This is a genomic window from Lacrimispora sp. 210928-DFI.3.58 (assembly GCF_020554865.1).
Classification (GTDB): domain Bacteria; phylum Bacillota; class Clostridia; order Lachnospirales; family Lachnospiraceae; genus Enterocloster.
Genome location: NZ_JAJCIC010000014.1, coordinates 1 through 105,463 on the forward strand (window position 1 = coordinate 1; position 105,463 = coordinate 105,463).

General features: G+C 50.1%; 100 protein-coding genes, 1 riboswitch and 1 other annotated feature. Of the genes, 21 read left to right on the forward strand and 79 right to left on the reverse strand.

Annotation, left to right across the window (positions count from 1 at the left end; all coding sequences use genetic code 11):
• Positions 1-386 precede the first annotated feature (386 nt).
• The 3 genes from LIZ87_RS10260 to rplJ all read right to left on the reverse strand — a co-directional run bounded on the left by LIZ87_RS10260 (position 387) and on the right by rplJ (position 2,973).
• On the reverse strand, positions 387-1,727 hold the full coding sequence (locus LIZ87_RS10260; RefSeq protein WP_178313120.1) for a tagaturonate reductase: 1,341 nt from the start codon (positions 1,725-1,727) through the stop codon (positions 387-389).
• A 289-nt stretch (positions 1,728-2,016) separates the two neighbouring features.
• Entirely contained in the window at positions 2,017-2,391 is a 375-nt protein-coding gene (rplL, locus tag LIZ87_RS10265; protein WP_178313119.1) for a 50S ribosomal protein L7/L12, read from the reverse strand.
• Between the two features lie 81 nt (positions 2,392-2,472).
• Positions 2,473-2,973, reverse strand: a complete 501-nt coding sequence (rplJ, locus tag LIZ87_RS10270; protein WP_178313118.1) for a 50S ribosomal protein L10 — start codon at positions 2,971-2,973, stop codon at positions 2,473-2,475.
• A gap of 89 nt (positions 2,974-3,062) precedes the next feature.
• Positions 3,063-3,223: a sequence feature (ribosomal protein L10 leader region), on the reverse strand.
• A gap of 233 nt (positions 3,224-3,456) precedes the next feature.
• Here rplJ and LIZ87_RS10275 point away from each other — a divergent pair.
• Positions 3,457-3,918: a hypothetical protein gene (locus LIZ87_RS10275; protein WP_178313117.1), complete on the forward strand. Its 462-nt coding sequence runs from the start codon at positions 3,457-3,459 to the stop codon at positions 3,916-3,918.
• 321 nt (positions 3,919-4,239) lie between these two features.
• On the opposite strand, the gene rplA is transcribed toward LIZ87_RS10275, so the two are convergent.
• The 9 genes from rplA to LIZ87_RS10320 form a co-directional block, all read right to left on the reverse strand.
• Entirely contained in the window at positions 4,240-4,935 is a 696-nt protein-coding gene (gene rplA / locus LIZ87_RS10280; RefSeq protein ID WP_178313116.1) for a 50S ribosomal protein L1, read from the reverse strand.
• A 114-nt stretch (positions 4,936-5,049) separates the two neighbouring features.
• Positions 5,050-5,475, reverse strand: a complete 426-nt coding sequence (gene rplK, locus LIZ87_RS10285) for a 50S ribosomal protein L11 (RefSeq protein ID WP_002566637.1) — start codon at positions 5,473-5,475, stop codon at positions 5,050-5,052.
• Between the two features lie 99 nt (positions 5,476-5,574).
• Complete coding sequence (gene nusG, locus LIZ87_RS10290) at positions 5,575-6,090, reverse strand: transcription termination/antitermination protein NusG (RefSeq protein WP_178313115.1); 516 nt, start codon at positions 6,088-6,090, stop codon at positions 5,575-5,577.
• Positions 6,091-6,111: 21 nt separating this feature from the next.
• Entirely contained in the window at positions 6,112-6,375 is a 264-nt protein-coding gene (gene secE, locus LIZ87_RS10295; RefSeq protein ID WP_227146807.1) for a preprotein translocase subunit SecE, read from the reverse strand.
• A gap of 26 nt (positions 6,376-6,401) precedes the next feature.
• Positions 6,402-6,551 (reverse strand): 50S ribosomal protein L33, encoded by a 150-nt coding sequence (rpmG, locus tag LIZ87_RS10300; protein ID WP_008726232.1) that lies wholly within the window; start codon positions 6,549-6,551, stop codon positions 6,402-6,404.
• A 207-nt stretch (positions 6,552-6,758) separates the two neighbouring features.
• Positions 6,759-7,481: a ComF family protein gene (locus LIZ87_RS10305; protein WP_227146810.1), complete on the reverse strand. Its 723-nt coding sequence runs from the start codon at positions 7,479-7,481 to the stop codon at positions 6,759-6,761.
• A 187-nt stretch (positions 7,482-7,668) separates the two neighbouring features.
• Positions 7,669-9,942, reverse strand: coding sequence for an SF1B family DNA helicase RecD2 (gene recD2, locus LIZ87_RS10310; protein WP_178313112.1), 2,274 nt, complete (start codon positions 9,940-9,942; stop codon positions 7,669-7,671).
• A gap of 159 nt (positions 9,943-10,101) precedes the next feature.
• Positions 10,102-11,148 carry a rod shape-determining protein gene (locus LIZ87_RS10315; protein WP_319638579.1) on the reverse strand — a complete coding sequence of 349 codons (1,047 nt, stop codon included), beginning with the start codon at positions 11,146-11,148 and terminating at the stop codon, positions 10,102-10,104.
• 436 nt (positions 11,149-11,584) lie between these two features.
• On the reverse strand, positions 11,585-11,983 hold the full coding sequence (locus LIZ87_RS10320; protein ID WP_178313111.1) for a PaaI family thioesterase: 399 nt from the start codon (positions 11,981-11,983) through the stop codon (positions 11,585-11,587).
• A 192-nt stretch (positions 11,984-12,175) separates the two neighbouring features.
• On the opposite strand from LIZ87_RS10320, the gene LIZ87_RS10325 reads away from it, so the two are divergent.
• The 6 genes from LIZ87_RS10325 to LIZ87_RS10350 all read left to right on the forward strand — a co-directional run bounded on the left by LIZ87_RS10325 (position 12,176) and on the right by LIZ87_RS10350 (position 19,682).
• The gene (locus tag LIZ87_RS10325) at positions 12,176-14,083 is read left to right on the forward strand and encodes an argininosuccinate lyase (protein WP_227146813.1); all 1,908 of its coding nucleotides are present in this window, start codon (positions 12,176-12,178) and stop codon (positions 14,081-14,083) included.
• 132 nt (positions 14,084-14,215) lie between these two features.
• On the forward strand, positions 14,216-15,409 hold the full coding sequence (locus LIZ87_RS10330) for a choline-binding protein (RefSeq protein ID WP_227146818.1): 1,194 nt from the start codon (positions 14,216-14,218) through the stop codon (positions 15,407-15,409).
• A 255-nt stretch (positions 15,410-15,664) separates the two neighbouring features.
• Entirely contained in the window at positions 15,665-16,531 is an 867-nt protein-coding gene (locus LIZ87_RS10335) for a tyrosine-type recombinase/integrase (protein WP_227146820.1), read from the forward strand.
• An 81-nt stretch (positions 16,532-16,612) separates the two neighbouring features.
• Positions 16,613-17,449, forward strand: a complete 837-nt coding sequence (locus LIZ87_RS10340) for a tyrosine-type recombinase/integrase (protein ID WP_227146822.1) — start codon at positions 16,613-16,615, stop codon at positions 17,447-17,449.
• Between the two features lie 11 nt (positions 17,450-17,460).
• Positions 17,461-18,369 (forward strand): tyrosine-type recombinase/integrase, encoded by a 909-nt coding sequence (locus LIZ87_RS10345; protein WP_330664584.1) that lies wholly within the window; start codon positions 17,461-17,463, stop codon positions 18,367-18,369.
• 65 nt (positions 18,370-18,434) lie between these two features.
• Complete coding sequence (locus LIZ87_RS10350; protein ID WP_227146824.1) at positions 18,435-19,682, forward strand: putative ABC transporter permease; 1,248 nt, start codon at positions 18,435-18,437, stop codon at positions 19,680-19,682.
• Positions 19,683-19,750: 68 nt separating this feature from the next.
• Here LIZ87_RS10350 and LIZ87_RS10355 read toward each other — a convergent pair whose 3' ends face one another.
• The 32 genes from LIZ87_RS10355 to LIZ87_RS10510 form a co-directional block, all read right to left on the reverse strand.
• Positions 19,751-22,804, reverse strand: coding sequence for an efflux RND transporter permease subunit (locus LIZ87_RS10355; protein WP_227146826.1), 3,054 nt, complete (start codon positions 22,802-22,804; stop codon positions 19,751-19,753).
• Entirely contained in the window at positions 22,797-23,954 is a 1,158-nt protein-coding gene (locus LIZ87_RS10360) for an efflux RND transporter periplasmic adaptor subunit (protein ID WP_227146828.1), read from the reverse strand. Before LIZ87_RS10360 ends, LIZ87_RS10355 begins: the two co-directional genes overlap by 8 nt.
• A 41-nt stretch (positions 23,955-23,995) precedes the next feature.
• Complete coding sequence (locus LIZ87_RS10365) at positions 23,996-24,622, reverse strand: TetR/AcrR family transcriptional regulator (protein WP_227146830.1); 627 nt, start codon at positions 24,620-24,622, stop codon at positions 23,996-23,998.
• Between the two features lie 361 nt (positions 24,623-24,983).
• Positions 24,984-25,343 (reverse strand): TetR/AcrR family transcriptional regulator, encoded by a 360-nt coding sequence (locus LIZ87_RS10370; RefSeq protein ID WP_178317143.1) that lies wholly within the window; start codon positions 25,341-25,343, stop codon positions 24,984-24,986.
• A gap of 100 nt (positions 25,344-25,443) precedes the next feature.
• A complete protein-coding gene (locus LIZ87_RS10375) occupies positions 25,444-27,180 on the reverse strand; it encodes a phospho-sugar mutase (protein WP_178317144.1) in 1,737 nt (578 codons plus the stop codon).
• 124 nt (positions 27,181-27,304) lie between these two features.
• Positions 27,305-28,336 carry a spore coat protein CotS gene (locus LIZ87_RS10380; protein WP_227146832.1) on the reverse strand — a complete coding sequence of 344 codons (1,032 nt, stop codon included), beginning with the start codon at positions 28,334-28,336 and terminating at the stop codon, positions 27,305-27,307.
• Positions 28,337-28,496: 160 nt separating this feature from the next.
• Positions 28,497-29,015, reverse strand: a complete 519-nt coding sequence (gene trmL, locus LIZ87_RS10385) for a tRNA (uridine(34)/cytosine(34)/5-carboxymethylaminomethyluridine(34)-2'-O)-methyltransferase TrmL (protein ID WP_227146834.1) — start codon at positions 29,013-29,015, stop codon at positions 28,497-28,499.
• Positions 29,016-29,021: 6 nt separating this feature from the next.
• Complete coding sequence (locus LIZ87_RS10390; protein ID WP_227146837.1) at positions 29,022-30,194, reverse strand: pyridoxal phosphate-dependent aminotransferase; 1,173 nt, start codon at positions 30,192-30,194, stop codon at positions 29,022-29,024.
• Complete coding sequence (locus LIZ87_RS10395; protein ID WP_178317378.1) at positions 30,191-30,673, reverse strand: Lrp/AsnC family transcriptional regulator; 483 nt, start codon at positions 30,671-30,673, stop codon at positions 30,191-30,193. Before LIZ87_RS10395 ends, LIZ87_RS10390 begins: the two co-directional genes overlap by 4 nt.
• A gap of 104 nt (positions 30,674-30,777) precedes the next feature.
• Complete coding sequence (locus LIZ87_RS10400; RefSeq protein WP_178317377.1) at positions 30,778-31,401, reverse strand: AIR synthase; 624 nt, start codon at positions 31,399-31,401, stop codon at positions 30,778-30,780.
• Positions 31,398-33,047, reverse strand: a complete 1,650-nt coding sequence (locus LIZ87_RS10405) for a VanW family protein (protein WP_227146840.1) — start codon at positions 33,045-33,047, stop codon at positions 31,398-31,400. Before LIZ87_RS10405 ends, LIZ87_RS10400 begins: the two co-directional genes overlap by 4 nt.
• 194 nt (positions 33,048-33,241) lie before the next feature.
• The gene (locus LIZ87_RS10410; RefSeq protein WP_178315749.1) at positions 33,242-33,973 is read right to left on the reverse strand and encodes a 3'-5' exonuclease; all 732 of its coding nucleotides are present in this window, start codon (positions 33,971-33,973) and stop codon (positions 33,242-33,244) included.
• Positions 33,970-34,647 (reverse strand): endonuclease III, encoded by a 678-nt coding sequence (gene nth, locus LIZ87_RS10415; protein ID WP_227146843.1) that lies wholly within the window; start codon positions 34,645-34,647, stop codon positions 33,970-33,972. Before nth ends, LIZ87_RS10410 begins: the two co-directional genes overlap by 4 nt.
• A gap of 17 nt (positions 34,648-34,664) precedes the next feature.
• On the reverse strand, positions 34,665-36,443 hold the full coding sequence (locus LIZ87_RS10420) for a B12-binding domain-containing radical SAM protein (RefSeq protein WP_227146846.1): 1,779 nt from the start codon (positions 36,441-36,443) through the stop codon (positions 34,665-34,667).
• Position 36,444: 1 nt separating this feature from the next.
• The gene (locus tag LIZ87_RS10425) at positions 36,445-36,939 is read right to left on the reverse strand and encodes a deoxycytidylate deaminase (RefSeq protein WP_178313299.1); all 495 of its coding nucleotides are present in this window, start codon (positions 36,937-36,939) and stop codon (positions 36,445-36,447) included.
• 108 nt (positions 36,940-37,047) lie between these two features.
• Positions 37,048-37,878 carry an ATP-dependent sacrificial sulfur transferase LarE gene (gene larE, locus LIZ87_RS10430; RefSeq protein ID WP_178313300.1) on the reverse strand — a complete coding sequence of 277 codons (831 nt, stop codon included), beginning with the start codon at positions 37,876-37,878 and terminating at the stop codon, positions 37,048-37,050.
• Between the two features lie 74 nt (positions 37,879-37,952).
• On the reverse strand, positions 37,953-39,380 hold the full coding sequence (gene larC, locus LIZ87_RS10435; protein WP_227146849.1) for a nickel pincer cofactor biosynthesis protein LarC: 1,428 nt from the start codon (positions 39,378-39,380) through the stop codon (positions 37,953-37,955).
• A complete protein-coding gene (gene larB / locus LIZ87_RS10440) occupies positions 39,380-40,126 on the reverse strand; it encodes a nickel pincer cofactor biosynthesis protein LarB (RefSeq protein ID WP_178316680.1) in 747 nt (248 codons plus the stop codon). Before larB ends, larC begins: the two co-directional genes overlap by 1 nt.
• 8 nt (positions 40,127-40,134) lie before the next feature.
• On the reverse strand, positions 40,135-41,253 hold the full coding sequence (locus LIZ87_RS10445; protein WP_227146851.1) for a Gfo/Idh/MocA family protein: 1,119 nt from the start codon (positions 41,251-41,253) through the stop codon (positions 40,135-40,137).
• Between the two features lie 124 nt (positions 41,254-41,377).
• Complete coding sequence (rpsR, locus tag LIZ87_RS10450; RefSeq protein WP_002568382.1) at positions 41,378-41,647, reverse strand: 30S ribosomal protein S18; 270 nt, start codon at positions 41,645-41,647, stop codon at positions 41,378-41,380.
• A 38-nt stretch (positions 41,648-41,685) separates the two neighbouring features.
• A complete protein-coding gene (locus LIZ87_RS10455; protein ID WP_178315869.1) occupies positions 41,686-42,153 on the reverse strand; it encodes a single-stranded DNA-binding protein in 468 nt (155 codons plus the stop codon).
• A 47-nt stretch (positions 42,154-42,200) separates the two neighbouring features.
• Positions 42,201-42,488 (reverse strand): 30S ribosomal protein S6, encoded by a 288-nt coding sequence (rpsF, locus tag LIZ87_RS10460; RefSeq protein WP_178315870.1) that lies wholly within the window; start codon positions 42,486-42,488, stop codon positions 42,201-42,203.
• A gap of 120 nt (positions 42,489-42,608) precedes the next feature.
• Complete coding sequence (locus LIZ87_RS10465; protein ID WP_178315871.1) at positions 42,609-42,800, reverse strand: DUF951 domain-containing protein; 192 nt, start codon at positions 42,798-42,800, stop codon at positions 42,609-42,611.
• Positions 42,801-42,816: 16 nt separating this feature from the next.
• Positions 42,817-43,809, reverse strand: a complete 993-nt coding sequence (gene mgrA, locus LIZ87_RS10470) for an L-glyceraldehyde 3-phosphate reductase (protein WP_227146853.1) — start codon at positions 43,807-43,809, stop codon at positions 42,817-42,819.
• 41 nt (positions 43,810-43,850) lie between these two features.
• Entirely contained in the window at positions 43,851-44,579 is a 729-nt protein-coding gene (locus LIZ87_RS10475) for an NAD-dependent protein deacylase (protein WP_178315873.1), read from the reverse strand.
• A gap of 22 nt (positions 44,580-44,601) precedes the next feature.
• Complete coding sequence (locus tag LIZ87_RS10480; RefSeq protein ID WP_178315874.1) at positions 44,602-45,729, reverse strand: GNAT family N-acetyltransferase; 1,128 nt, start codon at positions 45,727-45,729, stop codon at positions 44,602-44,604.
• Complete coding sequence (locus LIZ87_RS10485) at positions 45,726-46,637, reverse strand: DUF2156 domain-containing protein (RefSeq protein WP_178315875.1); 912 nt, start codon at positions 46,635-46,637, stop codon at positions 45,726-45,728. Before LIZ87_RS10485 ends, LIZ87_RS10480 begins: the two co-directional genes overlap by 4 nt.
• Positions 46,638-46,954: 317 nt before the next feature.
• A complete protein-coding gene (locus LIZ87_RS10490) occupies positions 46,955-48,562 on the reverse strand; it encodes a DUF3794 and LysM peptidoglycan-binding domain-containing protein (protein WP_227146855.1) in 1,608 nt (535 codons plus the stop codon).
• A gap of 72 nt (positions 48,563-48,634) precedes the next feature.
• Positions 48,635-49,510, reverse strand: coding sequence for a tRNA 2-thiocytidine biosynthesis TtcA family protein (locus LIZ87_RS10495; RefSeq protein ID WP_227146858.1), 876 nt, complete (start codon positions 49,508-49,510; stop codon positions 48,635-48,637).
• Positions 49,511-49,588: 78 nt separating this feature from the next.
• Positions 49,589-50,251: a serine O-acetyltransferase gene (gene cysE, locus LIZ87_RS10500; RefSeq protein WP_178315625.1), complete on the reverse strand. Its 663-nt coding sequence runs from the start codon at positions 50,249-50,251 to the stop codon at positions 49,589-49,591.
• A 121-nt stretch (positions 50,252-50,372) separates the two neighbouring features.
• The gene (locus LIZ87_RS10505) at positions 50,373-50,807 is read right to left on the reverse strand and encodes a protease complex subunit PrcB family protein (protein WP_178315627.1); all 435 of its coding nucleotides are present in this window, start codon (positions 50,805-50,807) and stop codon (positions 50,373-50,375) included.
• A gap of 171 nt (positions 50,808-50,978) precedes the next feature.
• Complete coding sequence (locus LIZ87_RS10510; protein WP_178315629.1) at positions 50,979-52,004, reverse strand: branched-chain amino acid aminotransferase; 1,026 nt, start codon at positions 52,002-52,004, stop codon at positions 50,979-50,981.
• 473 nt (positions 52,005-52,477) lie between these two features.
• Between LIZ87_RS10510 and LIZ87_RS10515 the strand changes: the two genes are divergently transcribed.
• The gene (locus LIZ87_RS10515; RefSeq protein WP_227146860.1) at positions 52,478-53,062 is read left to right on the forward strand and encodes a TetR/AcrR family transcriptional regulator; all 585 of its coding nucleotides are present in this window, start codon (positions 52,478-52,480) and stop codon (positions 53,060-53,062) included.
• A gap of 241 nt (positions 53,063-53,303) precedes the next feature.
• The gene (locus LIZ87_RS10520) at positions 53,304-54,839 is read left to right on the forward strand and encodes a sodium/proline symporter (protein ID WP_227146863.1); all 1,536 of its coding nucleotides are present in this window, start codon (positions 53,304-53,306) and stop codon (positions 54,837-54,839) included.
• 122 nt (positions 54,840-54,961) lie between these two features.
• Here LIZ87_RS10520 and spoIIID read toward each other — a convergent pair whose 3' ends face one another.
• The 15 genes from spoIIID to LIZ87_RS10595 form a co-directional block, all read right to left on the reverse strand.
• The gene (spoIIID, locus tag LIZ87_RS10525; RefSeq protein ID WP_227146866.1) at positions 54,962-55,243 is read right to left on the reverse strand and encodes a sporulation transcriptional regulator SpoIIID; all 282 of its coding nucleotides are present in this window, start codon (positions 55,241-55,243) and stop codon (positions 54,962-54,964) included.
• A 76-nt stretch (positions 55,244-55,319) separates the two neighbouring features.
• The gene (locus LIZ87_RS10530) at positions 55,320-56,591 is read right to left on the reverse strand and encodes a sensor histidine kinase (protein WP_227146869.1); all 1,272 of its coding nucleotides are present in this window, start codon (positions 56,589-56,591) and stop codon (positions 55,320-55,322) included.
• A complete protein-coding gene (locus LIZ87_RS10535) occupies positions 56,578-57,270 on the reverse strand; it encodes a response regulator transcription factor (protein WP_227146872.1) in 693 nt (230 codons plus the stop codon). Before LIZ87_RS10535 ends, LIZ87_RS10530 begins: the two co-directional genes overlap by 14 nt.
• 47 nt (positions 57,271-57,317) lie before the next feature.
• Complete coding sequence (locus LIZ87_RS10540; protein WP_227146874.1) at positions 57,318-58,337, reverse strand: ABC transporter permease subunit; 1,020 nt, start codon at positions 58,335-58,337, stop codon at positions 57,318-57,320.
• Positions 58,285-59,283, reverse strand: coding sequence for an ABC transporter ATP-binding protein (locus tag LIZ87_RS10545; protein ID WP_227146875.1), 999 nt, complete (start codon positions 59,281-59,283; stop codon positions 58,285-58,287). Before LIZ87_RS10545 ends, LIZ87_RS10540 begins: the two co-directional genes overlap by 53 nt.
• A gap of 4 nt (positions 59,284-59,287) precedes the next feature.
• Positions 59,288-60,484: a COG1470 family protein gene (locus LIZ87_RS10550; RefSeq protein WP_178317440.1), complete on the reverse strand. Its 1,197-nt coding sequence runs from the start codon at positions 60,482-60,484 to the stop codon at positions 59,288-59,290.
• A 120-nt stretch (positions 60,485-60,604) separates the two neighbouring features.
• The gene (locus LIZ87_RS10555) at positions 60,605-61,609 is read right to left on the reverse strand and encodes a TRAP transporter substrate-binding protein (RefSeq protein WP_227146877.1); all 1,005 of its coding nucleotides are present in this window, start codon (positions 61,607-61,609) and stop codon (positions 60,605-60,607) included.
• Positions 61,610-61,708: 99 nt separating this feature from the next.
• Positions 61,709-63,115, reverse strand: a complete 1,407-nt coding sequence (locus LIZ87_RS10560) for a deoxyguanosinetriphosphate triphosphohydrolase (protein ID WP_178317442.1) — start codon at positions 63,113-63,115, stop codon at positions 61,709-61,711.
• Between the two features lie 170 nt (positions 63,116-63,285).
• Positions 63,286-63,915, reverse strand: coding sequence for an ECF transporter S component (locus tag LIZ87_RS10565; RefSeq protein WP_178317443.1), 630 nt, complete (start codon positions 63,913-63,915; stop codon positions 63,286-63,288).
• 202 nt (positions 63,916-64,117) lie between these two features.
• Positions 64,118-64,236: riboswitch (FMN riboswitch) on the reverse strand.
• A gap of 162 nt (positions 64,237-64,398) precedes the next feature.
• Complete coding sequence (locus LIZ87_RS10570) at positions 64,399-65,169, reverse strand: arginase family protein (protein WP_178317449.1); 771 nt, start codon at positions 65,167-65,169, stop codon at positions 64,399-64,401.
• A gap of 32 nt (positions 65,170-65,201) precedes the next feature.
• Positions 65,202-65,900 (reverse strand): SanA/YdcF family protein, encoded by a 699-nt coding sequence (locus LIZ87_RS10575; RefSeq protein WP_178317450.1) that lies wholly within the window; start codon positions 65,898-65,900, stop codon positions 65,202-65,204.
• 161 nt (positions 65,901-66,061) lie between these two features.
• Entirely contained in the window at positions 66,062-66,430 is a 369-nt protein-coding gene (locus tag LIZ87_RS10580) for a RidA family protein (protein ID WP_227146881.1), read from the reverse strand.
• Positions 66,431-66,527: 97 nt separating this feature from the next.
• Positions 66,528-67,808 carry a CCA tRNA nucleotidyltransferase gene (locus LIZ87_RS10585; protein ID WP_227146883.1) on the reverse strand — a complete coding sequence of 427 codons (1,281 nt, stop codon included), beginning with the start codon at positions 67,806-67,808 and terminating at the stop codon, positions 66,528-66,530.
• Between the two features lie 69 nt (positions 67,809-67,877).
• Positions 67,878-69,317 carry a proline--tRNA ligase gene (proS, locus tag LIZ87_RS10590; RefSeq protein ID WP_227146885.1) on the reverse strand — a complete coding sequence of 480 codons (1,440 nt, stop codon included), beginning with the start codon at positions 69,315-69,317 and terminating at the stop codon, positions 67,878-67,880.
• A gap of 534 nt (positions 69,318-69,851) precedes the next feature.
• Entirely contained in the window at positions 69,852-70,988 is a 1,137-nt protein-coding gene (locus LIZ87_RS10595) for an AI-2E family transporter (RefSeq protein ID WP_178317447.1), read from the reverse strand.
• Between the two features lie 117 nt (positions 70,989-71,105).
• Between LIZ87_RS10595 and LIZ87_RS10600 the strand changes: the two genes are divergently transcribed.
• The 7 genes from LIZ87_RS10600 (at position 71,106) to LIZ87_RS10630 (ending at position 78,555) form a co-directional block, all read left to right on the forward strand.
• Complete coding sequence (locus tag LIZ87_RS10600; protein ID WP_178317448.1) at positions 71,106-72,782, forward strand: hypothetical protein; 1,677 nt, start codon at positions 71,106-71,108, stop codon at positions 72,780-72,782.
• 82 nt (positions 72,783-72,864) lie between these two features.
• Positions 72,865-73,620, forward strand: a complete 756-nt coding sequence (locus LIZ87_RS10605) for a hypothetical protein (RefSeq protein WP_227146888.1) — start codon at positions 72,865-72,867, stop codon at positions 73,618-73,620.
• A 29-nt stretch (positions 73,621-73,649) separates the two neighbouring features.
• Positions 73,650-74,282, forward strand: a complete 633-nt coding sequence (locus LIZ87_RS10610; protein WP_178316523.1) for a hypothetical protein — start codon at positions 73,650-73,652, stop codon at positions 74,280-74,282.
• A gap of 222 nt (positions 74,283-74,504) precedes the next feature.
• Positions 74,505-75,779, forward strand: a complete 1,275-nt coding sequence (locus LIZ87_RS10615; RefSeq protein WP_227146891.1) for an ABC transporter substrate-binding protein — start codon at positions 74,505-74,507, stop codon at positions 75,777-75,779.
• Positions 75,780-75,829: 50 nt separating this feature from the next.
• Entirely contained in the window at positions 75,830-76,945 is a 1,116-nt protein-coding gene (locus LIZ87_RS10620; RefSeq protein WP_227146893.1) for a FecCD family ABC transporter permease, read from the forward strand.
• Positions 76,942-77,700, forward strand: a complete 759-nt coding sequence (locus LIZ87_RS10625; RefSeq protein WP_178316526.1) for an ABC transporter ATP-binding protein — start codon at positions 76,942-76,944, stop codon at positions 77,698-77,700. Before LIZ87_RS10620 ends, LIZ87_RS10625 begins: the two co-directional genes overlap by 4 nt.
• A 108-nt stretch (positions 77,701-77,808) precedes the next feature.
• On the forward strand, positions 77,809-78,555 hold the full coding sequence (locus LIZ87_RS10630) for a class I SAM-dependent methyltransferase (RefSeq protein ID WP_227146896.1): 747 nt from the start codon (positions 77,809-77,811) through the stop codon (positions 78,553-78,555).
• 191 nt (positions 78,556-78,746) lie between these two features.
• Here the strand turns inward: LIZ87_RS10630 and LIZ87_RS10635 are convergent, their stop codons facing one another.
• From LIZ87_RS10635 to LIZ87_RS10670, 8 genes are all read right to left on the reverse strand, one after another.
• Positions 78,747-79,355, reverse strand: coding sequence for a cytidylate kinase-like family protein (locus LIZ87_RS10635; protein ID WP_178316528.1), 609 nt, complete (start codon positions 79,353-79,355; stop codon positions 78,747-78,749).
• A 113-nt stretch (positions 79,356-79,468) separates the two neighbouring features.
• A complete protein-coding gene (locus tag LIZ87_RS10640; protein WP_178316529.1) occupies positions 79,469-82,072 on the reverse strand; it encodes a cation-translocating P-type ATPase in 2,604 nt (867 codons plus the stop codon).
• Positions 82,073-82,696: 624 nt separating this feature from the next.
• Entirely contained in the window at positions 82,697-84,115 is a 1,419-nt protein-coding gene (locus LIZ87_RS10645; RefSeq protein WP_178316530.1) for an ABC transporter substrate-binding protein, read from the reverse strand.
• A gap of 92 nt (positions 84,116-84,207) precedes the next feature.
• Positions 84,208-85,038, reverse strand: a complete 831-nt coding sequence (locus LIZ87_RS10650; RefSeq protein WP_178316531.1) for a carbohydrate ABC transporter permease — start codon at positions 85,036-85,038, stop codon at positions 84,208-84,210.
• Between the two features lie 3 nt (positions 85,039-85,041).
• On the reverse strand, positions 85,042-85,926 hold the full coding sequence (locus LIZ87_RS10655; RefSeq protein ID WP_178316532.1) for a carbohydrate ABC transporter permease: 885 nt from the start codon (positions 85,924-85,926) through the stop codon (positions 85,042-85,044).
• Positions 85,927-85,945: 19 nt separating this feature from the next.
• Positions 85,946-86,956, reverse strand: coding sequence for a Gfo/Idh/MocA family protein (locus LIZ87_RS10660; protein ID WP_178316533.1), 1,011 nt, complete (start codon positions 86,954-86,956; stop codon positions 85,946-85,948).
• 31 nt (positions 86,957-86,987) lie between these two features.
• The gene (locus LIZ87_RS10665) at positions 86,988-87,809 is read right to left on the reverse strand and encodes a sugar phosphate isomerase/epimerase family protein (protein WP_178316534.1); all 822 of its coding nucleotides are present in this window, start codon (positions 87,807-87,809) and stop codon (positions 86,988-86,990) included.
• A gap of 14 nt (positions 87,810-87,823) precedes the next feature.
• Positions 87,824-89,032 (reverse strand): ROK family transcriptional regulator, encoded by a 1,209-nt coding sequence (locus tag LIZ87_RS10670; RefSeq protein ID WP_178316535.1) that lies wholly within the window; start codon positions 89,030-89,032, stop codon positions 87,824-87,826.
• 175 nt (positions 89,033-89,207) lie between these two features.
• Here LIZ87_RS10670 and LIZ87_RS10675 point away from each other — a divergent pair, with 175 nt between their 5' ends.
• A complete protein-coding gene (locus tag LIZ87_RS10675) occupies positions 89,208-90,761 on the forward strand; it encodes an ABC-F family ATP-binding cassette domain-containing protein (RefSeq protein WP_227146899.1) in 1,554 nt (517 codons plus the stop codon).
• Positions 90,762-90,782: 21 nt separating this feature from the next.
• On the opposite strand, the gene LIZ87_RS10680 is transcribed toward LIZ87_RS10675, so the two are convergent.
• From LIZ87_RS10680 to LIZ87_RS10695, 4 genes are all read right to left on the reverse strand, one after another.
• Positions 90,783-91,634, reverse strand: coding sequence for an RluA family pseudouridine synthase (locus LIZ87_RS10680; RefSeq protein WP_178316536.1), 852 nt, complete (start codon positions 91,632-91,634; stop codon positions 90,783-90,785).
• 5 nt (positions 91,635-91,639) lie between these two features.
• Complete coding sequence (locus tag LIZ87_RS10685) at positions 91,640-91,789, reverse strand: hypothetical protein (RefSeq protein ID WP_227146900.1); 150 nt, start codon at positions 91,787-91,789, stop codon at positions 91,640-91,642.
• On the reverse strand, positions 91,770-92,030 hold the full coding sequence (locus tag LIZ87_RS10690) for a hypothetical protein (RefSeq protein ID WP_227146904.1): 261 nt from the start codon (positions 92,028-92,030) through the stop codon (positions 91,770-91,772). The genes LIZ87_RS10685 and LIZ87_RS10690 overlap by 20 nt, the downstream gene beginning before the upstream one ends.
• Positions 92,031-92,110: 80 nt before the next feature.
• On the reverse strand, positions 92,111-92,311 hold the full coding sequence (locus LIZ87_RS10695; protein ID WP_227146907.1) for a hypothetical protein: 201 nt from the start codon (positions 92,309-92,311) through the stop codon (positions 92,111-92,113).
• Between the two features lie 25 nt (positions 92,312-92,336).
• Here LIZ87_RS10695 and trhA point away from each other — a divergent pair, with 25 nt between their 5' ends.
• Positions 92,337-93,005, forward strand: a complete 669-nt coding sequence (gene trhA, locus LIZ87_RS10700; RefSeq protein WP_178316538.1) for a PAQR family membrane homeostasis protein TrhA — start codon at positions 92,337-92,339, stop codon at positions 93,003-93,005.
• 28 nt (positions 93,006-93,033) lie between these two features.
• On the opposite strand, the gene LIZ87_RS10705 is transcribed toward trhA, so the two are convergent.
• The 8 genes from LIZ87_RS10705 to LIZ87_RS10740 all read right to left on the reverse strand — a co-directional run bounded on the left by LIZ87_RS10705 (position 93,034) and on the right by LIZ87_RS10740 (position 101,751).
• Positions 93,034-93,315 (reverse strand): GIY-YIG nuclease family protein, encoded by a 282-nt coding sequence (locus LIZ87_RS10705; protein WP_178316539.1) that lies wholly within the window; start codon positions 93,313-93,315, stop codon positions 93,034-93,036.
• A 225-nt stretch (positions 93,316-93,540) separates the two neighbouring features.
• Positions 93,541-94,419, reverse strand: a complete 879-nt coding sequence (locus LIZ87_RS10710) for a TPM domain-containing protein (RefSeq protein WP_227146911.1) — start codon at positions 94,417-94,419, stop codon at positions 93,541-93,543.
• 11 nt (positions 94,420-94,430) lie between these two features.
• A complete protein-coding gene (locus tag LIZ87_RS10715) occupies positions 94,431-95,501 on the reverse strand; it encodes a YgzB family protein (RefSeq protein WP_227146914.1) in 1,071 nt (356 codons plus the stop codon).
• Positions 95,502-95,504: 3 nt separating this feature from the next.
• Positions 95,505-96,419 carry an ABC transporter permease gene (locus LIZ87_RS10720; protein WP_178316981.1) on the reverse strand — a complete coding sequence of 305 codons (915 nt, stop codon included), beginning with the start codon at positions 96,417-96,419 and terminating at the stop codon, positions 95,505-95,507.
• Positions 96,397-97,359 carry an ABC transporter ATP-binding protein gene (locus LIZ87_RS10725; RefSeq protein WP_178316985.1) on the reverse strand — a complete coding sequence of 321 codons (963 nt, stop codon included), beginning with the start codon at positions 97,357-97,359 and terminating at the stop codon, positions 96,397-96,399. Before LIZ87_RS10725 ends, LIZ87_RS10720 begins: the two co-directional genes overlap by 23 nt.
• Positions 97,359-99,878: a hypothetical protein gene (locus LIZ87_RS10730; RefSeq protein WP_227146919.1), complete on the reverse strand. Its 2,520-nt coding sequence runs from the start codon at positions 99,876-99,878 to the stop codon at positions 97,359-97,361. The genes LIZ87_RS10725 and LIZ87_RS10730 overlap by 1 nt, the downstream gene beginning before the upstream one ends.
• Positions 99,879-99,920: 42 nt before the next feature.
• Entirely contained in the window at positions 99,921-101,057 is a 1,137-nt protein-coding gene (locus LIZ87_RS10735) for a sensor histidine kinase (RefSeq protein ID WP_178316983.1), read from the reverse strand.
• Positions 101,047-101,751 (reverse strand): response regulator transcription factor, encoded by a 705-nt coding sequence (locus tag LIZ87_RS10740; protein WP_178316984.1) that lies wholly within the window; start codon positions 101,749-101,751, stop codon positions 101,047-101,049. Before LIZ87_RS10740 ends, LIZ87_RS10735 begins: the two co-directional genes overlap by 11 nt.
• A 269-nt stretch (positions 101,752-102,020) precedes the next feature.
• Between LIZ87_RS10740 and LIZ87_RS10745 the strand changes: the two genes are divergently transcribed.
• Genes LIZ87_RS10745 through LIZ87_RS10755 form a run of 3 tightly spaced genes read left to right on the forward strand, consistent with a single transcriptional unit; the run spans position 102,021 to position 105,392 of the window.
• Positions 102,021-102,851 carry an MBL fold metallo-hydrolase gene (locus tag LIZ87_RS10745; protein WP_227146922.1) on the forward strand — a complete coding sequence of 277 codons (831 nt, stop codon included), beginning with the start codon at positions 102,021-102,023 and terminating at the stop codon, positions 102,849-102,851.
• A gap of 26 nt (positions 102,852-102,877) precedes the next feature.
• Positions 102,878-104,026: a CdaR family transcriptional regulator gene (locus LIZ87_RS10750; protein WP_178313560.1), complete on the forward strand. Its 1,149-nt coding sequence runs from the start codon at positions 102,878-102,880 to the stop codon at positions 104,024-104,026.
• 25 nt (positions 104,027-104,051) lie between these two features.
• A complete protein-coding gene (locus LIZ87_RS10755; RefSeq protein WP_178313558.1) occupies positions 104,052-105,392 on the forward strand; it encodes a GntP family permease in 1,341 nt (446 codons plus the stop codon).
• Positions 105,393-105,463 lie beyond the last annotated feature (71 nt).

The window sequence follows — 105,463 nt, forward strand, 5'->3', positions numbered from 1 at the left end:
TTTGAAATCCTAATTGCATTACGAGATGATTATACTTCCGATAAGGAAAATTATCAATAGTTTTTTTGCATTTTTTGCAAATTCTTCTAAATTCGCCATCTTTCGGCATTTCCCTGTGGAAGTAGAACCAACTCCATCACACGCATTTAGTATAATATAGATTCTTAAGAAATACCATAAACTTTACCTGTGCATTTTCTTACGGAATTATTACGAGAAACATAGTTTTTGCGAAAATTGTATTTATTTTTGTACATTTCATGAAATAGATGGGGTGTTCTTCTTGTCTAAGATATAGAAGGGGACGCTCCCCAGCAGCCAAACTGCCGGACAGCGTCCCCTTCTACATATTATATATACTCAATTTCCCCTGTGTAAGCCCAATATTATTTTGCTAATACAGCATCATACGCCTCTGCCATGCCCTTTTCCTGGATCAGATCATAGTATTCCTGTACCATCGGGATCATCTCGGTGAGGTCGGCATGCCAGTAGTCCTCGCGCTTCATGATATCCTCTACGGAGGCGGTCTTCATGAACTGCATGATCTCTTCGCCGTCGTTTGCCTTGTCCGTGCGGTAGAAGGAGATCAGGGCTGCCATGGAGAAGGTCAGGGCTGATGGATAATTGCCGAATTTCTCCTTATACTCCAGAATGGTGGGAAGCACACGTACCTGGAACTTGCTTACGGAGTTTAAGGCAATGCTTAACAGCTGGTGCTTGATGAATGGATTGGAGAAACGCTCCAGTACGGCTGCGCCGAACTTACGGTTGTCTTCGGTGTCGCCGATGGTTGGGATGATCTCCTCAAAAATGCATTTCTTAAGGAAGGAGGATACTTTCTCGTCCTTTAAGCACTCGCCGACCGTTGTAAGGCCGTACAGATATGCACCCAGTACCATAGAGGTGTGGCCGCCGTTTAAGATACGGACCTTTCTCTTCTTATATGGATGTACGTCATCTGTCCATACAATGTTGTAGCCAGCCTTCTGGAATGGGAGCTCGTCCTCATGATGGCCGCCGATCACCCACAGATGGAAGATCTCCGCGGTATCAATGAGCTTATCCTCATAGCCGATCTGCTTTGTCAGCTCCTCCACCTCGTCTCTCGGATAACCTGTTACGATACGGTCTACCAGAGTGCTGCAGAAGTCATTTTCTGTCTCGATCCAGTTCTTGAAGCCATCCTCCAGCTCCCAGAGATCTGCGTACTGAAGAACGCATTTCTTTAAGTTGTCGCCGTTGTCGTCAATCAGTTCGCAGGGAAGAAGGATAAGGCCCTTTAAGCCTGCTTTGTATCTCTTGTATAAGAACTGGCAGAGCTTTGCAGGATATGCTTTCGGAGGCATGTCGGTGAGCTTTTCTGTGCCGATGTACTCAATGCCTGCTTCGGTGGTATTGGAAACCAGGACCCTTAAGTCCGGACTCTCGGCCAACGCAATGTACTCATCATACTGAGTGTATGGGTTCAGTGCTCTGGAAATGGATGTTACGTGGGTATGCTCGTTTACTATCTGGCCATTGTCAATGCCTCTTAAGAACAGGTTGTACTCGCAGTTCTGGTTTGCCAGCATCTGGCACATACCTTTTTCGATGGGCTGTACCACTACGATCTTTCCATCGTATAAGCCCTTCTCACGAAGCTTGTGGAAAAAGTAATCTACGAATCCACGCAAAAACCCGCCTTCGCCAAACTGGATGACTGTTTCTTTTACATTGCTGCTCATGTTTTGCTACCTCCATAAGATAAATAGTTGTTGAGTTTTGTAAGTGCTTACATTTTTTGATATAAGCATCTTTTCTCTTTATTTCTGAACTTACTATACAACATTATTGAGAATTATGCAAGGGTTTTTAAAGAAAAATTGTAAGCGTTTACATTTTATAATAAATAAAAATGCTGTAAGAATAGCAGCAGCAGAAATTCGGACATATTCAAAAGCAGCAGAAATACAAAAAGGCGCTGTCTCCAGCCTTACAGCCGTTAAACAGCACCCTTTCATGAACAAAACAGAATTACTTCAGAGTAACCTTAGCACCCTCAGCCTCTAACTTGGTCTTCAGCTCCTCAGCCTCTTCCTTGGATACGCCCTGCTTTAATGCCTTTGGAGCGCTGTCAACAAGGTCCTTGGCTTCCTTTAAGCCTAAGCCGGTAGCTTCGCGGACAACCTTGATAACCTTAACCTTGTTAGGACCAACCTCGGTCAGCTCTACGTCGAACTCGGTCTTCTCTTCCTCAGCTGCTGCGCCAGCGCCTGCTGCTGCAACTACCACGCCAGCTGCTGCAGATACGCCAAACTCTTCCTCACATGCTTTTACTAACTCATTCAGCTCTAATACGGATAATTCCTTGATAGCTTCGATAAACTCAGCGGTTGTTAACTTTGCCATTTTATGTTCCTCCTATTTCATATTTGATATTCAGTGTTTTATTATTCCGAAGCGAAAACGCTCTTAAGACTGCAAAAAGGATTATGCCTCTGCAGCTCCGCCATTCTTCTCTGCAATCTGATTGAGAACGCGGGCCAGATTGGTGATCGGAGACTGGATGCTTCCCAGCAGCTTTCCAAGAAGTACCTCTCTGGATGGGATGGTTGCAATAACCTGGGTTCCTGCCTGATCGTAGTATGTTCCTTCCACTACGGATGCCTTCAGTTCCAGCTGCGGAGCTGTCTTAGCGAACTCTGCCAGGACTCTTGCAGGGGCTGTAGCGTCATCTTTGGAAACAGCTAAGGCAGTCGGGCCTTCCAGCTGTGGATCCAGTGCTGCGAAGTCTGTGCCTTCTGCTGCGCGCTTGATCAGGGTATTCTTGTATACCTTGTAAGACACACCAGCTTCCCTTAACTTCTTACGCAGCTGAGTATCCTGCTCTACAGTCAGACCACGGTAGTCTACAATAACTGCACCGGCAGCGCCGTCAAGCATTGCCTTGATTTCGTCTACGATCGGCTGCTTTAATTCAACTTTTGCCATGAATGGTTTACCTCCTTCTATTATTCTGCATTGAAAACCGTCATAGCATGGGAACGACTCATGAAAAGAATCCTGCTCCGCAGGAGTCTCCTATGATAGAAAAAACCTCTCTGCGCAAAGACAGGGAGGTCAGCAAAATCTCATGAAACAGACATCTTAACGATGTCAGAGTTTTGTATGTTCCTCGGCAGGCGTTTTATTACTTACACTTTTCAGTACCTGCTGTCTCAGGGCATTCAATACTTTGGTACTATATCATATACAAGCAGTGATGTCAAGTACTGTTTTCTATTTTTCACAGTTTGCACACGTTATCTGTGGATTTCTTCCAATAAACACAAAAAAAAGGAACATTTTTTCGTCTATAAATTCATTTCTAGTGTTGACAGATTTTGTAAGGCATGTTACTATATGCTTAAGTTTTATTTAAGTTTTTTTAAAGATTACATTTACTACAAACTTTAACAAAGGAGAGTATGAATTATGAAAAAGAATTTCAAGGCTTTCGTAACAATGGCAACTGCCGCTGCATTAGTTGTTGCTTCTGCATTCACCAGCTTTGCCCGCGAGGGTTGGGTTGATGTAAAGTCCCGCTGGTATTACTACGATGAGGCAGGCAACCCCGTAACCAGTCAGTGGGTTGAATATAACGGCGATTTATACTGGGTAAATGAGATCGGCGAGATGGCTGTTCAGTCTTGGGTAAAATACAATGACAGCTGGTACTGGGTAAATGCACAGGGCGCTATGGTTACCAACAGCTGGATCCCGATCGTTAATGAGTGGTATTACGTTGGCGAGGACGGCAAGATGCTGGCTAATACCTGGTTTGAATATAATAAGCAGAAGTATTATCTCACCGAAGATGGCTCTGCAGCAAGGGGAGTGGTGGAAATCGATGGCAATCTTCACTACTTTGACAGAACCAACGGTAATCTGCTGTAATTTCTTTTGATTGGTATCTATCCGGGAGTCTGTCATGTGCAGACTCCCGTTTTTTGTTCCACAGGAACTTTCGTCTCCCCCGGAACAAAACGCTCCGCAGGATGCGCACTTTGCGCTTAGGAAATTGGCTGCCTTTGCGGCTTTGCTCCGGCGCGGGTGCGTGTCAGGACACACATTTTGATTACAAAGTTTCCAGTAAAATGCGCCAGTAGTGCATTTTATCGGATTTTTATTACACAAAAAGAAAACGCCCCAGCCTCTCATCCTCTCAAGAAAGGATGGGAAGGTCAGGGCGCTTTTTTCTATATTGTGGGCAATCGATTAGCCGATCAGCTTAGCTACATTCAGCTTAACGCCAGGGCCCATAGTAGAGGTAATTGCTACGCTCTTTAAGTATGCGCCTTTTACTGTGCTTGGCTTAGCCTTCAGGATTGCGTCCATAAGCGTCTGGAAGTTGTCCGCTAACTGCTCCTCTGTGAAAGAAGCCTTTCCTACTGGCACGTGGATAATGTTTGTCTTGTCAAGTCTGTACTCAATCTTACCAGCTTTGATATCGTTGATCGCTTTGGTTACGTCCATGGTAACGGTGCCGGCCTTCGGGTTTGGCATTAAGCCCTTGGGACCCAGTACACGGCCAAGACGTCCAACAACGCCCATCATGTCGGGAGTAGCTACAACTACATCAAAATCCAGCCAGCCGTCGTTCTGGATCCTTGGGATCAGTTCCTCAGCTCCTACGTAATCAGCACCTGCTGCCAGAGCCTCGTCAGCCTTTGGTCCCTTTGCAAATACTAAAATACGTACAACCTTACCTGTTCCGTGAGGAAGCACAACAGCTCCACGGATCTGCTGGTCAGCGTGACGTCCGTCACAGCCTGTCCTGATGTGAAGTTCTACAGTCTCATCAAACTTTGCAGATGCATTCTTTTTTACTAATGCGATAGCGTCTGCTACGTCGTAAAGTGCAGTACGGTCTACATTTTTCATAGCCTCTGCATATCTTTTTCCTGATTTCATTGAATTAACCTCCTAGTGGTATTGACGGGGGAATCTCCCTCCCACGTTCCTATAAACGGGTAAATGCTTGCTCCATCTGCTGTCCCTGCTCATAAGACAGCAAAAGCTCTCAAATTATTCCTCAATGGTAACGCCCATGCTTCTTGCAGTACCGGCAACCATGCTCATAGCAGCCTCTAAGCTGGCAGCATTTAAGTCTGGCATCTTTGTCTCTGCGATCTTCTGCAGGTCAGCCTTCTTAAGAACTGCAACCTTCGTCTTGTTTGGAACGCCGGATCCGCTCTTAATGTTGCAGGCCTTCTTGATCAGAACGGCTGCCGGCGGAGTCTTTGTGATGAAGCTGAAGCTTCTGTCCGCATATACGGTAATGACAACAGGAATGATCATGTCACCCTGATCTGCTGTTCTAGCGTTGAACTCCTTGGTAAACTGTACGATATTTACACCGTGCTGACCAAGAGCTGGTCCTACTGGCGGTGCTGGTGTTGCCTTGCCAGCCGGAATCTGTAATTTGATATATCCTGTTACTTTCTTTGCCATCTTAGGCACCTCCTAAAATTATGTGGTATTGTCGGGAATGTCCCTCCCACCAGCTTCTGCCCTGCAAAAGCTGATTCCTTACGTTGCAAATGGATCTGCTTACATCTTCTTGACTTCGGCAAATCCCAGTTCAACCGGGGTTTCACGGCCGAACATTTCTACATTGATTGTGATGGTCTTCTTACTGTCATTGATCGCTTTGATCGCTCCGACAGTATCCTTCCATGCACCGGAGATAACAACTACCATATCTCCCAATTCAAAATCGACTAAGAGATCTTCCTTCACGAAGCCGAGACCTGCCATCTCTTCTTCTGTCAGAGGAACCGGTTTGGAGCCCGGACCCACAAAGCCCGTGACACCGCGGGTATTGCGCACCACATACCATGTGTCATCATTCATGACCATGTTGATGAGCACGTAGCCCGGAAACATCTTCTTATCTGCTTTTTTCTCCACGCCGTTCTTCAACTCCACTACCGGGAGCATCGGCACGGATACTTCTAAGATCTGATCCTGAAGATTTCTGTTCTCGATTGTCTTCTCAATGTCGACCTTGACTTTGTTCTCGTAACCTGAATAGGTATGGACTACATACCAATGTGCTTCTGACATACAATCACCCTCGCCCTTGAATTAAAGAATAAAACCTAACACATACTTCATAACCAGATCCAACACAGCGATCAATGCACCAATGAAAATGGACATAGACACAACTGCAACTGTCTGCTTGGCTACTGTTTCCTTGTCAGCAAAGACGATCTTCTTGTATTCTTTTTTCAGGCCGTTAAAAAAGCTGGGCCTTTTTTCCTTCTTCTTAGCCGTCTTTTTTTCTGCCTTGTCAGCCTTGGCCGCTTTTTCTGTGGTTTCTACAGTCTTGACTGTATTTTCTTCCATAACTTCACGTCCTTTACTGAACAGGATTACTTTGTTTCCTTATGCATGGTATGTCTCTTGCAGAATCTGCAGTACTTTTTGGTTTCCATACGGTCAGGATGAGTCTTCTTGTCCTTCGTCATGTTGTAATTGCGTTGCTTGCATTCTGTGCATGCCAGTGTAATCTTTGTGCGCACGACTTCCACCTCCACTTAAATTATCGTAGTTCACATTTTGCTTTTTGGTCTTAATTTTGAGCATAAAAAAAAGACCTATCTTCCATTCGCCCATACATGATATCATAGAAAAAGGCTATCGTCAAGGGATTTTTGGGAAATACTGCGTATCTGTCCTATGAAAAATTTCCGAATAAATTTTCAGGCCGAAGCGGAGCGCGGAGGAGATCATCCCCCCGCCCCTATAAATATAGTAAGAACACAAATATATTCAGCCCCTGCTCTCTTTAAAACACGGGCGCAGGCCTCGGCGGTGGAGCCGGTGGTGTAGATGTCGTCTATGAGGAGGATGGATCTGATCCGGGGAGGAAGAGGGGAGGCGACGAAGGCCTGTTCCAGATTACGAAGGCGTTCCGACGGGCCAAGGTTCTTTTGAGGAGCTGTTTTCTTCACGCGGCGCAGAATGCTTGTGTTTATGGGAATGTTCAGTTTCAGAGACAGGCGGCGGGCAAGCTCCTCTGCCTGATTGAAGCCTCTTGTTTTCAGACGGGTAGGATGGACAGGAACCGGGATCAGAATGTCAGGTGCAAGCCGGAGAATGCGAGGGCCCAGCTTGCGGTAAATGGCCTCGGAATAGAAGTCAAGATATTCCCGCTTATTGTTGTACTTGATCTGGGCCATGGAATGGCTGGCAATGTCATTGTAGTTTATCAGGGACATGCCGCAGTCAAAGGTCCGTTTATGCTTTGTGCAGTCAAAGCAGTATTCGATGTCCCTGCTGATGACCTCCTTGCCGCAGCGCTTGCAGGTCGGGCCGTGGATCCAGGATAATTTTCCCATACAATCCGGACAGATGAGAGAGCCGCGGGGAATGACGATGTCTTTGCATACCGGGCAGCGGCGGGGAAAGAGCAGGGATATGACTGATTCTAAACAGTTTGTTTTGTACATGATAAAGCTCCTTTGTTGCTCTGTGCTGTTTTTAACTGGATGAAAAAGAGTCGGATGACGCATTGTCGAATGCAGGGCGTATACATGGCGCTTAAGAAGGAATGCAGCGATGATAGCTCATACAGGACGTGGCATGGGCTTTGACTTTGGGAAGGGAATTTAGATGAGAGAATTGCCCGGCCTGTTCTCAGACCGGGTCAGAAAGTGCGTAGATCTCTTCGATACGGTTTTTTAAGCCGGAGTAGCGTTTCTGCTCCAGGCAGTTTGCTGCCATTGCGCGAAAAGCCTCCGGAAGGCCTACAAGGCAGACGCAGGAGCGGGCACGGGTGACAGCTGTGTAGATCAGGTTCCTTGTCATGAGCATGCGGGGGCCGTTGTACATGGGGATAATGACTGCAGGATATTCGCTCCCCTGGGATTTGTGGATGGTGATGGCGTAGGCCAGCTCCAGCTCCTCCAGCTGCTTGAAGGTGTATTCGATCATTTTCCCTTCGTCAAATTCCACGGTCAGAAGCTCCGCATACTCGTTGATCTCCCGGATGATACCCATATCTCCGTTGAAGATGCCGCTTCCCTTGTCTGTGGGAATGCCGTATTTGTTGCGGACCTCCCATTCCATCTGGTAATTGTTCTTGACCTGCATTACCTTATCGCCGACACGGTAGGTGATGCCGCCGGCCTCCTTTTCCTTCTTGGATTTGTCCGGCGGGTTTAGGTACTGCTGTAAGATCTGATTCAGGCGCTCCACTCCCAGAGCGCCCTTGCGCATGGGTGTCATTACCTGGATCTCTCCCTGGGAGGCGTGGACGTAGCCCGGAAGCTTTTGCTGGATCAGGGTAATGGCGGCGCTTATGACCGCGTCCGGCGTATCACGGCGGATGAAGAGGAAGTCCTTGCTGCGCTTTGCCAGGTCTACCGGCTCTCCCTCATTGATCTTATGGGCGTTCACTATGATATCACTCTGGGCTGCCTGACGGAAAATGCGGGTAAGCTTGACAACATTGAAGCAGCCGGAGGCTATGATATCCCGGAGCACATTGCCGGGGCCTACGCTGGGCAGCTGGTCCACATCGCCTACCAGGATCAGACGGGTGCCTACATTTACAGCGCGCAGAAGGGAATGCATAAGGCTGATATCGACCATGGACATTTCATCAATGATAATGACATCGGCATCCAGGGGATTTTCTTCGTTTCTGTCAAAATGCATGCCTGAGCTGCCGGGAGCCCCAGGCTGTCCGGGGACGTCTCCCAGGCCGGAGGGCACAAGCTCCAGCATGCGGTGGATAGTCCTGGCCTCGTATCCTGTGGCCTCTGTCATGCGCTTTGCTGCGCGGCCTGTGGGAGCTGCCAGGAGTATCTCCATTCCCTCCATCTCAAAGTAATGGATAATGGCGTTTATCGTTGTTGTCTTTCCGGTGCCGGGGCCGCCTGTGATCACCAGAAGTCCGCTGCTTGCAGCCTCGCATACGGCCTGCTCCTGAAGGGTGTCAAGCCGGATATCCTCCTGCTTCTGGATCTTAAGGAGATTGGCCCTGATCTCTGTTTCCGGGATATCGCCGCGGATATTTAAGTCGTGGAGCATCCGGGCGGTGTTCAGCTCCAGATAATAGTAGTGGGAGGAGAATACCAGGGGATCAGAAGGGCAGGCCGCTGCGGCCTTCACCACGATCCTCCTCTCGATCTGCATATCCATCAGATGCTTTTCCATGGCCGATGGCTCTACCTTTAAAAGCTCTGAAGCCTGGCCGAACAGCTCGCTCTTCGGCAGGTATGTATGGCCGTTTGCGGATGCCTGGAGAAGGGTGTAGAGGATACCTGCCTTGATGCGGTAGTCGGAGTCTGTGAAAATGCCCACCCGCTCTGCGATCTCGTCTGCCATCTTGAAGCCAACGCCTGGTATATCATCGGCCAGACGGTAGGGATTCTCCCGGATAATGCCGTAGAGGCGAGGCCCGTATTCCTGGTAGATCTTAGCAGCCAGATTCATGGAAATGCCGTAATTCTGCAGGAACATCATAGCCTGGCGCATATCCTTTTTTTCTTCAAACTGCTCTGCGATCGCCATGGCCATTTTTTCACTGATGCCCTTAACCTCGGACAGGCGCTCCGGCTCCTCCTCCATCACGCGGAGCGTGTCTGCCTTAAAATGGCGCACGATCCGCGCAGCCAGGGCAGCCCCAATGCCCTTGATGGCACCGGAACCCAGATAACGCTCTACGGACAGCTCATCCTGAGGCAGCTTCATGTCATAATGCTCGATCTGAAGCTGTTCTCCATATACAGGATGCTCCGTCATATGACCGCTGGCCTCGATCATGTCCCCCTCTGCCACATAGGCCAGATTGCCGACCATGATGACCTCTTCCCCGTCGCTCTGGTCGGTCACGCTTAAGACTGTGTAGCCATTGTCCTCATTGCGGTATTTGATTTTTTCGATGAATCCTGTGATAGTTGCCATATATTGATATCTCCGTATGTGTTCTTTCCGGCAAAAGAAGGACTGAGGCCAGCCTTTGCATCGCGGAGTCTTACGCAGAGCTTCCCGTGATATGAAACAGGGTGCTGCAAAAGTAAGCCGCCCCTGCGGGCAGGCTGCATTTTGCAGCACCCCTTGATCTTAATAGTCTTCTCTTGTGCTGTTTACGCCCATGGAGGCTTCCAAGGCCATGGTCATGCCGTGGGCAAACTCGATGAATTTGCCGGTGCCGATGGCTACAGCTGTCAGCGGATCCTCCGCTATCATGGTGGTAATGCCTGTCTTCTCCTCGATCAGGGCATCAAGGCCGCTTAGAAGGGAGCCGCCGCCCGTCATAACAATGCCCCTGTCAAAAATATCTGCTGCAAGCTCCGGCGGAGTGCGCTCCAGTACATTGTGTACAGCATCCACGATCTGAAGTGCAGGCTCTCTTAAGGCCTCCAGGGTCTCATCAGATGTAACCACAATGGTCTTCGGAAGGCCTGTTACCAGGTTACGGCCTCTCACCTCCATGGTGAGGACCTCCGGCCTGCGGTAAGCTGCGCCGATGTTGATCTTGATCTCCTCAGCCGTTCTCTCACCGATCAGCAGGTTGTGCTTCTTCCTCATATAGCGGACAAGGGCCTCATCAAAGTCATCTCCTGCGATCTTGATGGAGGTACTGACAACAGGGCCGCCTAAAGAAATGACAGCGATATCTGCTGTACCGCCTCCGATGTCAACGATCATGTTGCCGCAGGCCTTGCCGATGTCAATGCCTGCGCCGATGGCAGCGGCAACAGGCTCCTCGATGATCGCCACCTCGCGGGCTCCTGCCTGGTAGGTAGCATCCTCCACTGCCTTTTTCTCCACCTCTGTTGCGCCGCTGGGGATACATACGCTGATCCTGGGCTTGCGGAGAGTCTTCTTGCCTACTGCTTTATTGATAAAGTATTTTAACATTTTCTCGGTAATGGTATAGTCAGAGATCACGCCCTGACGGAGAGGACGGACGGCTACGATATTGCCGGGGGTTCGTCCGATCATAAGGCGCGCTTCCTCGCCAATTGCCATGATCTTGTTGGTATCACGGTCGATCGCTACTACGGATGGCTCTTTTAATACAACACCCTTGCCCTTGATATATACAAGGATGCTGGCGGTTCCTAAGTCGATTCCAATATCATTGGACATCATTGAAAAAAACATACAGATAGTTCCTCCTAGAATTGTGAGCACAGCGCCCCATTCCCATACAGGGCCCCTGCCAACAGTACAAAATATTGCGGAAAACTGTCATGAACAGTAATCGGATATTGCATTGCTTCTATTATAAACAATATTGCAAAGTTTTCAAAGGGTTTTTTTCTTTTTTATATTCTTTATGGTTTTTTCATGATGCGGACATATTTTGGTCACAATTTTTGCTTATGATAATAGCAAGTTCATCGAGAGATGGACGAGGCCTTTGTTTCAAGTGATTACTTGAAATCACAAAGCTTTTTCATACTCATACCGGACGGAGTGATCCGTCCGGCCCCCCTATAAAAGGTTTCTGCTCCGCATGGCGGGGCAGTTTTTTTGTACCATGGGAAACTCCCGGAACCTCCGATAGAGCAAAAATGCTGCTCAGATCTCAGGCCTCCTATAGTTCTCTCAGTATGTACATCGTAAATGTTCCTGAAGCAATGAGAGCATCGTCCTCATTCATGATCTTCACATCCACTACCAATGTGGTCTTTCCACAGTGGATGGTATCCGCCCTCGTGTAAAGAGTTCCGCTGTGCACCCCTTTGATAAAGTGAATATCGCCGTTCAGGGTGACGCTGACTTTGCTCTCCGATGCGCTGACAACTCCTGCTGCCGTATCACAGAGGGTAAACAGAAAACCTCCGTGAACATTTCCCAGCGCATTGTGCATTGTTTCCATAATGTCTATGGCAATAACCGCATGGCCTTTTGACATTTCTTCCAGTCTTGCATGCTCCAGGCCTGACAGGGGTTGCAGGAGGGAATACGCTGCTTTTGTTATTTTCTCATCCATCTATTTTCATCCTCTTTCTTTGTATTGCTTTCTGATGATACCAGGGTCAAAAGATTGCAACATCTACTGACTCATTATAGTCCAATCTTCCCAAACCGTCTATACTTTTCCTTATCGGAAGTATAATCATCTCGTAATGCAATTAGGATTTCAAAAAGTATTTCAAAAAACAAAAAGGAGAGTGCATTCATTATGAGAAAGCAGACAAAATTAGTTGCTGTATTATCAACAGCAGCACTGCTCGCTATCGGTGCATCCATGACCTCCTTCGCAGCTACAGGTTGGGCTGAGGAAGACGGAACATGGGTTTACTACAACCGTGACGGCGAGAGAGCAACTGATTCCTGGAAGAAATCCGGAAATAACTGGTATTATCTTGACAGCGACGGCGAGATGGCTATCGATCAGCTGATTGAGGACGGCGATAACTACTACTACGTTGACATCAACGGTGTGATGGCTTCCAATCAGTGGGTAGCTATCGAGAATGAGGATGCTGGCGAGGATGACGAGCCGGATCATTACTGGTACTACTTCCAGGCTAATGGTAAGGCTCTCACTAATGGTGATAATGACAAGGTTTCCTTAAAGACTATCAACGGTAAGAAGTACGCATTCGATGACGAGGGCAAGATGCTGTTCGGCTGGGTAGAAGAGGATAACGCAGAACGTGTCGATGATTCTGACGGCGAGGGCTTTAAGGATGGTATGTATTACTTTGGTGATTCCGATGACGGCGCTATGACCACTGGCTGGATTTTACTGGATATCACCTATGATGAAGCAACAGATGATGATTATAAGTATACTGCCGCTGCTTTCAATGACGATGAGGATCAGAGCCGTTGGTTCTATTTTAAGTCCAATGGTAAGAAGATCTATGCTGAGGACGGCGATAGGACAAAGGATAAGACCATCAATGGCAAGAAGTATGCATTTGACCAGTACGGCGCAATGGTAGCAGAGTGGTCCTTAGACGAGGATGACTTAAAGAAAGAGGCTGGCTACGCAGCTGGTGTTAATGCTACCGGATCCACAGCAATGGCTGTAGCAACCAGAAGTGGTTATTCTGATGCACGTGTTGACGAAAATGGCAGTGTCAGCATTGAAGGCGTTCTCAAGGGCAGCGGTGCAGATGCCAAATATTCCCAGGCATGGAAATACTTCAACAGCGTTGAGGATGGTTCCCGCATAAGCAAGGGATGGTTCAAGGTAGTTTCTGCTGAATATCTGAATGAAGACAAATATAATGATGATGAGGATGCTTGGTACTATGCAGACGGCAGCGGTAATCTGTATGCCTGTGAATTCAAGACAGTCAAAGGAAAGAAGTATGCATTCAGAAATGATGGACGTATGGTAAATGGCCTGAAGTTTATCTATGAAGAGGATGGCCGTGATAACCTGATCGTCAAGGCTGATGATGATGATTACTATCCATTTGATAATGAGGATGATTTCCTTGATCATGCTGTTGAGTACTATGAGCCAAATGGCTATAAGTGCTACTACTTCGGCGGCAGCGATGATGGCGCTATGAGAACAGGCAAGACCGCTCTTACCTTTGACGGCGAGAATACAAACTTCTACTTTGAGAAGTCCGGCGGCAATAAGGGCGCTGGTGTTACAGGCGAAAAGGATGACAAGATGTACCAGTCCGGTATGCTTCTGAAGGCTGATTCTGATGACAAATACATTGTTGTTCAGAAGGTTGAAATCAAGGCAGAAGAAGTAGATGGCAATGGTAATGTTACCCAGAAGGCAGAATATGCTTACAAGAAACTGGATGATGCAAAAGAATTCATCGAAGCAGCTGGATTGACCGATGCAATTGGCTCCAAAACAGGAAGCCAGGATGTATCAGTCGGTCATGTAACAAAGGATGCTGAGGACCTGAGTGAAGCTTATACCTGGGCAGCTCTTGCCGATACTGCTACTGATGCTGAGAAGGCAGCAAGAAAAGAACTGCGTGAAAGCTTTATCCTTGTAAATACTTCTGGTAAGGTTATTGATACCAAGAGCAAGAACAAAGATGGCAATGATTACTACTATGTAGTATCCAAGGGCGGCGTCATTGAAGGCGTTTATGTTGAGGACTAATTGATATCGATCAATTCCAAACATATCTAGACTAATTTAAGGGGGAAGCGTTGTGACTGATTGAAGTTCAGTTAGTTACAGCGCTTCCCTTTTACAATCTTTTATAATTTATGAAACAGGAGGTATTTTACCTTGAGAAAAAAAGCACTTACAATTATGGGACTGGTTATCGCTATCTCTTTTGGAAGCGTCTCCTCTGCATGGGCAGCAGAGACCATCACCATGGAAAATTGCGGAGCCTATCTCTTTGAGTGGCGTCCTGTTGACTGCGGAAACGGGCGGGCTTTTGCTATTCTGGTAGGCGGCGATACCATTCAGGAAAGTGATGTGATATTAAACCGCGGATATGATTATGCCTACACATTTAATTCCCTTGCCTACGGGAGGCCTTGGGGGAAAGTTCCAGATTTGGTAAATATTGATGGCATTTGGGGGATTCCTGAATATGAAGCCCTTCTTCCGGAAGGCACACAATCCTATACCCGTATTGTCTTATATACCAACAACAAGAATCTGGATACAAAGGAGCGCTATGTAGATGTTGTCCATCTTCCTTCCGGAACGAATACAGCTAATTTACCTGATGAAGTCAGAAAATATTTAATTAATGTCGATGGCTCCGATGCTGGGGCTTATGATGGTACAATTACTTCTGGCTGGTGGCAGGATAATGATATAAAAAAATACCGTGGGACCGATGGAAACTTTGTTACCAATAGTTGGATCCGCGTGGATGATAAGACCTATTATCTTGATGAAAACGGCGTGATGCTGAAAGATACTATCACACCGGACGGAATCTATGTAAATTCAAATGGTGAAAAAACCAGTTACCTTCCTGGTTGGACAGAGGTCGAGGGACAAAAACGGTATATACAGAAGAATGGTTATTATGCTGCCAATGGTTGGATAACAGATACCGATGGTTCCAGTTACTATTTTGATTTGGCCTGCAATCTTCTGACAGACACGATTACACCGGATGGCTATTATGTAGATGCCAACGGTGTATGGGATGGCAATCCCTCTACTATCACTACAGATCTGGTAAGTTTAGGCCCCGGTGGTTTAGCGGAGCCGGAAGCAGTAGCCTACTGGGAGGAAATAGATGGCTCCTGGAAATATAAGGAGGCCGATGGCAGCTATGCAGCAAACACCTGGCGGCAGGGCGCGGATGGAAGCTGGTATTATCTTGGCGAAAATGGAGTTATGCTCACAAGTCAGACAACTCCTGATGGCTACTATGTAGATGAAAACGGCGTTTGGAATGATGGAGCTGCGGAGAACGCTGAAAATACGGATATTTCCCCAGAAGCAGAAAGCTAAATATATCAAGCAGTAAGTGGTATACGGATACCAACCATTTTCCCTTTCCTATACCACTTATTTTTCTGTCCATGAAGTGACATTTTATCGTTTTTTGTCTATTTTAGATATACAGCCTTCCTGCTTCTGTCACTTTTGTATAATAATTTATAAAAATTTTATACATTTTGTACAGTTTATCTGCGACTGTACATTTATTTTACATAAAATTCGCGTTAATATATTCGATAAAACAATGAAAGGAATATACCTGCCATGGAACCTGATAAACCACTCTCCTCTCCCGCCTCCCAACCAGCCGGGGATTCCCTGAATAAATGTCTTGCATTTTTTCAGAAATACCTGATCGACAACAATATGTCTCCCCACACGATCACGGCTTATGTCTACAGCATAAAGCATTTTTATACACGGTATCAGGAGCTGACGCCGGATACGATCAGCCTGTATAAGGTCTATCTCATGGATCATTACCAGCCTCAGACAGTAAACATGCGCATCCGGGCCCTGAACTCTTTTATGAAGTTCCAGGGGATCAAAGACTATAAGGTCCATGCCCTGCGGCTGCAGCAGAAGAATTTCCTGGACCATGTGATCAGCCAGGCAGATTATGAGTATTTGAAGCGCAGGCTTTGGGAGGATGGGCAGTATACGTTCTACTTTATCATACGGCTGATCACGGCTACGGGAGTGCGCGTCAGCGAGCTTGTGGAATTTCAGGTGGAGGACGCCCAAAAGGGATTTAAGGATATTTATTCAAAGGGCAATAAAATGCGCCGGGTCTACATCCCCACCTCTCTGCAGAGAGATATCCTGGCATGGCTGGCCTCTGAGGCCAGAAGCTGCGTTCCTCTTTTCTTAAGCCATCTGGGACGGGCCATGTCCATCTCCGGCATCCGGGCCCAGCTTAAGACCTTTGCCCTGCGCTACCAGCTGGATCCTCAAGTCGTCTATCCCCACTCCTTCCGCCACCGGTTTGCGAAAAACTTTATTGAACACGGCGGCGATATCGCCTTTCTCTCAAGCCTTCTGGGACATGACAGCATCGAGACCACCCGGATCTACCTGCGCAGGACCAGCACGGAGCAAGCAGGCATTATTAATAGAGTCGTGGACTGGTAGCTCCCCTCCCTCTTACATTTTCCGAAGAGATCTCTTACCATATCTATTATTGGAAAATGTACATATAAGGAGGTTTTACTAATGACAGCAGTATCAAAGCTACCATCCAACCATACTCTGGAACAGTTCCAGAAATATCTCACCGCCAGGAATATGTCCGACAATACGATTTATGTGTACCGCTATGCAGTATCCCAATTTTACCACCTTTACCCCCAGCTGACCTCCCGGAATCTGCAGCTTTATAAGGTCTATCTGTTGGAGCATTACAGGCCTCAGACAGTAAATCTGCGTATACGGGCATTAAATTGTTTTATGGAATACCGAAAATCCGCGATCACTCCCGTCCCAATGATAAAGATCCAGCAGAAAATGTATTTGGATAAGATCATCAGCCAGGCAGATTATGAATATTTAAAGATCCGTCTGGCGAAAAATGAAGAATATACCTATTATTTTATTGTACGGCTGATCGCTGCCACGGGAGTCCGCGTGAGCGAACTGCTTACCTTTCAGGTGGAAGATATCTTAAAGGGATACAAGGACATTTACTCAAAGGGAAATAAAATGCGGCGCATCTTTGTCCCCTCCTGCCTGAGGTCGGAGCTGCTTGCATGGCTGGATTCCCTCTGCCGCAGAAGGGGGCCTCTTTTTCTGAACCGTTTTGGTTCCCCGCTCTCCCCTGCCGGTATACGCGCCCAGATGAAGGCTTTTGCCCTTCAGTATCATATGGACCCGGACGTCATGTATCCTCACTCCTTCCGCCATCGGTTTGCAAAAAATTTTATTGAGAAATGCGGGGATATCGCACTGCTGTCCAATCTGCTTGGACACGAGAGCATCGAAACCACCCGGATCTACCTGCGCCGGACCAGCACGGAGCAGTCGCGTATTGTCAATAAGGTGGTTGACTGGTGAAAGGAGAAGATATGGATAACAGAAAAAATGACGTTCCGGCAGAATGTATGAATAGGAAGCCCGATACACAGGAAAAACTAGAATGGTTCGGAGAATTTCTCCGGCAAAAGGGGGCTTCCGGCAATACCATAGGCTCCTATCTGACCTCTGTGAGGCTGTATCACAGCATGTACGAAAGCCTGACGCCAGAAAACCTGCAGGCTTATAAGAAATGGCTTCTGGAGCATTATAAGCCGTCCACGGTCAATGCAAGGATCTACGGCATCAACCAATACACGGCTGCCCTGTGCACTGTGGATACGCATCTTGCAGCGGTTCTGATGCCGGAAGGCACGGCTCCCTACAGGCTTCCCTCTGTCAAGCAGCAGCAAAAACCGTTTCTGGATAATGTAATATCCAAACGTGACTATGAGCGTTTGAAGCGATGTCTGAAAAAGGATAATAACCAATTCTGGTATTTTGTGGTGCGTTATCTGGGGGCTACGGGGGCACGGGTCAGTGAACTGATACAGATAAAGGCAGAACACATCAAGATCGGATACATGGATCTTTACTCAAAGGGCGGGAAGGTACGGCGCATCTATTTTCCGGAAAAGCTCTGTGAGGAAACGCTCCTGTGGCTTGAGGAGCGCGAAGTCTCTACCGGTTTTATCTTCACAAACCATCATGGTAAACAGATCACTCCCCGCGGGATCAGCAGCCAGCTGAAGGTATTTGCAAAGAAATACCGGATCGCGCCGGAAACCGTATACCCCCACTCCTTCCGCCACCGGTTTGCAAAGAATTTTCTGGCGAAGTTTAACGATATCTCCCTTCTGGCTGATCTCATGGGCCATGAGAGCATTGAGACCACCAGGGTCTATCTTACGCGCTCTTCTGCAGAGCAGAGGGAGCTGATCGACAAAATCGTTACCTGGTAGATTGCTTTTTTCCGAAAGAACAGATATGATAGTGATGTGATCGAATGCTTAAAGGATGAATGCTTATGTATGAATATGTCTGGTATCAATGGTTCCTTTTTTTCTATGTATACTGCTTCTTTGGGTGGATCTTTGAGTCCACCTATGTCTCTGTGAAGGAACGCCATTTTGTCAACCGCGGCTTTCTGCGCCTTCCCATGCTGCCTCTCTACGGAACCGGCGCTGTGATGATGCTGTGGGTGTCCCTGCCTGTAAAGGACAGCCTTCCTATGGTATATCTGTCCGGCGTTGTAGCTGCCACCATACTGGAGTATGTCACCGGCTGGGGGATGGAAAAGCTTTTTAAGATGAAATACTGGGACTACAGCAATCAGCGTTTCAATTTAAACGGATATATCTGCCTTTCTTCCTCCGTCGCCTGGGGCTTTTTGACCATCTTCCTCACAGAGGTGATACACAGGCCCATTGAACGGTATGTGCTGGGACTTCCAGTGGGTGTCAGCCTTGTGTGCGTGTCTGTGATCTCCGTGCTCTTTGTCATCGACACAGCTGAATCTGTGAAGGCTGCCCTGGATCTTGCAAAGGTTCTGGATGCCATGACAGCAATGCGGGCAGAACTGGATGATATCCAGGTACAGATGGCGCTCTTAAAAGCAGATACCCGCCAGAGAGTGGAAGAGGCTAAGGAGGTGTCCGCTTTGAAGCTGGAGCTTGCCAAGGCGGAAGCGGCTGCAAGGACGGCTGCCATAAAGCAGGAAACCGCCGCAAAAGCGGCTGCCATGAAGCAGGAGACTGCTGAGAAAGCTGCCCTTCTTTGCGTTGAGGCCGCTGAACGAATGGAAAGCCTCACAGACAGCGCTGCAGGCCGGATGAGCCGTCTCGCAAACAGCACTGCAGATCGGATGAACAGCCTTGCCGACAGCACTGCAGAACGCATAAGCAGCCTGGCTGACAGCACTGCCGGACGTGTAGGCACCCTTGTGGAGCACACGGCGGACAAGGTGACAAAGACAGCAGGACGGCTCTCCGAGCTCACAGAGGACGCAGCGGCAAAGGTAAGCAGCGCTCTCAAGTACACCGCATCTTCTTCTGATTCCCATGAGGGAAAAGAATCCTTCTCCCATATCCGCCGCGAAAGGCTTGCCGCCCTGTCCCAGCGTCTGGATGAGATGAAGGAAAAACAGCACAGCCTGTCCGCACACATAGGTTTTTATCACCGAAGCCTGCTGAAAGGCAATCCTTCCGCCTCCTGTCCAAGGTTTGCAGAGGCCCTAAAGGAACTTCGGGAAATCATCGCAGATACAAAACATTAGAAGCTTAGAAAAGCCTGGATCGCAAAGGATCCAGGCTTTCTCATCATCCTCTATCCGACTTTTCCATATCAGTCATATACCGGCTCTCCTTCGCCGCCAATGGCTCTCCGGCCCATTTTATAGACAATCCTGTAGAAGGTAGGCAGCAGCAGAAGAGTCAATGCTGTGGAGGCGATCAGACCGCCGATATTTACAAGGGCAAGGCCCTGCATCATGGCTCCGGCCTTTCCGAAGGCAAGGGCATTGGGGACCATGGAAATGATGGTGGTCAGTGTGGTCATGAACATGGGGCGCATGCGGATAGCTCCTGCTTCCACCAATGCCTTTTCCAGAGGATCTCCTGCTCCCAGCATCTGGTTTACCGTATCCACGTAAAGGATACCATTATTTACAACGGTTCCTGCCAGCATCAGAAAGCCCAGCATAGAAACCATACTGATTGGACAGCCGCCAAGGAACAGGAGTCCGAAGGAACCGATCAGACTGAAGGGCATGGTAGTCATAACCATAAGGGAGTATTTCGGTGACTCAAACTGAATAGCCATGACAATGAATACCAGGAAAATACCTGTTCCCAGCGCACCGCCTAAGGCTGTTAATTCCTCTCTCATTATCTCATCCAGGGAGTTTTCCGCCGGCTCCACGCCAGCCGGGAGCTTCCAGTTATTTACAAATTCCTTGACGTCCTTCTCTGCTGTCTTTTTGTAGCCTGCCTGGGGCTCCATGGTGATCGCAACCTGGTACTGCTTATTCTTACGCTCGATCTGCTGAGGACTGTCTTTGTAATAGATATCTGCCAGATCCTCCAGAGGAAGCTGCGTGCCTGTGGCTGTGGTGATCATCATTCCCTGAAGGGCATCAATGGAATCATACCGGTCCGGAGCAAATTCTACTTTTACATCCACGTCCTCGCCGCTCACACGGATGGTGGAGGCCGTCACACCGCTTAGGTTGGAATAAATCACAGAACCAATGGAGGCCGGGGTAAGGCCCTCTGCCTGAGCCTTTACAGGATCAATATTCACCTTCACAACAGGGGCTGCATTCTCCACGGACGTGTGGACCTGCATAATATCGTCTCTCTGGCGCAGCTCCTCTGCAAGTTCCTCTGCCGCTTCCTTCAGTACGTCATAGTCAATGCTCTGAAGATCGATCTCGATCTCATCCCCATCGGACACGGCTGAGGAGGAGGTTGTGCTTCCCTGCTTCATTGTGATCGAAACATCCCTATAATTCTCTGTCTCATATCTCCACGCTTCGATCTTATCATCGGTAGAGCCCTTATATTCATCCTTTAAATAGGCGCTCAAGGTAACATCGCTTCCACCCGAAATACTCAAACCGCTGGCTCCATAGGTGAGCAGATAGTGATCCACATCCTCATCTGACATCACAAGCTCCTCCAGCCCTGCCACAGTCTCATTGATCGCATCAATTGACAGTCCCGGCTTTGTCTTGATCGTCATATCAACGATTCCCTCGTCCACAGACGTTATCAGATCCACTCCCAGCCTGGATGCCATAACAATGGACACTGCGAGAAGGGCAATGCTGGCTGTCAATACCAGCCTTGTCTTCGGTATCACGGACGGCATATTCGTCCTGTACCAGGATTGCAGGGACTTAATAAACCTGTTTGCCGGAGCGCTGTCATTTTCCCGGGGATGCCACTGCAGGTAACACAGGGGGACAATGGATACTGCAGAAAACAGGGAGGCTATCATACAGAATACAATGGTATATCCCAGCTGTGTAAACAGCTGTCCTGACATACCGCTCAGCATTGCAAGAGGCAGGAATACAACACAGGTGGTAACTGTACCGCCAGTGATAGAACCAATCATGGTGCGGCTACCTTCAATGGCAGCATGATAAAAATCCAGCTTTTCCTTTGCCCTGAAGCAGCCGTCCAGAACATTGATGGAGTTATCTACCATCATACCAACGCCCAGAACCAGAGAGGTCAGTGAAACCACATTCATGGAAAAGCCCATGCAGCTCATACATATGAGCGCCAGCACCACAGATACTGGAATGGATGTTCCCACGATAATAGACGCTCTGACATCCCCGTAGAACAGCCACAGGATGATCATGGAAAGGATGATCGCCATGACCATGGTCTGGCACACATTTGTGATGGATTCCACGATCATGTCGCTGGAATCATTTACAACGGTTATGTCAAGACCAGGCATCTTCTGCTTCAGGACCTCGATTTCCTTCATGACCTGTTTTGACACATCAATGGCTGTAGCGCTCTGCTGTTTTTTTATTCCCAGGGATATGATATCTTTCCCGTTATAGCGTCCAATGGAATCCGCATCCTCCAGGGCATCGTATACATTAGCAATGTCTGACAGATGGATGGTATCTCCGTTTGCCAGGGGGATTGCCACGGATTTCAGGCTTTCCGTGCTTTCATAATCATTTCCCACACTGACATCCAGATCCTGCCTTCCTACGCTGATATCGCCTGCAGGGATCGTAAAATCAGCCGCCCCTACGATCTGGGCCACGGCGCTGAGATTTAAATGATACTGCTCCAGCTTTTCCGGGATCAGCTCTATCCTTGTATAGGCTTCCTGTCCTCCGGCAATGGAGACCTCACCCACGGAACTGAGCTTTTCAAATTCCGGGACGACCTTATCATTCACATAGGTATAGAGATTTCCATCCACACTGCCGCCCACTGCAAGGGTAACAACAGCCCGGGCATTCATATCCAGCTCCATAATGGTGGGCTCTTCTATGTCATCGGGCAGTTCTGACCGTATGCCGTCAATGGCCTTCTTCAGGTCAATGTAGGCTGTATCCATGTTGGTGCCGTAATCGTACTGTACCAGGACAACAGCAACATTTTCCTGGGAAAAGGACTGCACCGTGTCTACGCTGTCCAGAGAGGATATGGCATCCTCCTGCTTCTGGGTGATCAGGTCATTGACATCCTCCGGGCTGGCTCCCGCATAGACAGTACCGATCACCAGCATAGGAAGTTCCATCTCAGGCGTCAGCTCCAGCTTTGTCCCCAACAAGGATTGGATTCCAAAATAAGCAATGGTGATCAGGCAGAGCACCACCGTAACAGGTCTTCTTACCGCAAACTTTGTAATATTAACCATCGATCTTCACCTGCCCGTCATGTACACCATTGTTGTCAGATGCATCTGCCTGGGAACTGCTCTCCCGGGCACTGTCTTCCGGTGCTGCCTCCTCGTTGACGCTTTCCTCCGTCAGCACCTCCACTCCGTCCTGAAGCTCATTGCTCCAGCTGGTGATCACTGCACTGTTCTCTGTAAGCCCGGCTGTTACTTCCATTATACGGGCATCATAAATACCGGACTCGATCTCTGTCTTTTTTGCAATGCCGTCCTCATAGCAGAATACAAAGGGAACGCCTCCGTCATAGCTGACAGCATCCACCGGGATGGTCATTACATTCTCTGCCCGGTTCATGACAACTGTCAGCTTTACACGAGTACCTGTGGTAAGGCCCTTTGACTCCGGTATCGCAGCCTTCACATCATAGAGGCCGGAAGCGCTGTTGACCATGGTTCCGATCTCCATTACCTTTGCCTCATATGATGTTCCATTTTTTTCTATCTCTATCGTATCTCCTGCAGAAAGATTGGAGAGGATCTTTTCAGTAATCCCAAATTTTACCTGCAGGCCTTCGCCGCCGGAGATCGCGCAGATCACCGTATTCGTGCCGACGTGGTCATGGGGCTCCACTGTCCTGGATTCCACGATCCCACTGATAGGAGCGGTCACCGTGGTATGCTCCACCTGGAGGTCATACTGGTTTTTTGCAGTATCATAGGCGATCCTGGCATTCTCGTGTCCATTTTCAGCCTGCTCCATATCCTGCTGGGATACATACCCGCCGGCGTAAAGCGCCCTGGTCCTGGTCAGGCTGTTCTCTGCGTTGCGCAGGGATACGGCTGCAGCATCCATCTGCAGCTTCAGGGCAGTGAGGGCATCGGTATCGATCCTGCAGAGTGCCTGGCCTGCCTCCACCATATCTCCTGCCTGGAAATAGACCTCCAGCACCTCTCCTCCCATTTTAGGCTGAACAGCTGCGCTGGATCTGGCCTCTATGACACCTGTCAGATCCGTATAGAGGATAATATCCCCCTTTCCGGGTTTTTCCACTGATACTGTTGGCCGCGTTTCATACTCTGCCGTATCGCCTCCGCACCCAAAAAGGCCATAAAAAATTCCGGCTGCAGCAATTACTGCTGCTCCGCCCAGAATCAATGCTTTCTTCTTCATGGTATTTGTTCCTTCCTGATTAAAATATTCTTTAAAATGATCTATGCTGTTTTTCTCTGGAGGGCCTTCTCCACGATCTGCAGCTGGGATTCCATGGTCTCTTTGAGTCTGCCAATATCAGAATATCCCAGAGCATACATCATAAATGTCTTAAACATGATATCTGTACCCAGCCCCACGGCATATGCAAACTGGCTCTCGTCCAACTCCGGATAGCGGCATGCATCCCGTTCTGAAAAACATGTAAGTACAAACTGGCGGGCCTTCCCTGAGTTGTAAAACTCCTGTCTCACTGAAAGTGCCAGATCCCTGCACTCGCTCTCCAGCACGATCTTCCTGCACATATCTATGTAAGACTCCAGTCTTCCATTCCTTTCCATCTGTACCATACTCCGGATAGCTGCCTGGTAATAATTCCCCTGCTCTGCCTTCAGGCATTTCAGAAAATCTTCCCGTTTTTCCGCTCCCAGCTCCTGCAGCACATAGCAGAACAAATCTTTCTTATCATTAAAATAAAGATAAAAGCTGGCTCTGGAAATACTGGCTTCCTTAATAAATCGGCTGATACGCATAGAAGAATAGGACCCCTTTGAAAATTCCTTACAAGCTGCCTCCAGGATCCTCCTGCGTTTCTCCGGATTTAAATTCACCATTCTCTTTGACCACATATGTATACCCTTTTTGTCCTATCAGGGATATGACACCTCCTTCTTTTTGTTGGAACTATAATATAATACATTTTTCCAAACTGCCACCGTCAAAATCCGGAAAATGGGTACACAAAAAGCCGAAAGTGTGAAATAATTACACACTCTCGGCCTTTTTGTATACCTCTTTATATTTTTTTAATTATTCTGTGGGAAGAAATGTCATCTGTCCCGTTCCCAGCCGGTAAATAACATCCACCAGCCGGTTGATCTCCTCCTCGGTTTGCGTTTTCCCATCCAGAGAAAGTCCCAGGATCGCATATGTAAATGTACGGGCGGCTATATCGAACTCTGCCTTTGGACGGTCACAGCACCATCCCTTTTATTCCAAAAGGTTTACCAGATAGCCATGGAGCTTTGCAAACAGCCTCTCTGTGAAAGGCAGGAACTGCCCTGACTCCATGAGCAGCTTCGCAGGCTCCTTATGTTCTTCCATGAACAGGAAGAATTTCTTGATATCCTCCTTCATGTCACCAGAATCAAGAGAGGAAAAAAACGCCTCCAGAGACCTCGTAGACATCACATCCACCAGATCATAGATATTGTCAAAATGATAGTAAAATGTCTTCCGTGAAATGCCGCATCTCTCTACGATATCGGCCACCGTGATCTTGAAATTTTTCCTTTCCTCCACCAGTTCCTGATAAGCCCGGATGATGATTCCCTTTGTATCTACCGGCATGTATACTCTCCTTTTTATTCTGCATATGCACCAGATGTAGGGAGGGCTGTGCAGCCGCCAGGCCGCACAGCCCTCCTATATGTCACATAACTGTCTTTCCTTACAGCATTGCATCAACCATAGCCTGTACAGCTTCGCCCAGTGCAGCTGCCTTTGCCTCTGCATCCTCCAGGGAAGTACCCTTGATCCCATAGTAGAACTTGATCTTAGGTTCTGTGCCGGAAGGTCTTACGCAGATCCATGCTCCGTCTGTCATGTCATAGTAGAGAACGTTGGAAGCCGGAAGTCCTGTTGGCTTCACCTCTCCTGTCTCCATGTCCTTGATGGTATCTAACTTGTAGTCTCTTGCAGATACCACCTTGTAGCCGCCGACCTCTGCCGGAGTGTTGCCCCGCAGTGTCTCCATGATGGACTGGATCTTTGCCAAGCCCTCAATTCCGGATAAACCGATGGACTTCACCGCATCCTTGTAGTAGCCGTACTTTTCGTACATTGCTACCATTGCATCCCACAGAGTCATATTCTTCTGCTTGTAGTAAGCTGCTGCCTCACACAGGGCTGCTGTAGCGGAGATCGCATCCTTATCACGGGCATAGGTGCCGATCAGGCAGCCGTAGCTCTCCTCCATACCAAAGAGGTAGGTGCCCTTTCCTGTCTTCTCATTCTTGAGGATCTGCTGTCCGATCCACTTAAAGCCGGTGAGAACCTCGATCAGCTCTGCATTGTAGGCCTTTGCCACTGCATCGATCAGGTTGGTGGAAACGATGGATTTCACAACCTGTCCATCTGCCGGGATCTTGCCTGCTGCCTGCTTCTGGCTCAGCACGTACTCGCACAGAAGGGAGCCGGACATGTTGCCTGTCAGCGGGATATAGTCTCCTGACTTTGTATCCTTTACATAAACGCCTAAGCGGTCTGCATCCGGGTCAGTTGCCAGCACCAGGTCTGCATCCTTCTCCTTTGCCAGCTTAAGGCCTAAGGCAAATGCCTCTGCTGCCTCAGGGTTCGGATAGCTTACGGTCGGGAAGTTGCCGTCAGGCAGCTCCTGCTCCGGTACTACGTATACATGCGTGAAGCCCAGCTCCTTCATCACTCTTCTGGCCGGGATATTGCCTGTGCCGTGAAGAGGTGTATAGATAATGGTGATCTGATCCTGCATCTCGTCAATGGCCTTCTGGTTCACTACCTGGGCTTTTACCTGTGCAATGTACTTGTCATCGATCTCCTTGCCGATCACCTGATACTTGCCTGCTGCAAGGGCAGATGCCTCGTCTGTGGTCTTAACAGTGGAAAGATCCTCGATTGCCAGAACTTCCTCTGTTACGCCCTTGTCATGAGGAGGTGTGAACTGTGCGCCGTCCTCCCAATATACCTTGTAGCCGTTGTACTCAGGCGGGTTATGGCTGGCTGTGATATTGATGCCTGCAACGCAGCCCAGCTCCCGGACTGCAAAGGACAGCTCAGGTGTCGGACGCAGGGACTCAAACTTGTAGGCCTTGATGCCGTTGGCTGCCAGTGTCATAGCTGCTTCCATGGCAAACTCAGGAGACATGTGACGGGAATCGTAAGCAATGGCTACGCCCTTATCTGCTGCGCCCTGCTTGATGATATAGTTTGCAAGGCCCTGAGTAGCGCGCCTTACCACGTAGATGTTCATGCGGTTGATACCTGCTCCGATGATGCCGCGAAGACCTGCGGTTCCAAACTCCAGGTCCATATAGAAACGCTCTTTGATCTCATTCTCATTTCCCTCAATGGCGCGCAGCTCCGCTTTTGTCTCCTCGTCAAAATAAGGATTTGATAACCATTCCTGGTATATCTTCATGTAATCTTTCATGATCGTACTCCCTCCTGATATGTTTTGCCATGCATTGTTTCCATGCATTTTCTGGTAATAATTATACTATATTGCGTTAAAAAAAGGAAGTACGAGAGCGATTGTTTTTCTGAAATACAGCCCCCTATATGCTCATTTCCAGGCGCCGCAGGAACAAGCGGCGGGATGCCTCCTGGAGCTCTAAGCTTTTTAGCTTGTCAATGTTCCTGCCGGGTATCCATGCCTTGTTTGCATTGTAATAAAAATTCAGCTGCTTCCAATACTTTTCCGGATACAGAAAGAGATAATAAAGGCAGCGTTTTTCTTCCCGGTCAATGGGAAGGACGCGTTCATAGGACTCCAGCATGGAAAGGCCCAGATCTGCGTTCCAGCCATGTTTTTCCATGACCTTGCGCATAAAGCGGTAGAGGTCGGATACCTGAATGCCCAGATGCATCCTGTTGTACTCTATGATGGCGGTGTAATGACCGCCCATCAGCACGTGATGCTGGTCCAGATCGCCATGGCAGAGGTGGAGGGGGGTGCCCGGAACTCTTAATTCGGCAGCCTCTAAATTTCTGACTTCCCCCTCATCCCCCTGCTCCCACAGGCCTGCCATACCCTTTGCCGCCTCTCTGGCCTGCTGGTAGAACATACTGTAGTTTCCGATCACGCACAGCTCAAATTCCGACTTTCTGCGCTTTTCCCGGATGTAGTTCCTGGCACGCTGCATTTCCCTGTTGTGGCGCTCCATTTCATCCTTCAGCGGCGGCTCGCAGACAGAGCCCATGCTCCACTCCTCCTTAAAGGGGATCTCCCTTAACTGGCGGTGGAGCATGGCAAGGCGCGCTAAGGCCTGGCGGATCTCGAACCCGTCCTTCAGATTGCATTCCCTGTCTGAATACCATTCTTTTAATATGTAACAGCTGCCATCCCCTGTAACTGTGAGGATGGCATCCTCCCTGTTCCTGATATACCTGTCCGCTCTCAGGCTTGTGCGCAGATCAAGCTGGCCCAATACCTCATCTTCAAACTCCAGACGCTTCACCGTGCCCCTGTATTCCTTTAACAGGCTTACGCCCCTGTCTGTCTCACAGATCCAGGAGCCGCGGCCCTTCCGCACGGATATGACTTCCATATCATACTGTTCTAAGGCTTCCACGTACTTCTCGTTCATCTTCAAACCCTCCACACTCTAATCCCTTCTTCTCGTTCAGTCGAAACGGGAAGCTGCCGTTTCAGCTATTTCTAGGGTATGTGGCAGGCTTATGGTTTATGACAACATGCCGCAAAAAACCGCCTCTTCCCTATTGCGGAAAAGGCGGTCCTGCCTGGCGTTATTGATCGCTATTTTCTTCCTTCCAATGCAGCCGGTGGAGCTGCCCGTTTAAAGCCAGCCGTTCAAAGCCGTTCTGCCGTAATGCCTCATAGAGGACTATGGCTGCGGAGTTTGACAGGTTAAGAGAGCGGATATCGCCCCACATCGGGATGCGGACGCAGCGGTCCTCATTTTCCACCAGTATCTCTTCCGGGATACCGGCGCTCTCCTTGCCGAACATCAGATAGCAGCCGGGCTCATAAGACACATCGGAATAAACCTTGTGGGCTTTTGTAGTGGCAAAGTACATTTTCCCAAGAGCATCAGGATTTTTCTCCAGGAAATCCTGGTAATCGCTGTATACGAAGACCTCCAGCTTATCCCAGTAGTCCAGTCCGGCACGCTTTAATGCCTTTTCATTGATCTGAAAGCCCAAAGGCTCTATGAGATGGAGCCTTGTGCCCGTTGCCACACAGGTGCGGCCGATATTGCCTGTATTGGCGGGGATCTCAGGCTCCAGAAGTACAATATTCATCATGGGAGATCACGCCTTTCCTTCCAGCGTTTTGATAAAGTGGTCAATGCGGCCCAGAGCCTCCTTCAGGTTCTTTAAGGAATAGGCATAAGAAATGCGGACAAAGCCCTCTCCGCAGTCTCCAAAGGCGGTACCGGGAACCACTGCCACCTTTTCCTTCTTTAACAGCTCTGTGGCAAATTCCTCTGAGGTCATGCCAAAGCGCTTGATATTCGGGAAGGTATAGAATGCGCCCTGGGGTTCAAAGCATTCCAGGCCCATTTCCTGAAAGGCGTTCATCAGGAAGCGGCGGCGCTGGTTGTAGGCCTCGCGCATCATGGCAACATCTCCGTCTCCGTTCTTCATAGCGGAGACAGCGGCATACTGGCTGGTGGTCGGAGCGCACATGATGGCATACTGATGTATTTTCAGCATCTGTTCCAGGATCAGTGCCGGGGCTGCTGCATAGCCCAGACGCCAGCCTGTCATGGCATAGGACTTTGAAAAGCCGTTGATCAGGACAGTCCTGTCTTTCATGCCCGGGAAGGCAGCGATCGTAGCATGGCGGTGCTGTGTGTAGGTCAGCTCAGAATAGATTTCATCAGATAATACGAAAATGTCCTTCTCAATGACAATGCGGGCGATCTCCTCCAGCTCGTGGCGCTCCATTACAGCGCCCGTGGGGTTATTGGGGAAGGGAAGCACCAGGATCTTTGTCTTGTCCGTGATCTTCTCCAAAAGCTTCTCTGGCGTCAGCTTGAATTTGTCCTTCTCCTCCAGCTCGATGATCACCGGAACACCGTCTGCCAGGGTGACACAGGGCATGTAGGAAACGTAGCTGGGCTGGGGAATGAGCACCTCATCGCCCGGATTGATCATGGCGCGCAGGGCAATGTCAATGGCCTCACTGCCTCCTACTGTTACGATGATCTCTCTGTCCGGATCATATGTCACATCGCAGCGGCGTTTTAAATATTCGCATATCTCAGCCTTTAAAGGCTTCAAGCCTGCGTTGGAGGTATAAAAGGTGCGTCCCTTTTCCAGGGAGTAGATGCCCTCCTCCCTGATATGCCAGGGCGTATCAAAGTCAGGCTCGCCTACGCCCAGGGAGATGGCATCCTTCATCTCATTTACAATGTCAAAGAATTTACGGATCCCTGAGGGGGGGATATTTACTATTTTATCTGATAAGGGGTTTCTCATGGGGTAATCAGCATCCTTTCATCTGTTATGGGTTCACTAATGACCGTACCGTGGTCTTTGTACTTCTTAAGCACAAAATGGGTCGCTGTGCTCAAGACAGATTCCATTGGAGCCAGCTTGTCGGAAACAAACTGAGCTACCTGGCGCATGGTCTTTCCTTCGATAAACACGGTAAAATCGTAGGCGCCGCTCATGAGGTAGACAGCCTCAACCTCACTGTACTGGTAGATGCGCTCTGCGATCTTATCAAAGCCCATTCCTCTCTGCGGAGTCACCTTTACCTCGATCAGGGCTACCACTTTTTCGTCGCTGGTATTGTCCCAGTTGATCAGGGTATGATATCCGCAGATAATGTGCTCCTCTTCCATCTTCGCGATCTCGTTGGCCACCGCCACCTCGCTCTCACCTAAAAGTACCGCCAGATCCTTAATATCAATTCTGCTGTTTTTCTCGATTACCGCCAGTATCTTCTCTCTCATAATTCGCTTCTCCTTCCTATTTTGCGATCCCATGGATCGTATATGCGTTTTTGTGCTTCCGCATGCCGCGCCCTCCCGGCAGACAGGGTGCGGCATGTGGAAGCTCAAGATATGCTTTCTATTGTGGGTATGGGAATCAGCAGCTTTCTGATCTCATCCGGCTGCGGCCTCTCCAAATACCCGGCTGTCTCCTCGCCATGGCGGATCTGACGGGCGATCCCCTTTGTGACGCAGCCGATCACGGCCGCCGGGATCCCCTCCGCCAGGAGTGCCCTCACAAGCTGTCCGCCCCTGTCCGCTGCAAGCAATATGCAGTTTCCGCTAAAGAGACGGTAGGGGTTCAGCTCATACCGCTCACAAACCTCCACTGTGATCTGCCGTATGGGCATAAGGCGCAGATCCACGTCAATTCCTATGTTATAAATTCCTGACAAATTCCAAAGGGCAGCCAAAACGCCGCCCTCTCCTACATACTCATAAGCTGTAACAGGACAATCCTTATCCTGCTGCCTCGCTTTAAGCCACTGCGCTACACAATATGGCTCTTTTTCATCAAGGCATCGCAGAAAGGAAGGGGCAAACCATGTCTCCAGGTCCTCCCTCTTCCTCTGTCCTATCTCTAATGTACCGTGATAACCGACAAAGCCCGCCATCACCAGGTCCTGTCCCGGTTTCATAAAGCCGTCCCGCTTTTCAAAGCCTCCCGGTCCCTGTCCTGCCGTCCTCATTCCGCGACCTCCAGGGTAGTGGGAGCTGCATCGAAAGAACCGCCTGCAGGTACTTCCGGGGGCTGCTCTGCCGCTTCTGTCTGAGCGGGGGCAGGCGCTTCGGCTGCCTCAGCCGGGGCTGCTTCCTGTCCGGCCGGGCTGTTCTGGGCTCCGCCTGCTTCCGGCTGAGCTGCATTATCCTGGGCACTATCTGCTGCAGGAGCCGGCGCTGCCACTGCTCCCGGGCCTCCTGCCGGGCCTTCTATCGGCTGTTGAACCTCTGTAGGCACCTCTGCCGCCGTTTGCTCTTCAGGCGGAACAACCGCCGGGAGGGCCGGGCCTACGCGGTAAATGGCTTTTGATGCATTGTAGGTATCCTGGTTCAGAATGGTGCGCTCCTGCTCTACTCCATCCACAGTGACCACCTTCCAGAGCCTGGAGCGGAGGCCTGTGTGGGAGGACTGTACCTTTACCTGGGCTCCCGGAGCCAGGGTATTGTCCACGATGAGCTGCGGCTCGCCTGGGCTTGTACTTCCCAGGGTCTCGGATATATACTCCACCTTGCGGTTCTCCGGCCTGGTTTCCCTGCCATAGATGGTAAAGGTGAGCTTGCGTCCTTCTGTATAGCCTTCTACATAAATAGGAGTTCCATAATTATTTTTAATTTTAATGTCCTTGTAAGTACCGGCAATGGCCGCGTCTCTGGAGGGCTTTACGTAGGTAACGATCATAGAATGGTTCTGGCGCTGGGCGATCTCTACCTCCGCTTCCAGAGCTGCATTATATAATGTAGTGGCGATCTGGCACACGCCTCCGCCAATACTGTCAACTACCTGCCCGTTTTCATAGGCTGCCGCTGTCTTGTAGCCGTTCGCTGTGGTAAAGGGCTGCAGGCACTCATAGCCTGAAAGCACCTCCCCCGGCATAAGCACATGACCGTTGATCTTTGCCGCGCCCACTGTCAGATTGGTGGAACGTGCCGCGCCGCTGCTGCTGAAATCCGTGGTAAAGGTTCCCAGCACATCCTGTATGGTCTCCAGATCCTCTGTGGTGACTGCCGGCTGCTTTTCTTCCACTGCCGCCTCAATGTGCACCGGCTTCTCTAAGCCCTGAGCCAGAGCCTCATTTAACGCCGCCTCTGTGGCATCGATATCCACTACCTTTCCTGTCACAGACTCCGTGATGACAAAGGCGCCATTTTCCCTGGTAATGGAGGCATCCTTTGGCTCCGCGGTGATACCCTCGCACTGGGCATCCACGAACGCCTTCACCTTGCCGGAATCCACCTTGGCATCCAATGGAAGCTCTACGGGGCTGTCCGCAAGCTGCTTTTTTACCATGTACTGTCTGATCAGGCTTCCGCCCGTATATTCCTCTGCCGCCTGAGCTACCGCATCGGGATTGGCCCAATGAAATCCCAGCTTCTCCGCTGTGGTCTCTACATCCTCTTCACCTACAGACAAGGTGATCTTCTGGCCCGCCAGTCCGTCTATATACTGCTGCACCGCTTCAGCCGCTTCTTCTGCTGTCATGCCCGCCAGACTCTGGTTCCCCGCGCTGACGCCCTCCGGAAATACAGGCGCCGCTCCGGCAGTCAGCGGAAACGCCCACAGCATCCCCGCCGCAAGGGCCGCCGCCAATCCGGCATTCCACATTTTCATTTTCATAAGCTCTCCTCTTTTAACTGCTTCCAAAAATCCGCCTTAATACATGAGTGCGCTCAAGGCCATTGGCACGATCATAGCCAATACTAAAATAACAACGATCACTGTTGAAATGATCTTCTTCACTTTGGGATCTCTCATATTGAACATGTTTCATTCACCTCTTTATAGTAATAATATCGCCTGGAATTTCTTCTTTAGTCTTTGACTGTTCTTCTGCCCTGGAGTCTTCCATGCTGCGAAATAATATGGTCGATCATCCTGGAGGCCTCACTTCGGCTCAGGGCATCTATCTGCACAGTTATGTTTATTCTATGACATTTTACTAAATCCTGCAAGTATTCTTTTTGTCTTTTTGTGGCTGGCTGCTCTCTCTTTGCCTTGTAGATCAAAGCTTTTGGACAAAACAGCTCCGGGCGTTGTTCTCCGTGGCGTTTTCGTATCTCCTGGTACAGCAGATGGGCGGATTCTGCATCGGCCTCTGCCCTGTGGGCCCCGGACTGGGGAATGCTGTAATATGCGCAGGCGCTTCCCAGATTCCGCTTTGTATCACCTTCCATAAATGTGCGGCAGAGTGTCAGGGTATCAATGCCCTCCTTTTCAAACTCCAGGCGGCTGTTCACCGCAGCCCGCTTTAAAAAGCTGTAGTCAAATATGATATGGTGGCCCAGAAGGGGCAGTTCTCCGCAGAAGGAGATCACCCTCTCTATCACAGTCTCAATGGGAGGCGCATCCTTTAACATCTCATCTGTGATCCCTGTAAGCTCCGTGATGCGCTCCTCCAGCTGTTTTCCCGGATTTACAAAGGTGACGAGCCTTTCTGTTATCACTCCGTCCTCCACCTTCAGGGCGGCGATCTCCGTTATCTTCTCCAGCTTTGGCTCCAGCCCTGTGGTCTCAAGATCCAGGGCAATATAGGAATTTGTCATGATCTTCTCTTTTCTTTCTGTATTTTGCTGCGTTCAAAATCCGGGCATTCCTTTTTCAGGAAGCATTCCTCACATTTGGGATTTCTCGCAGTACAAATCGTGCGGCCCAGAGTAATGATGTGGATGTTCCAGAGGATCCAGTGGTCCTTCGGAAGCACCTTCATCAGATCGTATTCGATCTTCTCCGGCTCCTCTTCCTTTGTCAGACCCAGCTTTCTTGAAATGCGCTTTACATGGGTGTCCACCACAATGCTGGGCTCATGGTATATATTGCCCCGGATGACATTGGCTGTCTTCCTGCCAACGCCCGCTAAGGAGGTCAGCTCCTCCAGGGTGCGGGGCAGCACGCCGTCAAGCTCCTCCACCAGGCGCTTGCAGCAGGCAATGATATTCTTTGCCTTTGAGTGGTAAAAACCGATGGAGTGGATATCCTTTTCCAGCTCTCCCAGGTCCGCCTCTGCAAAGGCAGTGAGGGTGGGATATTTTTTGAACAGCTCCTCTGTCACAATATTGACTCTGGCATCTGTGCACTGGGCACTTAAGATCACAGCGATCAAAAGCTGCCACGGGGTCTCGTAATTTAAATAGCAGCGGTAATCCGTCCCATACTGCTCATCCAGCAGCTGCAGGATGCGGGCAGCACGGGCGGCAGCGGCTTTTTTTGTCTCTGGCATAAATGTAACTTCCTCTCTCAATGGATCGAACTGATCGTCATATCAGAACCGGAGGCTGGCTGTAATTCATACATAATGGCGTTGTTTGTGAGGGGATCACGCTTTTTGTAATCAAACAGCAGCATTTTCCCGTTCCCCATGACTTCTATGTGGGCCATCTTGCTCATCTGTCTGGCATCATAGCCTGTATACTCTGTCAGGTAATGGGGCGCGGCATATTCCTGTTCAAAAAATACTCTTATCCTGTCCTTGTACTCCGACTGGTCCCTTGCAAAGGAAGGGCGCTTTTTGATATTTTCCCGGAGATACAGGTCGGTCATCATGGTGTCGCGCAGGATTTCCAATCGTTCGGGCGATACGGTTTCTTCCAGCATCCGGAATAATATCTCGTATCTGGCAAGGCGGCTGTGGCTGACCTCCTGCAGGCCATGGGCCTGATAGTAGCGGGATATATGGAAAAACATCTGATATGGCGTGTCAAACAGGTCCTCCATATAGGCAATGGTTGTAGTGAACTGGCGGCTGTTGTAGTAGACCTCCACCATTTCCTCTATTCCCTTGAGCTCCAGTATATCATCGTAGGAAAGCCAGCGGGTGGACAGCACCTCGTAGGGCGGTGCAGAACTGTAGCATATGCGATGGCTGGCAGCTGTCTCCCCCATGTAGGAGCCCTTTAGGACCTTTAAAAATCCCAGCTGCAGCTGCTCCGGCTCCATGGAATACACCTGGTTGAAGGAACGGCGGAAGCTTGCCAGATCCTCGTATGGAAGGCCTGCGATCAGGTCAAGATGCTGGTGAATATTCCGTCCCCTGTTGATACTGGATGTAATGCGCCTGATCTCCCCAATGTCCGTCTTCCTCCGGATCGCTTCCAGTGTCCTTTGGTTGGTGGACTGTACGCCGATCTCCAGCTGTATGAGCCCTGGGCGCATGGCTGACAGCAAGGCCAGCTCCTCCTCATCCAGCAGGTCTGCCGCGATCTCGAAGTGGAAATTTGTGATGCCGTTGTCATGTTCCAGAATATACTGCCAGACTGCCATGGCATGGCTTTTTTTGCAGTTAAAGGTCCTGTCCACAAATTTCACCTGGGGAACATGGGCCTTCAGGAAAAATGACAGCTCCTCTTTTACCAGCTCCGGGCTGCGAAAGCGCACGCGCTTGTCAATGGAGGACAGGCAATAGCTGCAGGAAAATGGACATCCGCGGCTGCTCTCATAGTAGATGATACGGTGTTCCAGCTCCTTCATATCCATGGCGGCATAGGGGAAGGGGATCTCATCCAGGTCAATAAGCTGGCAGCTGCCCGTATCCTCTATGGCTTCATCCGAGGTGCGCCAGAGGAGGCCTGGGACCCCGGAAAGAGGTTTCCCCTTCATTTTGGCACAGAGCAGCTGGGCAAAAACAGACTCTCCCTCGCCTTTCATGATCCCCTCTGCCTCAGGATAGTCTTTTAGCACCTGCTCTCCGTCATAAGATACCTCCGGACCGCCCAGCCATATCTGTACATTGGGAAGTACCTTTTTGATATCGGGAAGAAGGGCCTTTATGCAGCTGATATTCCAGATATAACAGGAAAACCCGATAAAATCGGGCTTTCTTTTGTAGATATCCTGTAAAATTGTCTCTGTTTGATGGTTGATCGTATATTCGGCAAGGTCGATCGAAATTGGGCTGGGACCGGAGGCCCGTCCTCCCTCTTGAATGCCCAGAGCCTTCCTGGCATAGGCCTTCAGGCTGTAGATCCCCAGATTGGAGTGGATATACTTTGCATTGACTGCCGCTAAAAGTACCTTCATTTTATACCTCTACCTCTATCTTGCGGCCCGTGGGCTGATATTGGTAATAGCGGACTCCGGCTGCGTTCAGCATCCGCTTGGAAGCCCTGACGGACGGTGTATCTGCGTATTTATCCACCCGGTATACGATCGTCCTGATACCGGCCTGGATGATCGCCTTTGCACATTCATTGCACGGAAACAGGGTCACATAGAGCTTGCTTCCTTCCAGGCTGCCGCCTCTGTAGTTTAAGATGGCGTTCAGCTCGCTGTGGGTGGAGTAAAAGTATTTGGCATTGTAGGGATCGTCCTCCTGATGCTCCTTTCCCCACGGAAATTCATCGTCAGAGCAGCCCTTGGGAAAACCATTGTAGCCCATGGACAAAATCTTGTTGTCCTCACTTACAATACAGGCTCCCACCTGGGTGCTGGGATCCTTTGAACGCTTTCCCGCCAGGATCGCCACCCCCATAAAATATTCATCCCATGTTATATAGTCGGAACGCTTTTCCGTCATATCTCTTCTCCCTCCATTGTGCGCTGCCATCTTTCTTTTCCCCGGTTTTGTTCTTTGGACGTCTGGGTTTTATTTTAGCATAGGAGGATGGGAAAGTAAATATGTTTGCTATTCCAAGCCAATATCCATGCTCCCGGAGCGGAAGCCCTCCAGATCCAGTGTGATGTAGGTAAAGCCCAGGGCTTTCATAGCAGCTGTGATCTCGCCGGAGCGGGACAGGAACAGGGAAAAGAGCTCTTTGTCTACCTCGATCCTGGCTATGGTGCCGTGCAGGCGCAGGCGGACATTTGCCCGGGTGCCTGCAAGGCTTCTCAGATAGGCTTCCCCCTCCTCCATGCGCTTTAACAGCTCATAGTCGATGGGCGTGTTGTAGGGCAGTCTGGTGGCCATGCAGGGGGTGGAAGGCCTGGAGGCAGCGGAAATCCCATAGGAGGCAGCAATGGCCTTTACCTCCTCCTTTGTTATGTGAAGGAGGGCCAGAGGACTTATGATCCCCAGCTCCCTTAAGGCCTGTATCCCAGGTCTGTAAACATGGAGGTCATCCTCGTTGGTTCCGTCCATGACGCAGAAGACGCCCTGGGATGCCGCGAATCCCTTCAGGGTTTCAAACAAATGCTTTTTGCAGAGGTAACAGCGGTTGACGGGATTTTGGCGGATCGCCTCCTGCTCCAGCTCGTCGATGTCTATGATCTTATGGATCCCTCCCAGCTCCCCTGCCACCTTTTTTGCATTTTCCAGGTCACAGGCAGGGTGGAGGCGGGTGTTGAAGGTGACTGCGTATACGTTCTTTCCTGTCTTGGCAGCAGCCTCCGCGGCTGTCTTAAGCAAAAGGCTGCTGTCCACTCCGCCGGAAAACGCCAGGCAGAGGTCCTGCTCCATATATGTCTCCATCAGGTGTCTGAGGGCTGCTTTTTTCTGTTCTGTTGCTGATCGGTTCATGGTTTTCCTGCTTTCTGCGACGGACTTATCGTGATGGTTTGTAACTGTTCAGTACCTTCACAGTTACGACGGTTTTACAAGTTCTGCGCTTTGGCTGCCGCCTCTACCACTGCATGGTAGACAGTGCCGAAATCAGCCTGGCCTCCCTGTTCGCGGCAGATATTCCGGATACTTTCATATTCAGGGTAGCAGAATGTACGGCCGCCCCGGCTGCATACCTTTACTTCGGCCGGGCCATAGGGTGTGTCTACTGTTATTTTGCGGCGCTCTAAGACAGTGCGCTCTGCCGGGAAACGGCGTATACCGATGGTCGTCGTGTTGGAAAATATGATATCCTCCAGCTGTTCCCTGAGCTCTTCCCGGCAGAGTACGGAGAGCATATATGCGGGACGGTTCTTCTTCATGTAAATGGGAGTATGCCACACATCGCTGGCTCCGGCCTCTAAAAGAAGCTCCATTACCAGACCCAGCATTTCTCCGCTGCCGTCGTCAATGTTAGTCTCCAGGATCGTCATCCGCTCTGACGGACAGCCCGCAGCCGGATCCTCCTTTTTCGCTGTCTGTGTATTGGCCGGAGCGGAAGCTTCCTGCCCGGACTCCGGCTGGATCAGCATAGCCCGCAGGATGTTTGCCTGTTTAAATTCTTTGTTTCCGGCTCCGATCCCAATCTTTAGGATGCGGTAGGAATCAGGAAGTGTCTCTCCTGTGCGGACAGCTGCTGCGATCGCTGCCCCTGTGGGCGTTACCATCTCTCCGTCATTGTCTGTAAGGCGCATCTTCAGACCGTAAGCCGCCGCAATGTTCGATGTGGCCGGTACGGGGACGGGCAGTGTTCCGTGCTGGCATTTTACATATCCTCTGCCCTCTGCCAGAGGCGATACGATCACCTCCTCGATCCCCAGATTGTCCAGACATACTGCCACGCTCACAATATCCACAATGGAATCAATGGCCCCTACCTCGTGGAAATGTACCTGTTCAATGGGAAGGCCATGGGCCTTTGACTCTGCTTCCGCCACGATCTCAAAAATCTTACGCGCAGTCGCCTTCACCCGCTCCCCGGCATCCAGACGGCCGATGATCTGGTAGATGTCGTATAGGTTGCGGTGGGTGTGGGGATGGGCATGATCGTGGCTATGGCCGTGATCGTGGTTATGATCGTGATCGTGGCCGTGCTCATGATCGTGATCGTGACCGTGCTCATGATCGTGACCGTGCTCATGATCGTGACCGTGTTCATGATCGTGGCCGTGCTCATGATCGTGACCGTGTTCATGATCGTGGCCGTGCTCATGCCCATCCTCCTCCAGATGCACATCAAAATCATATGCACTGATCCCGCATTTATCTTTTCTTCCAAAATGCAGATGATACCCATCTACACCCAGACTTTCCAGTGCGTGCTCCAGCACGGCCCTGTCGGCCCCAAGATCAAGCAATGCTCCTACTGTCATATCTCCGCTGATCCCGGAGCTGCATTCTAAATATAACATTTTTCCCATCATTTGTTCACCGCCATTCGATTTATCTGTGTCGCTATATAGCCTGCGCCGTAGCCATTGTCGATATTCACCACGGAGATCCCGTTGGCGCAGGAGTTTATCATAGTGAGAAGGGCTGACAGCCCGTGGAAGCTGGCTCCGTATCCCACGGATGTGGGGACTGCGATCACCGGGCAGTCCGCCAAGCCGGCGATCACGGTTCCCAGGGCTCCCTCCATTCCGGCCACTGCGATAATGCAGTTTGCCTTACGCAGCCTGTCCCTCTGGCTCAAAAGCCTGTGTATCCCCGCTACGCCCACATCATAGATGCGCTCCACCTTTGTGCCAAAATATTCTGCGGTCTGGGCCGCCTCCTCCGCCACAGGGATATCCGCTGTGCCGCCTGTACATACGGCAACACAGCCCTTTCTCTCCTTTCCCTCCGGCTCTGCCTTTACGATCCTGGAAATCGGATCATATACGGCACAAGGCACAGCAGTGCGGATCAGCTCATACTGCTCCACAGAGGCACGTGTCCCCAGCACCTCGCCGTCCCGCTCATAAAACTTTAAAAAGATCTCCTTCAGATAAGCATCCGGCTTTCCCTGGCAGAACACCGTCTCTCCAAAGCCGGAACGCAGCTTCCGGTGATGATCCAATTTTGCATATCCCAGATCCTCATAGGGCAGATCCTTCAGAAGCCGTTCTGCCTCCTCTACTGTCAGCTGTCCTTCTTTTACCTGGGAAAGCAGCTTTCCTACATCCATTTTAAGCCTCACTTTCCATCTGTCTTTCTCTTTTCTTCCAGCAGCCGGGCATACAACCCATCATCAATCGGGAAATCCACCCGCTTGTCCAGCCATGAGGACAGATAGGCTCCATTTGTCATGGCAATAGCCCTTAAGCCGTCCTCCCCTGCTGCCATGAGAGGCGTTCCCTTCCGCAGATGATCGGAAAAATTTTTGAATACCATCTGATATCCCGTGGCTTCTTCCTTCTCCACACTGATCTCCCGCTGCCGGTGTTCCAGTTTTCCATAAATTTCCTGGTTTACCCTGGCAAATTCCTGGATATCCATCACATTTTCATCCAGAATAAGGCGGCTGGTATCCTCGATACATAAGCGCCCTTTTGTCCCCCAGATCTCCAGACGGTTTACCCCCGGATTCTCCCCACTGGCGCTTATAAAGGTTCCATGAAGGCCGTTTTTATGATAAAACTGGATATCGGCGCCATCATCCACCTGAAAATCATTGTATTTCCCATAATCCAGCACTGCAAGTACACTGTCGGGCATTCCCAAAAGCCACTGCCAGATATCCAGGTAATGCTGGCTCTGGTTGATCAGCAGGCCGCCGCACTCCCCTTTCCATGTACTCCTCCAGGGCGCAGAATGGTGATAAGCCGGCGTTCTGTACCAGGTATTGCATATCCACAAGGCCCTATGGAGCGTCCCAAGACAGCCGGCATCCAGCATTTCCTTTGCCTTTTGGAATACCGGATTCATCCTGACATTGAATATCATGCCATAGCTGACTCCGGCCTTCTCTGTCTCCTCCAAAAGCTCCTTTACCTCTTTTGTGGAAATACCCGCAGGCTTATCGGAAAGGATATGCTTTCCCGCCCTTGCTGCCGCCTTTCCGATCTCCACATGGCTGGTGTGGGGAGTCACGATCACAACTGCATCGAACTCATTCCCATGGGCCATGGTATCCTCCACATCCCTATAGACAGAGACTTCCGGATATTTCTCTCTCAGCTCGGCCTGCCCCGCCTGATTGCGGCAGCACACGCCTGCCAGGGACATTCCCTCGATCTCCCTGTCATACAGCATCTTCACATACTTGCTGCCCATCCCGCCATAGCCGATGACAGCAGCTCTTACCTGCTCCATACCATTATCCTCCTGTTAAAAATACCCCATGTTCTTCATTATACAGGAAATCTATTTGAAAGGAAATACTAAAAGTCCCAGAACCTAATGTTCCGGGACTTTCTTACATGATCTTATGCAATTATTAATCGCAAGTATAGGGCATCAGAGCGATGTGACGTGCACGCTTGATCGCTACTGTTAAAGCTCTCTGGTGCTTTGCGCAGTTGCCGGTGATACGGCGGGGAAGGATCTTTCCTCTCTCGGATACGTATCTCTTTAACTTGTTTACGTCCTTGTAATCGATCGTGCCGTTCTTATCGCCACAGAATACGCAAACTTTTTTTCTTCTGCGCATTCCGCCTGGTCTTCTCATCTTAGCGCCGTCTGGTCTATCTGTTTTATTAAATGCCATTGGTGTTGTCCTCCTTATATTATTCACCGCGAAACATCCTAGTTGAACGGAAGGCCCTCGTCCTCTACGCCGTCCGGGATGTTCATAAACCCATCACCAATCGCACTGGCAGGAGCCGGTCTCTGTGCAGGAGCGGATGGCTGTCCATAGCCGCTCATGTCAGAAGCCTGACCCTTACTGTCTGCGAATTCCTGGTCATCAAGGATGACCTCGGTGGTGTATACTCTCTGACCGTCTTTGTTCACATAGCTTCCTGTCTGGAGCCTGCCGGAAACAAGCACACGCATGCCCTGGCGGAAATACCTCTCTGCGAACTCGCCTGCACGGTCAAATGCCACGCAGTTGATAAAATCTGCTGTCTGCTGCTGGTCTCCTCCGTCCTGGTTCCTGCGGCCTCTCCTGTCCACTGCAAGGGTATATCTTGCAATTGCCATGGAACGCTCGCCCTGTGAATATCTTACTTCCGGATCTCTTGTCAATCTTCCCATCAGGATAACTCTGTTCATACGGTCACACTTCCTTTTCTCATCCCTTTATAAGGGAGCGGGTATTCTTATGCCTCTGCCTTTACGCATAAGTATCTGATCACTGGTTCCATAATACGAACGTGAGCCTCTACTTCGTTAGGGCATACAGAATCGCCATCGAACTGGATGAAGTAATAGTAAGCTTCATGCATCTTCTGGATCTCATATGCAAGTCTCTTCTTACCCCACTCATCTACGTTGGTTACGGTGCCACCGAAACGGGTAATATAGCCTTTTACCTTCTCGATTGCTGCTGCACGCTCTTCGTCTTCAAGCTTCACATTCAGAACAACGGTTAACTCATACTTGTTCATCTTGCTTTACCTCCTTGTGGTCTCTGGCCCCTGCTTTCAGTTTCAGGAGCAAGGATATAATATGTCACAGAAAGTTATTTTAACAAATCTTCGCGGTAAATGCAAGCATTTTTTCGGTTTTTATGCTTTTTTTGTCAGGCCTCTGGTGTTCTTCTCCACCAGCCTGCGGGCTACCATGACCTGGTGGCCGCAGCCCATGCATTTCAGCCTGAAATCAGCCCCTACCCGGAGGATCTCCCACTCGCTGCTGCCGCATGGGTGGGGCTTTTTCAGCTTTACCACATCGCCTATCTCATAATTCAGCTTTTCCATTTTTTTAAGTCCACCATTATCCCTTTAAAATCCTGTCAATGCTCTGAAGCTCCTCCTGCGTAAAATCCAGATGTTTCAGAGCTGTCACGTTGTCCTCCAGCTGTGCCGGGCTGCTGGCTCCTATGAGGACGCTTGTGACCTCAGGCCGCCTGAGCACCCAGGCAAGCGCCATCTGAGCCAGGGACTGCCCTCTCTCCTGAGCCAGCTGGTTCAATGCTCTCACCTTTGTCATATTCTCCTCTGACAGGTAGCGGCTTCCCACTGTTGTGCCTTCCCTGGAGGCCCTGGAGCCCTCCGGTATGCCCTCCAAATATCTTCCTGTCAGCGCTCCTTGGGCCAAGGGGCTGTAACAGATGCAGCCCACGCCCTCCCGGTCTAAGAGCTCTAACAGGCCGTCCTCTACCCAGCGCTCAAACATATTGTAGCGGGGCTGGTGGAGAAGACAGGGGGTTTTGTTTGCCTTCAGGATAGCGATGGCCTTCCCCGCCTCCTCTGCCTGGTAGTTGGATATGCCTACATAGAGCGCCTTTCCCTGACGTACAATATCGGACAGTGCTCCCATGGTCTCCTCTAAAGGAGTCTCAGGATCAGGACGGTGATGATAGAATACGTCCACGCAATCCAGGCCCATTCTCTTTAGGCTGGAATCCAGGCTGGCCATGAGATATTTTCTGGAACCCCAGTTTCCGTAGGGGCCTGGCCAGAAATCAAAGCCTGCCTTTGTGGAGATAAACAGCTCATCCCTGTATTTTCCCAGATCAGAGGCCAGGATGGCGCCAAAATTCTCCTCCGCCTTACCTCTGGCAGGGGCGCCGTAATTATTGGCAAGGTCAAAATGAGTGATGCCCATATCAAATGCCTTAAACAGAATGGCCTTCTGCTCCTCTAAGGTCTTTTCCAGGCCAAAGTTCTGCCACAATCCCAGAGAAACTCTGGGAAGCATGATCCCGCTCCTCCCGCTCCTCTTATACTCCATTGTATCATAACGGTTTTCCGCCGCCTCGTACATGTTATACACCTCTCTCTTTTCTGTCTGTCCCGGCGCGCTCTCTATACCACCCCAGTCACGGCGCCCAACACCTCTCCGATGCTGTCGCTTATCACCAGATCCGCCTGGGAATCCCTGGAGGTTGCCGCCTTGTTGATGAGCACCAGCTTATTCCCCCTGTAATAGTCGATCAAGCCGGCTGCCGGGTACACCACAAGGGAGGTTCCCCCAATGATCAGCATATCCGCCTTGCTGATATAATCCACGGACTTTTCCAAAGTCCTGGTGTCCAGCCCTTCTTCATATAATACCACATCCGGCTTGATGACCCCGCCGCAGCTGCAGCGGGGAACGCCGTCACTCTTTACAATGTAATCCAGATCATAAAATTCTCCGCATCTGGTACAGTAATTCCTATGTACAGAGCCGTGAAGCTCCAGCACCTCCCTGCTTCCGGCCATCTGGTGGAGGCCATCGATATTCTGGGTGATGACTGCCTTAAGCTTTCCCTCCGCCTCCAGCTTTGCCAACGCCTTGTGAGCGGCATTGGGCTTTGCTCCCGTAAACAGCATGCGGTCTTTGTAGAAGCGGTAAAATTCTTCCGGCCTGCGCATATAGAAGCTGTGGCTGATGATCGTCTCAGGGGGATAGTCATACTGCTGGCTGTACAGCCCGTCCACACTGCGGAAATCCGGAATGCCGCTTTCCGTGGACACGCCTGCCCCTCCGAAAAATACAATGTTGCCGCTCTCCCCGATCCATTCCTTCAGCTGCTGCCATTTTTCTTTCATTCTTTTACCGCTCCTTTCTGCTCTATACTACTTCGTCTAAAAATACACCTTTCAGCGTCTCTATATAACCGCACCAGAAGGGAGGCTTCTCTCCCAGAACAGTCTCCAGCTCTCTGTAACCAAACAGCCAGGAGGTCAGCTGCTCTACTGTGGCCGACAGGACCTCGGTGGAGACAAGAAGTTCCTGGCCAGCCGTTCTGACAGCAGGCCTTGCTTCCCGGCCAGCTGTTTCCTGAACCGGGATATGTTTCCCTGCCCGGCTTAAACTGCTCCCATCCTTTTCCAGCCTCCACAGCCACAGTCCCTCGTTTTCAGGGATCAGGCTGTCCTTTATCTGTATCATAACCTCCATGGCCCCGCAGGGACAGTCTTCATTTACACAGATAGGCTGTACCATGGAAGCAATGTCAGTGATCCTTGCCATGATCGCCGGACGGCTGGAGGGTCCGGAAGCTGCAGGGAGGGCCCAGTTGTCCTCCCTGCAGTAGAGAAATCTCTGCTCCCGCTTTTCCATCCCCCATTCTGCCCTGAGGGCCATCAGGCCGCCATTTTCATCAAACCAGCCGGATACCTGGCCATTCTCGCTGTCAAGCTCCGCCTGAAGCATTTCCATATAGCTTTTGTCACGCAGGGCATATACCTGAAAACGCGCCTTAAGCCAGTCATTCATCCAGGATGCCAGCATTTCAGGAGCCTCCTCAAGGCCCAAACGGCGCTCCTCATATACTCTTAAGGCCTTCCTGTCTGCCTGCCAGAGGGGCTGGTCAAAGATATATTCAAAGCCAAAGGGTCTGTAAATGTCAGGGGACGCAGGCATCAGGTAGCAGAAGGGCTGGCCTGCGCTGTTCATATCCCGCATCATGCGCAGCAGAACATCACGCATATGGCCCTGGTGGCGGCTGTCTGCCGCGGTGGCAACCCCTACAATATAGGAAAGCTGCCACCGGAAGCCTTTCACCTTTATGTTGTAGGGATTTAAATGGGCCATGGTGAGGATACGCCCCTGGCAATCCTCCTTTACCAGTACCCGGCTGCCCGGAAGCTTCTTATTAAAATAGTAGTCCCGAAACTGGCTGGAATCCTCAGGAAAGGCTTCCTGCCACAGGGGTATGCATGCACTGTACTCCTTCTTTTCCAGATAGCGTATCATCGTTTCCTCACCATATATTTCCTTGCAAAACCAATGGGGTTGTAGCTCATTTTGGCCTTTCTTAGGCCTTCCATGCCCACATCATCCTCACGGTTTATCAGGACTGCATCCGGGAATTCATTTACCAGGAACTGCTGGTTGATAAACTGGTATAAGCCCTTGATCTCCGGGTTGGCCTTTTCAATGTGGATAACCGCCATATTTTCCAGTTCATTCAAGCTTCCGATGGTAAAGGCCTCCAGCTGCCCGTCCACATAGACTCCTGCCATGCGCGCATTCAGCACAGGACAGTTCTTGAGGATCTCATGGATCCCCATGACCTCCTCATCCAGAGAAACCTCCATCGCCTCCGCTTCCACCTTCTGCTGCCTCCAGCGCTCCATAAACTGCCAAACCTCGCCGCGGTTATAGCAATAGAGGCGGCGGTACTCGTAGCGGCCTTCGTACTCCCTCAGAAAGGCATTTAAATGGTTTTTCTTTTTATGGAGCTTCTTTCCTGCCAGGGTGCGCATAGCATTCCCATCATAGAGATAGTCCTTCAGATCTACCTGCTCCACCACCTCAAAGACGGCCGGGTCCAAATCCAGATACTGCACTGCCTCCTCGTCTGCCAGAGAGATATAAAAGGGCTTATGGAGCTCCTGTTCAAAGTATTCCACCAGCTGGTTGAAGAAATATGGCAGGTCCTCCTCCTTGCACATGGGCATGGCAGTGGAGGTTTGTCCATCCTTTTCCATCAGCCATAGCGCTGCCCTGTTTTCGCTGACTGCACATTTTACATGGTAGTAATCCTTCCATAAAAAGCAATCCAGGAACACACTGTCGCAGGCCTTGTTGGGCCTGAGATTGTAAAAAGGACTGAGCCGTTCCATGTCTTCAGCCGTTACCGGCTTAAAATCTAAATCCATTGTATCTTTTACCTCGTTTCCTCATAATGGTTTCTGTGAAAGTCCCGCAGACGAATAGGCGGCATGTATTCAAGGATGCCCCCTGCGCCCGTCAGATTTTCATGGTGCAACAGCATGTCCGCCAGCCGGGCGCATACAGGTTTCTGTCACGGTTTCCTTAATAGTATAGCACAAACTTTATTACATAACACTCTTTTCTCGAAAAAAAATCTCGAAAAAATCCGGGCGGCGCAGCTGTTTTTTCTGACGTCCCCGGATATGTATGCTCTGTTTGTAACTGTCCTGTATCTCCTCAGTTACCTCTGTTTTTGCGTTCCCTAGCTTGCAGCCACCTCTTTTACCAGCAAAAGCCTCTGGCCCGGCTTCACCTGGTCGTCCGCCAGCTCATTGGTGGAAATGATGTTGCCCACTGTGGTGTGGAATTTTTTTGCAATGCTCCACAGGCTGTCTCCCGGCTGGACGATATAGCCCACAATCCCAGGCAGCTCTTCCAGCTTCTGAAGATCGGCAGGCTTCATGAGGGCCCCTGTGATGACCGGCTCCGACACAGGCTGGAGCACCAGGAAATCCAGAGCGATCACCGCCTTGATCTCCACCATGCCGCCGCCCATCATCACTGCATTCAGCTGCTCCAGGCCTGCATCCAGCTGGTAAACGCTGTTTTCACTGATCCCTCTGGCCTCTGCACTGCAGTGGAAGGGGATCTGCACCGAGGAGGACTGCACAGGAGAGGCATCATCGCTGGTGAGGTACAGGAGAGTGACCTCCAGAACACCGTCGATCTGAAGGCTGTCTTCTGTTGCCTCCACTTCATCCAGCTTGATGGCTCCCTCATTGTGGCAGATCTGCAGGATGCGCTCTCCCTGAGGCAGGGAAAATTTCTCTGTCACCTTCGATTTGCACACATTTCTGGTAAGTATCTGGTCAAAGGCAGCATCCGCTCTGTCCAGCTCGATCTCCCTGCTGTTGGAATACATATCACTTAAAAGCTCGATCTCCTGCTCCTCATACAGCTTGATATCCAGCTCCAGCACAGCCTCCGCATCCAGCTCACGCATCTCCCCGTCATAATCCGGCTTTGCCTCTATATCCTTGTGGGCCAGCCGCACTGTCACCATAGGGATCAGCTCCTCCCGGACTCCGCTCATTTCCAGCTCTCCGGAAAAGGGCAGCGTTTCCTCCAGCCACTGGACAGGCATATTTTCGTCCTCTGCGCTGTAGATCACAAACACAGAGAGCTCCCCGTCCAGACGCAGGCGGCCGTCTAAAGGCTTTACAGAGATATCCCGAAGCTTCATCTCCCGCCACAGCAGCTGACCAATATTCGGCTTTCCTCCGGTGAGGCTCAACTCTTCCTTTAGCCTGTAGGTATCCTTCCGGCGGAGGGCAATGGCAGCCGCATTGACCTTCCGTTTCAGCGTTTCTATCTCCACCGGACCGGAAGATGAGCCATCACCGGAGATCCCCGCAGCCCTTCCGGACTGTTCCATGTCCACCTCCACAGCAGCCTCCACATCCCGCAGTGTCTCTACGCGCACCTGGAGGGTGATGATTGCCTGGACTCCCAGCTTTCTGGAATTGATCATAGAGGTGTTCAGATCCTCCAGCATCCAGTTAAGGCCCACATAATCCTTTTCCTCCAGGGATGGGACATTGATGGTCTCCTCAAAGGGAATGCTTCCTCCCAGGGTCTGGAGCCCTCCCCGGTCCCTGCGGTAGAGCACCTGAAATTCCAGCTTTCCTTTTACTGTTACCTTATCCCCCTGGTTCTTCACTGTCTCGATCTGGACATCTCCCGTATCCAGCATCACCTGCTCCATGTCGTCTAAGGTATCCGGCACAATAAAATCATCATCCAGAGTGATCTGGGTGGTCACGTTTCCCTTCCATTGGTTCATATGTATCTGCTTCTTTATTAGCTCCATAAAAACACCTGCCATCCCTCATAGTCTTTTTAGAAAATCTATGCAGGAGGCAGGCTGTTTATGCAGGGCTGTTTACCCTTCTTTCTCATAATCGTCCATGAAATGATGGCGCACCCCATGACGCACAAAGCCCAGGCAGGCATCCAGGTTGATGTTTTCCACGCTCTTCATGATATTGGCGTCAATAAAGGGGTTGTTCTTTCGCAGGCTGCGTATGAGCTCCTTCATCTCCTGGCGTTTGGATGTGTGGACAATATCCCCGGAAGCGCCCTCTAAGCCTGCTGCCGCAAGCTCTCTGGCTGTCTGCTCCGTAAAGCGGCAGGCACACTGGAGAAAATGGAGGTTATTATACTTCTTCCAGGCCAGTATGTCCTCCTCCTTCACAAAATACAGAGGGCGTATCAGCTCCATGCCCTCGAAATTAGTGCTGTGGAGCTTCGGCATCATGGTGTTGATCTGGCCTCCGTAGAGAATGCCCATAAGGATGGTCTCGATCACATCGTCAAAATGATGGCCCAGGGCGATCTTATTGCAGCCAAGCTCCCTTGCATGGGAATAGAGGTAGCCCCTGCGCATGCGGGCGCAGAGATAGCAGGGGGACTGGTTCACATCTACTACAATATCAAAAATATCCGAGTCAAAGATGCGGACAGGTATGTTCATCAGAGCGGCATTTTCCTCGATCAGGCGCCTGTTTTCTGGATGATAGCCCGGATCCATCACAAGAAACTCCAGCTCAAAATCCGTATTGCTCTGGCGTTTCAGCTGTTCAAGACATTTTGCCAACAGCATGGAATCCTTGCCGCCGGAAATGCATACTGCCACCTTGTCCCCGTCCTCTATCATGCGGTATTCCTGGAGTCCCCTTACAAAGGGGCGCCAGATGGATTTGCGGAAGTTTTTTATAATGCTGCGCTCTATATTGATGTGGGGTGCTTCCTGTTTCATATTCTTTCGTCTCCCTGCTTTCGTTGTACTGCGTGAAGGCCGGAAGCCTGACGGCTCCGGCCCATTGTTTTCTGAAGATTATTTTTGCTCTGCTGCATTACCTGCCTGCTTTTTCAAAGCTTCCTGCAATGCCGCTATCTCCTGTTCCATCTGCTCTATCCGCTTTTTCATCTCCCCATACTCCTCCAGAGTCATGGTCTCCCGCTCCTTTGGCAGGGAAATGCCGTCCTTTTTAATGGGGCGGGCCGGAATGCCTACGGCAGTCACATTATCCTCTAACGGCTTTAGCAGAACCGCATTGGCGGCAATGGAGCAGTTGTCTCCTACCTCGAAGGCGCCTAGTATCTTTGCTCCTGCTCCCACCATCACATTATTTCCCAGGGTAGGATGGCGCTTGCCCTTTTTTGTTCCAACGCCTCCTAAGGTTACCCCCTGGTAAATGGTGCAGTTGTCCCCCACCACCGCGGTCTCGCCGATCACCACGCCGCTTCCATGGTCAATAAGGATGCCATGGCCCAGCTGTGCTCCGGGATGGATCTCGATCAGGGTGAAGAACCTGGCGATCTGAGAGATCAGCCTTGCGATAAAAAACATTTTGTGGCAGTAAAACCAGTGGGCAAACCGATGCCATATGAGAGCGTGGACTCCCTGGTACAGAAGGAGCACCTCCAGAGCATTGCGGGCAGCCGGGTCACGCTCCTGGACCGCTTTTACATCCAGCCATATATCCTTGAATATCATTGTTCACTCCAGCCTTTCTTAAATCTGACGTATAGTATAACATATGATATTCTAATTAAAAAGGATTTTTTACTGCCTGAGCTTTTGCATGCTGTGCCGCGGCTGCCGGGAGCTTAAGTTTTTACTGGAATACCACGGGCTGCTCCAGATACTCTGTCCTGATCACGATATAGGGAAATGACTGCTCATTTCCGGGATTTTCTCCCTTCTGGGGCCCTTTGAGCTCCGTATTGATGACAATGGAATTGTCTGTGAGATACAGTTCGTTCACGCTGATGCTGTATCCGCCTGTAGGCTGCACACCATATCCCACTGCAATGTACAGGTTCTTGTCATCGCTGTAGGTAAGCTTGAAGGGCTGGGACTGTTTTTCCGATATAAGCTTTTTAAGCTCCTCCGGCACATCCATCTCTCCTGCCACGGAAAACTCCAGATCCCGGACTTTTTCCTGGCTGTCTCCCGCGGCCTTGCAGCCTGTGAGGAGGCACAGGGCCATGATGCCTATGTACAATGCCAGAAGACGCAGCAGAGCCCTCCCGCCTTTCTGTTTTCTCATGTAATCCTGTCTTTCCCTCGGCAAATATAAAACCTCCCGGAATATACGATATGGTTACTATCAGTATATTCCGGGAGGTCACGATTATGACATTTCCTGATGTTTACTATGAAAGTCCGGGCGCTTGCAGGTTTACTATGAAAACTTTGCCTCTGCAAGACACATGCAGGTTTACATGATCTTCCTGATCCAGCCCTCCGGAGCCTCAACAGTACCCATCTGAATGCCGGTCAAGGTATCATAGAGCTTCTTTGTAACAGGTCCCATCTCATCCATGCCGCTTGGGAAGCAGATCTCCTCGCCATGGTTCACTATCTTGCCTACAGGCGAGATCACGGCTGCTGTGCCGCACAGGCCGCACTCTGCGAAATCCTTCAGCTCTTCCAGCTTTACAGGCCTCTGGGTTACCTTTAAGCCCAGATAATGCTCTGCCACATATACCAGGGAACGTCTTGTGATGGAGGGCAGAATGGAATCAGACTTTGGTGTCACGACCTCGCCGTCCTTTGTCACGAACAGGAAGTTGGCTCCGCCTGTCTCCTCTACATAGGTCCTGGTAGCAGGATCTAAGAACATATTCTCATCATAGCCTGCTGCATGGGCTGTCACATTTGCATGAAGGCTCATAGCGTAGTTTAAGCCTGCCTTTACATGGCCTGTGCCATGAGGAGCCGCCCTGTCAAAGTCACTGACACATAAAGTAAGAGGCTTAGCACCGCCCTTAAAGTAGGGGCCTACCGGAGTACCGAACAGCCTGAACTGGTATTCCTGGGAAGGCTTTACACCGATCACAGGGCCGGAAGCAAACATATAAGGCCTTAAGTACAAGGTAGCGCCGCTGCCAAAGGGAGGTACCCAGGCCGCATTGGCCTTTACCACCTCATCTACTGCCTCTAAGAACCTCTCCTTCGGGAAGGGAGGCATCTCCAGTCTCTTCGCAGAATCGATCATGCGCTCTGCATTTAAGTCAGGACGGAAGGTGACAATGCTGCCATCCTCTGTGGTGTAGGCCTTTAAGCCCTCAAAGATCTCCTGGCAGTACTGCAAAATTCCTGCACATTCATTGATCACCACATTCGCATCAGCAGTCATCCTGCCCTCGCCCCAGGCGCCGTCTTTATAATCAGCAACATAACGCATGTCCGTTGTCATGTAGGAAAAACCAATATTTCCCCAATCTAAATTCTTCTTTTCCATAACGTATCCTCCATTCATCTTAGAATAAAAGTATTTGAGAATCATTATAATCTCATTATTTCCTAAAATCAATGAAAACCTTTGAAATATAATATGCCATTCGTGCATATCAACCATAACCGGTTTCCGCATTTTGCACCGCGGCTGCCGGGAGGACGGCTGGAAGCTCCGGGTTTCGGACATAAGAAGCACTAAAGACACCTGCTTTTTTCTAAAAGCCAGAGCCACATCAAAGCAACTCGCTGCGCTCAAACAAGCATTGCTGCGGCTCTGAACGAAAAAATCAGCTGCCTAAGTGCTTCTAAATGTCCTGCAAAGTCGCTCCAGCCGTCCTCCCGGCAGCCGCAGTGCAAAATGCGGAAACTCAAGCTCCTCCTTCGTTGCAAACACACGAAAATTATGTTAGGTTATATAATAGGAAACAGGCAGGGTGTGAATGTATCAGTACCCCAGGGCCTAAGGAGGATTTCATAATGGCAAAGAAAAACGCACGGAACACAAGAGGAAGGATCGTAAATGCTGCCTGGAAGCTGTTCTATGAGCAGGGGTATGAGGATACCACGGTGGAGGAAATCATTGACCTGTCACAGACTTCCAAAGGCTCCTTCTACCACTATTTTGACGGCAAGGATGCTCTTCTCAGTACCTTAAGCAGCCTTTTTGATGAAAAATATGAGGAGCTTACAGAGCTTCTTCCCCCGGAAATGTCTGCCATGGAGCAGCTCCTGTTTTTAAACCGGGAGCTCTTTGGCATGATCGAAAACAGCATTTCCATCGACCTCCTTGCAAGGCTTTTATCCACCCAGCTGGTAACGAACGGCAACAAGCATCTGCTGGACCACAACCGCATCTACTATAAGCTCTTGAGGAAGATCATTGCCAGAGGACAAGCCGAGGGGCAGCTGAATGCCAATTTCAGCGTCAGTGAGATGGTGAAGCTCTATGCACTGGAGGAACGGGCTCTTCTATATGACTGGTGCCTGTGCGGCGGGGAATATTCCTTAAAGCAGTACAGTGCTGCGGTAATGCCGGGGATGCTCAGCAGCTTCCTTCCCTGATCTCAGGAAGCCCTATGCAGCATTTTCTCCGGTTTTTTCCAAAATATTTTCTACTCATTTCTTTTGAATGTTTTTTGTATTATCTTTATTCGATTTTTCGTATAGTTATTTTTCTATATTTTATCATAGTTTTTTCTATATTTTTAATTTTCGTCTAGTATTTAGTCTGTACTTCGTTCTGTATTGTGTTCTACCTTTTCATCGTGCTATAATGTTCCCATTATTTTTCAGGAGGGACATTATGAGTACAGGACAAACAGGGATCCTGATCGCCATCGCCTTATATCTGGCAGCAATGGTCTATGTGGGATTCTATTTCAGCAAAAAAGGAAGCGGCGATACCGCTGATGATTTCTATCTGGGAGGACGTAAGCTGGGGCCTCTGGTGACGGCCATGAGCGCAGAGGCCTCTGACATGAGCAGCTGGCTCCTCATGGGACTGCCGGGCGTTGCCTATCTGACTGGTATTGCAGACGCAGGCTGGACAGCCATCGGACTTGCTGTTGGTACCTATTTAAACTGGCTGATCGTTGCAAAGCGCCTGCGCAGGTATTCCATTGCATGCAATGCAATCACCATACCGGACTTTTTTTCCAGGCGCTACAGGGACCAGAAGAATGTTCTTATGTGTATTGCAGCAATCGTTATTTTGATCTTCTTCATTCCCTACACCGCATCGGGATTCAAGGCAGTTGGCACTCTGTTTTCCAGCCTTTTTGGTGTGGACTACCACGCTGCCATGATCGGAGGAGCAGCCGTTATCATCGGCTACACTGTTATGGGCGGCTTTATGGCAGTGTCCACAACAGACCTGATCCAGAGCATTGTTATGAGCATTGCCTTGGTTATTATCGTATTTTTCGGTATCCATGTGGCAGGGGGATGGAATGCAGTGGCTGAGAATGCACGCTCCCTGGAGGGGTATCTCTCCATGATCCGCCTTCACAATATGGCAGACAACACTTCCTCCCCCTACGGCTTTATCACGATCCTTTCCACGCTGGCATGGGGACTGGGCTATTTTGGCATGCCTCACATTCTTCTCCGTTTTATGGCCATCCATGATGAGAATAAGCTGACCCTTTCAAGGCGTATTGCCTCTATCTGGGTGGTGATCTCCATGTTTGTGGCGATCCTGATCGGCATCATCGGCTACGGAGCTTCTGTGGCAGGAAGCATTCCTTTATTTGCATCCAGCTCTGAATCTGAGACAGTCATCATCAGCCTGGCGGGACTTTTAGGGAGCAACGGCTTTTTCCTGGCCCTGATCGCAGGCGTTGTCCTGGCAGGTATCCTGGCATGTACCATGTCCACTGCGGATTCCCAGCTGCTCACAGCAGCCTCCGGCGTTTCCCAGAACCTGCTCCAGGACTTTCTGAAGATCAAAATGGATGCAAAGGCCTCCATGATGGCAGCCCGTTTGACAGTTATCTGTATTTCCCTGGTATCCATTATCCTGGCATGGAATCCTGACAGCTCCGTATTTACCATCGTTTCCTTTGCCTGGGCAGGTTTCGGTGCATCCTTCGGCCCCGTAGTCCTCTTCGCCCTGTTCTGGAAGCGCAGCAACCTCCAGGGTGCCCTGGCAGGCATGGTCTCCGGAGGCATCATGGTATTCCTGTGGAAGTACGGCGTGCGTCCTCTGGGCGGCCTGTGGAACATCTACGAGCTTCTCCCTGCCTTCATCGTGGCTTGCGTGGCGATCGTGGCAGTCTCTCTGGCAACGGCTCCGCCTTCCAAGGAGATCTGTGATGAATTTGATTCTATTGGGAAATAAATAGCAGAAGGAAAACCGCCTGGGTTTCTGCGGCAAGCAGAGCCAGGCGGTTTTCTTTTTACGAAGTATCCAGTAAAACGCGCCAGTGACGCGTTTTATCAGCTTGCGTTGGTTGGATACGTTCACGGCTCTTCTGCATCCTTACTGCATATCTGAAGCCTGTGCTGATACTTCTCCCTGGTAGCCAGGCCGCCGCGGATATGACGCTCCGATTTATTCACATCCAGGACGATCCGGGCTTTGGATGCAAGGGAAGGGTTGATGTGTTCTAGACGGTCGGTTACATCTTTATGTACCGTCGATTTACTAATCCCAAATCTCTTCGCTGTCTGCCTCACCGTCGCATTGTGGTCTATGATGTAATTGGCAATGGCTACGGCCCGTTCTTCGATATACTCCTTCATGGGTTTCCCCCTGAAAATCTTTTTTACAAGATATGCCTGAAGAAAAGATTATATACGGAAGATTTTCCTTTGAAGGTTAATTTTTATGGATTGAAAGAGGTGTCGTTTTCTTCCTGCAAGGACCGCTTCTCTCCTGTCTCAACTTCAAATAAAAGCAGTTCCTCCCCTCCTCGCAGACAACTCCCATGTCTCCCTTGTGGTTCTCTGCGATCTCCTTTGCGATCGCCAGGCCCAGGCCGTAGCCCTCTTCGCTGCTGTGGGAGGCTTCTCCCCGGTAGAATCTCTGGAAGATGGCCTTTCTCTGCTCTTTGGGGATCACATTTCCCTCGCTCTTTACCCACAGGCACAGCTTCCTCCTGCCCCAGGGCTCCAGGCGTATTTCTGTCCGGCCTCCCTCTTTGGAATATTTCACTGCGTTGTCTAGCAGGATCTGGATCACCTGCTTTAGCTGGGCCGGATTTCCTTTTACCCACACCGGATCGCCGGTCTCATAGGCAATGGTCTTTCCCATCTGGTAAAATACAGGCTCAAAGGTCAAAAGCTCCTCCAGCAGCAGATCGCTGAGATCAATGCGTTCCCAGTCCTTCCGGCCTTTTTTCATCAAGTCGCTTCTTGCAAGCAGAAGCAGGCTTTCCACCAGGCGGCGCATCTGGATGCATTCCTGGTCTACATTGTCAAGCCACTTATCCACATCCTCCGCCATGCCCTCACACCGTTCCTTTAGAAGCTCTGCATTGGCTGTGATGACTGTGAGGGGAGTCTTTAGCTCGTGTGAGGCATCTGCCACAAACTGCTTCTGACGGCGCACGGATTCCTCCACAGGGCGGACTGCCCACCGGGCGAAAAAGTAGGACAGCACCAGAAATCCCAGCCAGATCAGGCAGCAGGCAAGCCCGCCGTGTAACAGCACTTCATCCATCATAGACTCCTCGTAGGAGGTGTCTGCAAATGCGATCAGATCTCCTGCAGAACCGCTTACACGCAGGTACCGGAGGCTGTAGTCCTCCAGATTGCCCGTTTCCTGGCCTCCATCCATCCCCAAAAATACCACGCTTTCCAAAAACTCCTGGTCCGGAAAGGAGTGGTAAGCCCCGTCCTGCAGCACAATGACTCCATCCGGCTGCACCAGCACGGAAAAATGCGGGACACGCGTCTGCTCCGGATCCTGCCATTGCCGGCCATGTAGGTCCTGATATTCCACTGCCTGGGACAGTACGGCGTTGATCTCCTGCCGTCCCCGCTTTTTAACCAGCAGAGCCGCACAGCAGAAGGTAACTCCGATCACGGCTGTCACGATCAGCATGTTGTAGAACATAAATTTCCATCTCAGCCTGTCAATTTCCTTCACCCTGCACCTCCTTTTCACAAAGACGGTATCCCAGATTACGTATCGTCACGATCACTGCATGGACCTTTAAAAACAGCAATTTTTTTCTCAAAAAGGAAATGTAGATCTCCACATTGTTTTCCACGGCGTCCGAATCATTTCCCCATACCTTCAGCAGAAGCGTTTCCTTTGAGATCACCTGATCCCGGTTTGTCATGAGGATCCGCATGATGTCGTATTCCTTCCGGCCCAGCTGTATGGAGCGCTCCGATCCTGACAATGTATAATTTCCCTGATCCAGAGATAAATCGCCAAAAGTCAGGCAGTCGAAAAGAAGCTCTCCCCGGCGCCTGACAATGGTCTTCATCACAGCTAACAGCTCCTTTTTATCAAAGGGCTTTGTCAGATAATAGTCTGCGCCGCTTTCCAGCCCGCGCACCTTATCCTCCACCTCACTTCTGGCCGTCAGCATGAGGACAGGAACCTTACACCCCTGCTCTCTGGCCTCCTTTAACAATGTGATGCCGTCCTTTCCCGGCAGCATCACATCTAAGATCACCGCATCATAGGCCTGCTCCAGAATCTGGTAGCTGCCCGTGATCCCGTCCGTACAGATATCAGAATCATACCATATCTGTTTCAAAATATCCTGGACAGACTGGGCAAGCCTTACATTGTCCTCAATGATCAGCACTCTCATCTCTTATACCTCTTACCTTAAGTTTCGGCATTTTATTCCAGCTCTCCTTATCTGCTTCTGATCTCCTTGCGCATAAATGAGATATAGGAAATTGCAAAGACCACAGCAGTCAATGCCAGCAGGCCTGTCAGATGGGGCCATACCAGAAGCAGGCTCTGTCCCATTGAAAGATATCCGGTGATGGCGCCGGACAGCTGCTGGGGCAGTATCACGTTGGTGGTGCGCACGCTGGGATTCATAATGGTGCTCACTGCCTCGCTGTACAGATAGTAGGGAGACAGCCGGTTTAAATCTGCCTGGCATTCATAATAATCCATCACTGCAGACACGGTGTACATCTTGTCTGCCGGATACAGGATACCTGTCAGAATGCTGACCACCAGGCTCATAAATAATGCAAAGAATATCCAAAGGGCGATCCCCAGCATAGCCGATGTGGCGGCATGGCGGCACAGGACGGAGAACAGGATGGACAGCGCCAGCCAGAAGCAGATATAGACCGCAGTAAAAAACAGAAATACCGCGATCCTTCCCAGCTCCTCTCCCACCGGCGGAATGCCGATGGCCAGAAGCCCGATCGCCCCTGTCAGGATCCCCATGGAGAACACCATGAGAAAGATCATGGTAGCGCCTGCCAGGAACTTTCCGTTGATCACCGAATCACGGTAAACGGGCTGGGATACCAGGCGGTTTAACGTTCCCTCCGACCGCTCGCTGTTGATGGCATCAAACCCCAAAGCCAGACCTACAAAGGGCCCCAGAAGGGCGATGAAGGAGGTGAAGGACGGAATGGAGCCGCTGTTTAAGGTAAACAGCTTAAGGAACATAAAGCTGGAGTCCGATGTCCCGGTCCCGGCATCGGCCAAGCCTGAAACAGCGCCGTAAATGCTGGCAAAGCTGGTAAGCAGCACCAGTCCCAGAACGATGAGAAAACGCCTGCTGTGGATATTGTCCGCCATCTCCTTCTGATAGATCGCAGAGAGGCCGCTTCCTCTGACGGTTTTTCCTCCGGTCCTACTGCCGGTTTCTGAATGCTGTGAACCGTCTCTGTTTTTCCTGATCATCATTTTCATTTTCCACCCCTGCCTTTTCAAAATATCGTCTGTAAATCTCGTCCAAATCGTTTCCCCTCTGGCGCAGATGAGTCAGAGTGTATCCGGCATCCAGCGATCTTCTCAGCAGCTCTCTCTTTATGTCGGAACGGGCACGGACCACATAGATCTCGCCCTCCCGCTCCACCTCATCTACATTTCCCAGATCCTTTAAAAGCTCCGGGAACCCATTGTCGTCCGGAAGGGCAGCAGTTTCAAAGGCATAATGGCCCTCCTGACGCATCTCGGCGGCCAGCTCCTCTATCCGCCCGCAGGCGATCAGCTGTCCCTCCACAAAGAGGCCTACCCTGTCGCATATCTGCTGTATCTGGTACAGCTGGTGGGAGGAGATCAGGATCGTTCTGCCATCCTCCTCTGCCAGCCGGCGGATCAGCTGCATCAGCTGGTGCATTCCCTCCGGGTCGATCCCCAGCGTGGGTTCATCCATGATGACTACCTTTGGATCCTTCATCAGCACATCTGCGATCCCCAGCCTCTGCCTCATGCCCCTGGAATAGGTTCCTGCCTTCTGGTCTGCCGCATAGGTCATGCCTACCTTTTCCAGCAGGCTTTCTGCGCGCTCCTCGATCACGCTCTCTGAAAGCCCGTTTAAGCGCCCCGTATACCGCAGATTCTCTTTTCCCGTCATGTCGGAATAAAAGCCTACATTATCCGGAAGATATCCCACGATCCGCTTTACCTCTATGGGCTCTCTGGTGCAGTCCCTGCCATCGATCCAGGCCTTTCCGGAGGTTGGCTCCGTAAGTCCCAAAAGCATCAGCGTTGTAGTAGTCTTGCCGGCTCCATTGGGTCCCAGAAGGCCAAATATCTCGCCCTTATGTATTTCCAGGTTCAGCTTGGATACCGCTGCCTTTTCTCCATAGCATTTTGTCAGCTCTTCTGTACGGATGATGTTTTCCATAGGACTACCGCCTTCCGTATTTCTTAAACACATAGCCTAAACCGCCTCCCACGCAGAGGATCAGAGCCACTGCCACAACGCCCCACACTGTCCTGGTCTTTACAGAAACGCGGAAATCCGCGCTGCCGGAGGTCTCCTTGCTGCTTACACTGAAGGAAGTCACATAATCTCCTGTAATGGCATCGGAGCTGGGCTTTACATGGGCGATGACCTCTGTGGTGCTTCCTGCCGGAAGGGAGGAGATCATATTTTCCTCCAGATCATAGGTAACCGTCCAGCCGGAGGGAGCTGTGGAATTTAAGGAAATATTTTCCAGATCCACATTTCCTGTGTTGGCAACCTGCAGGGTCACATCGGAGGCCTGGTTGGCATAGGCGTCAAAGCTCAAGCGCCCGTCCGGAGTGCTTAAGGTGATCCCATAGGTCCCGGTAACGGTAACGGTCAGCTCCATATTCAGCGTTTCCTCGGCGGACACAGCGCTGCAGGAAATCTTGTACTCTCCTGCCTCCACATTTTCCGGAGGATTAACCGCAACTGTGATGCCCTGGCTGGCACCGGACTCTACATCAATCGCTGCCACCTTTGTGCTGTCACCCGATGGAGTAAAACTTACGGTCCATCCTGCCGGGGCATTGGAGGACAGACTGTAGGACTGGGGCTTTAAGCCATTGTTGATCAGTGTTGTGCTGAAGCTGAAATTTGTTCCTGCTGCTCCCTCCTGCTGTGGATACTCTGAGGTAAAGCTGCCCTTTCCTGCATTCTGCTCATTTACCTGGAAACGAATGTCCAGGCTGTCTGTCAAACCATTTTCCGCTGCCGCCTGAAGGCCTACTGTATAACTTCCCTCCTTAAGCTCATCGGGAACGGTCAAATGGAGCGTCAGGCTTGCCCCCTCTTCTCCCGGCTTTACATATACCTGGTTGACCTCATAGCTGCCGCCCTGGAGGTAGCCCTCCCAGCCCTCAGGCATAGCGGTTATGCTCACATTGGTGTTCATGCCGCTGCCGCTTTTATTTTCCAGCTCTATGGGGATGCTTAAGCTGTCCCCCGGTTTTACGGATACGCCTGGATACTGTGTATTCATCTCCAGTCCGCCCTCTGCATAGGCCGGATGGGCCCACACAGCCAGAAAGGCCATGGCAGCCAGGCTCACTGCAGCCAGCCACACCATAGCCTTATGAAAATAATGTGTTTGTCTCATGATATCCTCCTCTTGCAGTATCACTGTAACTGCTGTCATCTTTTGAGGCTATCATAAACAGCAAACCTTTAGTCAAGCTTTAATCTTTTTGAAAGAAGTGTGAAACTTTCCATTCACAGCTCATTTCCCGGCTGCCACGATCCTGTCGATCAGATCAATGTACTTGCCATCCTGGTAGGAATACCATATCTGTTCGCAGGCTGTACGGAATTCCTCTATTTCCTCCCGTGTCAGCTCAGTTATCACTACATTTTTCTTCTTTAGCTCCTTTTTTGCATTCTCCTCTGCCTCGTCCCACAGCTTTCTCTGGTATTCGCTGGATTCCAGGGCAGTCTGATCTATGACCGCAAGATCCTCTTCGCTGATGTTTTTCCGGCTCTCCTCGCTCATGACAAGGATATCCGCAGACCTGGTGTGGTTGTCCTCTGCAAAATAAGGCGCCACCTCATAGAAGGACTGGGACAGGTAGTTGACAATGGAGTTCTCTGCCCCCTCTGCCTCCTTTGTCTGAAGGACCCTGTATACATTAGAATAATCCGAGATCACAGGCTTTGCTCCGAGGGCCTTTACCATGGAAGTCATAAGCTCTGACTGCTGTACACGGATCATCATTCCCTTCAGATCCTTTGGCGAGTGGATCTCGCCCTTTGAATTGTAGAAGCAGCGTGTACCGCCATCATAGTAGGCAAGGCCGTACATTCCCTGCTCCTTCATCTGGCTGCTGCGCAGCAGGCTCTGGCCCACCGTTCCATTATGCACCTTCCAGAAATGCTCTCCGCTGTCATAAATATAGGGCATTGCCAACACATTGAAATCCTCCACAAAATAACCCATGGAGGCCAGATCTGCCTTAACAATATCTGTCCCGCCGTACTGAAGCTGTTCCAGGCTTGACAAGCCGTCCCCCAGAGCAGAATCATTAAATATCTCAACTGTCACCCTGCCATCCGTCCGCTTTTCCACCTCCCGGCCGAACCACTCTACTGCCTGGGTAGTGGCGCTGTCATCAGGCAGATTATTTGCCAGCTTTAATACAACCGAAGGCTCTGCCTCCATTTTTCTGCCTCCGCAGCCTGTAAGCGCTGCCGCCAGTACGGCTGCTGCAAATAATACTGTCTTCTTCACAGCTTTCTCCTCTTTCACTGCTGTTTTGCTGTATGTTAGTATAGCACTTTCTCCCTTTCTCCACCACCACATTCTGAACGTTTCCCGGCAGCGGTCCCATCACATGATGCCATTGAGTTCCTGGTACAGATCCTTTGCGTAGCTGTCCGTCATGCCGCAGATATAGTCTGTCACAAGAAGAAGCCGCAGATACAGGCGTTCCTCTTCGCTCTTTCCCTGGGAGCAGAGAGAATAGATCTTTTTGTAATTATCAGAGATCAATGACACCAGCTTTTTCTGTACCTGGGTCATGGAAAGCTCTGTGTCATAGGGGATCACCGCATCCACAAAGCGGTCTAAAAGGAAGTCAAAAATGGTTTGGGCTGCGATCTCCAGCTTCAGGATGGGAGTTGTCTGGAAGGCATAGCGGCAGGCAATATCTCCCAGGGCTTCCATGAGAAGCTCCACCTCCGTACCTGCAAACAGGTCCTTTCCGTAGGAGCCCTCCATGACCGCTCTGTAATTGCGCTCAAAGCATTCTGTCACTCCTCCGATCATCTGTCCCTGGGCGCTGATGATCCAGTTCTGCACCGCATATTGATCAGGCTGGCTGTAGCCGCGGTCCAACGCCTTGTTGTACTTGTCCTTCAGCCATGATACGATCTGCTTATACCGCTCTCCCTGCCGGCCGGGCTCATACCCCTTAAGCTCAGCGAAAAGGCGGTCATAGGAAATGCAGCCCTTCTTTACCGCGTCCTCAATATCCGCCGTCTTGTAGGCAATATCGTCTGCTGCCTCCAGAAGGAAGGCCAGTGGATGGCGCCTCCCCTTTGTCCCTGTGGAAGCCTGAATGTCATGGAAATTCTCCCTGTCAGCATAGAAATACCCCATTTTCTTTGTGCGGATATCCCCGCTTTTCTTGTCGATCTCCAGGGAGGACACCGGATATTTTATGATGGTTCCCAAAAGGGCCTTTGTCAGGTTCATGCCGTGCTCGTCCACCAGAAAATGGAGCCTTGTCACCACACGGAAAGCCTGGGTATTGCCCTCAAAATGGTAAAAATCCTGGAGCATTTGAGGGCCTAGAAGCTCTGCCAGAGGCTTTTCCCTGTAGCGTAAGAGCTTTAGATTCTTCTTGAACCAGTCCTGGATCGCTGTCTCCCCGAAATGCCCGAAGGGCGGATTCCCTATGTCATGTATCAGGCCTGCGCACTGAAGGATATCGCAGACAGCACCCTTGTATTCCGGCAAAAAGGCTGGATCTTCTATCCGTTTTACAATGCATTCTGATATGTTCTGTCCCAAAGATTTGGCCAGAGAGGACACCTCCAGAGAGTGGGTGAGCCTGGTGCGGATGAAATCGCTTTTATCTAAGGGAAAGACCTGGGTCTTGTCCTGAAGGCGGCGAAAGGAGGCACTTCCGATAATACGGTGATAGTCCTTCTCAAATTCTGTCCTCATATCCGTGGATGACTGTTTTTTAAAGCTGCGTATCCTGTCTTCACACAGCAGCGTGCTCCATTCCATCTGTTGCCCTCCTCGTATTTTTATTATCTATAATAGTACCATTAATGTCAATAATCCGCCAGTGCTATAGGATCTGTCCCATAAAAAAGAAGGCCCTGCACCAAATCCATGCATATAGGCCTTCCTGCGGTTTCCTGCTGACTTATTTTCTGCTTTTGTCTTATTTTGCTTTAGGCTCTCGCCTGCCTCTTGCTGCCTGCTGTTCCAATGCTGTGGATCATGACGCTGATCCTCTTATATACCAGGGCTGTAATGACAGACACCACGATCCCCTTAATGATATTGAAGGGGCCTACACAGATAACTGCAAATGTCCACACATTGCTGACAGCCGGATTGATGGCTGCGCCGATGGAGATGATCGTGTCAAGAGGCATGAAATTGGAATAGAAGGGGATCATCACCAGTGCATTTCCCACAATACCAACAGCGGACATAATGATGGTCCCTGCTGCCATAGCGAGCATGGCTCCGTTCTTTGTCTTGTGGATGCGGTAAATGATGCCTGCGGGAACTACCATGGAACAGGCAAATACAAAGTTGGCGAACTCTCCCACAAAGCCGGTGCTGGTGGGTTTTAAGAGAAGCTTGATGAGGATCTTCACTACCTCCATGATGACTCCGGCCACCGGGCCTAGGGCAAAGGTTCCCACCAGGACCGGCACCTCGCTGATGTCAAGGCCATAGAAGCTGGGAGCGATAAAGGGAAGGGGCACCTCAAACAGCATGAGCACTGCTGCCAAAGCACCAAACATTCCCATAAGGACCACATTTTTCGTAGTAAGTAATCTGTCGTTCATTTTTTCCTCCTGATAATTGTTTTTAAGTTCATCATTCAGAGGAATCATGTGGGCGGCGGCAATGCCGGGAGCAGTGTGTGCATCCCTGCGGAGCATTTTTATTTCATAGGGAACGAAGTTTCCTGTGAAATAAAAAACCCCGGATATCAAATATATCCGGGGCCAACGTCCTAATATCTGCCAGTCATCTCTTCCTGCCACACAATTTCTTCTCTCATCCAGACTATACTGTCGGTTCCGGAATCACACCGGATCAGCCGCCTTACGCGGTTCGCGGACTCTACCGCCGGTGGGGAATCACACCCCGCCCCGAAGAACTTATTATTAATTTATAGTCATTATAACCCTTTATAACCCTATTTTCAAGTACATTTTCAGGATATCTTGCACAATGTTTTTGTGCGTTTTTACGTATCACTATATATCGCTTCATGTTCCTACGCCATTTCAGTGTACGTCTTCAAACTATTCTGCGGCACAGATTTATAGAACTTCTTTCCCCACACAGCACAGCAGAAGATTGGTTCTGTCATTGATGCATGCGTCATCGGCCCGCTCTCCTGCCTCCCCTCCCTCCGGGTTTTCTCCGCACACATCCATGCCTATGATCCTGCGGCATAAATGGGCAGCGCGGATCCCATCCAGGACTGTCTCAAGGGATGTCTCCCCCTGATCCCAGTTCGTCCTGGCGTCTTTCTCTCCCAGCACATCCTTATCCACAGAGATATACAATGGATGCCGGGGGGACTGTGTATTCCGGTCATCCTTTTTGCCGAAAAGCCTTTCCCAGATGCCTCGATCCTCCATGTCCCTGCTGCTGATCCAGACAAGCCTGCCTCCGTAAGGCCTTAAGCCCTCTGTGCTCTCCTCCACAGCCTTTATGGGCGGTCCGGCGAGGTAAACGCGGTTCAGATAAGGATTTGTATCCAATGCGGCTTTGATCCACCCGCCACAGGATAAAATATCCCCAAACATAGGCTGCTGCATGTCCGTGTGATGATCAAAGACAAGGAGGTCAAAGGGCTCCTCTATCTGCTCCAGCCACAGCTTGCTCACATAATGGTAGTTACCGGAATCCAGGAAGTGGACACCTCCCGGCCCCAGGCCCTCTATCCGCCTTTTCAGCTCCTCCTTGGCCAGCTCGTCGCAATAGCAGTTGGTTCCCTGAATGCCGCTTACGTCCAGCCACACAGTCTCAAAGCCCTCTGCTTCCTTATAAAAGGTCTGGGCAGCATATACATGGCTGAAATCCATGACTACCAGACGGTTATTGTCCACCTTTCTGCTCACTTTCCTTCCTCCTGCTCCTTATCATTTGTCACATTCCCATTCCCGTTCACAGGGATCGCTTCTCCCAAATAGGTGGGCTTTGGCTTTACCACGGTATAAATAAGGTCCTTTGGCCTTGCTAAGAGCTCCCGCACATCCCGCAGAAGCTGGCCGCCGTAGGATCTGGGATCGGAGGCAACGCCGTAAGCCTCCATTCCCATGGAACGGGCTACAAACAGTGCGCGGTACATGTGGTAATTCTGGGTGACGATCACAATTTTCTTTACCTGGAAAATGTCTCTGGCACGGTACATGCTCTCATAGGTGGAAAAACCGGCGTGATCCATGAAAATATTCTCGGAAGGGATCCCTGCTTCCACCGCATACTGCTTCATGAGATTTACCTCATCGTAATCCTTCCGGCCGTGGTCCCCGCTCATGAGCAGGCGGTCGCTGGCACCTCCCTTGTAAAGACCTATGCCCTCCTCCAGGCGGTCCTTCAGCATCCCGGAGGGAGAACCGTCCTGACGCACGCCGCAGCCTAAGACCATGATGCAGTCTACATTTTCAAGCTCCACGGCCTCCCTGGGGCTTATGATCCTGTCCTTTACCTTCCATATAATATAGCCATTTACTGCCAAAAGGACAGCACAGGCTGATACACCAGCGACCAGCAGATATGTTACTGCTTTTTTTGCAGCTCTCCTCCATTTCATCATGTCATGCCTCCTTACCTGTACCTTTTCCCGGCCTGTCCATTCCTTCCGAAGGGTTTTTTATTCCATAGGAGGCTCCGGAGGAGTTTCCTATGAAAAAAGAAAAGCCGCAATCCTCTTGTGATCACAAGGCTTGCGGCTTTTGGCATTTACAGCTTACATTACTTTACAGCGATTGCTTCGATCTCGCACAGCACGCCCTTTGGAAGGGTCTTTACTGCTACGCAGCTTCTTGCTGGCTTTGATGTAAAATACTTTTCATATACTTCGTTGAATGCAGCAAAATCACCCATATCTGCCAGGAAGCAGGTGGTCTTAAATACCTTGTCAAAGCCGCTGCCTGCTGCTTCCAGGATCGCGCCTACGTTCTTGCAGCTCTGCTCTGCCTGTGCAGCAATCCCCTCGCCAACAGTACCGTCAGCAGGATTTACCGGGATCTGCCCGGATGTGTAAACGATGCCGTTTACCTCAAAGCCCTGGGAATATGGTCCGATTGCGCCCGGCGCCTTTTCTGTGTTGATTACATTCATGATAACTCCTCCTTTTGTCCGGGGAAAACCATGTACTTTATGTATTCCCCATATTGTTATATTTCATTCTTCGCAATGGTTGCGAACCCCATCGCCATTATAACGGATTCTCTTCCATGTTGCAATGGGTTTCAGGATAAATATGCGAAAGCAGATACTCCTTCCTGTTTTTCTCCGGCTCCTCCAGTACCAGTTCAAGAAGCCCCGCCAGGATGGCGCCCACTTCCTTTCCCGGCTTTACTCCTGCCTCCATCACATCACGTCCGGTCACTGCCAGGGTTTTTAGGCTGATGCAGTCGCCATTTTGGAGGATCTCCTCCTTAAAGGCAGCCATCGCCTCCAACGCCTCCAGGGGCTCCGGACAGTCTCCCGGCAAAAGGCTCACTCCCTTTGCAGCTGCCCTGGCAAGGCACAGCTTTACTGTCAACAGGTCATCAAACAGCTCCGGCCCCATGATGCTCATGGCCCGGCGGATGGCTGTTTTGACATCCGGCGTCTCCTTTTTCATTTCCGCCACCGGTCTGTTTAACCACTCCACAAGAGTCCTTGTCTTATAAATGGTATCATTATCAAGCTTTAAATCTCTCAGGATACGCACCGCAGCCTCTTGTCCGGAGGTTCTTAAAAATGCCGCCCAGCGCAGATGCTTTTTTGCCGGGACTGATACAGGAACAGCTGGTGGGACTACCTGATGAAAGGCTGCTGACACATAGGGGCTGATCCCGGTCTCATAAACCAGCTTTATCTGCTCCGGATGGCCGCTTAACAGCAGCTTTGTCAGCTCTGTCTGGATCCGTTCCTTGCTCACATGGACCATATTGGGGGCAATGGTCCGGATAGCCTCATATGTCTTTTCTTCAATAGCAAAACCCAGCTGGGCGGAAAAACGGATGGCCCTAAGGATCCTTAAGGCGTCCTCCGTAAAACGGTCCATGGGATCGCCCACGCAGCGGATCATTCCTTTTCGGAGGTCCTCTGTCCCGCCAAAGGCATCCACAAAACCGGTCCGGCTGTTATAGGCCATAGCATTGATGGTAAAATCACGGCGTTTTAAGTCCTCTAAGAGGCTGGGCGTGAAGGATACGCTGTTTGGGTGGCGTCCATCGGAGTATTCTCCATCAATACGGTAGGTCGTCACCTCATAGCCCTCTTTTCCCATCATCACCGTCACCGTGCCGTGCTGGATGCCTGTATCCACTGTTCTGCCAAATACCGCCTTCACCTGCCGGGGTAAAGCGCTGGTAGTAATGTCCCAGTCCTCCGGCTGCCTGTGAAGGAGCATATCACGGACACAGCCGCCTACAACGTAGGCCTCGTATCCCTGTTCATTTAATTTTCTGATGATTTCCTCTGCAGGTGCGGGGATCCGTATTTCCATTCTGTGTCCACCTTATTCTTTCTATGTCATATCCGCTCTTATTCTGCTTTGTCTGTCCGTTCAGCACCCTTAATATGCTCTTCCCCAATAAACCATCTTTTTCGCCGGCTTGCCGCAGCATACGCAGGTGTCAGACAGTGCTTCCTGATCAAATGGCATGCATCTGGAGGTAGCTCCTGTCACCTCTTTGATCTTATCCTCACACTCCTCACAGCCGCACCACATGGCCTTTACAAAGCCTGGCTTTGTATTGATGGTGTCCACAAAGGAATCCCAGTCTGTGGCAGCGTAGGTGTGGGCATCCCTGTGAGTCCTTGCCTTTATGAGCATATCCTTCTGAATGGTATCAAGAAGCTCTGATGTCTTCTTCTCCAGCTCATCTAAGGACACAACGATCTTCTCGTGGTTGTCACGGCGCACAAGGACAGCCTGGTTCTTCTCCATATCCTTTGGTCCGATCTCCACGCGCAGCGGGATACCGCGCATCTCGCAGTCAGCAAACTTCCAGCCTGGGCTCTTGTCTGTGTCGTCCACTTTTACAGAGAAGCCGGATTTTACCAGGCGGTCCCTTAACTCAAATGCTTTGTCTAAAACGCCTTCCTTCTTCTGCTGGATGGGAACCACCATGATCTGTACAGGCGCGATCCTGGGCGGCAGCACCAGACCGTTGTCATCGCCGTGAACCATGATTAGTGCCCCGATCATACGGGTCGTCATGCCCCAGGAGGTCTGATGTACGTACTTCAGTGTGTTGTCCTTGTCCGTAAACTGGATATCAAATGCCTTTGCAAAGCCATCCCCAAAGTTGTGGCTGGTTCCTGACTGCAGGGCCTTTCCGTCGTGCATCAGGGATTCGATGGTGTAGGTTGCCTCAGCTCCGGCAAATTTCTCCTTGTCTGTCTTCTGTCCGCGCACAACCGGGATTGCCAGGACCTCCTCGCAGAAATCAGCGTATACATTCAGCATCTGGATGGTACGTGCCTCTGCCTCCTCGGCAGTCGCATGGGCCGTATGGCCCTCCTGCCATAAGAATTCCCTGGAGCGCAGGAAGGGGCGTGTGGTCTTCTCCCAGCGCACAACGGAGCACCACTGGTTATATACTCTTGGAAGATCCCTGTAGGACTGGATATCCTTTGCATAGAAATCGCAGAATAAGGTCTCGGAGGTGGGCCTTACGCACATGCGCTCCTGAAGGGGCTCTAAGCCTCCATGTGTCACCCAGGCAACCTCCGGAGCAAAGCCCTCCACATGATCCTTTTCCTTCTCTAAGAGGCTCTCCGGGATAAAGATAGGCATGTATACATTCTGTACCCCCGTCTCCTTAAATCTTCTGTCCAGCTCCTTCTGGATGTTCTCCCAGATCGCGTAGCCTGCCGGCTTGATCACCATACAGCCCTTTACGCTGGCATAATCGCAGAGCTCTGCCTTCTTTACCACATCCGTATACCACTGGGCAAAATCTACGTCCATGGATGTGATGGCTTCTACCATTTTCTTATTGTCTGCCATGATTCATTCTCCTTTTCCATTCATTGTAAAATCAGAAAAGCCATCCGATCCCATGCATGATAGCTCTACATGGGACCGAATGGCTCGGCGGTACCACCCAAATTAGCCGGCAGAAGCATTCTCCTCCCGCGGCTCACTCTTCATCCGTTAACGCCGGACATACGCTGCATTCATCATGCAGAGCTCCAGGGCCGGTTGGGCATACGCTTTCCGCAAGGAACTTCCACCAGTGTTCCTCTCTCTGGTCCGGGCCTTATGCTTACTATTCCCCTTCATCGCTGTGTGTCGTCTATCATGGAACGGATAGATTCTTTTCGTAAATCTGATTTTACGCCAGAATGCTTTATTTGTCAATGGAGACCGTTGAGTTTCCGCAATTTGCGCTCCGGGTGCCGGGAGGGAGGCCGAAGCGACTTTGCAGGACATTAGAAGCACTTAGTCCGCTGTTTTTTCCGTTCAGAGAGGCATCAATGATTGTTTGAGCGCAGCGAGTTGCGCCCGTGCCTCTCTGGCTTTTAGGAAAAATCAGGGGGCTTAGTGCTTCTTAGGTCCGAAACCGGAGCATCGGCCTCCCTCCCGGCACCCGGAGCGCAAATTGCGGAAACTCAAGGTTCCAGCCCACATTTCTGTCAGATCCTCAATGAGGAGCAGTCCTAATGGCCCCAGGATAAAGCCCAGAAACCCAAATAATTCCAGCCCCACATACACGGCTGCCAGGGTTTCCAGAGGAGAAAGCCCTACCTGACTGCCCATCAGCCTGGCCTCCAGTATCTGGCGCACAAAGTAGCAGACCAGGTAGAGTCCTAAGAGGATAAGGGCCTGTCTCCACTCATGGCTCACGATCTCTATCACAGCCCAGGGAATGAGCACAGTTCCCGTGCCAAAAATAGGAAGGGCATCCAGAATACCGATACCGATCCCAGCCATGAGATAATAAGGATTTTTTATGAGGAGCATTCCGGCAATGCACAGGGCTGTAGTAATGCACAGGATAATGCCCTGGCTCCTGAACCAGGCCTTTCCTGTCTGCACCAGCCGGTTTCCGATCAGGTTAAATTCCCGGCGGAACATGGACTGATCCCGGCGGTCCCGCAGTTCCTCCATTTCCTGAAGGCTTAAGACCGCAGCCAGGAAGGACACCAGCCCCACCAGGGCGGCTTTTGCCAGAAAATGCAGGGCTGTCATGGAATTTTCCATAAGAAAAGGCATGGCGGCGGATCTTCCCATATCCGTAAGGTCGGCCAGCATTTCTCCTGCCAGGCGGCACAGGGAATCCTGACGCAGTCCGAAGGCCTCCTCCATTAAACGGCAGTTTCCGGTAAGCCAGCAGTCAAAAGCCTCCAGCCAGCGGGGAAGCTGCAGCATGAGCATTTTCCCCTCCTCGCACAGCTTTAAGACCAAATGGTAGCAAAGCCCTCCCAGAAGGGCAAGTACAAGAAGCAATTCCACTCCTCCCACCACTCCCACAGGCACATGACGGCGCCTACCCCGGAGCGTTACCCGAAGACGATAGGAGAAAAAACGGGCAGAGGGCCGCAGAAGAAGAGCAAACACATAACCCGCCAAAAAAGGAGCCACGAGAGGAAGCAGGTATCTGAACCCTGCATACACCGCTCCCGTGGTTCCTATTATGATAAAAAGTTTCTTCAGTTTTTTTCCCGGCTTTTCCATGGACTCACCTGTTTTTTGATTCGTACTTCCTTTGTACCCTCTTATTATAAACGGACTCAAGAAAAATATACCGGGCGTTGGCGGATGGGGAAATATTCCTGGTCTGGACAGAAGACAGTGAAAGTAGCAGCAAAAATGTCATTTATAGAACTGGTTTCTGAACCATTATCCTGGTACAATAAATATAATACGCTACTAATGAATTCCTTTCCGAGAGAGGGTAATATGCAGTTTAAGCAGTCCTTAGAAAAAAAGTGGTATTCCTGTGAAAATTATTTTGATATGGCAGCCCTTTGCTATGATCTTATCGTATCTTATATTGGGGATATGCCGGAAGCGGTATTCATTTCTCAATATATGGATATAGGGAAAACTTCAGAAACGTCAAATCCCAATTTAAAGGGACTTTTGAAATTAGAAAATGATGTAAAAACAATTCTTTATGAGGAGCCATTTCCTCCTACTCAGGCAGACAGCATTTGGAATCTCATAAACCATTTTGCAGATAAGGCACTTCCTTTTGGGGATGACAAAACAAATCAAGCAGCCGTGTTTATGTCAATATTAATGGGGATAGACTTATATATAGAATTTCTATTTGAAATGAAATTCCAATTTTCATCAAACGGTCCTCTGAATCATACAGATAGGGCTGGATCATTGGTATATTTAAAAAACAAGCATTCTCTATTAGATACCATAAAAACAACGTACAGCTTCCGCTCAAGCGTTAGCAGCGGAGGAATCAGGGATGCGCTTTCTACGCTTCTGCTCATGAAAAAAGCTGATTTTTTTCCAACATGTAATTATCCCAAGATAAAACCATTTTCTATTCATGAAGGCAGGACGAAGATACGCACGCAATTAATAGAAGATAAAATTCTCAAAATTGCCATCATTCCGAATCAGAAACCAAACTCATTTGAATTCGATGAAGATAGTACTCCCGGCAGTACATTTCGCGTAAAATATACAAACGACCAGAAAACAAGCATTGAAAAACATTGTAAATGGATAGAAACTGCAATTCGACATGGTGCTAATATCATAATACTTCCTGAATTTTTTACCAGTCAGGAAATTTTAGAGGGAATAAAGCTATGGTTTAAAGAAAAGCGTCCAGAGGTATGGATGCAAGAGTCATCACTCATTGCAGTATTTACCGGAACAACCTGGCATGAATCTGATAACAACATCATGCATTTATTAGATGAGCAGGGGAATGAATTGGGAACTTATTACAAATATTCACCATTTACCCAATTACCTCCAAATACCGAAGATTCTAACACATATAAAATGTGTGAGCGTTTGACAACGCCTGGAAAGGAAAGTTTATTATTGGATATTGAATTCGTAGGCCGGGCTCTTCCCTCCATATGCAGAGATGTGATTGACGGAAACTTTACAGAATATCTGGTAAAAAGCTTTGAACCATTCCTTCTGCTCACTTCCGCTTATAGTGCATCCGTCCAGTCTTTTAACCGGCACTACAAAAGTTATGCTTCACACTATTATGTTACCTCTGTCCTCTGCAATGCATGTGCAGCTGTAAAGGGAAGCCAGCTGAGTTTATGTACGGTCCCAATGATGCAGGCAACTGAAATGACCGGGTATACAAAGCCCATTGAGAAATGCCGCAGAAAGGATACTGAATGCCTGGACTCCTGCATAATTTTATTAGAATTGGATTATTCAGGGCATTCTGAAAGAAAAATAGGAAAGTCCCCTCATATCTCCTACCATAGATGCAGAAACCATGTTATTTCAGTTGCGAAGAAATCTAAGAAATGATATAATAAAGTCCTAAATTGAGCAAAAGTTGAATTAAAAATGAACTATTATTGAGATATATTTCAGCAAAGGAGGTGTTGTTATGGCAGACAATAAGTTTACAAAATTATGTAAGTATTTTTGTCAGCTTATTGAAAAAAAAGAGCCTGTATCTGAAGAGATGGTTTCCAGCTATATCTTTGAATTATCCAAAACAGCAAAAGATGGCACCAGAAAACAAGATTTTTCCTATTATGAATTAATTGACCGCTGCAAAAGATATAAAATCTATGATATGGATGAGAGCGAATATTTTGCCTATATGGTAGGGAATGTCCTGGGAAGCTCTGAATTATATAAGCAAATTTGTATGGAATCAGATTTACAGGCCTATGAAGAAAAGGTATTATCGCCAAATTCCATGCAATTTAAGACTTTAAAAATCATCTCTGAATCACCTGGGATTTCCCGCAAAGAGTTATTGGAAAAGCTGCCCGGCGAGAGAACCTCTTCTGCTGTTTCACATCTTACCGGCATATTAAAAGACGAGAAGTATATTACGTACCAAAAAGTTGGACAGGAGAAACGTTTTTTTGCTACACCCAGAGGTGATGAATATGTCAGGACCATTCAAGAAAATACTGTTCTGAAAGCCGGGGAAGAGCAGTCTGCAACAGCCGAACCAAATTTAAAAAATGATATTGAAATAACAAAAAGACGTCAAGCCAACGTATATATTGTTCCGGAAAATAATAACAGCTATCAAATATCGCCATATTATGATCAACCGGATAACCATTCCAAATTAGCATTCAACAGGGAACGCTCGGAAAACCTAGCATATGTGAGAAACTTTTAAACCATAATTATAGGCTCGTGAGGAAAAAAATGGATCTACAACAAATAATAGAAGCAGCAGAAAAACAAGCAAATGGCAATGTGGTTGATTACTTAGTAACCATTTATTGGGGGTTAAGAAAAGAAAAAGAAAAGGAAGTACTTCTCTTCCAGGAATTTGTCAGTCAACACCACCGCAGATTCATCAATAATAAAGATTCGGAATCCTTAATCTTAAAGGATTGGAATCTGGGACAGCTATTTCCAAAATATGAAACCTTGACAGATGGATTTATTGATTATCTTGTATCAGAAAATCTGCCCATTGATGAGTTTTACGCGCGTCTTTGGGAATTTATACATAATAAAGAGATATTTCATGATGAGCTGGCCTCAATAACGGGCTTTTTGATGATAGCCAAGCATACTCTGCTACCCTATTACTATCTGCCTGCCGGGCTTCAAATGAGCAATGATGAATATCGGGAATATATTAAAAATCTGGAACCACAAATCGAAAAAATACATTTTATAGTTAAACGGACCTACTCACAAAAAACAGAAAAGGCCTCAGCTTTTTTGTCTGTTTTAGAGGAGGTAAATGATAAAAAGGAAAGGGCTGTATTATTATCGCGTCTGCTTGACTTAATTATAGAACAAAGATTGCCGGAACAGAATGAATAGTTGACACCTATTTTCATTTATGGTACTATTTAGCCATACATGCCGCAGGAAGCGGTATTATGCCCAGAAGGTGCATTTCTCCAGCTGTTTTTGCAACCGGCAATGTAGCCGGATTTCACAATACTGTAAACAACATTAACCACGAAGGTAATATCTCATCCCAGAAGGAGAGATTTTATTCTTGTGGTTTTTTGTTTGCAAAATCTTAGGAGGAATTATGATATGAAGAACTATTTCAAACCAATTACCGGCCTTCTTCTGGCAGGGCTTATGGCATTTTCTGTAACTGCATGTGCGCCGTCTTCCGGCAAAGGCTCTTCTGCAGCTGCTTCCAGTAAAGATTCTCCGGCAACAGACCCTTCCGGTGAGCGCTCTGCTGTGGATGCCGCCCCGGAGCCTGCCTCTCAGGCAGAACCCGATGCCGAAGGCTTCCCCTACACCTTTACGGACATTGCCGGCAGGGAGATCACTATTGACACAAAGCCAGAGACCTTTATTGTAGGAAATTATATTTTGAATTTCATGCTCATAGGAGGCAGTGAGAGCCTTGAAAGGGTGATCGGCATGCCTTTGGACGGCTGGAAGGAGACACGGATGGGGGAATACACCGCTATGACCTCCTCCTTCCCTGAGATCCTGGATAAGACCAGCATCGGCGGATACCATGATGATGTACTGGACTCTGAACTGATCCTGACAAAAAAGCCGGATGTCCTTCTCATCAACCTTTCCCAGTATTCAGAAAATGAAACCTCCATCCCCGTATTTGAGAAAGCCGGTATCCATGTGGTCGTACTGGACTACCATAAGCTGAAGCTGGAAAACCATGTAAAGAGCACGGAGATCCTTGGGCGGCTTCTGGGCCGGGAGGAGACGGCTGAGGAAATGATAAAGGACTATACCTCTGCCATCAATCTGGTGCAGGAACGCATCTTAAGCAGCGAAAAAGAGCCCAGAAAGGTATACATGGAGCTGGGCAACAATGGCATTGGAGAATACGGCAACAGCTATACCGGCTGCCTCTGGGGTTCCATCATTGACGCTGCAGGGGGCATCAACATTGCAGATGAGGTCCTTGATCCCAGCGAGGGCTATGGCCCTCTGGACCGCGAGTTCGTCCTGGCACAGAATCCGGACATCATAATTATCGGTGGTTCTATCTGGACAGGAGGAAACAGCGGCAATGACCAAATGCGCATGGGGCTTACCGTAAAAAAGGATATGGCTCTTGAGCGCCTCTCCGGCTTTACCGGCCGGGAGGGCTGGAAAAACCTGACGGCGATCCAGAACGGAGAGGTCTACGGTGTAGACCATGGCAGCCTGCGGTTTATGGGAGATTATGTGTATACAGAAGCCATTGCCAAAATGATCTATCCTGACTTATTTGAGGATATTGATCCCCAGGCCGAAATGGAACACTTCTATGAAAAATATCTCCCGGAAATGGACCATACCGGAACATACTATATCAAGTGGCAGGGCAATAAAGCACAGTAGCCTGATACCAGCGTCTTGTCCCCCTCATATTCGGCACGGTCTGACAAAACATGAACGAGACAAAACACTGGCTGCTCCTAGGCCTTCGGACTTATATGCACTGTACAAAAAGGAACTACTACCATATGCATGACAATCTTCCAGCTTCTATCTACAAACATATAAACAGGCGGCGTGTGCTCGTACTGGCAGTCTCCCTTGGGGCGGCTGCCATCGCCTGTCTCATTGATCTCTGCGTAGGCTCCTCCGGCATGGATCTTCCTACGATCGTGGCCACATTGGCCGCAGGCCCCGGCGGTGACACGGTAAACACACTCATCATCTGGTCCATACGGCTTCCCATGACTCTCACCTGCGTATTTGTAGGGGCCTCCCTGGCTCTGGCAGGGCTCCAGGTACAGACCATTACCAACAATCCCCTTGCCAGCCCTTACACCCTGGGAATATCCGCTGGAGCCAGCTTCGGGGCCGCTATTTCCATCACTTTAGGCTTTACCATTGCCGGGTTTCAGTGGGTGGGCACGGCCTCCCTGGCTTTTCTCTTTGCCCTGGGTGTCTCTGCTGCCATTTTCTTTTTGGGGAAGGCAAAGGGATTAAACACCAATACCCTCATACTCACAGGCATTATCATGAATTTCTTTTTCACTGCCCTGCAGCAGTACCTCCAGTACAGTGCCTCTGCTGAGATCGCACAGATCATATCCAACTGGTCCTTTGGCAATCTTTCCCGCTCCTCCTGGGCCAGCGTGTGGGTCAGCGCTGCAATACTGGCAGGTGCATTTTTCCTGATCTTCCGGCTCAGCTGGAAGCTCACTGCTCTGACTGCCGGGGAGGAGAGGGCAAAAAGCTTAGGGATCCATGTGGAGGGCCTGCGGATCACGGTCTTTCTACTCTGCGCCCTGCTGATCGCCGGAGCCGTGGGCTTTATCGGAACAGTGGCCTTTGTGGGCCTTGTGGCTCCCCACTGTGCCCGCCTCCTGGTAGGTGAGGACCAGCGGTTCCTGACACCTGTCACCACCATATTGGGCAGCCTGATCATGCTGGTTGCCTCCACAGCTGCAAAGCTGCTCTCACAGGGATCCATGCTTCCGGTGGGCATCATTACCTCCATTGTGGGCGTTCCGTTCCTGTTTATACTGCTCATGAGGGAGGGAAAAGGAAGATGATCCATCTGGATATTCAGGATATGACGGTTTCCTTTGGCAGCAAAACGGTCATCGACCACATATCTGCCGGATTTGGTGGCGGGGAAATGACAGCTGTCATAGGAAGAAACGGGGCCGGAAAGACCACTCTCATCAAGGCCGTGGCCGGGCTGGCAAAGCATTCCGGCGCAGTCTGCCTCTCCGGGGACGGAAACATGCCCTTATCAAGGGAGGAGATCGCCTATGTGCCCCAGCTGGGAGACTTAAGCACAAAGCTGACTGTCTTTGAAATGGTGCTCCTGGGCCTTGTGAACAACTTAAAATGGCATGTGACAAAGGAACAGCTGATGCTGGTAAATGATACCCTGACAGCGCTGAATCTCTCCGATATCAGCAAGCAGCCCTTCAACACCTTAAGCGGCGGCCAGAAGCAGCTGGTATCCATGGCCCAGTCTATGATCTCAAAGCCTAAGGTCCTTCTTCTGGATGAGCCTACCAGCGCCCTTGACCTGCGCCATCAGCTCATTGTCATGAACATGGCCAGGCAGTACACCCGCGATACGGGGGCTGTCACCATTTTTGTTGTCCATGACCTGATGCTGGCTTCCCGGTATGGAGACAGGCTCCTTCTGCTCCACGAGGGAAGGGTAAAGGCCTTTGATCGTCCGGAACAGGTCCTGACACCGGAGCTTCTTACCAAGGTATACGGGGTGGAGATCAGCGTAGAACGGACAAAAAACGGCTTCTTAAGCGCCGTTCCCATCGCCCCCTTGTAGGGCATCAGCGCGTGTCCCGCGAGAAGCCCTGCAAAATCCTAGGACAGGGACAGGAAGGAATCTCCAGGCGCGCTCTGGAAAACTCTTATCATCTTCGGAGGTGCAGAAATGTCTTATTTAAATACGATCGGAGCTTACTGGAACTCCCGCTCTGAGGGCTTTTCCAGACAGATATTAGAAGAACTGGAACATGGATATGATAGATGGAGCAGCCGCTTGTCAGGACTCCTCCTTGGCATCCCTGGCAAACGCGTCCTGGACATTGGCTGCGGCCCCGGCTTTTTCACTGTCCTTCTCTGTGCCCTGGGCTTTGAGGTGACGGCAGTAGATTACTCTGAGGATATGCTGGCACAGGCAGAATCCATTGTGAGGCAGAGGGGATTAACAGCCTGCTTCCTGAAAGGGGATGCTGGGATGCTGCCTTTTGAGGCGGAAAGCTTTGACGCTGTTGTTTCCAGAAATTTGACCTGGAACTTGGAGGAGCCTGATAAGGCCTACAGGGAATGGCTCCGGATCTTAAAGCCCGGCGGCTGCATCATCAACTGCGATGGGAACCATTACAACCACTATTATATGGAAGAATACCGCCTGGAACGGCAGCAGAAGGATTTTTCCGATGGACATAACCCGGAGTATATGAAGAATGTCGATGTTGCTGTCATTGACGAGATCGCCCGTGAGCTTCCCCTTTCAAGGGAGCTGAGGCCGAAATGGGATATCGGCTTTTTGCTGGATGCCGGAGCTGTACATGTGGAGGCAGATGTCACACGCCATTGCTTTCAGGATGACAGCGGGATCGATCATTCTATTATAAAAAATTTCATATTAAAAGCAGTAAAGTCAAATACCCCGTAGCAGGCTGCGGGGTATTCGACCCTCGCGGCATTCGCCAAATATCCATGCAGGCACGGCTGCTTGGCTCATTGCTTCGCAGGAATAAACGGCAAAGAGCAGTGCAATACCGCCCCCGCAACGCACAAAATACCCGCTGGCTTCTGCGTGTGTCATACCGCATACAGAAGCCAGCGGGTATTTTTATCTCTCTTTTATTTTTCTTCTGTTCCGCACAGCTCACCCAGATAAGCAGTCACTGCCCTCAGGCAGCCGTCCACTCCTACCAGGCCGCTGTCAAGGCTCAAATGGTAGTTCTGGGCGCGCCCCCAGTTATTTCCAGTATAATACTGGTAATAATCCCTACGCTTGCGGTCCACCTCGCGGATGCGGCGCTCCATCTCACGCTCATCGGAGCCCGGCTCCAGGGCAAGCATGCGCTTGATCCTGTTCTTCATCTTGGAATAGATGAACAGGTTTACGCTGTCCTCCAGGATCATATCTGCACAGCGCCCCACGATCACACAAGGGCCGTGGGCTGCCAGCCTGCGTATCACATTGGACTGGGCCACAAAGATCTGATCGGACATGGGGATCTGATATACCTCGGAAAATGCATGGTAGTTCTGGCGGTCCAGGGGATCCGGCAGCTCAATATGTTCATCGTAGTACCGGAAGGCCTCCTCTGCAATATTGATATCGTCTGCTGCCATGGAAATCAGCTCTTTGTCATAAAACGGGATTCCAAAGGCCTCTGCCAGCTTGACTCCCAATTCACGGCCTCCGCTGCCAAATTCACGGCTTACTGTAATAACCTTATCCATAAAGCGTGCCCCTTTCTTCTCCATACATCTTTTGCGTGGTTACTGTTTACAGCCCGGCCTGGAAACAGCCGTTCTCTGAACAGTTTATCACATTTTTCTGAGAATGGAAATCCCTACTTCCTCAAATCCCTTACAATCTTGCCTGCCTGGATACAGACAGTCGGCACAGCAGCCAGCCCGTACACAAGACCGATCTGCCCTCCTGTGAGCATTTCCACGGAGAATAAAGTGCGCAGGAAGGGCACAAACATCACAAGGCTTAAGAGCAGAACACCTGCGCCAAAGGCTCCCAGGCTGTACCAGTTGCTGGAGAAGCCCACCTTGAATATATTGTGCCTGCTGCGGCAGTTAAAACCATGGAACAGCCGGGCCAATGTCAGCGTACAGAAGGCCATGGTGCTGGCTACGGCAGCGTTTCCCGTGCGCAGGCCTGCATGGAAGGCCGTCATGGTACAGACAGCAATGACCGCGCCCTGCACCAGTACGGTGAGTAAAAAGTCCTTTGTGAGGATACCTGTCTTCGGATCCCTTGGCGGCTCTGACAGCAGATCCTTCTCCGCCGGTTCCATTCCAATGGCGATTGCCGGAAGGGAGTCTGTCAAAAGGTTGATAAACAGCAGATGGACAGGAGCAAAGGGCACAGGCAGGGCTGCTAAGGAGGTATAGAGAACGGACAGGATACCTGCCATATTACCGGAAAGCAGGAACTTAATGGCGTTCTTGATGTTGCGGTACACATTTCTTCCGTTGGCTACTGCCTTGATGATCGTGGCAAAATTATCATCTGCCAATATCATGGAGGCTGCATCCTTTGACACTTCTGTGCCTGTGATACCCATGGCAACACCGATGTCCGCCTTCTTTAAAGCCGGAGCATCATTGACCCCGTCCCCTGTCATGGCGGTAATACATCCTTTTCTCTGCCATGCATCCACGATCCGTATCTTGTTTTCAGGAGATACCCTAGCATAAACGGAAATGGATGTGATCTTTTCGTCCAGTTCTTCTTCCGTCATGGCATCCAGCTCGCGTCCCGTAAGGGCCATATCCCCCTCCTCAAAAATCCCGATCTGCTCTGCAATGGCTGTGGCCGTGATCTTGTGATCTCCTGTGATCATCACAGGCTTGATCCCCGCCCGCTTTGCATCTGCCACTGCTGCCATAGACTCTTCTCTGGGCGGATCCATCATGGAGATCAGGCCTAAGAAGGTAAATCCGTTCTCATTGTCCAGGGAAAGCACGTAATCCTCCGGCACCTCCTTATAGCCAAAGGCCAGAACGCGCAGTCCCTTTTGGGAAAACTCCAGATTCTTCCGGAGAATCGCCTCCTTATCCTCCTCTGTGATATCACGCACGCCATCCTCCAGACGGATCTTCACCGTGCGGTCCAGGAGTACATCCAGGGCTCCCTTTGTAAGGACCGTTGGGATGTCATGAAGCTCATATTTTGTGCTCATGAGCTTTCTGTCAGAGTCAAAGGGAATTTCCTCCAGCCTGGGCATGAGAGCTCTTAAAAGGTTCTCATCCACGGTGGCCTTACGGCCCATTTCCACCAGCGCAAATTCCGTAGGATCGCCAATGCCCTTTCCCTCCACAATAGAGGAGTCATTTGTGAGAATGGCATCGTAGAGAAGGTAGCGGTGGAGCTGGCTGTGGAGATCCAGCTTATCAATGGAAATAGTCTCCCCATTTACATAGATTTCCTGCACGGTCATTTTATTCTGAGTCAGAGTGCCTGTCTTATCAGAGCAGATCACCGACACACAGCCTAAGCTTTCCACCGCCTTGAGCTCCTTGATAATGGCATTTTCCCCTGCCATTTTCTGGGTTCCCATGGCCTGCACGATGGTGACAATAGAGCTTAGGGCCTCCGGTATGGCGGCTACTGCCAGAGCCACTGCGAACATCAGGGAATCCAGCAGGGGCATTTTCCTGTAAAGGCTTAAAAGAAATACCACGCCGCAGACAGCCATGATCGCCACTGCCAAGCGGCTGCTGAACTGGTCCAGGCTGATCTGGAGAGGTGTTTTCTTCTCCTTTGTGGCATTCATCAGGGCTGCGATCTTGCCGATCTCCGTATCCATTCCCGTAGCCGTTACCAGCACCTCCGCACGTCCATAGGTCACAAGGCTGCTGGAGTAGACCATGTTTGCCCTGTCGGCCAGAGCGCAGTCATCGTGGATCAGGCCATCACTCTTATCCACATTGGTGGACTCTCCTGTCAGGGAGCTCTCATTGACCTGGAGGGAATAGTTGTTTAATATCCTTCCGTCAGCCACCACAAGATCCCCGGCCTCCAGAAAAAGGATGTCCCCCGGAACCACCTTTGCAGAAGGGATCTCTATCTTTTCTCCATCCCTCAGCACCTTTGCCTCAGGGGAGGATAAGGACTTTAAGCTGTTTAAGGATTTCTCCGCCTTCTCATGCTGCACCGTTCCCAGCACTGCATTCATCACGATCACTGCCAGGATGACCACGGTACTCTCTGCATTTCCGGATACCATGGAAATAACCGCGGCAATAATCAGGATGATCACCAGAAGGTCCTTAAACTGCTCCGCAAATACCTGAAGGGTACTCTTTTTCTTCCCTTCCTTTAGGACGTTCTCTCCCTTCTCAGCCAGGATCTCCCCTGCCCTCTCTGTTGTCAGTCCCTGTGAAGTCACATGGAGCTGGGACAAAAGCTCCTCTTTTGTCAGCTGATAATACTCCTTCATCTTCTTCCTCCTCGTATGTCCAGGCTTCTGCCTGCCATGTCCTGCGAAACTGGCCAAAGGGTATTAGTAGTATTCTCTGACTCTGAGACGAATTTGATTCATCCTGGAAATCAAAAAGAATCGTAACTGTTCAGCACCCTCACAGTTACGAGCAAAAATCCATTTAAAATCGGCTTCGGCGATGGGATTTTTGCCTTCCAGCTCAGGTTATCTTACGGTCAGCGCAGCAAGTGCGCAGATCTACTGAACAGTTACAAAGAATCTTGCTTTGCAGGATTCTCCGCCTGCGGCAGGCTGCTTTAGCAGCATAATTCTTCTCCGCCGCAGTACGATCCTGCCCGTCGGGCTTTTTGTCATATAGGGAAGTCAGGAGAACTTCCCTATATGCAAAAAAGACTTTTATGGACGGCTCCAGAATGTATGCGGACATACATCTGGAACCAACGCATAAAAGTCTTGTAACCTTACGGCACATACCACCAGGCCTGCAAATGCAAAACCGAGTTTGTTGATGGTATATTGAAACTACTCCCTTTGAAGCTGTTCCGTTCCTTATGAAGTTGAATTGAGTTTAAACGTTTTGGGGCAGATTGTCAAGAGAAAGTTTCATTTAATTTGACAAACTTAGTTCAGCAGATCCAACACATCTGCCTGGGCCTTCTCACAGGCCTCCTGGGCAGTCATTTCCCCGGCCTGGGCTCTGGAGGCATAGCTTCCCATAATATCCAGCATCTGGTTGATCTGCTCGTGAGGCGGTGTCCACTGCAGTCCGCGCTCTACCAGGCCATTGGCCTTTTCAAGAGCTGCCAATTGTGCAGGATAAGATGGATTTTCTTTTACCAGCTCCTCATTTTCATATACAGAATAGCGTGTTGCCGCTCCGCCATTTGAAACATAATCCATGCTCTTTTCCCGGCTTGTCATATACATCATAAATGCCCAGGCCGCCTCAGGATTCTTCGCTCCCTTTGGAATGGAAATATTCCAGTCAGCCAATGCAGCTGATTCTCCGGCAGGACCATCCGGCGGAGCTGCAAAGGCTACCTTGTCGTATATCTTTGACTGCTCCGGATCTGTGATAGCAGAGGCAATTGCCGTTGCATCAAGCCACATAGCCGTCTTACCGGACATGAATGCTCCCAATGCCTCCTCATGAGTATAGGTAGATACATCAGGCGGCGCGCATTCCAGCATATCCAGATACCACTGAAGCGACTCCACCACTCCTGGATCGTCAATCTTAGGCTCTAACGTCTTTTGATCCATCATACCGTCGCAAAACGCATACATGGTAGTCAGCCAGCCGGATGCAAAGTGTATGCCTCTCTGAGCCCTTAAAGCCACTCCATAAAGACCGTCCTCTTTCCCATTAAAGAACTGGGCCAGCTCTAAAAATTCATCCATGGTCTTAGGCGGCTCCTTGCCGTATTTTTCAAATAAATCCGTGCGGTATCCCAGGAACCTTGTCTCACCGGCAATCGGGATTCCTATGGTCTGTCCCTGATACCTTCCCAGATCACAGTAAGCCGGGATCAGATCTTCCTTGTCATACCAGTCCGGCGTCATCTGGGGATTGTCCAGATATTCATCCAAAGGCTGCACTACCTGCTTTGAGCCATATTCCGCATTCCAGAAGCTGTCCACCATGAACACATCATAGCTGTGAGCGCCTTGGAAATCCAAAAGCTGCTTGTTCTTTAAGTAGGTCTGTTCCACCACATCCCATTCCACCTGGATTCCAGTTAACGCCGTGAATTCATCCGCCATGGACTGGAAAGCCTCTGTGGACGGATGAGAGGCCATGGAGACAACGATCTGTGTACCGTCATACTGCTCTTTTACAAGAGCCCCCCATCCCTCCAGGGTAGAAACATCTGCGGTCTCTGCGGCTTCTGTCTCCGGCGTACTCTCCGCTGCCTTTGTATCTGCGGCCTGTGCCTTTGTCGCCCCTTCCGTGGCAGGCGCACTGTTGGATGAGCTGCATGCTACCATAGATAATGCTGTCATCACAGCGGTAGCTGTTACGTATAACTTTCGTTTCATAACCATTTTCCTCCTTATATTATAAAATTTAATATGAACGTTCAAGTCAACACTCCCTCTGAAAGCAACGGAATATGTAATCCCCGCGGGAATTAACCCTTTACTGCCCCAAAGGTAAGGCCGCGTATCATGTATTTCTGGACTGCAATACCGAATATGATCACCGGAAGGCTGGACAGAACTCCTGTAGCTGCCATTTCACCCCATTTTGTGCCTGATACCGACAAAAACAGCATTACTGAGGTGGGAACTGTCTTTGCCCTTACACTGGTAAGGAAATTTGCGAAAACAAATTCATTCCAGGAATTGATCAGGCAGAAGATAGCAGTAGCCGTAAGACCTGGAAGAGACAAGGGCAATACCAGTTCCTTCAGCACCTGGAAACCGCTGCAGCCGTCAATCTTGCCCGCATCCTCAATCTCTACGGGAATGTCCTCAAAAAATCCCCTCATCATAAGGATCGTGAACGGTATGTTGAACAGCAGGTAACAGATGATCAAAATAATCTTTGTATCGAGAAGCCTGCCAGCCATAGCCATAAGGAAATAGGGGATCACAATTGCCATAGACGGAAGCATTCTCTGGCTTAAGACCATGAACGCCGTATTTTCCCTGTTTTTCCAATGAAAGCGGGCAAAGCCATAAGCTGCAAAGGATCCGATCACCAGAGAGATCGCGGTGGATATCACAGACACGATCACGCTGTTTTTGAAGTAATCCAAAATATGGGCATTTTTGATAATATTGTCATAATTCTGCAAGGTGGGTGTAAAAATAAATTTTCCCGGCTCAAAAATATCCACACGGGGCTTTAAGCTGATCAGCACCATCCACAGATAGGGGGCAATAAAAAACAGGCAGACCAGAGTAAATATGATTCCCTTAATGATCCCTGCTGTTATCCGTTTCTGTTTTCTGCTCATACCCTATGCCTCCTTTCTCTGATAGTGTATCAGCACCTTACTGATACAGGTGGAAATGACCATCAGGACAATCGCATTGGCAGCAGCCCGTCCGATAAGGCCATTTTGGGCATTGGCAAGCCTGTATATGTGAAGGCTTAAAAACTCCGTGGAATTGCCCGGCCCTCCCTGAGTCAGTACAAAAGGCATATCATAGATTTTCAGGGAATCGATCGTCCTAAAGATCATGGTAAGGAAGATCAGGGGACGCAGGGAGGGCAGCGTAATATAGCGGAAAAGCTGAAAAGCGTTGCCTCCATCGATCCTGGCCGCCTCATACTGGTCAGAAGGCAAAGAGCACAGTCCTGCATAGCTGATCAGGGCTACGAAGGGTGTCCACTGCCACACATCTGCCAAAACCACGGAAGTAAAGGCCTTGTCGGCATCCAGCCAGGCTACATTGGGGATGCCTAACTGGTTCAGAAAATAATTTATGATCCCGTATTCCGAATTCAGCATAAGCTTCCAAATATTTCCAGCAATGCTTGGAGTCATCACAATGGGAACGATCAGAATTGCAAATACTACCGGCTTTAGCTTAAACTCCGTATCACACAACAGCTTTCCAATGAAAAAGCCAAAGACCATTTCAATTACTGTTGTTATTACCATAAAGAGAAGGCTGATATACACTGCATTCCAAAAGTCCGGATCACCACCGGAAAACAAGCGCAAATAGTTGTTAAACCATACAAATTTTACCCGGCTTAAATCCCATCCCAGCTGATAATTTGTCACACTGATCACATAGAGGAATATGGTCGGAAATACAGTCAGAACCGTCATGATCGTCATCGCCGGTGCAATGTAGGGCAGATATGGTTTTTTCTTAAAGCTGTGTTTTAACATATGGAATGCCCCCTTCTTTTCAATCCCCGGCCCTCATACACTCCGAAACCCCATACCGCTCTTCCAGTTTTACAATTTGCTTTGATCCATACGCCCGGCCTGCGGCCCACAAAATTTCCATTGTTCCTTCTACCGAGCAGATATCGGACTGAGCGGGATATGTATTCTCTCTGACGCACTGTACAAAATAGCGCAGTTCCTTTTCATATCCATCTTCCTTTGGCAAAGGAATCATGATACTGCCGGAATCTGTAATAAGTTCCAGTTCATTTCCGCTTTTATATATAAGCATCCCTCTGTCACCTACAATTTCCAGCTCTGCCTCTAATTGGCCTTCATGAAAGCCTTCCGGCATTCCCCAGGAACCGTTAATACTGGCACAGCAATCCTCATATGTCAATGTAAGAAGGCTGTGAAGGGTAGTATCCCCTCTTTTTACAATTTCACACGCAACCAGCTCCGGCAGACCCAGTATCCAATACACATAGTCCACATCATGGACACATAAATCCATAAGGATCCCTCCGCTTAAACGGCTGTCCATCAGCCAATTTCCCTTTGACCAGGCTGGCATCTTCTGGCGTCTTTTGCAGGTTATCATCCGTGGCTTTCCGATATCTCCATTTAAAAGGAGCTCCCTGGCCTTCACATATCCGCTCCAGAACCGGATGACCTGGCCTATCATCACAAAGCAGTCCTTTTCCTTTGCCAGACACTTTAATTCGTTATATTCTCTCTGGTTCAGACATACCGGCTTTTCGCAAAATATTCCTCTGCAGATACCTGCCGCCTGCTCTATGGCCTCCCGGTGAAGCCAGGTAGGAAGGCAGATATCAATGGCATCCACATGGTCTTTCTCCAGGCTTCTTATATCTGTAAGGGCCTTGCAATGGAACTGATGTGCAAATTCTTCTGCCTTGTCTGCATCGTGTTCAATAACATAGCTGATTTCCACGTCATTCCCCATTTTTTTATATGCGTTTCCATGGACCTGTCCCATTTTTCCCGCACCCCAAATGGCTATTTTCATATATACCTCCGCTTCCATAATGCCTGCTGTACTACATCAACTGCTCAAGATACTTCTTCCCCTCCGCAATCTCCTGCCTCTGTTTTTCATCCCCTGCTACAATTTCATACTCAACTGATATTGGCCCTTCATACGCAAGGTCCTTCAGTTTTTGTATGAACCGCGGGAAATCCACTTTCCCCTTTCCAATGGGATACTCTGTGCCCAGCTCGTATCCATCCACCGGGTAGCTTCCATCCTTTGCGTGGACACTGCGGACATATTCTCCTACGATATCCAAGCCATCTATCGGATTCGCATTTCCATACATCATAAGATTTGCCGGATCATAATTGATAAACAGATTATCTGCTTCCACATCATCAATCAGCCGCTTCAGCACAATGGGCGGTTCCTGGCCTGTCTCCATAAGGAAATTCTGGCCCTGTCCCTTTAGCTCGGCGGTAATGTATCTCAATATGCTGACAACACCTGTGTAATTAACATCACGGCAGTTGAGCGGCACAAAGCCCAGATGGGTGATCACATCCTTTATCCCCAGCTCTCTGGCATAGGCAGCACCGTCCAGAAGATTCTTTGTCCTGGATGCCCTGTATTCCGGAGGCACGATGCCCAGGATTGACGGTCCTTCTGCAAAATCCCATTTGATAGGACCGTGCCAGCCGCACCATAGGCCGGTAGCTTCCATCTCATATTTCTCCAACAGGCCTTTTACATATGCAGCGTGATCCCTGTTCAAATACCCCATATTCCAGATCTGAAGCTGACAGTTCGAGAAACCTGTTTTCTTTGCCCATTTCAGCGTTGTCTCAAAATCATCCTGAACAATAATTGCAATTCCCAATGGCTTCATCTTATACCCTCCTTTTATCCGCAGAATAACTGTGACCCGTCCATATCATTGAACCGAAAATATTGGTTGATATAATACTTTGCGGCCCCTCTTACCACCGAGGCCTCCCCCAGCGTTGTGTATTCCGTATCCACATCAGACACAAACTGGCGGAAACCCATCTGCCCCATCTTTTCCTTTAGCATGGCTAAAAATGTGTCCCCCAGCTTTCTTCCTATACCGCCAATGATGACTGCCTCCGGATGGAAAAGAGATGCCGCATTACACAGGGCATATGCAAGATCCTCCGCCATAGCGGCCATAAGAGCCTCTGCCTTCGCATCTCCGGCCTTCACCAGTGCCACCAAATCCTTGAACAGCAGCTTCTCCCCTGCGATCTTCCTGTTTTCCAGACCAAATTCTTCAAATAGTCTGGGAAGGGCCAGCTCTCCGATCTGGTTCTCCAGGCATCCCCTGTTTCCGCACATACAGGGGTATCCGTTCCTGTCCACCGATACATGGCCGAACTGAGTCGACATTCCACTGGCCCCCCCTAACAGTACACCTCCATGGAGCAGGGCTGCGCCTACGCCGTCATTAATATTAATATAAATATAGTTTTTGCTTTCCAGATTTCCAAACGCGTTCTCCGCATATGCAAAACAGGCAGTATCATTTAGTATAGCCAGTGGATACCCTTTGATCATCTCCCGCAGCCTGCTGATACGATAGCTGCCCTGTTCCCCGGCAGGAAGTACTACGGAAATGATCTTGTCATGCCTTTCATCAATCATGCCAGGTACGATTACACAGACGCCCATTACCTTGACACCCACACACTGGGATTCCTGGAAAGACTCAAAACAGGCTCCCAGCTCCGCCAGCGCATCCGCCTTGTTCCTCATGTCATATTCCCTGCACATGGTAATGTTCATGGCGGAATCCACCAGCCCGATTTCCAAGCTGTCCTTATGCCAGTTCAACACGATCACAACATTATCCCGGCTGTTCACCGTAAGGCTGTTGGGCTTTCTTCCCTGGCGGTTGCTCACCGATGCTCCCTCGTCCACCACATATCCTTCCTGCATCAGCTCATCTACCAATGCGGATACGGTTGTCTTGCTCACCTTCATCTGATCTGCGATCTGGGTTCTGCTGATTCCAGGGATATCTTCAATAAGCTGATATACCTGCTTTTTATTGTTGTTCTTGATTAAGATCTGGTTATATTTTTTCATCTCCATTGAAATATTGCCCCCGTATATTAATTAGTTCAGTGACCTTACTAATTATGTCCTGAGTATATCACATTAAATTCTGATATGCAATACCTATCTGCAAAAAATCAGGATTGCCACAAACCATTTTCTCATGTAGAATGGGAACAGTACGAAATCAAAGGAGTTTTTCATATCTGCTATGAGTATTTTAAATGTCGAACATTTAAGCCACGGCTTCGGGGACCGGGCTATTTTCCATGATGTTTCCTTCCGCCTCCTTAAGGGTGAGCATATTGGCCTTGTTGGGGCTAACGGGGAGGGGAAGTCCACCTTTATGAATATTATCACGGGTAAGCTTATGCCTGACGAGGGCAAGGTAGAGTGGGCAAAGAATGTACGGGCCGGATACTTAGACCAGCATACGGTGCTGGAAAAAGGAATGACTGTCCGCCAGGTATTAAAAAGCGCCTTTGCCTTTCTTTTTGAGATGGAGGAGCAGATGAACCAGATCTGTGACAAAATGGGCGAGGCAGATGAGGAGGAAATGGCCTCCATGATGGAGGAGCTGGGCACCATTCAAGACCTTTTGATGGCCCATGATTTCTACATCATTGACTCCAAGGTAGAGGAGGTCGGCCGTGCCCTTGGACTTCATGAGATCGGAATGGACAAGGATGTGACCGAGCTTTCGGGAGGCCAGAGGACAAAGGTTCTCCTAGGCAAGCTTCTACTGGAGAAGCCGGATATCCTCCTTCTCGATGAGCCCACCAACTACCTGGATGCCCAGCACATAGAATGGCTGAAGCGCTATCTTCTGGAATATGAGAATGCCTTTATCCTCATCTCCCACGACATCCCATTCTTAAACAGCGTTATCAACCTGATCTATCACATGGAAAACCAGCGCCTTGACCGCTATGTAGGTGATTACGATAAATTCCAGGAGGTCTATGCAGCCAAAAAAGCACAGCTGGAGGCTGCCTACAAGCGCCAGCAGCAGGAGATCGCCAATCTGGAGGACTTCGTTGCCCGCAACAAGGCCAGGGTTGCCACCAGAAATATGGCAATGTCACGCCAGAAAAAGCTGGACAAGATGGAGGTCATCGAGCTGGCAAAAGAAAAACCGAAGCCGGAGTTCCATTTTCTGGAAGCCCGCACTCCGGGAAAATGTATTTTTGAGACAAAAGATCTGGTCATCGGCTACGACGAGCCTCTGTCAAGGCCTCTAAACCTTCTCATGGAGCGGGGACAGAAGGCCGTCCTGGTAGGAGCCAACGGTATCGGAAAGACCACCCTTTTAAAGAGCATCCTGGGCCTGACTCCCTCCTTATCCGGCAGCGTGGAGCTGGGCGATTACCTGTCCATCGGCTACTTTGAACAGGAAATGGCTCCCGGCAATACCACCACCTGCCTGGAAGAGATCTGGAAGGAATTTCCATCCTACACCCAGTACCAGGTGCGCTCTGCCCTGGCAAAATGCGGTCTCACCACAAAGCACATCGAAAGCCAGGTGCGTGTCCTAAGCGGCGGCGAGCAGGCAAAGGTGCGTCTGTGCAAGCTCATCAACCGCGAGACAAACGTCCTTCTCCTGGATGAGCCCACCAACCATCTGGATGTGGACGCAAAGGAGGAGCTGAAACGTGCCCTGAAGGCTTACAAAGGCAGCATCCTCCTTATCTGCCATGAGCCCGAATTCTACGAAGGCCTGGCAACCGATGTATGGGACTGCCGGGAATGGGCCCTCAGGCAATAAAGCGACCGAAATCCCGGCAGATCAAACAGTAAACCATTCAAACGCCCCGCCTTCCGGCTTTATCTCAAATTCCATCCGTTTTCCCGAAACAGGATGCAAAAAAGCCAGGCGGCAGGCACAAAGTGCAAGAGGCAGGCGGGCTTCCCGGCGGGGAGCCTGCTTTTTTGCATAATCCCCAATCTCCTCTCTCATTCCGAACCATTCCTCCCCTGCAGCACTTCGCACATCCTGTTCCGACATTTCGCTTTCCTGCTTTCTCCCCTGAGCCCAGCCCCTTCCATACCTCTCATCTCCCAAAAGAGGCGTCCCATGTCCTGCAAACTGCACCCGTATCTGGTGATGTCTTCCCGTCAAAAGCTGAATCTCCACCAGAGAGCACTCTCTATCCACTCCCATCACTTCCCTGTGGATAACCTCCAAAACACGATACCGAAGAACCGCTTTTTTGCTCTCTCCAACCGACTTATCCACAATCTCCGACCGATTATTTTTCCTATCCTGGCGCAGATAATCCACATACTCCCCCTGGTTATCCACAGGTTTTCCACAAACCACAGCCCGATACCATTTTTCCATCTTTCCCGCCTGAAGCCCGGCACTAAGCGCCCCAGAAGCCCTCTGATTCTTCCCATACACCATCACCCCGGAAACCGGCTTATCCAACCTGTGGATAACTCCCACATAAGGCGGCTGCCCTCCATTCCCCCTTGTGGACTTTCCTGTGGCTAATTTGTGGATATCCTGTGGAGAACTCAAATACCGCCTGATCTCACTGACCATATCCCTCTCAAATCCCCTAGCCGCCTGAGCCTCCACCCCCGCCGGCTTCCTCACCACGATCACATCCATATCCTCATAAATCACCGAAAGCATCTCACTCAAATCTCCTTCCATCTATCCCAATCCAAAACAATCCATTTCAAACACCACACCCCATTCTCCCCCAAATTATACCACAACACTCCCCCCAATGCATCCTTCTCCTCATCCCCATCCATACTCCCCCTTTCATCCTTCTCCCTCCCCATCCAGGGGCCCCCGCCATCCTCCTCCAGCCAAGAGCCCTCTGCATTCTCCCTCCTCCAGCCAGGACTCCCAGCATCTTCCCTCCTCCAGCCAGGACTCCCAGCATCCTCCCTCCTCCAGCCAGGAGTCCCTGCATCCTCCCTCCTCCAGCCAGGGTCCCCTGCATCCTCCCTCCTCCAGCCAGGAGTCCCTGCATCCTCCCTCCTCCAGCCAGGAGTCCCCAGCGTGAAGCGGAGGGGCCATGGCCCCTCCGCTTCGCGCGTCCCCTTCGCCTATTCCCTTCGCCTATTCCCTTCGCTGGGAGGCGCCTCCCCCTCCCACCCTCAAATTTCCACAAATCCCCCTCGCAAAACTCCCCCATTTCCCCTCAACCTCCCCAACTCCTCTCTCCCCTCATCCCCACCATTCAAAAATATCTCACAAATCGTTCCCCACCCTCTTGCAAAATCCTCCCCACTATAGTATAGTATATAATACAAAAATACATAGTTTTCAATACTACATAACACAGTTTTAAATAACAACCATTATTCAAAAGGAGGTACCCACATGACAACCCATCCATCCCTTCTCTCCAAAATAAAAGACCCCGGCAGCGCCATCACCCACTTCATTGCCATGATCTTGGCCATCATCGCCGCCACCCCGCTCCTCATAAAAAGCGCCCAGGATCCCACCCAATTCCACACCACCGCCCTCACCATATTCATCCTGAGCATGATCGGCCTCTACGCAGCCAGCACCATATACCACACATTGGACATTTCCCCTGCCATCAACAAGCTCCTGCGCAAGATCGACCACATGATGATCTTCATCCTCATTGCAGGAACCTACACCCCGGTATGCCTCATTGTCCTGGGAGACAAAACAGGCTGGTCCCTGTTGGCCTTAGTATGGGGCATTGCCATCATCGGCATTCTCATCAACGCCTGCTGGATCACCTGTCCCAAATGGTTTTCCTCCCTCATCTACATTGCCATGGGCTGGGTCTGCGTCCTCGCATTCACCAAGATCATAAACGCCCTGCCGAAAGCAGGTTTCCGCTGGCTTCTGGCCGGAGGCATTATTTACACCGTAGGCGGCATCATATATGCATTAAAGCTGCCTCTTTTCAACGCCAAATGCAAATACTTCGGTTCCCATGAGATCTTTCACCTTTTCGTCATGGGCGGAAGCCTGTGCCACTACGTCATGATGTACTGCTTCGTAGCATAACCACAAAAAAGCCACCTGATCCAACGCCTCAAAGCTTCCGATCAGATGGCTTTTTCTCCCTGCTCCCTTCAAATCCCTTCAGGAGCGCCTCCTTTTTTCTTCTCGTCAAATGCTTGATCGCCCACTCTCTCCTCATGGCCTCCTCCTTTGTCTCAAAGGCTTCGTAATAGGACAATACCACCGGCCTCCTGGGCTTTGTATACTTCGCCCCGGTTCCGGCATTATGGGCTTTCAGACGCTTGTCCAGGTCATTGGTCCACCCGCAGTAAAACGTCCCGTCTGAACAGGTTAAAATATACGTGTAATTCATCCCTTGATCCATCCTTTTGTCTCCCGGCACAGCCAGTATATGTAAACGGCAACAACGTATCAAACGTCATCACCGCCCAGGTCAAACCTGTCATCTATGATAAAGCACCAGCTGGATGCGCAATGCAGCCCGGAGCTTTGCCATCGTATTTCCTGAAAAGCTCCGGCTGGGCTGCCATAAACCCCATACCATATTATATCGCGCACCCAGCCAAAATGTGCCTCTCTAAAACCTTCTTCCGCCTCCGCCATGGCTGCGCCCGCTGCCGGAGCGGTGGGTCGTGCTGCGCCCGGAAGAGCTCCTCCCCCCGGAACGCCCGGAGGAGGAATGTGCTGTGGGCTTTGGGATCAGCACAGAGGTCACAAATTTGTTCACCATTTTGTCCTCCGATGCCCGGAAACGGAACGCAGCGCCCGCCCTGTAGGCCAGCAGGCTGTTCTCCCGCTGCCTTCCCGTCTCCTCCATACGGTAGCTCCTGTTCACACCCAGGCAGACGCCGGCTGCCGCCGCAAAAGACACAGCAAACGCAACAGCTGCCTCATACCACCGTATACTCTTATACACGCTGATCTTTCCCGTATCCCTGTCATAATTATACTGCCCCGACTGGATCCCTTTATCCACATATCCGGCCACATCCTCCAAAAACACGGCTGACGCCCCGGAAAAATCACGATTTCCCAGATGATCCGCGATATCATCCTCTATCTGATAAAGCCTGTCATCTGTCAAAATACGTATCATATCCCCGGAGGTAGAGATACAGAACTCTCCTCCCGTCTCCTCCGGCCCGTCCATATAAAACAGCAGGAGCACACCGGTGGCTTCTTTTCCTGCTCCAAAGCCATTCTGATCATAAAAATCATCCGCATACTCCTCCGCCGTCTTCTCCCAATCATTGTAGGCAGACACTACCGCTGCGTCCATTCCCGTCTCCTCACGGAAGCCATCAATGGCAGCCTCCAGCTCTCCGGCCTCCTTTGACGAAAATAATCCTGCCTCATCAAACAGCCTCTGCCCCTCCGCCGCCAGCACATCCGATCCGCTGGCCCAGGATAAGACCAGCGCCGCTGAAAGCAGGCATCCCAGCAAAAACTGCTTCATTCCCCGTTTCCTCATCCTATAAAATACCCCCCGATCAGCATCAATATGAACAATGGCAGGAACACAGACACAAACAGCATTCCCAGCTTCCTTTTATCCACAGGCAGCTCCCCGGCGGTCTTTCCTGTCTGGCCGTTTAAGGCAAAATAGTATATCTTCCCATCTGCCTTGTCCTTATAGGTCATCGTCCACACGGGAAGCAGGGCAAAATGCCACTCCTCCTCCGAGACCTGTATCTCTCTGCGGTTCACGCGCACATTGGTATAACCCGCCGCCTGTGCATCCAGATTTGAAAGGGCAAAGCTCCTTATCTCCGACTGGACCTCGGATACAAACTCCTGCTTCTCCATATCCCGGTTCTCCGCCATAAAGCCGGCCAGATACCCCTCGTGGAAATCCGTTCTCTCCTCCAGCCTGTAGGGAAGCACATTGTCCACCAGCTTCCTGTTTGCCTTTCTGAGCGCATTTCTGGTCACAAAATCCACATCCATATCGCCCTGGCGGCTGATATCGTAAACCTTTGTCTCCGTGTAGCGCATACCGGCAGCTTCCCAAACCCTGATCCTGCTTCCCTGGGCTTCATAATCCCCTGACACCCGGCAGCCGTACACCCAATACGGAAAATAAATACCGCTCATCATCTCGATCTGGTGTTTGTTATAAAATGCATCCGGCACAAACCGCTTTTTGCCTATCCATTGGGAAAAGATCTCCTCCGCCTTCTTCCTGTCAATCTGGAAGGGCACCACATAATCCGGCTGGAATTCACCCTCCAGCCGCTTGGAAAGCACGACCGGATTGTGGCAGTAGTAGCAAAAGGAAGCCGCAGTAGTGGCATCTGTCACGATCTGTGCTCCGCAGCTGGGGCATATGTACAGCACTGGTCCGGCTTCCCCGTCATTCTGCCCTTCCTTTGCCTCTTCGTCCTCTGCCTGTTCCTCCACGGCACTCTCCGGCTCCATCTCCTTCAGCTGTTCTTCATCAAACTCTGACATACAGTATTCACAGAGGAATTTCTGGGAGGAAGGGCTGAAAATGAGCCCTCCTCCGCAATTTGGACATTTGTAAGATAAAACTGCCATACGCTATCTCCGTTTCTTATGACGCTTTTTCACAGGCTCCACACAGCGGACCGCAAGAACGATCAGGACCACTCCCACTGCCAGCTGGAGCAATATGCTGATAGGGATCCAATGCTCCATCACAAAGCCGGAGGACTCCATCCCGAACCGGCCACAGATCTCGAACATCGGTGAATTGCTCCCTGTCTGTCTGCTTATGATCGCAAAAAATGTCACCGCCGGATTCAAAAGGAACAGATAGAACACTCCTCCGGAGGAGGGTGTCGCCATCTTCTCCCCCAGCGCATACATGACGGCTGTCTGGTTCAGGCTCATTGCCGAGAGGGACAGGGCAAACTTGTTGATAAAATACGTTCCGGCAGCCACAGCGATCATCACCCCATATGTAACTACGGTTGAAACAGTGGAGCGTTTCAGCATGGCGGAAAAACAGATGCCCACGCTCCCGGCAAAAAAGGCCACCGTAATATAACACAGGAAAAGGGATATGGCATCCAGCCAGGTGATCCCCCCATACACAAACACCATAGCCACCGCGGGCATTCCTGACAGGATCAGGAGAAGCAGTGTACTTAAGGAACTTAAAAGCTTTCCCATGACTACCTGAAATGCCGTCATCTGTGTTGTCAGCATCAGCTCCAGCGTCTGCCGCTCCCTCTCGCTGCTGATGCTGGCAGCCGTCACAGCAGGTACAATGAGCATCAGCAGGATAAACTCAATCGTAGTGACAAATTCATACATATCCATGAAACTGCTGTATTGGATCACTGCACTTGCCTTTACCTGCTTCACCACAGAATACATATTGAGCAGCGATACCATGGAAAGAATGCCGTTAAAAAGCAGCAGGATCATAGGCAGGCGGATGCTCCTTGAGCTCACCCGCATTTCACGGTTATAGACCGGATTCCGCATCATAGGACGTCACCACCCTTTCCTCTTCATGATCTGTCAGCTGCATAAACACAGACTCAAGACTTCCCTTCTCTCTTATAAAGCCATTGACCAGCACATCGCCGTCGATCAGCTGCTGGAGCAGAAGGGCCTCGTCCTGGGCATCGCCCAAAAAGCGCACGCTGATATCCTGCTCCCTCAAGGAAATGGTCTGGACAGCAGGATGGCTCTTTAAAATTGCCAGAGCCTTTTCCATATTGCTGTAAACGGATATTACCAGGGGGTTGGAGGTATTGACCCTGGACAGGATATGGTCAATATTTCCCTCCAGAACCATACGCCCCTGATCAATGATCCCGATATCCGTACACATCTCCGACAGCTCTGACAGCACATGGGAGCTTATGATGATGGTCTTCCCGGCTTCCCTCAGATCCTTTAAGATCTCCTTGAACTCAAATCTCGTCCTGGGATCCAGGCCGGAGGTGGGCTCATCCAATATCAGAAGGGAGGGATCATGAATCAGTGCTCTGGCAAGGCAAAGCCTCTGCTTCATTCCCCTGGACAGGCCATCCACATAAAAATCCAGCTTATCCTCCAGCCCCACCTGCTCCAAAAGGGCCGTATACCGCTTCCTGGCCACCAGCCCGTCCAGACGGTAGCAGGAAGCAAAAAACTCCATGTATTCCGACACTGTCAGGTTATCATACACGCCGAAAAAATCCGGCACATATCCGATCATGGCTTTAAACTTCCTGATATCCTGCAGAGCATCATTGCCGTCAACCAACACAGCACCTTCATCTGCAGCGAGCAGGCCGGTCATGATCTTGATCGTTGTCGTCTTCCCTGCTCCGTTGGGCCCCACAAATCCATAGAGGGCACCCGTATCCACCCTCATGTCCAGGCCGCTTAAGGCATGATATTTTCCATATATCTTATGTAATCCTCTGATCTCCAGCATCATTTGCTCCTTCCTGTCACAGTGAGCACAGGCAGCACGATATTCCAGGTATAATCCCCCGCTGTGTCATAGATATATTTCACTGTCAGGGTATTACCGGGAGACAGGTAGGGCTCCAGCTTCTCCCTGCTGTACTCTGCTACGGAAATATCCACCGAATCATAATTTCCTGTATTATAATTGTAAAAATACATGCCGCCCTCAAAGGGAACTGTATAATAATACCGAAGGTTCTCCTTTACCTCCTCGCTGGGCCAGATGAGATCCAGCTTATCCACTTCCATGTCATTTCCCAGATAATATTCCAGGATCACCGGAGTCAGCCCGTAGATCGTGTTATTAGCTGCATAATAATCCCCTGACAGCACATGAGGCTGCTTCTGCATCGCTGTCCTGTAAATATATCCGTCCCTCTCATAATCCACATCAATAGAGGAGGTGAGCAGCGTACAGCCGTATGTCTCATATACAGGCTTTTTGAGGAACTGAGTCTCCTCCTTATCCCTGCCAAATCCGACTACCTGCGCCTCTGTGTGGTAGGCGGACAGATACCGCTCAATATAGAAAGATAAAAGATTCGTCCTCTCCAGCGCCTCCACATAGGCCTTGTCGCTGATATCCCCATTCTGACGGTATCTGGAGGCTCCCGTGATCTGGGCGGCCATAGCATATCCAAAATTGGCGGCTCCATACATTGGCTTGATATCTGCCAGATCCACTGTCTCTCCCGGCTCCATGCTGCCGACCAGTATGATCTGATTGTACAAAAGGACTGCCACATCCTCCACTGCCTGTCCGAAATTGTTGGTGAGGGTCCCTGTGACCTCCCCCTCAAAGGCATTCACTGTCCCGGTAAAGCCTTCCTCTCCGGAATGATCCTGGTGGCGCTCCAGACGGAAATATTTGGAATGAAATGCACCGATGCTGTCAGCTGTGATCCGCGTACAGTCCTCCCCATAGCGGATCGCAACAGAGGGCTCTTCCTCTCCCGTAAACCACGGCAGAGCCATCCCGTTATAATAAAGGCTTCCTGTGATCGGATACATGGTGTAGGAAGGATCGATCTCTACGGAATAGGGCCTGTTGTAAGGCGCTCTCATATTGATGTAAGTGGTCTCCTCCACTCCTTTAGAGTCTCCATCCCGTATGGTCGCATAGGTGAAAAAGGGCCCTGTGAACCTTGTGGAGGTTCCCATGAGAAGTACCATGCCTGTACAGCAGATGGATAACAATGCCACTACCGGCTGATAATACCGGCTCAGTTCCCTCTGCTTTAAGAAGAAATAGAGCCCCGGCCCTGCCAATCCCACATAGGCCAATGCCAGGATCACATACAGCTCCACCCTTGGAAGCTTGTTGACATCCCCTGTATTGATCAGGCCCTGAACCGCCCAGAACTGGCTGGACGTACTGCTGTCCACTGCGCTTAAAAGCTGGTTTATCTTATCTTCTCCCAGCAGTGTGGTAAACAGCCGGTCAATATATGAGCGGTTTTCCTGGCAGAATTCCTCGATATCCTTAAAGTCATAGATGGCCACTGCCGCCATGCCGTTTCCCACTGTCACACCGGAGAGAACAGACAGAGCGTCGCTGGAAAAGAACTCGCTTCCTCCCTTTACTGAGACCTCTGTGCAGGTAAGGGGGATGGTGGCTCCCTCCGGCCCGTCCACCGCGTATTCCACCCCCATGTTGACTTCATAGAGCCCCGGCTGAGGTACAGGATATTCCAAAAGCTGTGAGCTGAAAGCCCTAAGGGTATCGCTGCCCCTTTCGCCTGTTCCCAAAAGCAGAAGGCCTCCATCCTGCACCCACTCCCATACAGCCTCTGTCTGCTGGCCGGACAGCTTTCCCGTGTCAAAATTGGTAATAAGCAGCACATCCAGCTGATCCAAGCCCAGCTCTGTCGCCGGAAGGGTCTCCGGGGTCATCTCAATGGTTCTTGTGCGGAGCGTGCTGTAATTAATTCCTGCATTATTAAAATATGTAAGCCTGTCCGGGGTATCACTTAAGACTCCGATAAACAGCTCTGCCATATCCACATTCAGGTTCAGCTTCAGACGCTTCCTGAGGATTTCCTTTCCCGACTCATCCACCACGCCCAGATACATCTGATCCACCTTAGGCCCCAGAGAAATGCTGACGGACTTAACGCTCCTGCCTGAGGCAGGGATCTCGATGGGGTATTCATACTGGTATGTATCGTACTCCACCTGGCCGGAATAGCCTCTGAAGTCAGGCTCCATGGCCTTTACACAGAGGCTGCCTTTAAATTCCTCCTCCGTATGGTTGTCAATGGTGATCGAAAGAGGAAGAAAACGGCCGCTTTTCGCCGTATTCTGATATCCGTATGTGACATCCAGAGACAATGGCCCCTCTGTCAGGCTTTCCCCTGCATCTGCCTCCCGGACTTCGTTTATCCCGTCCGCCTCTTCTCCAAAAGCTGCAAGAGGCACTGACAATGACAGTACCATGGCAAAAAGGGTGCCTTTCAGCGCCCTTCTCATATTAAATTTCTTCATTCTGTTCTCCCTGCACATCCTGGTGTACGAATCCCGGATGTGTCAACTGATCGTTCCGAAATTTTCCTGATTAATATCAAAATGAACCTTCAGTTTTACGGTAAATACCGTGCCGTTCAGATCACTGGCAACGCTGATGGCTCCGCCGTGCATATCCACGATCTCCTTTGCGATCGCAAGGCCCAGCCCTGTGCCTCCTGTGCTGCTGGAGCGCGACTGCTCCACCCGGTAAAACTTATTAAAAATCAGGGGCAGCTCATCGGGGGGGATCACATAGCCGTAATTGGTCACGGATACGGTTACAATCTCCTCTCCTCCATGCACCTTTACCAATACCCGCTTGCCGTCTGCTCCGTATTTGATCGCATTTCCAATGAGATTATCAAAAAGACGGGCAAGAAGATTGCCGTCTGCATTGATCACCTTTGCCGGCACATTGCTCTGAAGATCATAGGAAAGGCCCTTCTCCACAAAGTTTGGGTAGGCCTCCTCCAAAAGCTGGCTTAAAAGCTTTACAATATCAAGCTGCCCCACATGCATGGCGATCTTTCCGTAATTCAGCTTTGTAAATCCAAACAGGTCCTCTATCAGCTTTTCTAACCGTCTGGCTTTTCCATATGCAATTTCTATGTATTTGTGCTGCATCTCCGGTGCAATGGTACAGTTGCCGGCCAGAAGCTCCAAATACCCGATAATAGAGGTGAGAGGTGTCCGCAGATCATGGGCCACATTGGTGATAAGCTCATTTTTCGTCCGCTCGGATTCCCTCTCCTTGTCCATAAGATTGCGGATATCCTCTGCCATCTTGTTTAAATTGGCTGCCATGCCGGAAAACTCGTCATCTCCGATCACATCTACGGTCGTATTTAAGTTTCCCTGGGAAATGCTCTCAACTGCATCGGATATGCGGCTGATATAGCGTATGTAGGGCTCCTGGAGTATCATAAAGGTAACGGCAAAGAGCAGAAGCCCTGATATCACATAGACCAGCACCACTGCCACAGAGTTCTCTAAGACTGCCTCCACAAACAGGTTCAGCCTCCCTGATCCCTCCAGATACCTGGCGATCATCGTGAGGTTCGTCACCAGGAAAACCTCCACCAGGCAGGAAATGATGGCGCTGTATACAATATTCGTCAGCACTCTGGTGCGGTAACGGCGGCTCATATCACTTTTCAATTTTGTATCCTACTCCCCACACAGTTGTGATGATCTTATTCTGCCTGGTATCTTCCTTCATCTTTCCTCTTAAACGCCTGATATGTACCATGACCGTATTGTTGGCCTCATAGACTTTTTCATTCCAAACCTTCTCAAAAATCTCATCCGTACTGAATACCTTGCCGGGATTGGATGCCAGCAAATATAAGATATCAAATTCGATCGGGGTCAGCTTGATCTCCTCATCCTCCACAATGACCTTGTGATTATCCTTGTTGATCGTCATCCCCTTGATGGTGATCTCATTGCCTGCCTTTTCTCTGGCGGCGCTGTTGGGATTGAGCTGTGTATAACGGCGCAGCTGGGATTTGACCCTGGCTGTGAGCTCCAGCGGATTAAAGGGCTTTACCACATAGTCATCTGCCCCTGTCCCCAGTCCCAGTATCTTGTCTAAGTCTGTGGATTTGGCGCTCAGCATGATAATGGGGATATTGTTCGTCTCCCTGATCTTTTTGCACATTTCCAGGCCGTTCATCCCCGGCATCATGATGTCAAGGAGCACCAGGTGGATATCCTCCTTTCCGAGGATCTCCAGGCCTCCTGCCGCATTCTCCGCCTTAAAAACCTTATAGCCATCGCTGACAAGGTAGATTTCTATTAAGTCCGCAATCTCTTTCTCATCATCTACAACCAGAATATTAATATCGGGCATGATTTCCCCTCCTCTTACGTTCATTTCATATTTATTCTAACATAATATATGAACCTTTTCCTTACTTTTTTCTTGAAAAAATGTGGGAATTTCTGTTACAAGCGCATATTTTCTCCTAAATTTCATATTCTGTCTCAGGCATTTATGCAAATTATGTAAAAAATTGCTATAAATCTCTTTTTTTTGCAAATCTTTGTGTTCCGTCACAATAGTAAAAAAATGGAACTATGCTATAATGAATTTTATAAAAATTTTATTTTTTTAAGGAGGTGAATGCGATAAAGATCACAACAATTATGGACAACCTGTCCAGTGCTCACAAGGCCCTGCACTCAGAACACGGCCTGTGCTTCTGCATTGAAACAGAGGGCAGACGCATCCTCTTTGATTTCGGAGCAGGCATCCACGCGCTGGAAAATGCCCGAAAGCTGAACATCCGCCCTGAGGAGATGGATTACGCCGTGGGAAGCCATGGGCACTATGACCATGCAGGGGGATATCCCTTTTTTGCAGAGTCCGGACTGACCTGCCCCCTTGTGACAGGCCCTGGCTTTTTTACGGAAAAGTATGCCCTGGAGGGGATCAGGGCTACCTATCTGGGCACCGGCTTCGGACCTCATTATCTGGAGGAGAAGGGGATCTCCTGCCTGGAAGCTGCCCCCGTCCTTCAGCTGACAAAAAACTGCTGGGCGCTGGGAGGCTTTGAGAGGAAATGGGCCTTTGAGACCATTCCGGAGCGCTTCGTCCTCCGCACAGGAGACCGCTTTTCCCCTGATCTGTTTGAGGACGAGATCTGCCTGGCAGTGGAGGAGAAGGGAAGCCTTATTGTCATCCTCGGATGCAGCCATCCCGGCATCCTCAACATCCTTGAGCACGTTCAGAATTATTTTAAAAAGCCCATCCGGGCCGTGGTCGGCGGAACCCACCTGGTAGAGGCAGGCCGGGAGCGCATTGAAAAGACCATATCTGTCATGAAGGGGATGGGAATCAGCCTCATCGGCTTCAACCACTGCTCCGGCCCCCTTCTCATAGAGATGATGAAGGAGGAAACGGAACTGAATACCGTATATCTCGGAGCAGGCGACTGTCTGTTTTTGTAACCACACACATAAGAGAGGTATCTTCCATGCTAGAATTTTCTAATCTGACCCAGGACTTTGTGGAAGCCACTTCTGCTTTGGTAGGAGGACGGACCATCAATATCATGGACCGGAATGCCATCATTATCGCCTCTACGGAAAAGGACCGCATAGGCAGCTTCCATCAGGGGGCGGCCGAGGTCATCGCCACAGGAAGGCCTGTCCTCATTGAACGAAAGGCCCTCTCACAATACCCCGGAGCCAAAGAGGGCTACAATATGCCCATCTTTCTGAAGGATGAGCTGATCGGCGTGGTGGGGATCTTCGGGTGTCCCAGCGAGGTAAAGGATGTGGCAAACCTGCTGCGGGTATATGTGACCCAGCAGTTTTCCCTCCAATCCATGGCTCAGAGGCAGAATGTGGAGACTGAGGTCCGCAGCCAGCTTTTAAGGCTTCTTCTCTTAGGAGATACCGGACAGCTTGAGGCCATTTCCCAGCTTTCCGTCCTGCTTTCACTTCAGCTTGCCTATCCCGTCCGGGTCATTATTTTGAGAGCGCCGGAGGGCGAGTCTCCCCAGGAGCATCTGATCCGCTTTTCCCAGATGTTCCAGAACCTGCTGTGGCAGGGAGCCTTAGACCGCAGGCACGATGTATTCGGGATCCAGGAAAATGATTATGTGATCATACGCAGTCAGGGGGGCGAAGCGTCAAAGGAGCAGTCTGCTATACAGAAGATCGCAGAAACTGCCAGCCACGAAAAGGGCTGCCGCGTGGCGGTCAGCAGCATTTGCAGCCGTCTTGAAGCCATTCCTGGGGGAATGAAGGAGGCCAATGCCCTCCTTGCTGTGAGCAATGAGCCCTTCTGCTGCATTGACGACACCGAATTCAGGATACGGTATCTGATGTACAAATCACTGATACACGGCGGGGAGCCCCAGGCCCAGGAGCTGTATCACAGGCTCTGCTCCAGCCAGGATGAACAGCAGGCCCGGATCCTTCTGACAACAGCTCACATTTATTATCAGGTAAATGGAAGCGTGCAGAAGGCTTCCCAGCGGCTCCACATTCACAAAAATACGCTGCTTTACAGGATGAAGCGCCTCTACAGCCTTTTAGGGCTGGAGGGGGAGACGCCTTTTGCAAGGGAATTCTTCATCCGCCTGATCCTTTTGTACCATCCGGCAGAGCAGGTATAACTATCATACTAGGAGGTATGTTTTTATGTCAGGTATATTTATTTTTGCAGTTATCTTTCTGGCAGTCATCTGCATGGTGATCGCCATTTCCAAATTTAACCAGCATCCGTTTATCGTGCTGACCGTTGTGGCCATCGCAGTAGGCCTTGTGTGCGGCATTCCAACGGAGGAGGTCATCAATACGGTCAAGAGCGGCTTTGGAAATATCCTTGCCAGTATCGGTATCGTTATCCTCTGCGGAACCATCATAGGAACCATACTTGAGAAGACAGGTGCCGCCCTGACCATGGCCAATACCATCTTAAAGCTGGTTGGCAGAAAGAACAGTGTGCTCACCATGGCGATCACCGGCTACATCACAGGTATCCCTGTATTCTGTGACTCCGGCTTCGTCATCTTAAGCCCCATTTCCAGGGCTCTGGCAAGCCAGAGCAACGTATCACTGGCTGTCATGGCAACCGCCCTTTCCGGAGGCTTATATGCCACCCACTGTCTGGTTCCCCCCACACCCGGCCCCATCGCCATGGCCGGCACTCTGGAGGCAGACCTGGGTCTTACCATTCTGGTGGGCCTTCTCATCTCCATTCCGGCAACTGCAGCTGCCCTTTTCTATGCGAAGAAGGTTTCCTCCAAGATCGATATCCCGGCAAACCCTGAGTACACAGTGGATGAGCTGCTCCAGAAATACGGCAAGCTTCCCGGCGCTCTGCACAGCTTCTCCCCCATCCTGCTTCCTATTATCCTGATCGCGTTAAAGTCCATAGGAGACTTCCCCAGCGCCCCCTTTGGAGACGGCCCTGTGAAGATGTTCTTCTCCTTTGTCGGCAATCCGGTGATCGCCCTGATATTAGGCGTGTTCCTGTCCATGACGTTGATCCCTGCCAATGAGAAGAAAAATGCTCTTTCCTGGATCACAGAGGGCGTAACCAACTCTGCCGGGATCCTGGCCATCACAGGCGCAGGCGGCTCCTTTGGCGCTATCCTCCAGAAGCTGCCCATCGCAGATGCCTTGAGCGCATCCCTGCTCGGCTTGGGCGTAGGTGTATTCCTGCCTTTCCTTATTGCAGCCCTCCTGAAGACAGCAATGGGCGCCTCCACCGTGGCTATGATCACCACCTCCGCTATGATGGCTCCCCTGATGCCCGCCCTGGGCTTCACCTCCAGTCTGGCAAAGGTCCTGGTCATCATGGCCATCGGAGCCGGCTCCATGACCGTATCCCATGCAAACGACTCCTACTTCTGGGTCGTATCCCAGTTCTCCGACATGGAGACAAAGGATGCCTATACCTGCCAGACCGGCATGACCGGAGTCATGGGCATCACGACCATTATTATCGTGTTTATCCTGTCCCTGATATTGATCTAGATCATATAGGGCTTTGAATCGAGTAGGAGGCGGTGATTAACCGCCGTCCTCTCATACCACCGTGCGTACCG

What these genes read in the sequence shown, in the direction of transcription:
- LIZ87_RS10350 (WP_227146824.1), top strand. Translation starts at nt 18,435, where the DNA reads ATGTATGAATATGTCTGGTATCAATGGTTCCTTTTTTTCTATGTATAC.
- LIZ87_RS10585 (WP_227146883.1), bottom strand. Translation starts at nt 67,808, where the DNA reads ATGGAAATACGGATCCCCGCACCTGCAGAGGAAATCATCAGAAAATTA.
- LIZ87_RS10325 (WP_227146813.1), top strand. Translation starts at nt 12,176, where the DNA reads ATGAGAAAGCAGACAAAATTAGTTGCTGTATTATCAACAGCAGCACTG.
- LIZ87_RS10315 (WP_319638579.1), bottom strand. Translation starts at nt 11,148, where the DNA reads ATGTTTTTTTCAATGATGTCCAATGATATTGGAATCGACTTAGGAACC.
- LIZ87_RS10355 (WP_227146826.1), bottom strand. Translation starts at nt 22,804, where the DNA reads ATGGTTAATATTACAAAGTTTGCGGTAAGAAGACCTGTTACGGTGGTG.
- LIZ87_RS10275 (WP_178313117.1), top strand. Translation starts at nt 3,457, where the DNA reads ATGAAAAAGAATTTCAAGGCTTTCGTAACAATGGCAACTGCCGCTGCA.
- LIZ87_RS10750 (WP_178313560.1), top strand. Translation starts at nt 102,878, where the DNA reads ATGCTAGAATTTTCTAATCTGACCCAGGACTTTGTGGAAGCCACTTCT.
- LIZ87_RS10510 (WP_178315629.1), bottom strand. Translation starts at nt 52,004, where the DNA reads ATGGAAAAGAAGAATTTAGATTGGGGAAATATTGGTTTTTCCTACATG.
- LIZ87_RS10595 (WP_178317447.1), bottom strand. Translation starts at nt 70,988, where the DNA reads ATGGAAAAGCCGGGAAAAAAACTGAAGAAACTTTTTATCATAATAGGA.
- proS (WP_227146885.1), bottom strand. Translation starts at nt 69,317, where the DNA reads ATGGCAGACAATAAGAAAATGGTAGAAGCCATCACATCCATGGACGTA.
- LIZ87_RS10260 (WP_178313120.1), bottom strand. Translation starts at nt 1,727, where the DNA reads ATGAGCAGCAATGTAAAAGAAACAGTCATCCAGTTTGGCGAAGGCGGG.
- larC (WP_227146849.1), bottom strand. Translation starts at nt 39,380, where the DNA reads ATGGGAAAAATGTTATATTTAGAATGCAGCTCCGGGATCAGCGGAGAT.
- LIZ87_RS10670 (WP_178316535.1), bottom strand. Translation starts at nt 89,032, where the DNA reads ATGGAGATGAAAAAATATAACCAGATCTTAATCAAGAACAACAATAAA.
- LIZ87_RS10740 (WP_178316984.1), bottom strand. Translation starts at nt 101,751, where the DNA reads ATGCCCGATATTAATATTCTGGTTGTAGATGATGAGAAAGAGATTGCG.
- LIZ87_RS10535 (WP_227146872.1), bottom strand. Translation starts at nt 57,270, where the DNA reads ATGAGAGTGCTGATCATTGAGGACAATGTAAGGCTTGCCCAGTCTGTC.
- LIZ87_RS10375 (WP_178317144.1), bottom strand. Translation starts at nt 27,180, where the DNA reads ATGAAAGATTACATGAAGATATACCAGGAATGGTTATCAAATCCTTAT.
- LIZ87_RS10675 (WP_227146899.1), top strand. Translation starts at nt 89,208, where the DNA reads ATGAGTATTTTAAATGTCGAACATTTAAGCCACGGCTTCGGGGACCGG.
- LIZ87_RS10305 (WP_227146810.1), bottom strand. Translation starts at nt 7,481, where the DNA reads ATGTACAAAACAAACTGTTTAGAATCAGTCATATCCCTGCTCTTTCCC.
- LIZ87_RS10545 (WP_227146875.1), bottom strand. Translation starts at nt 59,283, where the DNA reads ATGGAAAACATCATCCGTACAGAAGAGCTGACAAAATGCTATGGAGAA.
- LIZ87_RS10610 (WP_178316523.1), top strand. Translation starts at nt 73,650, where the DNA reads ATGGATCTACAACAAATAATAGAAGCAGCAGAAAAACAAGCAAATGGC.
- LIZ87_RS10645 (WP_178316530.1), bottom strand. Translation starts at nt 84,115, where the DNA reads ATGAAACGAAAGTTATACGTAACAGCTACCGCTGTGATGACAGCATTA.
- LIZ87_RS10475 (WP_178315873.1), bottom strand. Translation starts at nt 44,579, where the DNA reads ATGAAAGAAAAATGGCAGCAGCTGAAGGAATGGATCGGGGAGAGCGGC.
- rpsR (WP_002568382.1), bottom strand. Translation starts at nt 41,647, where the DNA reads ATGGCATTTAATAAAACAGATAGACCAGACGGCGCTAAGATGAGAAGA.
- cysE (WP_178315625.1), bottom strand. Translation starts at nt 50,251, where the DNA reads ATGATATTCAAGGATATATGGCTGGATGTAAAAGCGGTCCAGGAGCGT.
- LIZ87_RS10565 (WP_178317443.1), bottom strand. Translation starts at nt 63,915, where the DNA reads ATGAACGACAGATTACTTACTACGAAAAATGTGGTCCTTATGGGAATG.
- larE (WP_178313300.1), bottom strand. Translation starts at nt 37,878, where the DNA reads ATGAACCGATCAGCAACAGAACAGAAAAAAGCAGCCCTCAGACACCTG.
- LIZ87_RS10370 (WP_178317143.1), bottom strand. Translation starts at nt 25,343, where the DNA reads ATGCCGGTAGATACAAAGGGAATCATCATCCGGGCTTATCAGGAACTG.
- LIZ87_RS10405 (WP_227146840.1), bottom strand. Translation starts at nt 33,047, where the DNA reads ATGAAAATGAAAATGTGGAATGCCGGATTGGCGGCGGCCCTTGCGGCG.
- rplA (WP_178313116.1), bottom strand. Translation starts at nt 4,935, where the DNA reads ATGAAATCAGGAAAAAGATATGCAGAGGCTATGAAAAATGTAGACCGT.
- LIZ87_RS10725 (WP_178316985.1), bottom strand. Translation starts at nt 97,359, where the DNA reads ATGCTGGAGATCAGAGGATTACATAAGATATATGGAAAATATCATGCC.
- LIZ87_RS10540 (WP_227146874.1), bottom strand. Translation starts at nt 58,337, where the DNA reads ATGATGATCAGGAAAAACAGAGACGGTTCACAGCATTCAGAAACCGGC.
- LIZ87_RS10480 (WP_178315874.1), bottom strand. Translation starts at nt 45,729, where the DNA reads ATGATACGCTATCTGGAAAAGAAGGAGTACAGTGCATGCATACCCCTG.
- mgrA (WP_227146853.1), bottom strand. Translation starts at nt 43,809, where the DNA reads ATGTACGAGGCGGCGGAAAACCGTTATGATACAATGGAGTATAAGAGG.
- LIZ87_RS10465 (WP_178315871.1), bottom strand. Translation starts at nt 42,800, where the DNA reads ATGGAAAAGCTGAATTATGAGATAGGCGATGTGGTAAAGCTGAAAAAG.
- LIZ87_RS10495 (WP_227146858.1), bottom strand. Translation starts at nt 49,510, where the DNA reads ATGAAACAGGAAGCACCCCACATCAATATAGAGCGCAGCATTATAAAA.
- LIZ87_RS10455 (WP_178315869.1), bottom strand. Translation starts at nt 42,153, where the DNA reads ATGAACAGAGTTATCCTGATGGGAAGATTGACAAGAGATCCGGAAGTA.
- LIZ87_RS10705 (WP_178316539.1), bottom strand. Translation starts at nt 93,315, where the DNA reads ATGAATTACACGTATATTTTAACCTGTTCAGACGGGACGTTTTACTGC.
- LIZ87_RS10650 (WP_178316531.1), bottom strand. Translation starts at nt 85,038, where the DNA reads ATGAGCAGAAAACAGAAACGGATAACAGCAGGGATCATTAAGGGAATC.
- LIZ87_RS10655 (WP_178316532.1), bottom strand. Translation starts at nt 85,926, where the DNA reads ATGTTAAAACACAGCTTTAAGAAAAAACCATATCTGCCCTACATTGCA.
- LIZ87_RS10410 (WP_178315749.1), bottom strand. Translation starts at nt 33,973, where the DNA reads ATGACAAATTCCTATATTGCCCTGGATCTTGAGACCACAGGGCTGGAG.
- LIZ87_RS10395 (WP_178317378.1), bottom strand. Translation starts at nt 30,673, where the DNA reads ATGAGAGAGAAGATACTGGCGGTAATCGAGAAAAACAGCAGAATTGAT.
- trhA (WP_178316538.1), top strand. Translation starts at nt 92,337, where the DNA reads ATGACAACCCATCCATCCCTTCTCTCCAAAATAAAAGACCCCGGCAGC.
- LIZ87_RS10345 (WP_330664584.1), top strand. Translation starts at nt 17,461, where the DNA reads ATGGATAACAGAAAAAATGACGTTCCGGCAGAATGTATGAATAGGAAG.
- LIZ87_RS10640 (WP_178316529.1), bottom strand. Translation starts at nt 82,072, where the DNA reads ATGAAGGAGTATTATCAGCTGACAAAAGAGGAGCTTTTGTCCCAGCTC.
- LIZ87_RS10625 (WP_178316526.1), top strand. Translation starts at nt 76,942, where the DNA reads ATGATCCATCTGGATATTCAGGATATGACGGTTTCCTTTGGCAGCAAA.
- LIZ87_RS10560 (WP_178317442.1), bottom strand. Translation starts at nt 63,115, where the DNA reads ATGGAATGGAGCACGCTGCTGTGTGAAGACAGGATACGCAGCTTTAAA.
- trmL (WP_227146834.1), bottom strand. Translation starts at nt 29,015, where the DNA reads ATGATGAATATTGTACTTCTGGAGCCTGAGATCCCCGCCAATACAGGC.
- LIZ87_RS10520 (WP_227146863.1), top strand. Translation starts at nt 53,304, where the DNA reads ATGAGTACAGGACAAACAGGGATCCTGATCGCCATCGCCTTATATCTG.
- LIZ87_RS10550 (WP_178317440.1), bottom strand. Translation starts at nt 60,484, where the DNA reads ATGAGACAAACACATTATTTTCATAAGGCTATGGTGTGGCTGGCTGCA.
- LIZ87_RS10320 (WP_178313111.1), bottom strand. Translation starts at nt 11,983, where the DNA reads ATGGATGAGAAAATAACAAAAGCAGCGTATTCCCTCCTGCAACCCCTG.
- LIZ87_RS10720 (WP_178316981.1), bottom strand. Translation starts at nt 96,419, where the DNA reads ATGATGCGGAATCCGGTCTATAACCGTGAAATGCGGGTGAGCTCAAGG.
- spoIIID (WP_227146866.1), bottom strand. Translation starts at nt 55,243, where the DNA reads ATGAAGGAGTATATCGAAGAACGGGCCGTAGCCATTGCCAATTACATC.
- LIZ87_RS10420 (WP_227146846.1), bottom strand. Translation starts at nt 36,443, where the DNA reads ATGAAGGTACTTTTAGCGGCAGTCAATGCAAAGTATATCCACTCCAAT.
- rplL (WP_178313119.1), bottom strand. Translation starts at nt 2,391, where the DNA reads ATGGCAAAGTTAACAACCGCTGAGTTTATCGAAGCTATCAAGGAATTA.
- LIZ87_RS10365 (WP_227146830.1), bottom strand. Translation starts at nt 24,622, where the DNA reads ATGTGGTCAAAGAGAATGGTGAATTTAAATCCGGAGAAACGCAGGAGG.
- LIZ87_RS10690 (WP_227146904.1), bottom strand. Translation starts at nt 92,030, where the DNA reads ATGGCCCCTCCGCTTCACGCTGGGGACTCCTGGCTGGAGGAGGGAGGA.
- secE (WP_227146807.1), bottom strand. Translation starts at nt 6,375, where the DNA reads ATGGAAGAAAATACAGTCAAGACTGTAGAAACCACAGAAAAAGCGGCC.
- LIZ87_RS10680 (WP_178316536.1), bottom strand. Translation starts at nt 91,634, where the DNA reads ATGCTTTCGGTGATTTATGAGGATATGGATGTGATCGTGGTGAGGAAG.
- rpsF (WP_178315870.1), bottom strand. Translation starts at nt 42,488, where the DNA reads ATGAACAAGTATGAGTTAACCGTTGTTCTGAATGTGAAGCTTGAAGAC.
- LIZ87_RS10660 (WP_178316533.1), bottom strand. Translation starts at nt 86,956, where the DNA reads ATGAAAATAGCCATTTGGGGTGCGGGAAAAATGGGACAGGTCCATGGA.
- nth (WP_227146843.1), bottom strand. Translation starts at nt 34,647, where the DNA reads ATGCCAGAGACAAAAAAAGCCGCTGCCGCCCGTGCTGCCCGCATCCTG.
- LIZ87_RS10425 (WP_178313299.1), bottom strand. Translation starts at nt 36,939, where the DNA reads ATGACGGAAAAGCGTTCCGACTATATAACATGGGATGAATATTTTATG.
- recD2 (WP_178313112.1), bottom strand. Translation starts at nt 9,942, where the DNA reads ATGGCAACTATCACAGGATTCATCGAAAAAATCAAATACCGCAATGAG.
- LIZ87_RS10575 (WP_178317450.1), bottom strand. Translation starts at nt 65,900, where the DNA reads ATGAAATGGAGGAGAGCTGCAAAAAAAGCAGTAACATATCTGCTGGTC.
- LIZ87_RS10630 (WP_227146896.1), top strand. Translation starts at nt 77,809, where the DNA reads ATGTCTTATTTAAATACGATCGGAGCTTACTGGAACTCCCGCTCTGAG.
- LIZ87_RS10685 (WP_227146900.1), bottom strand. Translation starts at nt 91,789, where the DNA reads ATGGGGAGGGAGAAGGATGAAAGGGGGAGTATGGATGGGGATGAGGAG.
- LIZ87_RS10635 (WP_178316528.1), bottom strand. Translation starts at nt 79,355, where the DNA reads ATGGATAAGGTTATTACAGTAAGCCGTGAATTTGGCAGCGGAGGCCGT.
- LIZ87_RS10380 (WP_227146832.1), bottom strand. Translation starts at nt 28,336, where the DNA reads ATGAACGAGAAGTACGTGGAAGCCTTAGAACAGTATGATATGGAAGTC.
- rplJ (WP_178313118.1), bottom strand. Translation starts at nt 2,973, where the DNA reads ATGGCAAAAGTTGAATTAAAGCAGCCGATCGTAGACGAAATCAAGGCA.
- LIZ87_RS10400 (WP_178317377.1), bottom strand. Translation starts at nt 31,401, where the DNA reads ATGAGGACGGCAGGACAGGGACCGGGAGGCTTTGAAAAGCGGGACGGC.
- LIZ87_RS10605 (WP_227146888.1), top strand. Translation starts at nt 72,865, where the DNA reads ATGGCAGACAATAAGTTTACAAAATTATGTAAGTATTTTTGTCAGCTT.
- LIZ87_RS10340 (WP_227146822.1), top strand. Translation starts at nt 16,613, where the DNA reads ATGACAGCAGTATCAAAGCTACCATCCAACCATACTCTGGAACAGTTC.
- LIZ87_RS10515 (WP_227146860.1), top strand. Translation starts at nt 52,478, where the DNA reads ATGGCAAAGAAAAACGCACGGAACACAAGAGGAAGGATCGTAAATGCT.
- larB (WP_178316680.1), bottom strand. Translation starts at nt 40,126, where the DNA reads ATGGATGTAGGAAAGCTGCTTTCCCAGGTAAAAGAAGGACAGCTGACA.
- LIZ87_RS10580 (WP_227146881.1), bottom strand. Translation starts at nt 66,430, where the DNA reads ATGAATGTAATCAACACAGAAAAGGCGCCGGGCGCAATCGGACCATAT.
- LIZ87_RS10505 (WP_178315627.1), bottom strand. Translation starts at nt 50,807, where the DNA reads ATGAGAAAACAGAAAGGCGGGAGGGCTCTGCTGCGTCTTCTGGCATTG.
- LIZ87_RS10620 (WP_227146893.1), top strand. Translation starts at nt 75,830, where the DNA reads ATGAACGAGACAAAACACTGGCTGCTCCTAGGCCTTCGGACTTATATG.
- LIZ87_RS10335 (WP_227146820.1), top strand. Translation starts at nt 15,665, where the DNA reads ATGGAACCTGATAAACCACTCTCCTCTCCCGCCTCCCAACCAGCCGGG.
- LIZ87_RS10485 (WP_178315875.1), bottom strand. Translation starts at nt 46,637, where the DNA reads ATGGATTTAGATTTTAAGCCGGTAACGGCTGAAGACATGGAACGGCTC.
- LIZ87_RS10665 (WP_178316534.1), bottom strand. Translation starts at nt 87,809, where the DNA reads ATGAAGCCATTGGGAATTGCAATTATTGTTCAGGATGATTTTGAGACA.
- LIZ87_RS10390 (WP_227146837.1), bottom strand. Translation starts at nt 30,194, where the DNA reads ATGAGAAACCCCTTATCAGATAAAATAGTAAATATCCCCCCCTCAGGG.
- LIZ87_RS10710 (WP_227146911.1), bottom strand. Translation starts at nt 94,419, where the DNA reads ATGAAGCAGTTTTTGCTGGGATGCCTGCTTTCAGCGGCGCTGGTCTTA.
- LIZ87_RS10445 (WP_227146851.1), bottom strand. Translation starts at nt 41,253, where the DNA reads ATGGAGCAGGTAAGAGCTGCTGTCATCGGCTATGGCGGGATGGGCAGC.
- rplK (WP_002566637.1), bottom strand. Translation starts at nt 5,475, where the DNA reads ATGGCAAAGAAAGTAACAGGATATATCAAATTACAGATTCCGGCTGGC.
- LIZ87_RS10615 (WP_227146891.1), top strand. Translation starts at nt 74,505, where the DNA reads ATGAAGAACTATTTCAAACCAATTACCGGCCTTCTTCTGGCAGGGCTT.
- LIZ87_RS10755 (WP_178313558.1), top strand. Translation starts at nt 104,052, where the DNA reads ATGTCAGGTATATTTATTTTTGCAGTTATCTTTCTGGCAGTCATCTGC.
- LIZ87_RS10715 (WP_227146914.1), bottom strand. Translation starts at nt 95,501, where the DNA reads ATGGCAGTTTTATCTTACAAATGTCCAAATTGCGGAGGAGGGCTCATT.
- nusG (WP_178313115.1), bottom strand. Translation starts at nt 6,090, where the DNA reads ATGTCAGAAGCACATTGGTATGTAGTCCATACCTATTCAGGTTACGAG.
- LIZ87_RS10360 (WP_227146828.1), bottom strand. Translation starts at nt 23,954, where the DNA reads ATGAAGAAGAAAGCATTGATTCTGGGCGGAGCAGCAGTAATTGCTGCA.
- LIZ87_RS10490 (WP_227146855.1), bottom strand. Translation starts at nt 48,562, where the DNA reads ATGGAGCTAATAAAGAAGCAGATACATATGAACCAATGGAAGGGAAAC.
- LIZ87_RS10570 (WP_178317449.1), bottom strand. Translation starts at nt 65,169, where the DNA reads ATGGATTTCAGCCATGTATATGCTGCCCAGACCTTTTATAAGGAAGCA.
- LIZ87_RS10730 (WP_227146919.1), bottom strand. Translation starts at nt 99,878, where the DNA reads ATGAAGAAATTTAATATGAGAAGGGCGCTGAAAGGCACCCTTTTTGCC.